Here is a 115343-nt window from a genome sequence, read left to right on the forward strand (position 1 = left end):
CCGGCTACTACAACAACGAGGGCCGCCCGCTCGGCCGCCGGGAACTGCTCAACGGGTCCCGCTACCCGGACGGCTCGGCCGAGTACTTCCTCTACATCGAGGAATGGCGGAACACCGGACGGTACGAGGGTCTCGAGTTCCGTTCCCCCGCCGACGAGGAGACGCACTGATGTCCGAGCTTCCCGCCACGTCTCTGGAACTGCGGAGCCTGGTCACCGCGGACGGGACGCTCGAGCTCTCCCTCGTCGAAGTGCCGCTGCCCGTCCCCGCCGACGACGAGGTGCTCGTCCGGATAGACGCGGCACCCATCAACCCGACCGACATGATCCACTTTCTGGCCGGCGCCGACCTCAGCAGGGCGGACTTCTCCGGTCCGGCCGATCGGCCCGTCGTCACCGCGCCGCTGGCCGACGGAGCGGTGCGGCGGCTCGCGGGACGCGTCGGCACGTCGCTGCCCGCGGGCAGCGAAGGCGCCGGCACGGTGGTGGCCACCGGCACCGGCGCCGAGGCACTGCTGGGCCGGACCGTCGCCCTCGGCGGCACCGCCACGTATGCGCACTACCGGGTCGCCAACGCGGCATTCTGCCTGCCACTGCCCGACGGGGCGACGGCGAAGGACGGGGCATCGTCCTTCGTCAACCCGCTCACCGCACTGGGCATGGTGACCACCCTCCGCCGGGAGGGTCACACCGGGCTCGTGAACACCGCGGCCGCCTCCAACCTCGGCCAGATGCTGGTCAAGCTGTGCCTGAGGGACGACGTGCCGTTGGTATCGATCGTCCGCCGGCCCGAGCAGGCGGAGTTGCTCCGGTCGCTGGGCGCCAAGTTCGTCTGTGACACCTCGGCGCGCACGTTCATGGATGACCTCATCGCCGCCGTCACGGCGACCTCCGCGACGCTGGCGTTCGACGCCACCGGCGGCGGCGCGCTGGCCAGTCAGATCCTCACCGCCATGGAGGTGGCGGCCAGCACGACCGGCCCCTTTTCCGGGTACGGATCGACCGTACACAAGCAGGTGTACGTCTACGGCGGCCTCGACCCCAGCCCGATGGTGCTGACCAGGAGCTACGGCTTCGCCTGGGGCCTCAGCGGCTGGCTGCTCACGCCGTTCCTCGCCGGCCTCGGCGGCGACATGCGAACGCTGCTCGGCCGGGTGGCGGCGGAACTGACGACCACGTTCGCCAGCCACTACACCGGCGAGTTGTCGCTCGCACAGGCGCTCAACCCGCAAGCCATCAGCGCCTACACCAAGCGGGCGACCGGCGAGAAATACCTCATCACACCCCACGCCGCCTGACGCCGGCGTCCTGATCAAACGCCCGGGCCTGCCCGCCGATCAGGGCCGGCCCGGCGCGCGCCCACCACATCCAAGCTCGATGCTCTGAGGAGTGCCTGATGCCTAGCGCCCACGTCAACGGGGTCGACATCGAATACGTGACCGACGGTGACCCCGCCGACCCGCCGCTGCTGCTCATCCCCGGCCTCGGCCTGCAGCTCACCATCTGGGCGCCGGGTTTCGTAAACCTCCTGCGCGAACACGGCTTCTACGTCATCCGCCTCGACAACCGCGACAGCGGCCTGTCCGGCAAGCTCGACGGCCGGCCGGACATCATCTCCGTGCTCGGCGGCGACCTCTCCTCGGTCACGTACTCGATCGAGGACATGGCCGAGGACGTCGCCGGCCTAGTGACCCATCTCGGGATCGAGCGGGCTCACGTGGCCGGCATGTCGCTCGGCGGGATGATCACGCAGACGCTGGCGATCCGGCACCCGGAACTGGTCGCGTCCGCCTGCTCCATCATGTCGACCACCGGCGACCCGACGGTCGGGGCGCCGACCGACGCGGCGGCCGGCGCACTGTTGCAGCCGGCCGGATCGAGCCGGGAGGACGCCATCGCTCGCTCCGTCGAGATCGGCCGCACCATCGGATCCCCGAAATACCCGGCGGGCGATGACGTGCTGCGGGAGCGGGCCGCCGCCGCTTACGACCGCTCCTACGCTCCCGATGGACTTGCCCGCCAGCTGGCGGCAATCCTCTCCGCGACGGACCGCACGCACGCCCTGGGAAATGTGCGAATTCCGTTCCTCGTCATCCACGGCGAGGATGATCCGCTGATCACCCTCAGCGGAGGCCAAGCCACGGCCAACGCCGTAGCAGGGTCGCGCCTGCTCACCTTCCCCGGCATGGGCCATGATCTGCCGCCCCAGTTGTGGGACGAGATCACCGAGGCGATGGCAGCCAACGCGATTGCGGCTTCGCGCGAATAGCGCGGTCGCGATGCTCGGCGCCGGCGACCGTCCACCGCTCCAATGACCTCGGAGACACGTCATGCGAACAGTCACGTCATTGCTCGAAGCAACCGCCGCCGCCTACCCGGACCGGATCGCGATCGTCAGCGGGGAGCACCGCCTGACCTACGCCCAGGTCGACGCCGCCGCCGACCGAGTCGCGGGCCTGCTGGTGGCGCGCGGGATACGGCCCGGCGACCGGGTCGCCCTGTCCTGCCCCAACCTGCCGTACTTCCCCATCGTCTACTACGGCATCCTCAAGGCCGGCGGCACCGTCGTCCCGCTCAACATCCTGCTCAAAGCGGGCGAGATCGCCTACCACCTGGCCGACTCGGGCGCGAAGGCGTACTGCTGTTTCGAAGGCACCGCTGAACTGCCCATCGGTGCCGACGGCCACGCCGGCTTCGTGCAAACGGAGGGTTGCGAACACTTCTTTCTCCTGACCGCCGATCCGGCCGCGCCACCGGCCGTCGACGGCGTCGAAACCCTCGACCAGGCCCTGGCCGGCGTCGACGGCGCCCGGGCCGCCGTTCCGGTCGGCGAGGACGACATCGCGGTGATCCTCTACACCTCCGGCACCACCGGCCGGCCCAAGGGCGCCGAACTGCGGCACCGCAACATCCGCGACAACGCCCTCGTCAGCGGACAGCTGTTCGCCGCCGACCCGGAGCGCCCCGACCGGTTCCTCTGCGTCCTGCCGCTGTTCCACTCGTTCGGGCAGACCGTCATCCAGAACAACGCGTTCGCCACCGGCGGCACCGTCGTCATGCTCCCCCGCTTCGAACCGAAGACCGCCCTCACCCTGATGCTGAAGGAGCAGGTGACCGTCTTCGCCGGCGTACCGACCATGTATTGGAGCCTGCTCGGCGCCCTCGACGGCACCGTGGACGTCGCCGCCCTGGCCGCCGGTCTCCGCGTCGCCATCTCCGGCGGATCCGGACTCCCCACCGAGATACACCGGAACTTCGAGAAACAGTTCGGCATCACGATCCTGGAAGGCTACGGACTCTCCGAAACCTCACCCATCGCCAGCTTCCACCCCTGGGGAGAGCCCGCCCGGCCCGGCTCCATCGGCACCCCGATCCCCGGCGTCGAGATGAAGCTCCTCAAGCCCGACACCTGGGACGAGCTCGATCCGGCACCGGACGCCATCGGCGAGATCGCGATCAAGGGACACAACGTCATGAAGGGCTACCACAACCGGCCCGACGCCACCGCCGAGGTCCTGCGGGACGGCTGGTTCCGCACCGGCGACCTCGCCCGCCGCGACGACGACGGCTGGTACCACATCGTCGACCGCTCCAAAGACATGATCATCCGGGGCGGCTTCAACGTCTACCCGAGTGAGGTCGAGCAGGTGCTCATGACCCACCCCGAGGTATCGTTGGCCGCGGTCGTCGGAGTCCCCGACGAGCGCCACGGCGAGGAGATCAAGGTGTACGTCATCCCGGCCGACGGCGCCACCGTCACCGCGGACCAGCTCATCGCCTGGGCGAAGGAACACATGGCCGCCTATAAATATCCCCGGTCGGTGACCTTCGTAGAGACCCTCCCGATGACCGCCACCGGCAAGATCCTCAAACGGGAACTGTCATGAACATCGGCGTCATCGGATGCGGTACGCACGGCGCCGCGACGCCCTGTTGACGAGGGTGAGCGCGAGGACCAGAGCCAACGCGACCAGCACGCACTGGCTGACGAACGCGGTGGTGAACTCGATCTCGTCCGCGGTGCCCGCGGCCCCGATCGCGATGCCGCTCAACGCCGCGACCCCCATCGCGGCCCCGATCTGCTGCGCCACACTCACCAGACCGCTGAGCAGACCGGATTCTCCGTGCGCGCCATCGCGCACCGCAATCGCGATCGCGTTGACCTGACCGATGCCGATACCGGCTCCGATCAGCACGAAGGCACCGATCAGATGCGCGGAGGCCCCCTCGGCCGACGGGTTCAACGCCAGCCAGGCGATCCCGGCCAACAGCATGAACAGGCCGAACGAGCACGCGCGCGACGAACCCAGCCGCCCGGCGAGAAGGGGTGACAGCGCACTACCCACGATCATCGACAAACCAACCGGCGCCTGCGTCAGACCGGCTGTACCGGCATCGAGACCTCGAACCTGCTGCAGAAAGAGCGGCAGGAAGAAGAACATGCTGCCGAAGGTGGCGCCCACCAACAGCACGATGATACTGGCCATCATCACCGGGCCGCGGCGGAACAGCTCCAGCGGGACCAACGGGTGCACCGTACGGCGTTCGATCGCCACGAACGCCACCAGCAGTGCGACACCGACGCCGACGACCACCAGCGCGGTCAGCCGGTTCCGTCCGCTCTCCGCCGCGTAGATCACGCCGAACGCGATGGCGGAGATGCCGCCGGTGATCGTCATGGCGCCCGGGAGGTCGAACCGGTCCGGCCGGCCGCGCACCGCCGGCACTGCGCGGACGACGATCACCGCGGCCAGGGCAGCGATCGGCACCGGCGCCCAGAACACCCACTCCCAGCCCAGCGCCTCGGTGACGACGCCGCCGAGGGCGACGCCGAGCACGCCACCGATGCCGGCGGCCGCACCCCAGAGCCCGATCACCCGCGTACGCTGCTCCGGCGTCGCGGACATCGCCAGCGCGAGGGCGAGCGCGGCCGGTACCAGGAGCGACGCGCCGATTCCCTGCCCGATCCGTCCCGCGATCAGCATCGGCCCGCTGACGGCCAGCGCGCAGAACACGGTCGCCGCCAGATAGACGGCCATGCCGATCAGGTACATCCGCCGGCCGCCGAGCACGTCCGAGAGCCGGCCGCCGAGCAGCAGCAGGCCGGCGAACGACACCAGGTAGCCGCTCGCCACCAGGGTGAGTTCCGCGGCCGAGAGGTTCAGGCCGGCACGGATCGCCAGCCCGGCGAGGTTCGTCATCGCCACGTCGAGGACGACCAGAAGGTATGAGGCCGCCAGTCCCGCCAGGGCGAGACCGCGGGGAGCCAGCGGGCGGAGGGGCGAGGTGATGGTCATGCTCGTCCTGTTCGTCGGCGGGAGTGGTGCGGGTCACCGCCACCGTTTGTACCGACGAGACCGCAGGGGCATCCATGGATCGTCGATCCACCCTTGAGGGCTGGCGCCGGCGCGCGATCCGTGCATCGTCGAGGGACGGGTGCCCCACCCGGCACCTCACCCGGCGCTCCGTCGGCGCCGAAACGCATCGGGGCGAGCCGATCGAAGGCCTCATCGCAACTGCAGCCGCCCTTCCGTCGCCCGGCGGGTGTTCATCGGCACGGAAACGGGGCACGTGCGGGCCCATGAAGACTGCGCTGCGCAATGTCCGCGTGTTCGACGGCAGGCAACTCCTCCCGCTCGGCACGGTGGTGCTCGACGGCGACCGCATCGGATCCGACGCCTCGGGCGCCAAGATTGTCGTTGACGGCGCGGGGGCGGTACTCCTGCCCGGGCTGACCGACGCCCACCTACACCTCGGCGGGCGGTCCGCGCTCGAACGGCTGGTGCGCTTCGGGGTGACCACCGCCCTGGACATGGCCAACGCCCCGCCGGAGTTCATCGACTCGATGCGCGGGATCCGCGGGCTCACCGACATCCGCAGCGCTGGCACGGCCGCGCTCGCCCCGGGCAGCATCCACTCGCATATCCCGGAGATCGGCGAGCGCGGCCTGATCCGTACCGCCGGCGAAGCGGAGCAGTTCGTGGCCCGACGGTTCGCCGAGGGCTCCGACTTCCTGAAGATCCTGATCGACCTGCCCGGGCCCAGCCCCGACCCGGCCACCGTCGACGCGCTCGTCGCCTCCGCGCACGGACTCGGGCGGCTCGTCGTGGCGCACGCCCTGTCGTACGAGGCCGCGGAGGTAGCGCTGGCGGCCGGGGCCGACGCGCTCACCCACACGCCGCTGGACCGGCCGCTGGATCGCACTATGGCGGACCGGATGGCGGCCGCGGACCGGATGCTGATCCCCACGCTGGTCATGATGGAGGCGTTGACGGGGCCGTCGACGCCGCCGCAGATGCTGACGGAGTGGGCGATGCCCGGCGCAAGCTACGGCAGCGCGCGGGCGAGCGTCGCCGCCGCGTACCGCGCCGGCGTGCCGGTCCTGGCCGGCACCGACGCCAACACGGATGCCGAGGCGCCGGGGGACTTCACGTTCGGCGACAGCCTGCACCATGAGCTGGAACTGCTCGTCGACGCCGGCCTCAGCACTGTCGACGCGTTGCGCGCCGCGACGGTGCTGCCCGCCGAACACTTCGGCCTCACCGACCGCGGCGTCGTCGCGCCGGGCCGGCGGGCCGACCTGGTGCTCGTCGACGGCGACCCGCTGCACGACATCCGGGCCGTGCGGTCAATCACCCGCGTTTGGTGCGGCGGCATCGAGCAGACCCCGGCCCGCCTGGCCAAGCAGTCGTAGTATCGCGGGTCACGTGACCTCTCCACGCCCGGCTCGCCCTCGGAGGGTAAGAGCGGCGGAACGCGCGCAGCGAGCAGCCATCATCCACAGCGGACGGATCGAGCGCGTAAAAGCCGAGAGTAGTGCACTCCGTCAGTCGCCCGGTTCAGGTATGTTGACTCCGCCTATTGCCGGCGCGGCCGGCCACGGGCGTGATCAGCGGCTGGCCTGGATCTTCATCCCGCCGCGCATCACGTTCCCGATGTGGTCGCCGACGAGCAGCGCGTGTGGCTGGCCGGGATCGATCGCGCTGGCCTCGCCGAGGCGGGCCAGCTGCGCGACGGTGAGGTCCACCGTCAGGGCGGCCAGGTTGTCCTCCAGTTGTGCGGGGGTACGGGCGCCGATGATCGGGGCGGTCACGTCCGGGTTGCGCAGCAGCCAGGCCAACCCGGCCTGGGCGGGGGTGCAGCCCAGCTCGGCGGCGACCTCCTTCAGGACGTCCACGACGTCGAGGTTGCGTTCGGTGACGGTGCCGAGCGCGGCGAAGTTGAACCCCTTGCGGGTGCCGTCGCCGGAGGCCACTCCGGCCACGTCGGCGCGGCTGTACTTGCCGGCCAGCAGCCCGCCCGCCAGCGGGGAGTAGGGGATCACGGCCAGTCCCATCTCCCGGGCCATGGGGATCAGGTCACGTTCGCCCGTACGCTCGAGAAGGTTGTACTCGAGCTGCAGCGCGACCAGCGGTGACCAGCCCCGCAGGTCAGCGATCGTCTGCATACGCGAGATCTGCCAGGCGGGGGTGTTGGAGATCGCAACGTACAGGACCTTGCCCTGCCGGACCAGATCGTCCAGGCCGCGCAGGATCTCCTCGACCGGCGTGGTGAAGTCCCACACGTGCAGGTAGAGCAGGTCGAGATAGTCCGTGCCCAGCCGCTGCAGGCTCGTGTGCACCGAGGCGAGCAGGTTCTTGCGTGAGCCGCCCGTGGAGTTCGGGTCGCCGGGCCGGCGCAGCGTCGAGTACTTCGTCGCCAGCACCAGGCTCTCCCGGCGGTCGCGGGTGAACTCGCCCAGCAGGCTTTCCGCGCTGCCGTAGCCCACCGCGGTGTCGAGAAAGTTGCCACCGAGTTCGACGTAGCGGTCGAACAGCCGACGCGCATCATCCTTCTCGGCGCCCCAGCCCGTCTCGGTGCCGAAGGTCGCCGTGCCCAGCGCCAGCGGGGAAACCCGCAGACCGGAACGGCCCAGCAGGCGGTAGTTGTCGAGGGTGACCGACATCGTTGTGCTCCTGAAACTCGTGCGGTTGTCGGCAGAAGTCTGCGACCGCCACGAGCCGGGGATAAGGGAGAGCACTTCCTGGGAAAGCCGGTCCTACTCGCGCGCTAGCATCGACCTCGATGAGCGACACTCTTGATCCGGCCCGCGAGCTGGGCGCGTTCCTGCGGGCCCGGCGCGAACGCCTCGACCCGCACGACTTCGGGCTCCCGCAGCGCCGGCAGTCCCGCCGGACCCCGGGCCTGCGCCGCGAAGAAGTCGCCGAACTGGCCGGGATCAGCATCGACTACGTCGTACGGCTGGAGCAGGGCCGCGGGCTGCACCCCTCCGCGAACGTGGTGGAGGCCCTGGCCCGGGCACTCCGGCTGGCCCCCGATGAGCGCGCCTACTTCTTCGACCTGGCCCGCCACCGCTCCCGACCAGCCGGCGACTCCGCCGCCACCGCCGCCGCGGCGCCGCTGGCCCGGCTGGTGGCCGACCTGTCGCCGCTACCCGCCATGCTGATCAACCACCGCTTCGACATCCTCGCCTGGAATCCCGAGATGGCGCGCCTCCAACTGGACTTCGACACCCAGCTCCCGCCCGCCCGGCACAACTCGGCGTGGCTGTGCCTGATGCGCCCGGAGATGCGCGACTACTACCTCGACCGCGACCACGTCCTCCGCGACGGCGTCGCCCACGTGCGCGCCGCCTGGGCCGCGCACCCGCAGGACCGGGCGCTGGCCGACCTGATCGCCGAGTTCAGCACCGACGAGGACTTCGCACGGGTGTGGGCCGAGGGCGACGTCAAATCGAACGGCCGCGGCAGCAAGACCGTGCGGCACCCCGAGGTCGGCACGTTCTCGGTGCACTTTGAGACGCTCGCACCGCTCGGCGACCAAGACCAGCACCTGGTCATCTGCCGCCCCGCGGACGACGCGAGCCGGGCGGCGCTGGACCGGCTGTCCGCGACCACAGCCGCTTAGGTTCTGTCTTGGGATCTTGTCCATCGCGGACGGCGCACGGACCGGGGTCGCCAAAACCTTGTTTGAGTCCGGCTCATCAGAGTATGAGGGCGGCAATGGACTTGCCGGTGCGCACTGATCTGCCGCTGTTCGAGCGCGCCGCCTGCCGGAGTTTCGTCACCTACGCACTTTCCGCAGGAGCGGTGATTCGAGACTGGCGCCCACCGTCACGCGGTCTGGACCGGGTATCCAATCATGCCCACATCGTTGCGCAACTCCGCGACCGTCGCGCTGGAATTCAGCGCCTGCACGACGGTCTCGGTGAGCCCGCGATGCGCGACGATGTGCTCGACCGCCGCACGGTCGATCTCGATCTCGTAGTAGTCGGCGGCGAACTCGACAAATCGGTCGACGATGTCGTCCAGCAGGATTGCAAGCATGCCGGACCCATCGGTGTCCGTGTCGTACGGTCCACGTGACAGCGGGAAGACAATGCTTTCTCCGGCGTGCCAGCGATCGTCGCCGGCGCCCCGCCAGAGCACCGCGGTGGCGAAGAACTGTCCCTCCTCGTCGCCGAACGCCGGCTCCTCGACCTGGGGACGGAACATCGGGGGGATGCCGTCGAGCAAACCGGGCCACAGTTCATGGTCCGGGTCGCGGTACGGCGTCATTGGGGACTCGTGGTCAAACACTCGGATGAAGGCGCCCTGCGCGGTGAACACGACGGCCCATTCGTCGCCGCCGCCGTTGCTCATCAGCGCCGCCTCGGCGTCACCCCACTGCGTGGTGTAGGCATAGTACGGCTCGCCACGGTCGATGATGCGTTCCAGCACCGCGAGAGCTTTGCAGCGCTCACGCAGCACGTTGATCGGTGGCAACTTCACAGCGACGTCGTACACGGTCACCGGGCGACTCTACGCTGACCCTGCGCACCCACGGGATCGCCGCCAACACAACAGGCAGCTGAGACTCAAGGCATCCGCATCTGCCTCTGTCATCGAGCGGCGCTCGCGGCCATTTTTACTGACCGATCGCGCAAGGTTGTTGACCGCACTCTCCGGCCAGTGCTTTGGCGTTGGGTACGTCCCGCGGGGTCGGCGGACGGTCGTGCGCCCTCTCGTCCTGGCAGGATCGGCATGGGAGGTGGAGTGGTTGGAGTACACGTGGGTATCGTCGGCCGGCGGACCGCTGCTTGTCGCACCACAGGCGTCCCTGTCGCTGTGGACCGGGGCCGACAGCACGGATGGACCCCTGGAGGACTGGGGCGACTACGGCCGGGCGTGCGCGATCGACGGGTACATCGGCGTGGTTGCCATCGGTGCACGACAGGCGCTCGTGCTGGGCGACGAGCCGACGACGACGTACCTACCGTCGGAGCGGCTGGTCCTGCGGTGGGCGGCGGCGTACGCGGAAGACGAACTGGTGAGCGCTGCGCGCCGAGCGGTTCGCGATGGCGTGGAGTGGGACGCCGATGAAGATGTGTGCTGGCTCGTGGACGGGCCGGTCGTGCTGTTCGATCCCGCATGGCCCGGATCAGAACTGGAGGTCGACAACCACCTCGTGATCGATCTGCATCCGGGCACATATCGGGTCCGTGCGACATACCGCGCCGACGGTGACAACTGGATGATCCTGGTTCAGCTTCAACCGATGTCATGAACACGCGCTGGCCTTGGTCGAACACCGGCGTGATCAGACATCCGGATCTGCCGCAACCCGAGTGCTACATACCGTCCTCGTCCTCGTCGTCGGTGGAAAACAGCAGCATGTCCGCGACGAAGCAGGTCACGGCACCCTTGGTGTCGTAGCCGATCCAGGTGGGATAGGCGCCGTCGCCCCAGCCGCTGGACCAGGCGACCATGTCTCCCGAGCCGATCGTGCGGTAGCGCGGCTCGACCAGGCCGCCGAGAGTACGCCAGACGTCCTTCATCCGGTCGATGGAGTCCGCGTCGACGAAGCAGGCCATGCCGGCGTCCACGCCGAAGCCGAAGAACTCCCGGTAGCCCAGGTCGAGTGGTTCCTGGCCGTCGCGCAGCGCAAGCGCCCATCGCACAGCCGGTCGGTCGGCGACCTCGAGGCGGGCGGCGGTGACCCGGCTGTGACGGGGGTCGTCGACGAAAGTCGCGAGGCTGACCGAGACCGGATACGACCCGGGCGGCACGGTGACGCTGAACGGCTTGGTGCCGAGGTCCAACGAGGAGGGATCAGCGGCGATCAGACCGCCGGAAGGCAGGCGCAGTTGCCCGGCGGTGTGGACCGACTGACGAAGCTTCCGGTCGTAGCACTCGACCTGTGCACCGGGGGTGAACATGACCTCGATGCCGTCCGGCTGCAATGGCCGGGGCGGCCGCCATGGCGGGCAAGTTGCGGTACGTACCGGCAGCGGATGCCGGACCGCGTCGACAATCTCAACGGGCGCGTCCTCGGCGAGACCCAGTACGTCCTGCCATCGGCGGAAGTCTGGAATCGGCAGCCGAGGCGGTGGCTGTACCGAGCGGGACTCCTCCCCGGCGACCGTCACGCTGCGTGCACCGCTCGGACGGGCTTAGCCCCAAGCGTTGACCCATGCTCGTGCCGATGTGCGGTTGCTCGTCATTGCTGACGGCGGCGGGGCCGGCCATCGCGCACGGGGACGGCGCCGCCGTGCGCGACGACACCGACAGCTGCTATTGGGGTGGACCGAGTCTTGCCTCGATCGCATCGAGGGCGCCTGCGGGTTCTGAGGTGTGGACTCTGTCGTCGGCCTCGATGATGAACGGCGGTTGTCCGTGTGGGCCTGTGTCGATCTGGACGACATGACGGAGGTCGGTGGTGCCGATGAAATAGACGTTGTTGTCGTCACTCGGCTGGATCGTTTGGAGTCGTTCCACCCAGAGGTCGCGGCGCCGGTAACGCAGTTCGTCGAGGATGCCGTCCAGCGGTCCGCCGGTGCGGTCGACGGATGACCAATCGTTGGTGGGGAACGTGAAACGCGGTCGAAGGCGCATGGCGCCAGCATGACATCGTCCGAAAACTCCGCCCTAACCCGAAGGTCTGCTAAGTCGATGCCGGCGCACTCATCTGCCTGATATGCGGGTCATCTGATGCGCGCCCACGGCCCGCCCACCTGTGCACCAACCACGCCTGACCGACTCGGCGCCGCCACCGCCGTTCACCGTGATCCTTAGTTCGCATGCCGGTTGGGCTCCGCCGGGTTCGAGCCGTTCCGGCATCGCCGATGCGGGACGGCTCGAACCGCTTGCCACTATTCGGGTGGCGGCACCGGCCGGCAACCGTCGATGATCACGACATCGGTATCACCGCTACTCACGGTCGTTTCCCACGCTCTGGGAGACCCGCCCCGGACCGAGACCTGCGCACTGCATCTCCGGCGACACCTCTGACCTGCTAATTTGCCTCTGCCACAACGTGCGCTCGGGGGCGCGTTTCGGCTACCGAAGATGGATCGCACCTGCGCCAAGCACAGTGCCCTCCGTCGGCGTGCCAGCTCGTTGTCCTCGAAGCGACGACGATCACCGCACCCCCCTCAGCCCAAGCCTCGTACAGCACCCAGAACCACCACCGGCACGAGGTATGGCGCCAGAACTTCCCGGAACCCCGGCCAGCGTCGGGACAACCGAGGCAGAACGGCAAACACCGAACTGGCGTGCCGCCCGCAGATCTCGTGCGCCCGGCTGCCGCCGCGAAGCCGACGCACCCCTTGATCAAGTGCGCGGCTTTGCCGATGACCGCGCGTGCAGCGTCGTTGTGAAAACGTTCGCAAGAATGGCGCCGGCGGCTCGTTCGGATAATGGCTGGAGCGTTTCGCGCCTGACCTTTCGCAGCGACGGCGTTGACGCGTCGGCGGGTGCGATGTGCCGCTGCCTACAGGTCCGCTCGTTGCCGCCGTGGCGGGCCAGCGCGGCGGGCCGGGTGTGCACCGGGGCCGGCGGACCGGACTGGGTCGATCGGCGCCAGGCGTCTGGTCCGGCACGGTGGTGTGGCGGTCCGGACTGGTGTCACGCGCGCGAGGTCCGGCCTGTTCAGTAGTTGTTTCCGGGGCCGGAACGGGCGCCGTCTCGGGCGCCGTGTCGTCCCGCCGATCCTCGACGGTGGTCGCCGGTGAAGTGGTGCCGTGGATACGGCGGAGCTTGTCGGCGTGACGTCTGGCCAGCCCCCAGGCCCGGTGCCGTTCGTGTTCCCGGCGGAATTGTTCTTTTGCCGGGCAATAGCGGCGCGACCTGGTCCGGTCGCGCATGGCAGCCAATTCGCTCCTGGTAAAAAGCTGTACCGACGCTGAACTGTCGGGGTGATCACGGTGGTTGGGGTTCCAAGGCGAGGCCCGTTTCGGCGATGAAGGCGTCGAGGAGGCCGGCCCGGTACTGCATGCGCTTGAGCCGGGTCCGCACGAGTGCGGCGAGTTGGCCGGTACTGCAGGCGGCGAGGTTGCCCAGCCCGCGTTTGAGATGCGACCACACGCCCTCGGCCGGGTTCAGTTCCGGCGTGTACGCGGGCAGCTGGACCACGGTCAGCCAGTCGTGGGCCTGCACGAACGCCCGCATCACCGCGCTGACATGGTGATTGATGTTGTCCCACACGACGATCAACGGTGCCCGCAACTGGGCGTGGACCGCGGTCAGCAGCCGCATGTAGTCGGCCTCGCCCAGGCCCTTCGGCTCACGCTTCCGGCCGCGATACACGTGAATGCGGAAGAACAGCCGCGTCCGCAGCCCCGGCCGGGTAGCGATCAGCCCGGCCATCGACACCCGGCCCGACCCCTTCCCCGACACCGGCACCGCCGGCGTGTCCCCGCGCCGCGACCAGGTACGGGCCTTCGGCGGCCGCAACGACTGCCCGGCCTCGTCCTCGAAACACACCCACGCCCCGAGCGCGCGGGCCGTCATCTGAGGCGCGGCCACGTCTCCTCCCGCCACGCCACGGCCGCCGCCTCGTCCCGCTCCACCGCCCGATGCACCGGCACCTGCGGCGACCAACCCATCCGGTGCAGCAGATACGACACGCCCCGCTCGGTGTAGCGCACATGGAACAGCCGGCCGATCAGCACCGCGATCCGCGGCAGCGTCCACCGCTGATCCTCGACCCAGCCGTGCGCAGCCGGACCCCGCTTCAACTCAGCCCGCAACCGGGCCAGCCGTACCGCATCCAGCCGGCACCGGCCACCGCTGGGACCCCGGGACCGCAACCCGTCCCGTCCGTCACGGCGCCAGGTCTGCTGCCACTGATAGGCCGACTTGGCCGACACCCGCAGCACCGCGGCGACCCGCCCGGCCGGTACCTGCTCCTCGAACAGGTCCGCGGCCTGCATCCGCACCAGCTCACGGCGGGCCCGGCCCTTCGCGTTCAGCCCGCCACCATCGGCGTACCTCACACTCCTGGTATAGATCCCCGCCAGGCCCGGGTCACGCCGACACGCCGGACCGACATCGACTCACCTCGACACTTCGGCCTCAGTAGCTGCGCCATTCATTGATTCTCCCAGAACCCCGCCGCAACCACCGCCCCGACCATCGACGAAGAATGTCAAATGGCGCACGCTCATGCCGCATTCGCTGCGCGTCGGGCGTTGTATTTCCATCGCATGAGCGGCCCGGATACAGGTACGGTCCAGGCGTGGACGGCACCACGCTGCGCGTCGACCGAGCCGACGTCCGGCAGACCGACGACGAGCACACGCTGATCCTGTCCGCCGCGGGCGTTTACGTCATGTTGATCCGGCTGCGCTACGCCGGACGGGTCGACGAGGTGATCAACAGCGCTGGCACGGCCGCCACCTGGCCGGTCAATGCCTGGACCCTCGTCGACCACGACCACGACCACGACCTCGCCCTCGAACTTGACCAACGCGCCGCCGCCACCTTCGGCTGCGCCTCGACGTCGATGACGAAGCGATCCAGCGGACCCGCGCCGCACTGCAGCTGGAGACCTCGGCGTCCGCGGCTGCCATCGACGGTCGATTTGCGGCCGGCCCGTTGGCCGGCCGCACCGGCAACATCAAGTGGTACCTCAAACGGGAAGCTCGACGATATTCGATCTTGAAACGGCCGTGTCGGGTCGAGGTAGCCCACGGCGCTCGCCGCGGTTACCTCCGGCGCGTCAGTACGTGAAGGCCCAGTCCCCGTTGTAGGGGGAGGAGTAGTCGCAGGTGAATTGGACCGCATTGGCATTGTCGGCGGAGCTGGCATAGAAGATGGTCAGGCACTTGCCGCTATTCCCGTTGACGATGTGCCAAGGCCCATCCAGCGTGCCCGCCGTCAATCCTCTGCGCGTGGCGAACTCGGCCCGCTTCGCAAGCTGCGTAGCCGAGAGCGCCCCCTTCGTGGCGCCCACATGACTCTTGGCTGCGGCAGGAGCTAGCCAGCCGTTGGACCGCACCCGAGGCGAGTCGATAGAATGCCGTCCGCAGATGTGGTCGGCTCGCCACCGTCTCTCTCGCTGCGTACCTGCACGAGAAGGTCGCCGTTGACCCTTGCCCCTGGCATGCACGTTCTACTGAAGGGCGTCGGAAGCGCCCTGCGATCTGAGTGCGTGGGCCGCCGGTATCATCACGAAGGTGGCAGTCAGAATGCGTGTCGCGCTCGCGACGTTCGGCGCTGACGAGTTTGCCGTACTGCACACAACGTGTGTGGAAGCGGGGCACGTCCCCGTCGCGTATGTGTGTTGCCGTTCGATGAAGCCGAACAGCAGCACGGACGCGCATGCCGCTGTGGCGATCGGTCGGATCGCTGAGGCGCTGCCGCGCGGTATGGATCTCCTGCTGCCGGGCTCCGGCGAGGGCCTGGCGGCGGCGCTGGCCGGCTACCGCCTGGACCTGCTGGTGGTGTACGGCTTCAACTGGAAGCTTCCGGCCTCCGTGCTCGACACGCCCAGGTTCGGTGTGGTGAATGTCCACATGTCCCTGCTGCCCAAGTATCGGGGTCCGGCGCCGGTGCTTTGGGCGATCCGCAACGGCGACACGGAGATCGGGCTGACGATTCACCGCATGGACGAGCGGTTCGACACGGGTCCGGTCCTGGCCCAGCGCGGCGGGATACCGCTCGACGAGGATGTCGCCCCGCAGCTGCTGTGGCCGCGGATCCGCCCCGTCCTCGCCGAGTTGCTCACCACAGCGCTGGACATGGTGGTGCGGCAGGTTCTCGGTACCCCACAGGACGATGTTGAGGCGCCTTCGGCGGGGTTCATCGAGCCGGAGTTCTCCGTGGTGGATTGGTCGCGGCCAGCACGAGAGGTGCACAACCAGGTGCGGATGTTCGCGTTTATGGGCCGCGACCACGCACCAGTCGCCCAGGTCGGCAAGCAGAGGTTGAAGGTGTTCCGCACCCGGTTGGCACCGACGGAGGGCATCCGGGTCGATTGTGCGGATGCGCCGATCTGGATCGTGGAGTCGGCTTCCGCTACTGGCGGCCCAGAACCGCAGTGAGGTGCTGGCGCAAAGCGGCTGCCCGGGGATCGGCGAAGTCGGCAAGCAGATTGAGGGCCTCCTGCGATGGACTCGTGTTGTCGGCTGTGCGGCCAAGATGGTGTAGCGCCTCCGCCAGGTGCCACCGGTCGCCCAGGTCACGGTGTATGCCGGCGGCCATGCGATAGAAATCCGCTGCATCCTCGGCCCGGCCCATTGCTTCGTACGCCTGGCCCGCACCGTCGAGCGCGAACGCTTCCCGGCTGTGATCGCCGAGTTGCCGCTGGATGGAGGCGGCTCGTTGATAGGAGACCAGTGCATCGGCGGGTTGCCCGGCGGCGCGTTGCACCGCGCCGAGTTCGACGAGCCAGTGCGCCTCCCACACCCGGTTCTCCTCGTCCTCGGCGATGCGCAGCGCCTGGTCGATGGAGGCACGGGCGCCGGCAATAGCACCGAGTTCCCGCTGTGCCCAGCTGAGGTGGAACAGCGCGTTGCCTTCGCTGGCGCGGTCCCCGAGTTCCCGGAACACGACCAACGCCTCGGTCAGGATGTCGGAAGCCGCGCGCGGTTGCTGCACCTCGCACAGCGTTTCGGCGAGGTTGCTTCGTATGAGGGCTTCCCAGCGTCGTTCGCCGAGGTCATGGAAGATGGCGCTGGCTTGTTCGAAGAGTGACTTGGCATCGTCGAGTCGGCGGCGGCGCAGGCCGATCAGGCCCAGCACGTTGAGGGTGACGGCTTCTGCGAATCGGTCGCCGAGGCTTTGCCGGATGGCCCGCGCCTCACGGAGATTGGTCTCCGCCTCGTCGAGCCGCCGAGATTGGAAGTACGCCCTGCCCAGACTCTCCAAGGCTTCCGCCTGACCGGCCCGGTCACCGTCTCGTTCGGCAGAGTCCACTCCGATCGTTCCGGTGGTGAGCCAGTCGCCGAAGGCGTTGTGGTGCATATAGATGCCGCGCAGGACGGCGGCGAGCCGCCATGCGGTCGCGTGCAGGCCGGTCTCGGCTGCGGCGCGGGTCGCGCCGACGAGGTTGGCGCTTTCGATTTGGTACCACCGATATGCGGTCTCGTAGCTGTCGAACGCGAGCGCAACCACGTCGACGGGGACCGGCTCGGTCAGCTCGTACCGATCGAACGGGGCGATGCGGGCCGAAGCCGCGTCGGCGGTGTGCAGGTACCACCCGAGCATCCGGCGCAGGACTTCGATCTGGACTTCGCGGGTTTCGATGTGACGGACCTGGTCGACGGCCTAGGCACGGAGCAGGTCGTGGAACTCGTACCGGCCGGGTGCACGTTGTTCCAGCAAATGCGCGCCGGCCAGAACATCCAGTTGCTGGCGGGCGTGCGAGATGCTGATCCCGGCGAGGGCCGCGGCGGCGGGGAGGCCGAACTCGTTGCCGGGGTGCAGGCCGAGGAGCCGGAACAGCCGGGCCGCCGGTTCCGGCAGGGCCCGGTAGGACCAGGCGAACACGGTGCGGACAGCGTCGGCGTCATCGTCGCTTTCGGCGGTCAGGGCGTCCCACAGGGCCGATTCGTCGCGCAGGTCGGCGATCAGCTCCTCAAGCCGCATCATCGGCCGGCTTGCGGCACGCTCGGCGGCGATGCGCAGCGCCAATGGTAGGCAGGCACAGAGCCTGGCCAGCTCGACCAGTTCGTGGCGTTGGTCGTGCCTTCGGTACCGGGCGGACACAGCATCCAGCAACGCAACGGCATCGTCCTCCAGCAGGATGTCCAGGCCGAGCCGAAACGCGCCGTCGCGTGCGACCAGTCCGGACAACCGGCTCCGGCTGGTCACCACAACGAGGCAGCCGGCGGTACCCGGCAGCAGCGGCCGGACCTGACCGGCGGTCGCGGCGTTGTCCAGGACGACCAACATCCGGCGGGTGGCCAGCAGTGACCGGTACAGCGACGCCCGGTCGCCCAGGTCGACCGGGATCGCCGTGGCGGGAACGCCGAGGTCACGGAGGAACCGGTCGAGAACCTGCTCCGGAACGGCGGGCTGACCGGGGTCGTAGCCGCGCAGGTTCACGTACAACTGGCCGTCGGGGAAGCTATCGCGGACGCTATGTGCCCAGTGCAGCGCCAACGAGGTCTTCCCCACCCCGGCAGTACCGGTGACGACGACAACAGCCGCAGCGAGCGGGACGTCGCGGAGTTCGGCGGCCACGCTGGTGAGGGTCTCCAACTCGGTGTCGCGGTTGACGAACCCTCGCACGTCACCAGGAAGCTGCGACGGTGCTACCCCGAAGGCGGCTTCCGAACGGTGGAAGTGCACGCCACCGTGGACATCACGCGCCTGGACCACATCGCCGGAACCAGACGTCTCCAGGCGATTGACGTGACGGTTGTCGGGCTCGTCGATCGGCATCGCCCTGTCCCGGTCAGACTCGGCGGCCGTTACGGCTGACGAGGCGGCAGCAGCGTCGCGACGTGGCTGTCGAAGAACGGTTGCAGGGGTTGCCCGGCCTCGTACAGGTCCTGAATGAACCGCTGGCAGCGCACGATGCGGTCACGGTCGACGAACCGGCGCACGGACTCAAGCACCCCATCGTCGTCGTAGATCGCCTGGTACATCACGGTGGCGCCGAGGGTGTAGATCTCGGGAAGCGGGGCGTCGTGCTCAAACTCGGCGACCTGGTCCGGGCTGACGATCCGCACGCTGCCGCCGCATTGATCACGGATCCGCAGGGCGTGTAGCTCCCATTGCAGATACGGGGTGATCGGCTCGTCGACGACCCGCACCCGTCGTGCGACGAAGCCTTGCTCCTCGACTCGGCGGTGGTAGTCGGCCATGTCGGCGCGGCCGGCTTCAAGCAGGCGCAACGATTCGTTCCAGTCGCCTTTCGCAAATGCTTCCCAGCTGTCGTATCCGGGCTCTTTGAAGAACTGTTGGCGTTCCAGCTTCCAGAAGCCCAACTCGGTGATGGTCCAGAAGTGCTTCTCGAAATCGGTGTAGTAGACGTCCAGCTCCATCCGCTCGCCGCCGGCGCCGCCGAGCGGGTCACGCATCGGGGATGTCCGCCTTCGCCGCGAGGATGGTCTTCCGTGGGATGATCACCAGCCGCTCGCCCGGATCGACGCTCACGCCCTCCGGCAGCCTGCCCACATATGATGCGGTCAGATCTGATCCGATGACCGCGACGTCACCGTTGTCGAGTTCCCAGATGTCCGGGCAACTCGAATTGCCAGACTCTGCCCGAGTTCATGAGACGACTTCCCCATACGCCGGAGAAATGACGCAGAGGAATCTGCTTCCCATTTTCTCGTCACCAACCCGCCTCCTGGAGCCGAGATCAAAGTAACCCATAATGACGCTAGCATGACGAATAGACAACAAGCAAGCATTCTTTACATAGGCATGTATCTATGATAGCTAAGCGAGCCAGTACACAAACGCGCGTGCGGCGGGAGTCACGGTGATCGATCAGCAGGTGTTGACCGCGATCGCGGTCACCTTGGCGACCAAGGCCGCCGAAGGGCTCGCAGCGGGTGGCCGAGCCGCGTTCCAGGCCCTCGCACGGCTGGTCCGCAGCAGATTCGAAGGGCTTGCATCCGCGCAAGCCGCGCTCGGCGACGCCGAAGCCGACCCGGCCGGCGCCTCGCGAATCGAAGCCCTTCGCGAGGCGTTGGCACAGGCCATCGCGGACGACCCCACGTTCGAGGCGGAGTTGCGGAACCTCTGGCAAGACCTCTCACCGCACATCAACGCCAGCGACGGCGCCGTCATCAACAGCATCTCCGGCACAGTCGACGGCAACGTGGTGCAGGCCCGCGACGTCCAAGGCGGTATCTCCTTCGGCACTGCCAGCCGAAACGAGTCGTGAAGCCGGTCAATCTCCGACGCGGAGCCGACCGCCACCGCCACGCCGGCGCCGGACCTGATCAGGCGGGACTTCACCGCTGCGGCGCCGGGGCAACGGCTGGTCGGGGACATCACCTACCTGCCCACCGCCGAGGGCTGGCTGTACCTGGTACCGTGATCGACCTGTTCAACCGCGAAGTCGTCGGGCACGCGATGGCCGGGCACATGCGCGCCGACCTCGTCTGCGACGCGGTCGAACTGGACCACCGACGCGGCCTGGTCCAGCCCGGCGCGGTCTTCCACTCCGACCACAGATCCCAGCTCAGCTCGGGGCCTCAGCAAATCTCGAGCGACAGCCGCGCTGCTTGACCGCTTCCGTGAGGTGATCGGCCTGCCCTGCCTCGCGGCGGGATGACCATCATGAGGACACCGTGAGTTCGGAAGGTCCCGGCTGAAGGGCTAGGAGATCTTTCGGCGGTAGATGCTCATGGCGAAGGCGTACGCGATGATGAGGATGCCGACACACCAGGCGAGGGCGATCCAGATGTCGTTGCTGACCGGCTGCTGGGTGAACAGGGCGCGGATCGCGTTGACGATCGACGTGACCGGCTGGTAGTCGGCGAAGGCGCGCACCGGGCCGGGCATGGTGGCGGTAGGCACGAATGCCGAGCTGATGAACGGCAGGAAGATGAGCGGGTAGGAGAACGCGCTCGCGCCGTCAACGGACTTCGCGGACAGGCCGGGGACGACGGCGATCCAGGTCAGCGCCAGCGTGAACAGCATGAGGATGCCGGCGACGGCCAGCCAGGCCGGCACGCCGGCCCCCGAGCGGAAGCCCATGAGGAGGGCGACGAGCACGACGACCACGACCGAGATGAGGTTGGCCACCAGCGAGGTCAGCACATGGGCCCACAGCACGGACGACCGCGTGATCGGCATGGACTGGAATCGCTCGAAGATACCGCTCTTCATGTCCAGGAAGAGCCGGAACGCGGTGTAGGAGATGCCGGAGGCGACCGTGATGAGCAGGATGCCGGGTAGCAGGTAGTTCACGTACGAGTCCGACCCGGAGTTGATCGCGCCGCCGAAGACGTACACGAACAGCAGCATGAACGCGATCGGCATGATCGTGGTGGTGATGATGGTGTCCAGGCTGCGAGTGATGTGGCGCAGGGAGCGTCGCGTCAGGACGGCGGTGTCGCCGAGGAAATGCTTGGTCATCGTTGTTCCTTACTTGTCCGTGCCGACGTTGCGGGCGTCGCGGTTCGCGCCGGCGCCGACGAGGGTGAGGAAGACGTCTTCGAGGGTGGGCTGCTGCTCGACGTATTCGACCTTGGCGGGCGGGAGGAGCCGCTTGAGGTCGCTGAGGGTGCCGTTGACGATGATCCGTCCTTCGTGGAGGATCGCGATCCGGTCGGCGAGCTGTTCGGCCTCGTCGAGGTACTGGGTGGTGAGCAGCACCGTGGTACCCCGACCGGCAAGCTCCTTGACCGACTGCCACACCTCGATGCGGCCCTGGGGGTCGAGCCCGGTCGTCGGTTCGTCGAGGAAGATGACCGGCGGATTCCCGACCAGGCTCATCGCGATGTCGAGGCGGCGGCGCATGCCACCCGAGTAGGTCGACACCTTCCGCGCGGCCGCGTCGGTCAGCGAGAAGCGCGCAAGCAGGTCGTCCACGATCTTGCCCGCACCCTTGAGGTGCCGCAGCTGGGCGACGAGCATGAGGTTCTCCCGCCCGGTCAGGATTTCGTCGACGGCGGCGAACTGTCCGGTGAGGCTGATGGACTCCCGCACGTTCGCCGCCTGCTTGGCGACGTCGAACCCGTGCACGCGGGCGGTCCCCGCGTCGGCCTTGAGCAGTGTGGACAGGATCTTCACGACCGTGCTCTTCCCCGCCCCGTTCGAGCCGAGCAGGGCGAAGATGCTGCCCCGCGCCACGTCGAAGTCCACGCCGCGCAGTACATGCAGCTTGTCGTACGACTTCTGCAGGTCCCGCACCTGGATCGCGGGCCCTTGGACCTGATCGGGGATCATTTCGAGGCTTCCCTTCGAGGAGTACCGATGCGGCGGATGATGACGTTGCCGTAGTTCGCGTGCAGGTGAAGTTCGACCGAGCGGTCGCTGCCGGCGGCTGCCGGGTCGGGGGTGAGTTCGTTGCGGACCCGGCCGTGGGCCGAGCTGGCGTCGATCCAGGCCGCGATGCCGGTCGGGACGCCGACGTCGACGTCGGCGTGGCCGTTGTCGAGCCGGATCGTCCCGCCGCTGACTTCCCGGACGCGGATGGGTCCGTGGGCGCTGCGCGCGGTCACGTCGCCGAGGGCCCGGTCGATGGTGAGCGCCCCGGACGTGGCGACCTCCACGTCGCCGGCGGCGGTACCCAGCTCCATGCTCCCGTGGGAAGCGCGCAGCCGAGCATCGCCGTGCACCTCGGCGATGCGCACCACACCATGGCCGGCGGTGACGTCGAGCCGGCCGGTCACCTCGGCGATATCGGTGCTGCCGTACGGCGCCTCGAGGACGAGATCGGCGACGGTGTCGGCGGTGACGCCGCCGTACTTGGCCACGATGCGCGCGTCCCCGAGCACCCCGCGGGCCCGCACCGACCCATAGGCGTTCTCGATCGTGACCCGAGACCCGGTCGGGACTGCACAGCGGACGTCGACGGAGTCGCCCTTGCTGAACAGGTTGAGCCGACGCGGGACCTTGACCCGCACCCGGCCGCCGTCGAACGAGACCGTGGACTCGCGGGCGAGCGACTCGTCGCCGCTGCGGCCGGGCTTGCTCGGCACGACCTCGACGACGGCATCGGGCCGATCCGAAGCGACGATGTCGACGAACGCGACACCGACCGAGACGTCCAGGTCGATCGGACCGGAAACGTCGTAACTGGGCATGACTGACCTCCACATGGGCGTGCCGGATCAGTCCCGCCTCGCGACGGGACGACGCAATTGCTTGCTGGTTCGGCTCCGCAAGCGGCGCCGAGGCCGGACAGACAGGGACTAGCGGGCCCAGCCGGTAAAGCTGTCTCCTTGCTTGGTCTCGCGTCGCGGGGCGCGACGGACGTTGGGTTCCAGGGCGGCGGCGATCGCGCGGACGAACCACGAGTTCACCGAGACCCCTTCCTCGGCCGCCGCCTGCTCGACCCGGGCCTTGAGCCGGTCCGGCAGCCGCAGCGTGGTCCGAGAGGTCACCGTGTCGTCGAGCGGCTCGGCCGGCACCGCGACCTCGAGCGTGGACGGACCATCCGCATCCGTCGCCGCCGCCTCGGGGCGAGACACCACCAGGTGCGGATCACGCCCCCGCAGCACGACATCGACCGACCCCGGCGCGATCTCCCGCGTAATCTCGCTGGCCACGTCGCTCACGACCCCCAGCAGCGTCAGCCGCACCGCAGCGTCGAGGGCGGCACTGAGCTGCTCGGCGACGGCCCGCGCGGCCGCGTCACTGTGCTCGGCCGCCGCAGCCAGCTGCGCCTGGAGTTCGGAGACGTACCGGTCGAGGTCCATGACACCAAGCTAGCACCATCATGGTGTCATCGCAACGACTCGTGACACCACATGACACCACTGCGGGCCGGCGGCGGTCACCACAACGTCCACGGCCGTACCGTGTTCGCGCGGTCCACCAGCGCGTGCCGGGCCGCCTTCCGCGGTTCCAGCACCGCCAGGGCCCGGTAGGTGCGCTCCAGGCCGATGCGCAGCTCGCGCTCGGTGAGGCCGTGGCCGAGCACCCGGCCGGCGGACGGTACCAAAGCCCCGGCCTGGCCGAGCCAGCGCAGTGCTCCGCTGAACATCTCCACCGCGAGCAACGCCTGGCGCCGGGCGTCCAGCTGCAACCGCTCCAGCCGCGCCGACGCGTCGACGAACGCGGCCTCGCTCAGCGCGCCCGGCTCGGTGTCGAGCAGGGCGTGCACGGCGGCGATCTGCGCGGCGACGTGCCGGCTGGACGTCGCGGGGACCTCGTCGAGGGCCCGCACGGCGCCGGCCCGGTCGGCGGCGCCGAGCCGGACGCGGGCCAGCCCGAACGCGGCGCTGACGAAGGCGTGGTCGACCCGCCAGACCCGCTCGTAGCGGCGCCCGGCCGCCGGGGCGTCGCCGGCCAGCTCGCAGGCCGCGGCGAGCGCCAGCCGGGCGGCCGGCTCGCCGGGCAGCGCGTCGGACACCGCGTCGAAATGCGCCCGGGCCTCGGCCGGTCGCCCGCCGGCGAGGGCGATGAGCCCGGCGTGCCAGTCGTGCCGCCAGTCGTCGCCGTCCAGGGCCGTGCCCTGCAACTGCCGCAGCGCGGCGGCCGGGTCGCCGGCGGCGAGCAGCGCCCGGACGAGCTGCAGCCGCACCTCGACGCTCCGCACGGGCGCGGCGCCCAAGGCGGCGACGGCGGCCTGCGGGTCCGCGGTGGTCAGCGCGGCGAGGAACCCTGCGGCCGGATCGGCGGGGTCGCCGAGCGGCACCGGCAACGCGGCGGCCACGGCGGCGCCGTCGAGCGGGTCGGCGGTGGTGCCGAACGCGTCGCGCTCGCCGGTGAACCGGGCCGAACCGCCCGGGCGCGGCGTGCCGTCGGCGGCGGCGAGCACCTCGCGGAGCACCCCGAGCAGTTGCTCGGCCATGTCGGCCGCCGAGGCGAACCGGCGGTGCGGCTCCGGGTCGGTGGCCCGGCGCAGGAAGCGGTGGTACGACTCCTCGCGGGTCAGCAGCGGCACGGCGGCCGGGTCGGGCAGGCGGTCGGCGTAGCGGGTGGAGAAGCCGTCGAACTCGAAGCTCAGCACGGCCAGGGTCCGCCCGACCGTGTACAGGTCCGAGGCGACCGACGCGCCGACGGCGGCCAGTTCGGGGGCCTGGTAGCCGGGTGTGCCGTAGAGCGCGGAGACGTCGTCGCCGATCGCCCGCACCGCGCCGAGGTCGATGAGCTTGAGCTGCTCCTCGGCGTGGATGACGTTGTCGGGCTTGAAATCGCAGTACAGCAGGCCGCGCTCGTGCAGGTAACCGAGCGCGGGCAGGACCTCCAGGCCGTAGGCGAGCACCTGGGGCAGCGGCAGCGGGACCCGGCGGCCGTCCGGGCCGGCGCCGGCCAGGGCCAGCTGCTTGAGCGACTGGCCGCCGACGTACTCCATCACGATGTAGCCGGTCGTGTCGCCGGTGGCCGGGTCGGCGTGCTGCGCGAAGTCGTAGATCTTGACGATGTTCGGGTGGTCGACCGTGACCAGGAACCGCCGCTCGGCGACCGCGGCGGCCACCGCGTCCGGGTCCCCGGTGTCGATGAGGCCCTTGAGCACCACCCAGCGGTCGGCGCCGGCCTCGCTGACCTTGCGGTCCCGGGCCAGGTGGATCCAGCCCAGGCCGCCGTGCGCCAGGGCGCCGAGGATCTGGTACCGGCCGTCGACGACCTCGCCGGGGCGCAGCCGGGGCACGAACGAGTAGGGCACCCGGTCGTTGCTGCAGAACCCCTCGGCGCGGCCGGGCCGCCCGTCCCGGCCCCGGCCGACCGGTGCGCCGCAGCGCGCGCAGAACCGCTGCGCCTCGGGCACCTGCGGATCGGGCAGGATCGCGGTCGCCGGGTCGCGCAACGGCACCGGCGCGAGCTCGACGAGGTCGGCGCCGAGCCCGCCGCGGCCCCGCGTGCGGCCACTGGTCCGCCCGATGCTCGGGCCGCCGAGGCCGGCACCGGTGCCGGAATCCGTGATGGCTGCGGCCTTGTGACCGCACTCGTCGCAGTAGCCGTCCGCGGCGTACGTGCCGGTGCAGCCCGCCCGGCGGCAGGGACTCATCGCCGCTCCTCGATCAGGTTCGCCAGCGCCGCCTGGTAGGCGCCCATCATCGGTACTCCCCCAGCCGGCGGCGCAGCCCGAGCACCAGCAGCGTGAGGACGACGGCGGCGGCCGCCGCGGGCAGGTACGCCGAGCCGGACAGGCTGCGCTCGGCGGCGGCGATGTGGTCGTCGAACGCCCGCTGGTTGATGCCGGTGAGTGCGACGAGCGCCTGGTCGTACTGGTCGAAGGCGTAGTTCGAGTCGCCCGGGCGGTAGCTGGTGCACAACGCGATGGCGCCCCGGCGGTCGCCGTCGTGGATGAGCTGGCGGATGCGCCGGTCGTCGAGCTGGTAGGTCTGGTAGCGGGTCAGGGCCGTCTCGGCGGCTTCCCGCTCGCCGGCGAAGGTGATGTTGCGGAACTCGGTGCCGAAGTACCCCTGCCAGCCGACCGCGGCGTGGTCGCGCCGGTAGGCGGCAAGCGCCGCGTCGAGGCGGCCGTCGAAGGTGTCCAGGGTCGCACCGTCCAGGGCGACCAGCTGCCGGGTCTTGTCCAGGAACGCGGTCTCGTACTGCCCGGCGCGCTCGGGGTCGACCAGATAACGGCTCTCGTCGGCATTGGCGTCGTAGCTGACCGCCCGGGCGCGCTCCAGCACCAGGATCGAGTCGAAGGCGTCCCGCTTGGCGCCACGCAGGTGCTCGGCGGAGCCGGCGGTGAGCGCCGCGCCGCCGGCAGCGAGCGCGATGGCCACGGCCGTCGCGGCCAGCAGCGGCGCGCTGAGGGCCCGGCGAAACCGGCGGGCCAGGTACACCTGCAAACTCACCAGCGCGGCCAGCAGGAGCACGCCGAGCCCGATCAGCCACACGCGCACGGCCAGCTCCCGGTCGTGCTCGGCCTCGTAGGTGCGCTCCAGGGCCGCGGCGTGCCGGTCGGTGAGGTCGCGGGCGGCGGGCAGCAGCTCGCCGGCGAGCTGTGCGGTCGCCAGCCGGTACTGCGCCAGGGCGGCGGCCGGCGGGGCGCCCGCCGGGTGCGGGGACTGCTCGTCGAGCAGGAGCGTGCGCGCGACGAGGGTCTCGTAGCGGCCGAGGGCGTCGAGCAGGTCGCGGACGCGCTGCGCCGTGGCCGGGTCGGTGGCGGCCGCGGCGGCCTGCTGCAGGTCACGGCTGACCTGGCCGCGGCGCTGCTGGTAGAGGTCGAGGGCCTGGGCCCGGGTGAACCCCAGCGTCATGTCGTCGCCGACCAGCAGCACGTTGGCGAGCTGGGCGTCCATGTCGTTCAGCGCGAAGTACAGGTCGGCGGTGGCGACCACCTCGGGCGCGGCCTCGTGGCCGATCGCCCGCAGCCCCGCCCGCTCCTGTCCCGCCTCGACGGTCAGCATGACTGCCAGCGCGACGGCGAGCGCCGCGGCGACACCCGCCAGCACCCGGATCCGGGTCGCGGTGCCGGTCTCGCGCAGGCGCCCGCCCACCGGCGACGCCCGCCGCACCTGAGCGGTCTGCAGTGCCACGACATCCTCTCCCCGGATCGACGTCCCGATGATGGGCACGCCGGTGCCGCCGCCGGTAGCGGTCTTGACGAAAAAACCACGCGGCCGCGGATGCCCGGCTCACCGCTTCCGCGGGTTGCCGAGCACGACCGCCTGGATGTCACCGTCCCAGGTCACGCGCGAGCAGGTCGTCGAGGGACTCGCGGCGGACCAGGACCCGGGCCCGGCCGCCGGCGGCGGCCAGCAGGGCGGGGCGGCCGACGAGGTGGAAGTTCGTGGCCCGGGCGTGGTGGTAGGCGCCGGTGCCGGCGACGGCGAGCAGGTCGCCGGGGCGCACGTCGGCGGGCAGTTCCGCGTCGGGGACGATCACGTCGTCGGGGTCGTTGTGCCGGCCGACGACGACCGCCGGGCCCGCGACCGCGCGGCCGGTGCGGCCGATGAGCACAGCGCTGTGCCGGCTGCCGCACAGCGCGGTGGCCGGGCAGTCGGACATGCCGCCGTCGACGGCGACGAGCCGGTCGCCGCGCTGGGTCCGGGTCACCGCGAGGACCCGGTACACGGTGACGCCGGCCCGGGCCACCACCGCCCGGCCGGGCGAGACGGTCAGCCGGGGCGCGGGCATGCCGTGCCGGTCGGCCTCCAGGTGCAGCACGGCGCGCATCCGGGTGGCGAACGCGTCCAGGGCCAGGTCGAGCTCGGCCGGGCGGTACGCGACGGCGTGCCCGCCACCGAGGTTGAGCCGCTCCGGCCCGGCGCCGTGCGCGCGGCGCATCGCGGCGGCGAACTCGCACAGCCGGCCGATCTCCCGCTCGTACAGGCTGAAGCGGTTGATCTGATGGCCGAGCGAGCAGTCGAACCCGGCGAGGCGCAGCCCGGGCTGGCCCGCGATCCGGGCGACCGCGGCGGCCGCCTCCCCGCCGGCGACGCGCAGCCCGAACCGGCGGTCGTGGCCGCCGGCGGGCTCCGGCCCGGCCAGAACTCGCAGCAGCACGCGCTGGCCGGCGGGCGCGGTGGCGGCGAGCCGGGTGATCTCGCCCAGCGACTCCACGACGATGGTGCCGACGCCGGCGGCGTAGGCGGCGTCGAGGTCCTCGGGGGTCTTCGCGCTGCCGTAGAGCACCACCCGGCTCATGTCGAAGCCGGCCAGGGCGGCGACGCGGATCTCGCCGGCCGAGCCGGCGTAGAGCCCGAGGCCCTCGGCGGCGACCCAGCGGGCCACGTCGATGCTCAGCAGCGCCTTGCCGGTGTACGCGGCGCCGCCCGGGCCGAACGCGGCGGCGTAGGCGCGGCAGCGGTCACGGACATCGGCCTCGTCGACGACGTAGGTGGGCGTGCCGTGCTCGGCGGCAAGCGCGGCCAGGCCGGCACCGCCGACACGCAGGTCGCCGCCGTCGCCCCAGCCGGCCGTCAGCGGCCACACCCCGGGATCGAGGTGCGCGGGCAACGAGGACCGCAGCGTGGGCAGGATTTCGGTGAGCGTCATGCGTCCCACGCTGGCACCGCCGCGGCGGCCCGCCAAGGTGTCCTGACGCAATCTCTACGCAAGAAAGGGAGCTGAGCATCTTGGCACCGCCTGCCTCTTCGCCCAGCGGGAAGCGGATCCGTCGCGGCCGGGGTCGCCTCGGCGACGCTCACGGCTGGAAGCGGTAACCCATGGCCGGTTCGGTCAGCAGGTGCCGCGGGCGCGACGGGTCGGCTTCGAGCTTACGCCGCAGCTGGCCCATGTACTGGCGCAGGTAGTGGCTCTCCTCGCCATACGTCGGGCCCCACACGTGCTGCAGCAGCTCCCGGTGGCCGACCAGCCGGCCGGGGTTGCGGACCAGGAGTTCGAGCAGCTTCCATTCGGTGCGGGTGAGGTGCTGCCGCTGGGTGGGGTCGTCGATGCGGCGCACGTCGCGGTCGGTGAGGTCGACCTCGTAGTCGCCGATGCGCACCGTGGAGGCCGACTCGGGCTCGGCGCGGCGGCGGGTGACGGCGCGGAGCCGGGCGAGCAGCTCGTCGACGCTGAACGGCTTGGTGACGTAGTCGTCGGCGCCGGCGTCCAGCGCGGCCACCTTCTCGATGCTGCCGAGCCGGCCGGAGAGCACCAGGACGGGTACGGGTGTCCAGGCGCGCAGGGCGCGCAGGACGTCGATGCCGTCGATGTCGGGCAGGCCGAGGTCGAGCACGACCACGTCGGGGTGCTGGTCGGCGGCGGCGCGCAGGGCGCTGGTGCCGTCGCCGGCCGTGACGACGTCGTACTGGCGGGCCTGCAGGTTGATCCGCAGCGCACGCAGCAGCTGCGGCTCGTCGTCGACGATGAGGATGCGCGTGCGGGTCATACCGGCTCCGCCTTTCCGGTGCGCCGCAGGTCCAGGTGTGCCAGCAGCGCGGGATCGACCGGGGCCGCCCCGGCGCCTTCGGCGCTGGGCAGGGTCAGGGTCATGGTGAGGCCGCCGCCCGGGGTGTGCTCGGGCTGCAGGGTGCCGCCCATCGCCTCGGCCAGACCACGGGACAGGGCCAGGCCGAGGCCGACGCCGGTGGCGTTGTCGCGGTCGCCGAGGCGCTGGAAGGGCTGGAAGACCCGCTCCCGGTCGGCGGCCGGGATGCCGGGGCCGTGATCGATGATGCGGATGTCGACGAGGCCGGCGTGTTCGCTGATGCCGATCAGCGGCGGGCGGTCCGGCGGGCTGTACCGCACGGCGTTGGCCAGCACGTTGACCAGGACGCGTTCGAGCAGGGCCGGGTCGGCGTACACCTCGGGCAGGTCGTCGGGGAGGTTGATGCGCACGCCGGCGGCGGCCGGGCCGAGGTCGTCGACGGCCCGCGGCACCGCCTCGGCCACGCTGACCGGCTGCAGCGTGAGGGCCAGGGCGCCGGCCTGCAGCCGGGACATGTCGAGCAGGTTTTCCACCAGCCGGGTGAGCTTGTCCAGCGACTCCTCGGCGGTGGCCAGCAGTTCCCCGGTGTCCTCGGGCGAGAAGGCGACGTCGGGGCTGCGCAGGCTGCCGACGGCGGCCTTGGCGGCGGCGAGGGGGGTGCGCAGGTCGTGGCTGACCGCGGAGAGCAGGGCGGTGCGCAGCCGGTCGACCTCTTCGAGGGTCTGCGCGGCGGCGGCCTGCCGGCCGAGGCGCTGCTGGCGCAGGGCGATGGCGGCGTGCGCGGCGAACGCCTCGACCAGCCGCCGGTCGGCGGCCAGCAGCGGGTGGCCGCTCAGCACCAGCGCGGCGTTGTCGTCGATGGGGACCTCGGACTCGCCCTCGCCGGGCGAGGTGCACGGCGGGCCGCCGACGGAGGCGGCGATCTGCCAGGGGTCGTGCTCGGAGCGCCGTTCCAGCAGGGTGACGCAGGCGAGGCCGAACGATTCGCGGACGCGTTCGAGGAGGGCGTCGAGGGGGTTGTCGCCGTGCAGGACGCTGCCGGCGAGGGTGGCCAGGGTCTGCGCCTCAGCCGAGGCGCGGGCGGCGTCGCGGGCGCGGCGGGCGGCGCCGTCGACCACGGTCGCGACGGCGACGGCGACGAACACGAACGCGACGAGGGCGAACACGTTCTCCCGCTCGGCGACGGTGAATTGGTACAGCGGCGGGGTGAAGTACCAGTTGAGCAGGAGAAACCCGCCGATCGCGCACAGCAGTGCCGGTAGCAGCCCGCCCACGAGCGCGGCGGCGACGGCGAGGACCAGGTAGGCGAGGATGTCGCTGGGCAGCGCCATCTCCGGGCGCAGCGCGTCCAACGCGAGGGTCAGCAGCGGCAGCCCGGCCACGGCCAGCGCCAGCCCGGCCAGGCGGCGGCGCAGGCCCAGACCGCCGGGCTGGCGGGCGCGCCACGAGAACCGGCGGGCCTGTTCGTGCGTGACGAGGTGCACGTCGATGGAGCCGGACGCGGCCGTGGTGGTGACCCCGACGCCGGGCGAGAGGATCTGGGCGAGACGGTTGCGGCGGCTGGCGCCGAGCACGAGCTGGGTGGCGTTGACGCCGCGGGCGAAGTCGAGCAGGGCGTGCGGTACGTCGCTGCCGAGGACCTGGTGGTAGGTGCCGCCGAGGGACTCGACCAGGAGCCGCTGGCGGGTGAGGTTGGCCGGGTCGGCGCCGGCCAGGCCGTCGCCGCGCACGACGTGGACGGCGAGGAGGTCGGCGCCCTTGGTGCGGGCGGCGACCCGGGCGGCGCGGCGGATGAGCGTGTCGCCCTCCGGGCCGCCGGTCAGCGCCACGACGACCCGTTCGCGGGCCTCCCAGGTCTTGTCGATGCCGTGGTCGGCGCGGTAGCGGTCGAGCTGCTCGTCGACCTTGTCGGCGAGCCAGAGCAGGGCCAGCTCGCGCAGGGCGGTGAGGTTGCCGACCCGGAAGTAGTTTCCGAGGGCGGCGTCGATCTTCTCGGGTTTGTAGATGTTGCCGTGCGCCATGCGGCGGCGCAGGGCCTCCGGGGTCATGTCGACCAGCTCGATCTGCTCGGCGCGACGCACCACAGCATCCGGGACGGTCTCACGCTGCGGTACCCCCGTGATGCGCTCGACCACGTCGTTGAGCGACTCCAGGTGCTGCACGTTGACCGTGGTGAGCACGTCGATGCCGGCGTCGAGCAACGCGTCGACGTCCTGCCAGCGCTTGACGTGGCCACCGCCGGGCACATTGGTGTGCGCCAGTTCGTCGACGAGGGCCACCTCGGGGCGGCGGGCGAGGATCGCGTCGAGGTCCAGCTCGGTGAAGTCGCTGCCCCGATATTGGACCGCCTTGCGGGGCACGACCTCGAGGCCGTCGAGCATCGCCTCGGTGAACGGCCGGTCGTGGGTCTCGACGAACCCGACGACGACGTCGGTGCCGCGCTCCAGCCGCCGCCGGCCCTCCTCCAGCATCTTGTAGGTCTTGCCGACGCCGGGCGCCGCGCCCAGGTACACCCGCAACTGTCCTCGAGTCATCCGTGCTCCATCGTGGGTGCCCAAATTGTTGCGACCCGGCCCGCCGCCGGGAGGAGGGCGGCGGGCCGGGCGGTCGGTCAGCCGCGGACCGGGTGGCCGGCGTCCAGCGCCAGGTTCAGCTGCAGGACGTTGACGCCCGGTTCGCCGATGAACCCGAGGGTACGGCCGGTGGTGTATTTGTCGATGAGCTTGCCGACGTCGGGCACGGACATGCCGCGCGCCGCCGCGACCCGCGCCGCCTGCAGGTGGGCGTAGGCGACGCTGATCTGCGGGTCGAGGCCGCTGCCGCTGGCCGTCACCGCATCCGCGGGCACCACCGGCTTATCCGGGGCGTTGCCCCGCACCGGGGTGACGACCCCGCCGCTGTAGTCCTCACCGAACTTCGCGCACTCGACGGTGACGCCCTGCCAGGTGGTGACGAACGGCGTGGCCGGGCACGCCTCGTTGAGGCTGACCGCCCGGGTGACCGGGCCGGTCGCGCCGTCCCTGTGGTAGACGGCCAGGACCGCGCCGACCCCACCGGGCGTGCAGTATGGCCGGGACCCGTCCACGCCTTCCAGCTCCCCGACGGCCTTGCTGCGGGCGCAGACCTGCGTCAGCAGGCCCTGCTTGCCCTCGTCGTCCTTGACGGAAGGATCGGGCAGCGTGTCGACCACGTTCTCCGGGCCGAGGTTACTGGCCGAGGTGGACGTCGGGTCGTAGCCGTCGCCGGCCGCGGAGGGCCGGGACTGGAAGTACTGCTTGAGCGGGTTGCCGTCGGCGTCGGTGAACGACTGGCCGATGAGGGCGCTGCCGACCGTCTTGCCGCCCTTGTCGACGAGCGAGCCGTCGGCGTGGCCGGCCAGTCCCGGGATCCGGGCGACGGCGACCATGAGCAGCGGATAGGCCAGCCCGAACACGACCGTGAGGACGAGCAGGGCGCGGAGAGCGGCGAGGTGCTGGGCGAGCCAGGCTGGGAGGCGCATCACGAGATCCCTGGGATGGACATGATGATGAGGTCGATGAGTTTGATGCCGGCGAACGGCACGATGATCCCGCCGACGCCGTAGACGAGCAGGTTGCGGCGCAGCATGGACGCTGAGCTGCTGGGCCGGTACCGGACGCCGCGCAGGGCGAGCGGGATGAGCGCCACGATGACGAGGGCGTTGAAGATGACCGCGGACAGGATCGCCGACTCCGGCGAGTGCAGGCGCATGATGTTCAGCCGGTCCAGGCCGGGGTAGATCGCGGCGAACATGGCCGGGATGATGGCGAAGTACTTGGCGATGTCGTTGGCGATGGAGAACGTGGTCAGCGCGCCGCGGGTGATCAGCAACTGCTTGCCGATCTCCACGATCTCGATCAGCTTGGTCGGGTCGGAGTCGAGGTCGACCATGTTCCCGGCCTCTTTCGCCGCCGAGGTGCCGGTGTTCATGGCCACGCCGACGTCGGCCTGCGCCAATGCCGGGGCGTCATTGGTACCGTCGCCGGTCATCGCCACCAGCTTGCCGCCCTGCTGCTCCTTCTTGATCAGGGCCATCTTGTCCTCGGGCGTGGCCTCGGCGAGGAAGTCGTCGACGCCGGCCTCTTCGGCGATGGCCTTGGCGGTGAGCGGGTTGTCGCCGGTGATCATGACGGTGCGGATGCCCATCCGGCGCATCTCGTCGAAGCGTTCCCGCATGCCCTGCTTGACCACGTCCTTGAGGTGAATCACCCCCAGCGTGCGGGCCGGCTGACCCTCGACGTGCTCGGCCACGACCAGCGGCGTGCCGCCCGCGGTGGAGACCGCGTCCACAATGGACCCGACCTCCGCGGTGGGGTGGCCGCCGTGCTCCCGCACCCACTTCATGACCGCGGTCGCGGCGCCCTTGCGGACCCGGCGGTCGCCGTCGAGGTCCACGCCGGACATCCGGGTCTGCGCGGTGAACGGCACCCACGTGGCGTGGGCCAGTTCGCCGGTGCTGCGCTCCCGCAGCCCGTGGTGCTCCTTGGCGTACACCACGATGGAGCGGCCCTCGGGGGTCTCGTCGGCCAGGCTGGACAGCTGGGCGGCACTGGCCAGGTCCTGGACCGCCACCCCCTCGACGGGCAGCAGGTCGCCGGCCTGCCGGTTGCCCAGGGTGATGGTGCCGGTCTTGTCCAGCAGCAGCGTGTTGACGTCGCCGGCGGCCTCCACGGCCCGGCCGGACATGGCCAGGACGTTGCGCTGCACGAGGCGGTCCATGCCGGCGATGCCGATCGCCGACAGCAGCGCCCCGATGGTCGTCGGGATCAGGCACACCAGCAGCGACACCAGCACGATCCCGGTGACGCCGTTGCCGGTCAGCGCCTGGCTGTCCGGGGCGAAGGCCTGCACGCCCTTGGAGTAGATGGCCAGGGGCTGCAGCGTGGCAACGGCGAGCAGGAAGATGATCGTCAGGCTGGCGAGGAGGATGTTCAGCGCGATCTCGTTCGGGGTCTTCTGCCGGTTGGCCCCCTCCACGAGGGCGATCATCCGGTCGATGAACGACTCCCCCGGCTTCTGCGTGATCTTCACGACGATCCGGTCGGACAGCACCTTGGTGCCGCCGGTGACGGCGCTGCGGTCGCCGCCGGACTCGCGGATGACCGGGGCCGACTCGCCGGTGATCGCCGACTCGTCGACCGAGGCGATGCCCTCGATCACGTCCCCGTCGCCGGGGATGATCTGCCCCGCCTCGACCACGACGATGTCGCCCTGCTGCAGCTGGGTGGCCGGGACCTGCTCCTCGACGCCGTTGACCAGCCGCCGGGCGACCGTGTCCTGCTTGGCCTTGCGCAGGGTGTCGGCCTGGGCCTTGCCGCGGCCCTCGGCGACCGCCTCGGCGAGGTTGGCGAAGAGCACGGTCAGCCACAGCCAGACCGTGATCGCCCAGGCGAAGATGCTGGGGTGGATGACCGCGAGGACGGTGGTGAACACCGAGCCGACCTCGACGATGAACATGACCGGGTTGCGCCACAGGGTGGCCGGGTTGAGCTTGCGCAGCGCGTCCGGGGTGGACTTCCACAGCTGCGCCGGGTCGAGCAGGCCGCCGCCGATGCGCCGCGGTGTCGAGGAGGCCGGCGGCGCTCCTTGAACAGGCGGTTCTTGAACAGTGGTTGGGGTGGTCACTGGATGCCTTCCGCGAGCGGGCCGAGCGCGACGGCCGGCAGGTAGGTGAGCAGCACGACGATGACCGTGACGCCAACGACCATGCCGACGAAGAGGGGTTGGTACGTCCGCAGCGTGCCCGTCGACTCCGGCACCGGCTGCTGCCGCGCCAGGGAACCGGCCAGGCCGAGCACGAAGATGATCGGCAGGAACCGGCCCAGCAGCATGCACAGCCCCAGCGCCGTGTTGTAGAAGTCCGTGTTCACGGAGATGCCGGCGAACGCGGAGCCGTTGTTGTTCGACGCCGACGTGAACGCGTAGAGCACCTCGGACAGGCCGTGCGCGCCCGGATTCGCCATCGAGGCACGCGCGGTCTCGGAGCCCATCGCGATCGCCGTGCCGATGAGCACCAGCGCTGGCGTGGTGAGCAGGTACAGCGACGCGAACTTGATCTCCCGCGCGCCGATCTTCTTGCCCAGGTACTCCGGCGTCCGCCCGACCATCAGCCCGGCCACGAACACGGTGATCACGGCCAGGATGAGGATGCCGTACAGGCCGGAGCCGACCCCGCCGGGCGCGACCTCGCCGAGCATCATGTTCAGCATCGTGATCATGCCACCGAGCGCCGTGTACGAGTCGTGGAACGAGTCCACCGCACCCGTCGAGGTCAGGGTCGTCGCCGCGGCGAACGTCGCCGACTGCGGCACGCCGAACCTCGTCTCGGTACCCTCCGTCGCCGCCCCGACCGCGGTCGGGACCGTGCCGGCGTGGTGCAGTTGCAGGGCGGTGATGGTGATGATGCTGCCCAGGGCGAGGATCGCCATGATGCCGGCGATGGCCAGGCCCTGGCGCTTGTCGCCGACCATCCGGCCGAACACCCGCGGCAGGCAGAACGGAATCAGCAGGATCAGCAGCACCTGCAGCCAGTTCGTCCAGGTGGTCGGGTTCTCGAACGGGTGCGCGCTGTTGGCGTTGTAGAACCCGCCGCCGTTGGTGCCCAGCTCCTTGATGATCTCCTGGCTCGCCACCGGCCCGCCGGTGATGTGCTGTGCGCCGCCCGCGAGGGTGGTCACGTCGGTGCCGCCGGAGAGGTTCTGCACCATGCCCGCGGCGATGAACACGATCGTGCCGAGCACGGCGATCGGCAGCAGGATCCGCGCGCAGATCCGCACCAGATCGACCCAGAAGTTGCCCAACTGGTCGGTCTTGGATCGGGAGAAGCCGCGCACCAGCGCCATGGCGACGGCCACACCGACGGCGGCGGAGGCGAAGTTCTGCACCGCCAGGCCCGCCATCTGCACCAGGTGGCCCATCGTCGACTCGCCCGAGTACGACTGCCAGTTCGTGTTCGTCACGAAGCTGACCGCCGTGTTCCAGGCCTGGTCCGGCTTCACCGGGTCGAAGCCGAGGCTCAGCCACAGATGGTTCTGCACACGCTGGAACAGGTACAGCAGCAGGATCGACACCGCCGAGAACGCGAGGACGCTGCGGGCATAGACCCCCCAGGACTGCTCGCCGTCGGGGTTCACGCCGACGGCCCGGTAGAGCACCCGCTCCGCGCGGAAATGGCGCACCGAGGTGATCGCCCGGTACATGTAGTCGCCGAACGGCCGGTACAGCAGCACCAGCACCACGACCAGCGACACGATGAACAGCACACCGGCTGCCGTGGTACTCATCAGAACCGCTCCGGAAAGAGGAGAGCCGCGATCAGGAACGCGGTCAGCGCGACCGCGAGGACGAGGCCGACGAGGTTCTCGGCGTTCACAGCCGCTCCACCGCCCGCACCGCCAGGCCGAGGACCGCGAACGCCACGATCGTCAGCAGCACGAACACCACATCAGCCACTGGGGCTTGCCTCCTTGAACTCAGGGACCGACGACGCGAAACCGTCGCCGTAGAGCCAGACGCGCATCCGGACCACATCCCGGCGGTGCCGGATCACCCGGCCCGACAACACGGCCAGCCAGCCGGCCGCGGCCGCGCCGAGCAGCACGCCGAGCCGGACCACGTCCGCCGCACCGTGCCAGGTCAGCACGCCCAGCCGGTTCACCAGGAACCCGTTGAGCACCGTCCAGGCGATCGAGGCCGTGGCGAGCGCCGAGACCAGGTTCCCGCTCACCGCCCCGGCGGCGGCGACGCACACCGCCATCGCCACCAGCCGCGCCATCAGCGCCGACGGTGCGATCACCGCGGCGGAGAGCACCGCCGTGGCCACGACCGCCGCCGAGCCGGCGGCGAGGGTGATGCCGGTCGGCGCGGGCCGCGCCCGCACCAGCCACCATGTCCCGCTCATCGAGCACCCGCTTCGACACTCGCGCCAGGGGCCTTCCATCCGGCCCCGTGCCAGTGAAGACCCGGCCGTTTTCCCTGCCCAGATGTCTTGACGAAATCCCTACGCCCGACTGCGGTTTCTTGACGCTCCTTTGACGCCGCGCGGCGCCGCGCGCGGCTACCGTCGAGTCGTGGTCGAGCGTGGACGCCGCGTCGTCGTCGGTGTGTCCCAATCCCTGGCCGGCCTCGCCGCCCTCCGCTGCACTCGCCCGCTCCGCAGGCCCGCTGGCCCGCTACCGGCTGCTCCGCGCGGCTGGCCGGCTGACCGCCGGAGACGCCCGGGAGCAACGCCTGCCCCACCGATGACCACTACGTCCTGCTGGTCGGGCAACGAGACGCCACCCCAGCGGGCCGCGTCATGGCAAACAACCACCGACCGGATCGACGACGTGTCGCTGGGGCGATCGCAAGCCGTTCGCGAGTAGCGTTAGTTGCGCACAACCCGTAGCAGCGTGGGTGCGTCCCGGCGCTCGGCCGCCGCCGACCGGGACGGCTCGTCGAGGTGGTCACGATGGTGCTGACCGGCGTTCTCGTCCTCGCGGCCCTGGTGCTCGCCTGCGCGGTGGCGTCGCTGTGCATCGCATCCCGGATTGCCCGGCAGCACGAACGGCACATGCGGCACGCGGATCGACACGACCACAAATCGACCGCGGCGTACCGAGGCTCGCACGAGGATCATCGCTCGTCCTCCGACCGCGAAGCCGGCTGACGGATTGACCAGAACGTGGAACACGATGGGTCGCCCATCGGTGGTGGATCGCCGGGTCCGTGGACGTCAGCGCAGATCATCGAGGCTCAGCCGGTACCAGGTGGTGTCGATGAACAGGTGCAGGTCGGGGCCGCGGCTCGCGAAACGGGTCCCCGGGGGCAGGGGCTGGCCGTCTGGCAGGCTCAGCAGCCGTTCACCGGCCGGTTGAAACTGGCCGTCCGCGAGGCGGCCGACCGCGGTCCGGCCCGGTGCGGTCTGGTAGCCGCCGACGAGGGCACACACGTCGCGGTCGACGATCAGCGTGGTGGCGCCGTGGACGTGGCGGTTGTGCCAGCCGGTCACGGCGTCACCGGCGAGGCGCACGATGGAGAAGCTGTTGTAGTAGCACGACCAGGCCGCCTCCCCGTCGATGGTGAGGGCGTAGCAGTCGTCGACCGGGCCGAACCCGCTGTCGAAGGGGTACGTCCAAGCAGGTCGAAGATCGTCGCTGAAGCGCACGATGCCGTGGTGGGCGACCGGGTCGTTGCCGTAGACGCCCTCGTCGAAGTAGCCGACCCAGACCTGTCCGGCCGGGGTGGTTCGCACGTGCTCGATTCCGTCACCGAGATTGCCCTGGTGGACCGGCTGGCCGGCGGCGTCGAAGACCACGGCCGTGCCACCGCGTGCGGCGACCATCAGCACGCGCCCGCCGGGGAGCGGCTGGGCGTGAAAGAACGCCATGTCCAGCGCGGCGATCGCGACGACGGCATCGGTGCCTGCGCCGTGGGTGCTCACCCGGACAGCGGCCGGACGCGCCGGACTCGGTCGCACCGCGCCGTCGTGGGCCAGCAGCGCCTGCCGGTCGGCGGGAGCGGCCCACACCGCGATCGCCTCGTCGGCCGGTCCCACCGACACCGACACAAGCACGTCGCCGGCGACCGCCGGCGTCACCTGCCCGTGTCTGCGCACCCGCGCCATCGCCTTCGGGCCGCGCTGCGGCGAGATCGTCACAATGGGCAAGTATCAGCGATGCACACCCCGAAAGGCATCCGAGTATCCCGCGCCGCGCAGGGCGGGACTGTCTCTCGTGTCCTGAGTCGTCGCGACACCTTGCTGTTGGACGGGCCGTCGGTGCACGGCGCGCCTGGGCATCGACGCCTGCAGGTCCTTGTCGGCAGGGTGGGCAAAGGGATTGCATGCCTGCGTGTGACCAGCTTTGATCGGTGCTCGTGACAATCTTCGATGAGCTTGCCCGCCCGGATCGGTATCCGCGCTCGTCCCGGTACGACCCGGCCTGGCTGCTCGATCTGGACATGGGGCCGAACCCGTTGTGGCTGCTGGAGGACCTGGCCCGGGATCTTGACCTGCGCCCGGGAATGCAGGTCCTGGACCTGGGCTCCGGCAAGGGGGCGACGTCCGTGTTCCTGGCGCGTGAGTACGGCGTCCAGGTCGTGGCGGCCGATTGGTGGATCGCGCCGGATGAGGCAGCGGCCGTGTTCGCTGACGCCGGCGTTTCCGGCCAGGTGACCGCCGTGCGGGCCGAGGCGCACAACCTGCCGTTCGGGAAGGACAGCTTCGACGCCATCGTGAGCATCGACGCGTTCGAGTATTTCGGCACCTCCGACTGGTACCTGCCATACCTCATGGGGTTCCTGCGGCCTGGCGGCCAGCTCGGCGTGGCGACGCCGGGAATGACCCGGGAGGTCCGGGAACTCGGGGCGATCCCGGAGCGCATCAAGGAACTGTTCGGCTGGGAGCCGATCGCCTGGCACACCGCCGAGTGGTGGCGCTTTCAGTGGGAAGTCACCGAACTCGTGACCGTCACATCGGCACGACTGCAGGAAGACGGCTGGCGGGACTGGCTGCTATGGACACAGGCGGTGGCCGAGCACACAGGCGACCGGGCCGGCCCGCAACACAATCGCCAGGCGGTGATCGACCTGCTCGCCGCCGACGCCGGCGAGTTCCTCACCTTCGCGATGGTGACAGCGAGGAAGAACTGACGAGCAAGCTCCGCACAGTCCGCAGTAGACAATGATCTTGAATCGACCACGCAGCGACCCCAGACCCCGGCAGTTCACGGTCTCCTAGCCGGCCGCGGCAGTGCCCAGGCGGCCGCTCGGCCAGCCGTCTGGCCCGCTACCGGTGAACAGAAGCGTGCTGGCCCGCGGTGAGGATGCGTTCGGCGATGGCGGTGCCCAGCGCGACCGTCGTGGCCGTGCCACCCAGATCGGGGGTGAGGACGTCGGGCCGGTCGGCGAGCACACTCTCGAAGGCTGCGATGATCGCGGCTGAGGCTTCGTGCTCGCCCAGGTGGTCCAGCATCAGCGCGCCGCTCCAGATCTGGCCGATCGGGTTGGCGATTCCCTGGCCGGCGATGTCGGGAGCCGATCCGTGAACGGGCTCGAAGAGGCTCGGGAAGGCACGTGTGGGGTTGATGTTGGCGCTCGGGGCCACGCCGATGGCCCCGGTACAGGCAGGGCCGAGGTCGGAGAGGATGTCGCCGAAGAGGTTGCTGGCGACCACCACGTCGTAGCGGTCCGGCTGCAGGACGAACTTGGCGGCCAGGATGTCAATGTGGTCCTTGTCGGCGGCGACCTGGGGATACTGTGCGGCCATCGCCTCGGCCCGCTCGTCCCAGTAGGGCATCGTGACTGAGATGCCGTTGCTCTTGGTCGCCCAGGTCACGTGCTTGGCCGGCCGGGAGGCCGCGAGGTCGAACGCGAATCGGAGGACCCGGTCCACGCCGATGCGTGTCATCACGGTTTCCTGCATGACGGTCTCGCGGTCGGTGCCCTCGAAGATCCTGCCCCCGATACTGGAGTACTCACCCTCGGTGTTCTCCCGCACGACGAGGAAGTCGATGTCGCCGGCCTCGTAGTCTCGCAGCGGGCTGCGCACCCCCGGCAGTAGCTTGACCGGGCGGAGATTGACGTACTGGTCGAACCCGCGACGCATTTGCAGCAGGCTCCCCCACAGGGAGACATGGTCAGGAACCACCTCGGGCCATCCGACCGCACCGAAGAAGATCGCATCGAAGTGACCGAGCGTCTCCTGCCAGTCGTCGGGCATCATCTTGCCGTGCCGGGTCCAGTAGTCCGCGCAGGCGAAGCCGAACTCCTCGATGTCGAGCTCGAAGCCGAACACCTTGCCGGCCGCCTGCAGGCTGCGCAGCCCCTCGGGCACGACCTCGGTTCCGATGCCGTCGCCAGGGATGACAGCGATGCGATGACGGCGTGACATGGGCTTCCTCCCAGCAGCGGCGTACGTCGGCGTACGCGGTCGGTGCTCTATCCTGCCCGTGCGCCTCCACCTATCAGTGCAACGCCACGGTAAGGTAGCCTTGCTCCTCGCGAAAGGCTGTGGAATGGGCGTCGACGATCTTGCCTTCTTCCGCGTGGTCGCTGGCAGTGAGTCGCTCACCGCGGCCGCGCGCGAGCTGGCCAGCTCCCTGCCCGTGGTCAGCCGGCGACTCTCAGCGCTGGAGCAGCGTCTGGAGGTCCGCTTGGTCCAACGCGGCGCCCGACGTCTCACGCTGACCTCTGAGGGTCAGCTCTACGCGACGCGGGGCGCCGCCATCCTCGACCAGATCGCCGAGCTCGACGACCAGATCGCCGATCGCTCGGGGCCTCTGCGGGGGTCGATGACGGTGATGTCCACGCCGGGGATCGGCCGTGCGCACATCGCACCACTCCTGGGTGCCTTCCTCGCCAAGCATCCGGCCCTGCATGCCCAGCTGCAGATCTCCTCCCTTCCGTTGCAGCCGCAGCGACGGGCGTTCGATGTCGCTATCCGGGTGGGCAGCGCCCCGGACTCGTCGCTGAAGATGCGCCGGCTCGCCCAGAACCGCCGCGTGCCCTGCGCGTCGCCGGCGTACCTCGCCCGGCGCGGCACTCCCAGCACCGTCGGCGAGCTGGCCGAGCACGACTGCATCGCACTGCAGGAGAACGAGGCGAGCACCGCCGTGTGGACCTTCGGTGACCGCGGCATCCGTGGCGTGCAGATCAAGGGTCATCTCTCCAGCAATGACGGCGACGTGGTGACCACCTGGGCCCTCGACGGCCGAGGCATCATCATGCGATCGGAATGGCAGGTACGGCAGCACCTCATGAGCGGCGCGCTTGTCCGTGTCCTTCCTGAGGTTGCCACGCCGGAGGCTGACGTCTACGCGCTCTACGATGCCGAACGACACGTGCCGCGACGCGTCGTCGAGCTCATCGACTTTCTGGCCGAACGGTTGCCTCGCCGGTTGGCGTGATACGTACAGCCCGTCACGCCCGCAGAGTCACCCGGAACCGGCGTACCGAGAGGTCGTTCACGCGGAAGGCTGGAGCACCGTCGAGCGCGCCGAGGAGCTCGACGGCCGCCGCGCGGCCCGCGGCGTCGCGTGCCTGCGCGGTCTGACCCGCCATGTGCGAGTAGACGGTGATCCCCTCGACGCCGCGGAGCGCGCTGTCGGCGGGCAGCGGCTCGACCTCGCAGACGTCGAGCGCGGCACCGGCGATGACACCGGTACGGACGGCATCGGCCAGAGCGCTCTCGTCGACGATCGCGCCACGCGCGGTGTTGACGAGCACGGCGGTCGGCTTCATCAGGCTCAGCGCTCGGGCATCGATCAGATGGTGGGTCGAGGGACTCAACGCGGTGTGGAGCGAGACGTAATCCGAACGGGACAGCAGAGTGCCGAGATCGACGAACTCCACCCCCGGCACCGGCGAACCCGGATCCGGGGCGATGGCGGTGCGGCAGAGCACCGTCATGCCGAAGGCCCGCGCGAGTGGCACCACGGCACGCGCCGCGGCACCGAACCCCACCAGGCCCAGCGTCGATCCCCGTAGCTCGTGTCCGTCCGTACGAGGCCATCCGCCGCCGGCCACGCCGACGGCCATCTCGACGAGGTGCCGGGAGGCCGCCAGGAGTGCGCCCATCGTGAACTCCGCGACGGCATTGGCATTGATGCCCGGGAGGTTGCTGACGAGGATGCCCAGCTCCGACGCCGCGGCGACGTCGACCGAGTCATAGCCGACGCCCGAGCGTACGACGGCTTTCAGGGTCGATGCCGAGGCGAGGACGTCCGCGGTCATCGGCTCGTTGGCGATGATCGCGCCGTCGATGCCGTCGAGCAGCTGGATCAGGTCATCGCGATCACGACGCCCGCGCAAGGGAGCGTGCACGGTGTCATGTCCCCGTTCCCGTAGATACCGGTCGACCGCGTCGCCCGGCCCGAGGTAGTCGGTGGTGATCAGAATGCGGGAGCTCACCGCGTCCCCTCCTGCACCACCGGGTTGGTGAGCGAGCCGATCCGCTCGATCTCGATCGTGCATTCGTCGCCCGGTTTCAACCAGATCTGCGGGTTGCGAAGCGCGCCGACGCCGTCGGGCGTACCGGTCACGATCACGTCGCCCGGCGTGAGCGTCATCACCTCCGACAGCGTGGAGACCAGGGTGGCGACGTCGAAGATCATGTCCTCGGTGTTGGCGTCCTGCAGGACCTCACCGTTCAAGATCGTCCGGATCCGCAAGCCTCGGCAGCCGTCGGGAAGCTCCTCGGGGGTGACCAGCTCGGGGCCGAAGGCTCCGGTCTCGTCGAACGCTTTGCCCATCGTCCATTGGGGGGACTTCATCTGGAAGTCCCGCACGGATCCGTCGTTGAAGACGGAGTAGCCGGCGACGTGGTTGAGGGCCTCCTCCTTGGCGAGGTGGCGGCCACCCGTGCCGATCACGACAGCGAGCTCGCACTCGTAGTCGAAGAGGTTGGAGGCGTTCGGCCTGACCAGCGGTGCGCCGTGCGCGACGGTGCCGTTGGCGAACCGCGCGAACACGGTCGGGTAGGTGGGCACCTCGAAGCTGCTCTCCGCCGCGTGTGCCCGGTAGTTGAGCCCGATGCACAAGATCTTGCCGGGGCGCACGACCGGCGGCAGCAGGGTCACCTCCGACATCGCGAGCTCCGGCGCCGCGTCGAGGATCTTCCCGAGATCGACGAGCCCGGTCTGGCGACCCAGGAAGGACTGCAGATCCCCGCCCAGATCAGCCGCGGGGAGCCCCCGGTAGCCGTCGCCGGACTTGATCCCGACGCCTTCCTCGTTGCCGATGGCGTAGCTGATGAATCGCATGTTCTGCTCCGGGTGGTCGAAGGGCGGGCTGTCGCGGACGTTGGGGCTCAGGCGACGTAGATCGCACCGGTGACGGCAGCGGCGGCGATCGCCGTCAGGGTGATTCCGATCAGCCAGGGAAGGGCGAAACGCTGCAACGACCCGAAGTCGGTGCGCAGCATCGCCGCCACGAGGTAGATCGGCGCGCTCAACGGGCTCAGTGTGTGGAGGTAGATGCCGGGGAGCACCGAGTGGGCGATCACCTCGTGCGGGATGCCGTAGGCCTTGCCGGTCTCCGCCAGCACCGGGACGACGCCGAAGTAGAAGCTGTCGTTGGACAGGATGAAGAGCAGCGGACCCGAGGCGAGAGCCGTCACGAAGGCGAAGCCGCTCCCCCACTCGTGGGGCAGATGGGCGACGAGGGCGTTGGCCATGGCTTTGACCATTCCGCTGTCGTTGAGGATGCCGGCGAAGGCGCCGGCGGCCAGGATGAGCGAGATGACCGTGACGACGGTGCCGGTGTGCGGCTTCAGCTTCTCGTTCTGCACCCGCAGGACCGGCCAGTTGACCGTGACGGCGATGGCGAACGCGATCATGGCCAGCGCGGGCAGGGGCAGGAGCTCGACCGCCATGCTGAGAATGAAGACGATGGTCAGCACCAGGTTGAACCAGACGTTCTTCGTCGGGGTGGGCGTGCGCGGCTCGTCGACGCTTGAGCCTTCGCCCTCGTCCTTCAGGGCGGCCTCGGCCTTGCGGGCGTTGATCCGGCGCCGTTCCCTCCGCCCGAGGAAGTACGCGAAGACGTGTGCACCGAGGACGGTCAGCACGAGAGCCGGCAGCATCGGGAGGACGATGTCGGAAAGGTCGATTTGGAGCGAGGTCGCCATCCGTGCGGCCGGGCCGCCCCACGGCAGCCAGTTCATGGTCGGGCCGATCATCGCGAGCATCAACGCGATGATGATGGGGTTCATCCCGAGCTGCCGGTAGATCGGGTACATGGATGTGATCACGATGAAGGCGGCCGTGGAGCCGTCACCGTCCAGTTGGAGAAACGTGGAAAGGATGGCCGTGCCCATGACGATCCGCACGGGGTCCTCCCCGACCACCGCGAGGATTTTGCGGACGAGCGGCTCGAACAGACCGCACTCGGTCATCACGAGAAAGTAGAGCAGGGCGAAGGTCAGCAGGACCGCTGTAGGGGCGGTCGCGACGATCCCGGACACCATCATGTCGCCCAGATGGGTGCCGAACCCGCCAATCAGTGCGAACACCGTGGGGACGAGGACCAGACCGGCGACCGCCGACAGCTTCCTCCACATCACGAGCACGGTGAAGACGACGATCGTCCCAAAGCCCAATAAAGCCAGCATGAGGCTTCCTCTCTGCACCGTTCGTGCAGCTATGGCCCAGGTGATGACGCAGCGGGCCCTCGGCGGACTTTGAGACTATGGACTTGTCATGTGGCGAGCGTCACACAAACCGGGGAGGCCCGTCCCCGGTTCGGGGGACGCAGCGCGACACGGCGTGCTAGGAGAGTCCGCGCTTGAGGATCTTGCCCGTGGCGGTCATGGGAAGCCCGGGGACGATGTCGACGATGTGGGGGTACTCGTGGGCAGCCGTCGTGCTTCGGGACCACGCCACGATCTCCATAACATGACTTGGTTTCGGCTACTGTATGAATTGCCAGTGGTGAGCGTCACGCCATTCGCGGAGACTTCGCCCCCCGATCAGGGGACGGCCGCTGCGTCGTACGGCGGCGAGACACAGTGAGGGAGCCCGAGGTTGGCAGCATGATCACGTCCGGGACGCGCTGGTCCACGCGACGCGACGAGGCGCCCGGCGTGATGCGGTCACTGTCGCGGCAGGCCCGCCTCGTCGCGCTGATGTGTCTCCTGGTCGACGTCGCGATTTTCGTCAACGCCACACCGGATCTGCCCGCCTCGGTCCGGATCGTCGCTCTGATCGCGATCGTGGGCGTCGACACCGCACTGGCCCTGCCGCCGAAGTACTCGGGTCCCGTGGCCGTGGCCCACGCGGTTGCGGCCGTCGGCCTGGCGCTCGTGCTCCGCTCGACACCCGACCCGAACTGGAGCCTGGCGGGCGGGATGATCGCCGCCTATCGTGTCGGCGCCTGGTTGCGGGACAGGTCGAGCATCGGCGCGCTCCTCGCTCTGGCGCTGGCGGCGGCGCTCGCGGAATCGGTGGCCAGTTTCTCCACCGTCCTCACCATCGCCATCGCCGCGGCGCAGAACGCGTTCATTCCGTGGCTGGTCGGCCGGTACACCTCGGCCCGACGCGGCTACATCTCGGAACTACGCCACAACCGCGAGCTCGAGCTGCGGGATGCCACCGCAGAGATGGAACGGGCCGCGGACAGGTTGAGGACGTCGATCGCACGCGACCTGCATGACGTCATCTCCCACCACGTGAGCGCGATCGGCGTGCACACCGGTGCGGCGCGGCTGAAGCTCGCCGCTCGGCCCGGATTCGCCGATCCTGAGATCGTCGACTCGCTCACGGCCGTCGAGACGTCCAGCCGCTCGGCGATGCTCGACCTCCGCCGGGTCCTCGACGTCCTGCACCGAACCTCCGACTCGACCAACCAGATCGGCATCGGCAACCTCGACGAGCTGTTCGAAGGCGTACGTCGCTCAGGATTGGCAGTGCGATTCGAGGTCTCCGGCACCCCGCGCGAGTTGCCCGGCTCACTCGATATCGCGCTGTACCGGATCGCGCAGGAGATGCTGACCAACGCTCTGCGCTACGGAGACGGGACGACCGTGGAAGTCGAGCTCGGCTTCGCCGAAGAGTCGGTGGTGCTGAGCGCGCGCAACGGCATCGGATCGCATACGGAGTACGACGACTGGTCCGCCTCCGGTCGTGGACTCGCCGGGATCCGAAGCCGTGCGGCCTTGTTCGGCGGCGGCGTCTCTCACGGCCCCGTGGCCGGGGGAAGCACCTGGGAGACGAAGGTCAACCTTTGTTCTGACACCCCATTGTCTGGAGAGACCTTGTGACATATCGCGTACTCATCGCCGATGATCACGCAGCCTTCCGTTCCGGCCTCCGTGCCATCCTCAGCACACAGCCAGACCTGGAATGCGTCGCCGAAGCGGCAGACGGGCAGGCCGCTCTCGCCGAGACTCTCCGGCTCCGTCCGGACCTGGCGATTCTTGACGTGCGGATGCCAAAGCTCGATGGCTTGGCCGCGGCGGCGGCGATCAGAGCCTCAGGACTCGCCGGCATCCGGATCATCATGCTGACGACGTACGACAGCGACGACTATCTCCACCGCGCGCTGACGTCGGGCGTGCAGGGCTTCGTGCTGAAAAGCCTCCCTCCCGAGGAGCTCATCGCCGCCGTGAGGGCCGCCGCACGAGGCGACTCCTACGTCGACCCGGCCGTGGTGCGGCGGCTCACGCCGCGCATCGCCGACGCCATCGCGCCGGTCGAGCAGCCGACCGCGGCGCTGCCGTCGCAACTGGCGCGGTTGACGGCGCGCGAGCATGAGGTGTTCCTGCTGATCGCCGAGGGCTTCACCAATCAGGAGATCGGCGCCACCCTCCACATCGGCGACGAGACGGTCAAGACCCACGTCTCCCGGATCCTCACGAAGCTCGAGTTGCGCCATCGGACACACGCCGTGCGCTACGCCTATCAGCACGGCATCGTTCGCGCCACCGACGGGCATGGGGCATAGTCACAATGCTGCCTTCCAGGATGCCGGAGACCGGACACTACCGGCCTGGCTTGGTCACCACCCCGGTGATTCGTCGATGCCGGATCCCCGGAACTCTCCGGTCATCGCCCCGGGTGGAAGCGTTGCGAGGTAGACCGGCGTCATCGCACCATCAGCCAGGCTGCGCTCACCGCGACGGTCCGTCGCAGCGTTGATATCGGTCGGTACCCGGCCAGGGGTGACGGAGTTGACCTGGATGCCGTCCTCCCGCAATGCCTCCGAATACAGCAGCGTGAGCACGTTCAGGGCTGCCTTGGACGAGCTGTAGGTCAGCGCTCCGATCTTGCGTTGCCGACTGTCCGGGGCGCTCAAGGCGGTCAGCGAGCCGAGGCGGCTGGCCATATTCACGATCCGACCGTTGGACGACTTTCGCAACAGCGGGATACAGGCCGAGGTCACCGTCACCACGCCGAAGACATTGACCTCGTACGTGGCGCGCATCTGGTCCGCCGTGATGTCCGGCACCGCGGTACCGATCTCACTTGAGATGCCGGCGTTGTTGACGAGCACGTCAAGACGGCCGGACTCAGCTTCGATGGTGGCGACCGCGGCTGCGACGGACCCAGGATCGGTGACATCGAGTTGGACGAATCGCACGTCCCCGCTGAATGCCAGCTGGCCGGCTGCCGCGCGGCCGCGAGCCTCGTCCCGGGCACCGAGGTAGACCCTCATCCCGCGTTCGGCGAGTTGCCGCACGATCTCGCGGCCGAGCCCCTTGTTGGCCCCCGTCACCAAGGCGATATCGGTCGTGGTCATGTCCACCGTCCCAGGGAGCGTTGAACATTGGTCCGTACTGCTGCGAAATCCGGGTATCCGTTGACGGCCATCAGCAGATCCGCCTCGGCGAGGAACATCCGCAACAGGTGGATCAACCCGGGCACGCCGTCGAGCGCGAGCCCGTAGACATAGGGGCGTCCGATGCCCACCATCGTGGCACCGAGGGCGATTGCCTTGACCACGTCGGAGCCGCTGCGGACACCGGAGTCGAAAAGGACCGGCACCCTGCCGTCGCAAGCCTCAGCGACCGCCGGCAGGAGCTCAAGGGCGGTCAGGCCACCGTTGGCCTGACGACCGCCGTGGTTGGAGCAGTAGATGCCGTCCACGCCGGCATCGATCGCACGACGAGCGTCCGTGGCGTGCGCGATCCCCTTGAGGATGATGGGGAGATCGGTCAGGGACCGCAGCCACTCCAGGTCGGCCCAGGTCAGCGGGTTGCCGAAGATCTGCGCCCACGTGCTCACGACGGTCTGAGGATCCTCCTTCCCGCCGAGGATGCGCCGGAAGACCGGGTCACTGGTGTAGTTCTTCAGCGCATGCCCGCGCAGCTGAGGGAAGCTGCCGCTGGCCAGATCGCGGGGTCGCCAGCCCGGGATCCAGGTGTCCAGCGTCACCGCGATGCCGCGATAACCAGCGTGCGTCGCGCGCTCGACGAGGCTGGCCGCCAGATCGCGGTCCTTGGGCGTGTAGAGCTGGAAGAAGCTGGGCGTCTCGCCGGCGTGCGCGATGACGTCCTCCAGCGGGTCCTGCATCAGTGTGGAGAACATGGCGGGCACACCGGTCGCCGCGGCGGCCTGGGCGACCGCGATGTCGCCGTGCTGGTCCTTGGTGACCAGCCCGGCGACACCGACCGGAGCCATGAAGATCGGGCTGGGGAGCGTCATTCCCCACACGGTGACCGACATGTCCCGCTCGCTCGCGCCAACCAGCATGCGGGGCACGAGACCCCACTCGGCGAAGACGTCGACGTTGCGACGCTGGGTCGCCTCGTCTCCCGCGCCTCCGGCGATGTACGACAGCAGCGAGGGGGGCAGTGTGTGAGCCGCACGCCGCTCGAGTGTCGCATAGTCCATCGGGAAGTCCGAGATGCGGCCATGCAAGGCACTGAAGTAGATCTCCAGCTGGTAGTCGCCGAACGACTGGCTCACGACTGCTCCCCTCAGGTGAGTTCGGTGTCGATGAGATAGGCGTACTGCTGCCCGGAGTGCAAGTCGCGCTCCTCGACGCCGCCCTGTGGCGACCGCCTCGGGTAGGAGATCTTCAGCACCTGCAGTTTCGGGACCGGATAGCGCGAGACCGTCTCGGCCTCGACACCATAGATCGCCGCGATCGCCTCCGCGCTCAGGGCCGGACTGTCGACGTACCGGTCGAAGCTCTCCTGGCTGTCGAACATCAGGTCGATCGTGACCCAGAAGGGGCCGGCCACCTTGGACCTGACGTGCCGGCAGACTTCCTTGACCTTAGGCATGGGCTGCCACCTTCGCTTCCACGTCCTGCACGTGCATTCGGACCAGTTCCAGGGGGTCGTCGATGCTCACCACGTGGTTGAGCACGAACTCGTAGACCGCCCCCCGATCGATGTCGCCGGGCGTGAACGGCCATCCGTAGCTCGGCAGCTCCATCCCCAGGCGCAGCGGCATGTGGAAGAAGTAGGGGTTGCAAGCCTTGGCGATCTGGCTCGCCAGCTCCTGCGTCTTCGCGGTGATGACGCACATCATCCCGATCTCGAGGGGAGTCGAGCCCGGCGGTGGCGTCGTGCCGCTCACCCCGTTCCAGCCGTACATGCGCAGCGAGATGTGGAACTCCTCCCGGCCCAGCCCCGTGGCCGACATCGCACGCTCGGTCAGGGCCGCCAACATCATGTTGTGGAAGAGCTCAGGTTCCGCGAGCACGTCCGGGTCGACGATCCCGACGATCATGATCGTCTGAAACAGATCCCCGGAGGCACCTTCCAACTTCATCGTGTAGGGCCTCGGAATCCACTTCGACCCCGTCACACGTACCTTCGACTCGGTCACCTGGATGTACTCCGATTCGGTGACGTCGAGTTCGCCGCCGGGCTCGGCGAGCCGCCACGGGTTCTTGTTCTCGTACAGGAGGTGAGCCGAGATGCCGTTGACCGTCGCCTTGGACTGCGGGTCCGCCGGCTCGACCTCGAACCCGTCAGCGTCGATCTGGAGCAGCATCCCGCGCTGCCCGTTGTTGGCGCTGGTCGCCTGGCCACCGCACTCGGCGATCTTGCCCGCGTGCCAGCTCGGGCCGGCCGGCGCGCCCTTCCACAGCGCAAAGGCCGCGATCACGGCCGGGTCGGAGGTGCGCCCGCCGATGATGATGTCGGCGCCTGCCTCCAAGGCCGCGAAGTACGGCTCGGGTCCCATCAGCGCGACGATGTGCAGACAGCGGTCGATCGTCGCCTCGTCCAGGTCGCCCAGCGGTGGGAGGCTGGAGATCTTTCCGTCCGCGAGCTTCCGCTTGATGAGCTGAGGGTCCTGCTCGGAGTACAGCAGCGCGATTTTCGGGGTGTACCCCTGTTCCTGGGCGATCTCCAGGACGATGTCGCGCGTCCAGTTGACGTTCAGGTCGCCGCCGGCCTGGCCGGAGGTACCGATCAGGATCGGAATGCCGGCCCGGTGCTGGGCACTCATCAGCAGCTCGAGATCCTTCTTCACCGAGCCCCGATCATTCTTCGACTTTCCGGTGGCCAGGTAGGCCGCGCCGCTGTCGGTCGAGCCGGCGTCCAGTGCCATCGCGTGGGGGTGACGTGCCAGTGCGTACTCGATCTCGTCGGGGAAGATCCCGACCCCCAAGGAGCCCTCAGGCACGTAGATCCTGACCGGCTCCCAAGGGCTTGTCGCGTTCAATGTCATTCCTTTCTTGCCGCCGCAGCGGATCAGTGCTGATTGGGTGGGACGGCGCTACCGGTCTTGCCGACCAGGAAGTCGAGGTCGCAGCCGTCGTGGGCCTGGTTGACGGTGTCGATGTAGAGCTTCGAATAGCCGCGGGTCGCCTTGGGCTCGGGAGCCTGACGCGCCGCGAGGCGCCGCTCCAGTTCGTCATCGGGGACCAGGAGGTCGAGCTTGCGAGCCGCGACATCGAGCTCGATGAGGTCGCCGTCGCGCACGACGGCCAGCACGCCTCCGGCCGCCGCCTCCGGTGAGACGTGGAGGGCGACCGCCCCGAAGGACGTTCCGCTCATCCGGGCATCGGAGATGCGGACCATGTCCGTGACGCCCCGTGCCAAGAGCTTGGCCGGGATCGGGATCATGCCCAGCTCGGGCATGCCGGGGAAGCCGCGCGGCCCGCAGTTCTTGAGCACGAGGACCGAGTCGGCGTCGACCTCGAGGCCGGGGTCGTCGATGCGTGCGTTGAGGTCGTCCTGGTTCTCGAAGACCACGGCCTTGCCGCGGTGCCTGAGGAGGTGCGGCTCCGCTGCGGACGGCTTGATGACCGCACCGTCGGGGCAGAGGTTCCCGCGCAGGATCGCGATTCCCGAGTTCGACTTGAACGGCTCGTCGAGCCCGAAGATGACGTCGCGGTTGTGGCACACGGCATCGGCGTTGATCTCCGCGAGGGTCTTGCCGGTCGCGGTCAGCGCATCGCCGTGCAGCAGTCCGGCCTCGCAGAGCTCGCGGATGACCACCGGCAGTCCGCCGGCCTCGTGGAAGTCCTGCATCAGGTAGGTGCCGGACGGCTGGATGTTGACCAGGGTAGGCACGTCCTGACCCAGCTGATGCCAGTCCTCGATGTCGAGCGGTACCTCCATCCGGCGCGCCACTGCGGTCAGATGGATCACCGCGTTGGTAGAGCCCCCGATCGCGGCGTTGACCTTGATCGCGTTCTCGAACGCCTCGCGGGTCAGGAGCTTGTCGAGGGTGAGGTCTTCGCGGACCATGTCGACGATGCGGCGCCCGACCATCCGGGCGAGCACGCGACGACGCGCATCGACCGCGGGGATCGCGGCGTTGTCCGGAAGGCCGACTCCCATCGCCTCGACCATGGCCGCCATCGTCGATCCGGTGCCCATCACGTTGCACACGCCGACGGTGCGGTTGAGGCAGGACTCGGCCTCCTCCACGTCGGCGACGCTCGCCCGGCCCGCGCGGACGTCCGCCGCGAGGTTCCAGACGTCCTTGATCCCGAAGGGCCGGCCACGGAAGCTGCCGTTGAGCATCGGCCCCGCCGAGAGGCCGATCGTCGGCAGGTTCACACTGGCGGCGCCCATCAGCAGCCCGGGCGTCGTCTTGTCGCATCCCATCATCAGGACGACGCCGTCGAGCGGGTTGGCGCGCAGGGTCTCCTCGACGTCCATGCTGCACAGGTTGCGCAGCAGCATGGCGGTGGGGCGGGTCAGCGTCTCCCCGGTCGAGATCACCGGGAACTCCATCGGGACGCCACCGGCTTCGAGGATTCCCTCCCGGACGTGCTGTGCCAGCTCGCGGAAGTGGGAGTTGCAGGAGGTCAGCTCGGACCAGGTGTTGCAGATGCCGATCACCGGGCGGCCGTCGAAATGGTCCTTCGGTACGCCGCGGCTGCGTACCCACGCCCGGTGTGCGAAACCCTTCGGGCCGCCGCCGCCGAACCAGTCCTGTGAGCGCAGGTCAGACATGGCTTGCCCGGCGGTGCTGGCCGTCGCGGTACGCCTCGAGCTCGGGCGCGTAGCCGAGGGTGTTCTCTTCCAGGGTTGTCCCGAAGCTGCGCGCGAGACACGACTGCAGGACGTAGAGCCCGTAGGTCAGGATGAGGTCGGTAATCCCCTCGGGACCGAACTGGTCGAACTGGCTCCAGTTCTCGTCCGAGATCCGGTTGTGGTGATACATGTCGTCGACGGTGCTGACGATGACCCGATCGAAGTCGTTGAGCGCCGTGCTCCGCGGGCCTTCGGCCACGCCGCGCAGGTCCTCGTCGGTGACGCCCAGCTGGAGGCAGGCCTTGCGGTGCTGGGACCACAGATACTCGCTGTCGCAGAGCCAGACTGTGCGCATGGCGGCGAGCTGCCAGACCCGTGGTGGCAGGCAGCTGTCGTCGATCGCGCGCTTGCCGAAGGGCGACATCGACCTGAGGAAGTCGGGATAGTTGATCATCGCCTTCTGCAGCTTCGAGGTGGTCGGCTTGCCCCGCCGTCCCATCCGGTTGGCCTGCTCGATCTGCTGCGGGCTGAGCAGGGAGTAGTCGGCCTCGAAGACGCGCTTGGGGATCTCGCGCAGGGGCGTGCGGCCGGAATTCGCCGAGACGCTCGCCGGCCGGGGCACGCCCCACCCTGGGACAGTGTCCTCGAACTCGACGCCCATGCTGTTCACCGCGGCCGAGAGCGTCACGAAGAAGCCGTAGGTCGTCATCAGGTCCATCACCGCGTTCGGCCCGAGCAGGCCGACCCGGTACCACTTCTCCTCGCTCAGGTAGTGGGTGTCGTGCATCTCGTCGATCGCCTCGACCAGATGCCGCTCGATGCTGGTGAGGGCGTCGTACTCGCCCGCGGCGATCGCGCCGACCTGGGCCTCGGTGATCCTGCCGCCAAGTGCCTCCTGGCGGATCTGGGCCCAGAGGTACTCGCAGTCGCACAGCCAGGTCGTGCGCAGCGAGGCCAGCGCGGCCAGCGGCTTCGGGAGATCCGAGGTGAGCGTCACCCGAGTGCCGATCCGACCGATGGAGCGCACGAACTCGGGGTAGTTGAGGAAGGTCCTCATCATGGCCGAGGTGCCCTCCTCGCCGTACGGCCCCATCTTCACCCGGATTGCCTCCTGTCGCTGGGAGAGGCTTCCGAAGTCCACGGGCTTCACCCGCGTCGGATATCGCATGGTCTGTTGATCTCCTCAGATCCGTCGGTGGTGGTTCAGGTCTCGGCTCAGGGCAGGGCTCAGAGCGGGGATGGCACGAGCGCATCGATCAGGTGCGGTCCGGGTTCGGCCACGGCGCGTTCGAATTGCTCGGCCAGCTCCTCGGCGGTCGTGGCGCGGGTCGCGGGCACGCCCATGCCCTCGGCGATCTTGACGAAGTCAATGTCGGGCCTCGAGAGATCGAGCAGTTCGTTGGCCATCGGGCCGTGCCCCTCGGCGCCGACGCGCTGGAGTTCCATCCGCAAGATCGCGTAGGCACGGTTGTTGAGCACCACGGTGGTGACGTTGAGGTTCTCCCGGGCCTGGGTCCACAGCGCCGAGATCGTGTACATCGCGCTGCCGTCGGACTGCAGGTTGATCACCGGACGGTCCGGCGCTGCCACGGCCGCCCCGGTGGCGACCGGCATCCCGAATCCGATCGAGCCGCCGGTCAGGGTCAGCACGTCGTGGCGCGGCGCGCCGGCGGTGGCTGCGGGAAGGAGCAGGCCGGAGGTGTTCGCCTCGTCCGCGATGATCGCGCGCTCGGGCAGGAGCGCCCCGATCACCTCGACCCAGCTCTGCAGGGTCAGCGGACCCGACGGCAGGTCGGGGCGCGCTGCCGCTTGGAGCACCGGCTCGGTCTTCGCGGCGACCAGTTCGGCCAGGTCCTCCAGGGCCTGGACGACGTCGTCCGCGTCGTCTGCGAGCACGTGGACCTGCGCCCTCCCGGGCACGAGCACGCTGGCCTTGCCAGGATAGGCGAAGAACGAGACCGGCGACTTCGCCCCGGCAAGGATCACGTGGGCCGCTCCGTCGAGCTGCCGCGTTGCCAGCTCGGCGAGGTAGCCGAGCCGCTCCACCGCGGGCAGGCCCGCGCCGCGCTCGAGACGTGCGGGAAATGTCTCGACCAGCGCCCGGGCGCCGGTGGCCTGGGCGATCCGGCTGGTGGCGCGCAGGCCTGCCTCGCGGCAGGCGGCGCCCCCGATCAGCAGCGCGACGGTCTCGCCGCCGGCCACGATGTCCGCGATCTCCTGCACCGTGGCCGCTGCGACCGGCCGGGGTCCGTTCGGCTCGACGGGCTCGGCGGTCTCTCCGCCCTCACCCCACGAGACGTCCGCCGGCAGGATCAGCGTGGCGATCCGGCCCGGCGCATCCTGCGCGGCCGCGACTGCCCGGGCCGCGTCGGCGCCGACATCCGCAGTCCGCTCGCAGCGGTGCAGCCAGCCGTTGAGGCTGCCGGCCACGGCGCTGATGTCCGACTCGAGCGGCGCGTCGTACTGCTTGTGGTAGGTCGCGTGGTCGCCGATCACGTTCACGATCGGCGAGTGCGCCCGGCGCGCGTTGTGCAGGTTCGCCAGCCCGTTGCCGAGCCCCGGGCCCAGGTGCAGCAGCGTCGCGGCGGGCTTGCCGGCGATGCGCGCGTAGCCGTCGGCGGCACCCGTGACGACGCCTTCGAACAGGCCCAGCACACCGCGCATCGCGGGCACGGCGTCGAGCGCGGCCACGAAGTGCATCTCCGAGGTGCCGGGGTTGGCGAAGCACACCTCCACCCCGGAATCGACGAGGGTGCGGATCAGTGACTGCGCACCATTCAGCTCGGTCATCCCGGTCGTGCTCAGCCCTCGTCGGCGGGCAGGATGCCCGGGTTGAGGATCCCGGCCGGATCGAAGCTCGCTTTGATCCGGCGGAGCAGCGCGATCTTCGCCGGGTCCTCGAGCTCGAGGTAGTACTCCGACCGGGTCTTGCCGATGCCGTGTTCGCCGGAGATCGCTCCCCCCAACTCCATGCCGACCGCGAAGATCTCGGTCAGGAGCTGCTTCCGTTTCCCGGCGTCGGGGCAGAAGAGGCCGAGGTGGACGTTGCCGTCCCCGGCATGCCCACATCCGACCACGGTCGCGCCGACGGCGAGCGCGAGGTCCTGGGTCCTGCGGAGGAACCTCGGCATCTCGTTCCGCGGGACCACGACGTCGATGATGTCGTCGACCCCGACCGCCTTGGCGGTCCAGAAGGACTTCTCGCGCGCCTCGACCAGCATGCGGGCGGCAGCCCCGTCGAGCACGTAGCCGTCCATCGCACCGCCGTCGAGGATCAGCCCGGCGAGCTCCTCGACGTCGGCCTCCAGACGCTCCTTGTCACGGCTCTCGAGCGCCACCATCAGGTAGGCGGCCGCGGTGTCGCGGACGGTCTCGGGGATGCCGAGGTCAAGTTTGATGAAGTCGCTGATCGCGGCGAGCGTCCGGTCATCGATGTATTCCACGATGTGGGGGCCGAGGCCACTGGCGATGATCTTCGGTACGACCCGCAGCCCCTCCTCGACGGTCCCGAACGGCGCGAGCACCGTGGCTCCGTACGGCAGCCGTGGGTGGAGCTTGACGATGACCTCGGTGGCGATGGCGAGGCTTCCCTCGGAGCCGATGATCAGCTGGGTCAGATCGTAGCCGGAGGAGATCTTGGAAATCCTGCCTCCGGTCCGGATGAGCTCACCGGACGGCAGCGCAGCCTGCAGCCCCAGGACGTTGTGCCGCGTCACGCCATACTTCACGGCCCGCATGCCGCCCGCGTTGGTGCCTACGTTGCCGCCCACCGTCGCGCTCAGCTCACCGGGGTAGACGGTGTAGCTGAGGCCGGCGGCCGCGGTCTGCTCGTCCAGGTCGGAGAGGGTGACGCCGGGCTGGACGACGGCGACGTGGTTATCGGTGTCGATCTCAAGGACGGCGTTCATGCGCTCGAAGGAGATCACCAGCCCGTCCGGGCATGGCCGAGCCGCACCCGAGAGGCCGGTGGCCGAGCCGCGCGCCGTGACCGGCACGCTGTGCTCGCTCGCGCACAACAACAGCGCCGCCACTTCCTCAGCGGTGCCGGGCCGGGCCAGATAGGCAGGCGGCTGCGGAACGGCCGTCAATGCCTCGTCGTGTGCGTAGTCCTCGGGGATCATCTCGCCCACAAGGAGATTGGTCCGCCCGACAATGTCCGCGAATCGCTCGGCAACGTTGTCCATCGAGCGTCCTTCCTCTTCCCGGTGTCGACGTCTTGACGTCTGACGAAGTCCAGGTGACGGACCTCACAAGAGGAACCTAGGAACTCGAGTGCCACGAATCGTCCCACCGGCCGGGGACACTCTCTCCCCCGAACAGGGGACTCAATCCTGGGGTGATCGACCCCGAACCCCTTTCGCCAAAGGGGATGGCGGACTCACCGCGACGCGCGCCGAGGGTCTCCGAAGCTGAGCTCAGGCAACCGCCACCGATTTCGCCACGAGTGCGATGCTCGCGGCCCCGGCCAGCCGCAGTGGGCTGGGAACCACAGGATCCGCTCCGACGAACTCGATGCGCCCGCCGCTGTCCGCCCGTCGCAGGCCGACGCCGGCCAAGACCTCGTCGAGCGCTGATTCGATGTCGTACGCCGCGGAGGATGCCGGAGCGGCGATGGCATTGCGGATTCGTGCTTCGAGCGCGCTTGGCAGCATGCCGAAGACTCAGGCGAAGTAGCGGGCGAGTGACGTGACGACCGCGGCCGGGCGGTCCGACCCGTCGATCTCGATCGTGCTCTCCAGCCTCAGCTGGACGGCGCTCTCGACTCGCCTGGCCTCCGCGAGCCGCGCCGTGGCACGGATCCGGGAACCCTCGAGGACCGGGCTGATGAACCGCACCCGATCCAGACCGTAGTTCACCGCGAAGGATACGTTCTCGACGCGGTACAGCCGGGTCGTGAGCTCGGCGAGCAGCGACAGGGTCAGGTAGCCGTGTGCGATCGTCCGCCCGAAGGGGCTCGAGGCGGCGCGGACCGGGTCGACGTGGATCCATTGATGGTCTCCGGTCACGTCAGCGAATCCGTCGATGCGCTGCTGGTCCACCAGGATCCAGTCACTGGCTCCGAGATCCTCTCCTGCGGAGTCGACCAGATCGGTCAGGCCATCGAACACCCGCATGTGCCGCTTCCTTCCTCGTCATCATCTGGTCGAGCCGGGAGCGCTGGGCCCGACCCGGTCGGGCCCAGCGTGTCCATTGCGTGACCCGGTCACTGAGGCTGCTGAGCCAGTTCCTTCGGTTTGCCGTTGACGAACTGGAACGCCACCAGCGACTTGCTGAAGCCGTCGCGCCCGTCGCCGAAGTTGATCAGCGCTCCCTCCTTGCCGGCGGCGCCGGCGAAGGGCGTGATGGCGTCGATCGCCTTGGCGAGCTTGTCTCCGTCGGTGTCGCCGCCGGTCGCGTCGAGTCCCTTCTTCAGCACGGTGAAGGCGTCCCAGGTGGCGCCGTCCTGCTCGGCCAGCCCGAGTGCGAGATCGTCCGCGCTACCGCCGTACTCGGTGGCGTATGCCTTGATGAACTGCTGGTACTCAGGCTTGGACGGCTGCTGGTTGGCGAGCGTGTAGATCGCCGGCAGCCTGGTGTAGGCGTCGCCGCCGATCTTCAGGGCGTCCGGCGCGATCAGCGAGCCGAACCCGACGACCGGCACCGTCACTCCGGCCTCCGTCATCGTCTTGAGCATGAGACCCGCGTCAGCCGCCGCCGACCCGATGTGGACGACAGCGTCGGGGTGCTCGCTCTTCAGCTGCGTCACGGTTGAGGTCAGGTCGGTCGCGCCGAGCGTGTAGTGGACGGTCTCACCCGGGTCCATGCCCGCGCGCTTCGCCGAATCAACGATGGGCTGCCACAGCGTCGACCCGGTCGGTCCGTCGTCGGCGGTCACCACGGGGTGCTTGTAGCCGAGCGACTTCAGCAGGTCGATCATCTGGACCGGATAGTCGCTCTGGTCGACCGTGGTGCGGAACGTGTACTTCGCGCCGTCCATCAGCGCGGGCGAGATCGTTGACGAGTTGATGAAGACGACCTTCCGCGGCTCGAGGAGCTTGCGGATGGCGAGTCCTTCGATGCTGGTGTAGCCGCCCATCATGACCTCGGCCTTGTCCACCGTGATTGCCCGCTGGGCGACCTTGGCCGACTCGTCGGCGGTGAGCTTGTCGTCGTACACCTTGAGCGAGAGCTGCCGACCGCCTGCGCCGCCGGCGGCGTTGATCGTCTTCACGGCCAGCTTGGCGGTGTTGACCATCTGCTCGGCCACGCCGGCGTTGCCGCTGGTGAGCGGGGCGGCAAAGCCGATGACCAGAGGCTTGCCGCCGCCGCTCGATGCGTTGCCGTCGTCATTGGAGCCGCAAGCGGCAAGCGACATTGCGGCGGTCAGCGCCAAGGCGCCGACGCTGATGAGATACCTGAACTGCACGAGATGCTCCTTGGCGGAAGAGAGTCAGATGCCAGATTACTTAACATGCCTAAGTATTAGGGTTGCCGGAGGCACTGCTGAACGGAGTGAAGCGATGGACCGCCGGGAACGTCCGGTGGTCGCCGACGGTCGCGGGCTCAGCCGGAAGTGGGCTGAGGCCGCCACTGGGGAAGGCCGATCCCGTCGGCGATCCGCAGCTGGTAGGCCTGCACGCGCTGGCCGATGTGAACCTCGTCCACGGGGCAGTCGGTGACGTTTCCCATCATCCTGGGCCCTTCGTCGAGGTCGACGAGCGCGATGACGTACGGCGCCTCCTCGTCGAACCCGGGCATGCCGGCCTGCCGGACGACGGTGAAGGTGTAGATGGTGCCTCGCCCGCTGGCCGCCTCCCATTCGGGCGTCGCCGCACACGTGCGGCAGACGAGACGGGGGTAATGCTGCGTGGTGCCGCAGGACGGGCAGCGCTGGATCAGCAGCGTTCCGTCGTAGGCCGCCCGGAAGTAGGTGGTGCTGACCGGGTCGAGATCGGGGACCGGCTTCACCCACGTGTCGGTGACGTCGACGATCTCGAGGGTTCGCTGCTGGCCGCGGATGTTTTCCGAGGTCATCTGTCTCACCTGTGCTTTCCGAGGATCGTGACCCCGATCGTCGAGAACCAGCCACCGGATCCGGCGGCAAGCGCCACCTCGCAGTCCGGGACCTGCACCGCGCCGGCCTGCCCGCGCAGTTGCCGGACGGCCTCGATGAGCAGGAAGATGCCGCGAAGTCCCGGATGGCAGGCCGACAGACCGCCGCCATCCGTGTTGATCGGCAACCTGCCACCCAGACGCAGGTTGCCCTCTTCGGCGAACGGTCCCCCCTCGCCCGGCTTGCAGAAGCCGAGGCTCTCCAGCAGCAGGATGACCGTGATGGTGAAACTGTCGTAGAGCATGGCCATGTCCACGTCGTCCGGGCTCAACCCCGCCCGCGCGAACGCATCCGGCCCCGATCGCGCCCCAGCCGTCGTGGTCACGGTCGGCGCCTGCGAGATGTTCCAGTGATTCTGACGGGCCGCCGTCCCCAGGATCGAGACGAACGGCTGCTTGAGGTCGCGAGCGCGCTCCTCGGTGGTCACGATGACCGCCCCGCCGCCATCGGTGATCGCGCAACAGTCGAACAGGTGCAGGGGATCGGCGATCATACGCGAGCTCAGGACGTCACCGACCGTCAGCGGTTTGCGATAGATGGCCTGAGGATTGTGGGCGGCGTGCTCGCGGACCGCGACAGCGACGCTCGCAAGCTGCTCCGGAGTGGTGCCGTACTCGTACATGTGGCGCTGAGCGGCCATCGCATAGGCCGCGACGGTCGTCTTGCCGTATGGCTCCTCGTAGGCCGCACCGCCGACCGGCTTGCGCCCGTACGCCGTACCGAGGCTTCGCCCCATCCGCGTGAGCAGGTCGCTGCCGTAGGTCAGGAGGATCGTGTTCGCCATGCCGGATCTGATCGCGGCCTCGGCATGCTGCACCTGGAACTCGTACGCCGATCCGCCGGTGTACGTGCCCTCGATCCATCGCGGATCGAGGCCGAGGTACTCCGCGGTCTCCGGCAGGTCGACGCCTGGGACACCGGGAATCCAGGCCTCGGCGCACCCGAACCCGTCGATGTCATCCTTGCTGAGCCCGGAGTCGGCCAACGCTCGTTGCATGGCCTGGCCCTGATGCCCGAGCGCGTCGAGGTGCGGCGCCTTGGGGCCATCGGACAATCCGATGCCGGCGATGACCGGGGTTCGGTCAGGACGTGTCACAGGTCAGCTCCTCTTGTGGTTACGCAGAACGATGTGTTACGGCGGACGGCGGTCGTCGCGAATCAGCGCAGGCTGCGCAGCTCGTGCTTCTGCACCTTGCCCGAGGCGGTCCGGGGCAGTTCCGGGAGCACGCGCCACGAGGTGGGGATCTTCTGCTTGGCGAGTTTGGCCTGATCCAGGTACGCCGCCATCTCGGCGTCGCCGGGCCACTCCTGGCCGGCAGCCAGGGTGACGAATGCTCCGACGACCTCGCCGAGCCGCTCATCGGGCAGCCCGACGACGGCCGCCATCTCGACGGCGGGGTGCCGCTGGACGAGTTCCTCGATGTCGCGCGCGGAGAACTTCTCGCCCGCGCGGTTGATGATGTCCTTGGTACGACCCGTGACGCGCACGAGGCCGCGCTCGTCGACCCTCCCGAGGTCGCCGGTGTAGAACCAGCCCTCGTCATCCATCTGCTCCCGGGTGATCACCGGATCGGTGTAGCCGATGAGAGCCTGCGGGCCACGGATCCGCAGTTCGCCCTCCTCACCCGGGGGAAGCAACCGGCGCTCCGGATCGACCGCCTGGATCTCGCTGCCGGGAACGATGGCACCGTCGTACTCGGCCCTGATGTCGAGCGGCTCGGTCGGCGCGACCCACGAGACTCCCCCACCGGTCTCGGTCATGCCGTAGCCGCGCAGCGCCGTGATCCCGACCTCCGCCGCCTCCCGGATCAGGTCGGGCGCGGTCGGGGCACCCCCGGACATGAAAACGGTGATGGGGTGCCCGGTCCCGATGCCGTCGCGATGAGCCGCGACCAGGTCGTGGAGGAAGACCGAGGCGGCGGTGGTGAAGGTGCAACGCTCGCGCTCGATGATGCGCGCCGCCTCGGCACCGTTCCAGGTCGGCATCACGACGATCTTGGCGCCCATGGACGCGGGCCAGACGACGCCGGCATTGAAGCCGGCAAGGTGCGAGAGCGGCGAGGCGCAGAAGAACACATCGTTCGCGCTCAGCGACATCGTGTGGCGGATGCTGCGCGCGTTCGACACGAACCCCTGACCCGTGAGCGCAACGCCCTTCGGCGCCGAAGTCGTCCCTGACGTGTACAGCATCAGGCAGCACTTGTCGGGCTCGAGCGGGTCCGGGAGGGAGACCGGCGGCCGCGGGTCATCCCGCCGCGGGAAGGGGCGCCAGCCGGGGCGCGGTCCGCTCATACCGACGCAGAAGCGTGCGACCGGTCCCCACGATGCGCCGTCAAGGATGCCGTCGAGTTCGTCGGCAGGACGCCGGCCGCGATTCTCGGCGATCGAGATCACCGCTCGTGGCTTGCAGTCGTTCACGATGTGTGCCATCTCGTGCTCGCGGTAGATCGGCACAACCGGGACGTTGACCGCGCCGATGCGGAAGGCCGCCACCTGGCCCAGCAGCGCTTCGGCCAGGTTCGGCAGCTGGATGAGGACGCGGTCGCCACGGACCACCCCGGCTTCGACCAGGTGCGCGGCGAGCACATCGGCCCAGGCGGCGAACTCGCCGTAGGTCAGCCGGAGGTCGCCGATCACGAGGAACTCGCGATCCGGAGTGCGCTCGGCAACGTCGAACACCCACCACCCGAGGCGCTCGGACGTCCAGTATCCATGGTCGCGGTAGTAGGCCTCGCGGTCGGCCTTTGTCGCCGGCCCGGGAGCAGACATACTCATTCCATTCCTCTCGTCGCGAACGGTGCGGGACGGCAGGAGATCTCTGTTACGAGGACGTGACGCGCCTCACTCATTAGTTAGCCATGTATAACATCGGTGATGAGCTGGCGCAACGACCCGGTAATCTCTTTACATGGCTAAGCAGATGTGTTTCAGTGCCGATGATCACACGCGGAACACCCCCCAGGCCGAGCCGCACCAGCACGGAGAAAAGGGACAGTCATGGACGAACTGCAGGGAAAGGTCGCCGTCGTCACCGGCGCCGGCCAGGGCATCGGACGCGCCGAAGCGAGATCGCTCGCCCGGGCGGGCGCCCATGTGATCGTGAACGACGTGGGCCGGAGGCCGGACGGCCGATCCGCCGCCGATGACGCCGTCGAGGAGATTCGCGCGGCCGGGGGCAGCGCCGAGCCCAACACGGACGACATCTCCACCTGGGACGGCGCCGAGCGGCTGATCGGCCAGGCGGTCAGCGTCAACGGCAAGCTCGACGCCCTGGTCTGCAATGCCGGGATCATCCGAGACCGCACCATCGTCAACATCTCCGAGGCCGAGTGGGACGCGGTGATGGCCGTCCACCTCAAGGGGCACGCCGGTCCGCTGCACTTCGCGGCGGCGCATTGGAAGGCGCTGTACCAGGAGTCCGGGGAGCAGGTCGACGCAACGGTGGTGACGACCTCCTCGGAGGCCGGGCTCTACGGCAACTTCGGACAGGTCAACTACTCGGCCGCCAAGGCCGGCATCGTCGCTCTCACCCAGGTCGCGGCGCGCGAGCTCGCACGGTACGGCGTGCGCGCCAACTCGATCTGCCCACGCGCACGGACGGCCATGACAGAAGGCGTCGTCGAGGGCATGGAGCCGGCCGAGGGATCGGTCGACGAGTGGGACCCCGAGAGCGTGGCCGCTCTGACGACCTTCCTCGGCTCGGAGTACTCCCGGGGGATCACGGGCCAGGTCTTCGTCGTCCACGGCCCGACCGTGTCCCGCATGCGGGAGTGGACGCCGGCGGACGAGATCACCGGCGACAAGGCACTGCGGCTGGCGGACATCATCGCCCAGCGCGAACTGCTCGGCTCGGCCGAGGACACCATGCTCGTGGGTTTCGCCGAGGCTTCCGCGAGGTCGGGTCGGATGGCCCAGGCCTGAGCGAGCTCGGTCCGTTCGGCAAAACGGTGGTCGGACCCGTCGGGACCGGCCACCGTTTTCTGTCGCATCCGTCAGCCTTCGACGATGATGGCCGCGGCCGGGCACCCGGCCGCGGCCGCCACAGCGGCCTCGCGGTCGCCGCCGCTGACCCGATCCCGCAGGACGATCACCGCACCCTCGCCGTCCAGGTCGAAGAGTGAGGGCGCCACGATCGTGCAGTTCCCGGAACCGACGCAGACATCCGGGTCCGCAACGACGATCGCCTGGTCGTTCTCGGTCATATTTCTCCTCCAACCATCTGCTCACCACTCCTCATTTTCCTTAGCCATGTTAAGTTACGCGTCAACGGTCACACTCAGGCTGTCCGCACCGCCGACGCAACGACCGCGCGGGTGGCTTCCGCCGCGAGTCGCGCCGCGTCCAGGGTCGGCCGTCGCCAGAGCTCGTCGGAGTACACCTCGATCGAAAGCGGTGCATCGACGCCTGGCCTGTCGAGGGCCGTCACGAACGAGCGCAGGTCCAAGTCGCCGTGGCCCGGCAGGACCCGGTGGTGAACGGCGTCGACCATTCGGTCGGGGTCGACGGGTGGGATCGGTCCGTCGTTGAACTGAACCATGAAGACTCGCCCCGCCGGCACCGTCCGCAACAGCTCGAGGTCCGGCCGGCCACGGAAGAAGTGCCAACTGTCGATGCACAGTCCGCCGTTGTCGCGGTTCGCGCCGGTCACGACAGCTAGCCCGGTCGCGAGGTCCGGGATGCTGCTGTAGGGAACGAACTCCAGCGCCACCCGCAGCCCGTGGCCGGCCGCCCGGTCGCACAGGCTCCCGAAGGCTTCGGCCACCTCCGCTCCGATCGGCCGGTCGTCGAAGGTGCCGACCGTCTGCACGAACGGCACCCCGAATGTGTCGGCCAGGTGGAACGCGATCCGCTCGATCTCCGGGTCGGCGTAGACCAGGCCCGGACGGCTTGGGACGCCGGCCGGTCCGGGCACGCCGTGGAAACCGAACAGGACCTCGACTTCGTTGATCCGCACATCCCATTCGGCGAGGACCGCGGCAAGGTCACGATCCTTCCATCCGTCCGCCAGCAGGGCCTGGTAGTAGGGAATGGCGAGGCCGATCCCGTCGTACCCGGCCTGCCGGGCCGCGGCGACGCGGTCGGGGAACGCAGCGTTGCGAACGGTGCCCCAGGCCAGGACCAGCCGCGGGGCGCGAGCGAAGGTCGACGACGATGTCACCGGCTACTCCTCGCGCCGACCGGCACGCGCGAGAATCGCGCGGGCGATCCCGGCCGCGCGCCGAGCTCGGCGGCGGGGTCGGGAGCCCCGAGGGAGCGCGCTGAGGCGATCATCGGGCGGAGCCCGACAGATCGGGCAGCACCCGTCGCTCCACGAGCGTCCTCAGCGCGTCGCGGAAGGTCACCTCGGTGTCGTAGACCCGGGTGTAGCCCGCCTGTTTGACCTTGACCGTGCTTACCAGCGCCGGTGGTGGCGTGGACGTCAGGCCGTAGCCGAAGGTGTAGTCGGCGTACTGGTGGGACTGGCCGAGGACGTCAAGCAGCGAGAGCGCCCGAAGCCGGTGCTTGGTGACGATGTCCTCCCAGGCACCGGCCAGGCGGGGAAGCTCATCGGCCAGGCTCATCGGCCGGGGCTCGGCGCACGGCACTCCCATCGCGTCGGCCAGGGCCGGCCAGAGCTCCTGCCAGGAGAACACCTCTCCGTTGGTCAGGTTGAAATGCTCACCCCAGGCTGCCGGCGAGGTCGCCGCCCATACCAGCGCACCTGCCACCAGCCGCGCGTCCACGACCTGGCGGACCGGATGGATCGTGCCGCCCGGGAAGCCGAAGGGGATACCGGTCGCAACACTGAGCGCGGCGAACGCACCGATCACCGGAGGCGTGCAGTAGGCGACGCCGTACGCCGGTCCGACCACCTGGACGGGCCGGAAGATGGTCCAGTCGAACGCGTGGCGATCGGCCAGCTCCCGAAGCAGGTCCTCCTGGTGCCAGTAGAAGTTCTCATGTCGGTCACGTGGCGCCCGCTCGCGCGCCGGGATGGGGATCGGATGCAGGTGAGCGCCGTACGCCTTCGTGCCCTGCATCACGGTGGCGTGCCGCAGCCCGCCCTCGGCGGCCAGCGGAGCGAGGACGTTCCCGAGCATTGCCCGGTTGGTCGTCATCTGCTCGGGGTCGGACCAGCCGGCGACGAGTTCCGGCTTCTCGTAGGCCGCCGCGTAGACGAGATGGGTTGGCCGTGGCCTCAGCGCGGCAACGGCGTCCCGGGTCGCGGCCGCATCCGTCAGGTCCACCGGCACGTGCTCGAATCGCGCCGAGCGGTCCACCTCGGGAGCGCGCCGCGAGAACGCGACCACGTGCCAGCCTTCGGCGGCGAAAGCGGCGACCGCCGCGGTTCCTATGAGCCCGCTGGCACCGGCGACCAGCACTCGTCCGGCATTCATCATGTCTCCTTTACGCCGGTCGGAGAAGAAGATCGGGCTGATCGGGTTGAGCGCCGCTTGCCGACACCCCTGCGCCGGAGTCTCCCCGGCGCAGCGGTGCACCCGATGCCATCGGGCCGCCGGCTCAGAAGGGAGGAAGCAGTTCGACGTCCTGCGGAGCGCTCACGAAGTAGCGCTCGACCAGGCGTCGAGCAAGCTTCCAGACGCCCGAGCGACGCTCGTAGATGTCGTGGTACGTGCAGGCGACCCAGCTGATCCTGCCGTCCGGATGCACGCACACGGCGATGGCGTCGCTGCGACCGGTCGCACGATCTGCGTTCTCGAAGCGGGCGGTGTGGTTGGTGGTCCAGTGGTAGGTCTCCTTCCACACCTTGCCGATGACCTCCTGCGAACGACGGATCTCCGCCGTGCCGCGGAAATCGCCGCGCCCGCCCGGGATGAGGTACTCGGCGTCGTCGTGCCAGATGCTCATGAAGCGGTCGATGTCGCGACGGTCGGTGCCCTCGCAGTAGCCGGCAATGATGTCGGCGATCGCGGTCCGGCTCTCGATCTCGTCGATCCGCTCCTCGAGGGATCGGCTCTTGATGCTGGATGTCATGGCGCTCAGCCCTCGACCCGCGGCTTGGTCCGGAACTTGTCGGGGTAGCTGTCGGGCAGGTCCTCTTCGGCCAGCGGGACGATGTGGTGGTCGAGGACGTAGCGGTCCTCGCCGGTGGCCTTGTCATCCTCGTTGAACTTCCAGAAGACGATGGTCCGGGCCGAGAGCACGTAGAAGGGGCTCGCGGGCGAGCTGTCGTCAACGAAGCCCATCTTCCGCGCGACCCCGGCAGTCAGGATCTGCCGGAAGGTGCCCTCGGTGACGATGTCGTAGTCGCTGACCACCACGCGGGTCTTCTTCGACTCGATGACATACGAGCCGTTGTTCACCATCTCGGTGTAGTTGGCCCGAACCTCGTCCATGCCCTTCGGACCGGTGTCTCCCTTGACGTTACCGAAAACGCCGTACTCGTGATACTGCGGGTCGTCCGACAGCGTCGGCAGAACCATGTCCAGATCCGCCAGCACCTCGCCCTTGGAGTGGTGGACGACCGTCTCGAGATGCTTGAGCTGCAGCGGCGTCTTGGCCTTGTGCATGTGCTCCTCGAAGCTGGTGTAGGTCAGCTCCGGCCTGAAGTCCTCCACTATCTCTCCCCTCGGGGATACGTGACCGTCGTGTGACGGTCGCAACAATTTATCTAACCATGTGAAACAAAACTAATCGCCGAGCCAGGCATCTGCAAGGGCGTTCGGCGAACGAGTCCAGATGTCCGCGAACCCGGCCGACCGGGGCATCTCCCTCGGCGCGGCCGTGACACACTGGGCCGTGTGCGCGCATGGCGTCCCGAAGCTTGGCAGGCGCATACTTAGCGGAGCGAAGTTCATGGGGGCGAAGGCCCAGATTCGGGGTAGGGATGACGACGACCACCGGCGGCTCAATCGACGGCGTCAGGCACAAGCACGCCATCCGCCGCGAGGACCTGACCCGCCTGCGGATGACGCTTGGCCGCCTCGGACGTGTCCTGCGGCAGCAGAATGACGAAGGTCTGAGCTACGCCCTCATCTCGCTACTGTTCAACATCGGGCGCAACCAGCCGGTTTCCGCCGGCGAGCTCGCCGCATCGGAGGGGGTCTCCCCGCCCTCGGTGACCCGATCACTCAACCGCCTTATCGAGCTCGGCTACGTCTCACGCACCGCGGACCCCGCCGACCGCCGAGCCGCCCTGATCGAGCTGACGCCGAGCGGTGTCCAAGAGCGTCAGAAGTTGTTGAAGAGCCGCGAGGTGTGGCTCGAGGAACATCTCGCCCGACTCGACGGCACGGAGCTCTACAGCCTGCTCGCCGCGTTGCCCGCCCTTGAGCGGCTTTGCGATCCCGAGCTCCCGCGCCAGCCCTGACCGGCAGCGGTGATCAGCGGATCTCGATGTCCTTGCGGGAGCGCACCAAGGCCCGCTCGGCGCCCTCATCACGCACCTGACGCAGGAAATTGAACTCGTCCGGCTGGAAGTGGATGTTGCTCAGGGAAGCGCCGACGACGGTGGTCGCCGCGAACGAGAGCCCGATACCGAGCTTCTCCAATGAGGCGAAGACCGCGTACTTCTCCGTGACAATGCCGTCACGCATGATCGACGCACACATGGCGGCGAGTTCCGACGCTCCGTGCGGGGCGGCCTTGTCGACGCGATCGACGAGGCCGTAGTCGAGGGCCGTCGGCGCCGACCATACGACGTTGCAATACATGAGTTCCTTGGCGCGCTTGAGCCCGACCGTGGCGAACAGCAGCGACATGTCGCCGTCCACCCCGATGTTGTGCCATCGCGGGGAGCCGAAGGTCGCGTCCTCGCCGGCGACCACCAGATCCGCGCACAACACCAAGTAGAGCCCGGTGTCCCAGCAGCGACCACGAGCCTCGACGATGGTCACCTTCCGGCAGTGCAGCAGCCTCTGGTACAGCCCCGTGCTGCCCCACCACGCGTCGTCCAGGGCGATCAGCCGCGCCCGTTGGCTCGGGTGCTTGCGGACCGCTCCGCCAGGCGCTTCGAGATACTGGCTCCAGGCGTCGGCGGGATCCCAACCGGCACACAGGTCGTCGCCCTCACCGCGAATCAGCACCACCTTCACGTCGTCGTCCTGGTCGACGTCCGCGAGATGGGCCGCGAACTGCGAGGCCATGGCACGGGTCATCAGGTTGCCCGCCGCGGACCGCCGAATGGTGACGGTGGCGATGTAGTTCTCGTGGTCCTTGCTGAGCTCGACCCTGCCCTCGCTCATGCGCCCTCCTCCGTGAGACCGGACCCGACCGCTGTGCGGTGGATCGCGTAGTGGTCGGCCAGGTCGAACTCCCGCCCCACTCCGTGCGCGTCATAGACGGCCTGTTGCAGCATCTTCGACATCGTCACGCCGTCCAACGGCATGCCGAGGACAGCGGCGGTCATCCGCTCCACCTCCGCCTGGAGCCGGCGCGCCGGGACGACCCGGTTGACAAGCCCGATCCGCCCAGCGGTGGCAGCGTCGTAGGTGGTCCCCCGGAGCAACCAGGACTTGGCTCGATTGAGCCTGATCGTCAGTGCCGCGAGGACGAAGTTCGACTCGGGCACATCCAGGAAAGGTGAGCCGAACTCGGCGTCCTCGCTTGCCACCGCGAGGTCGGCGCAGAGCACGAGCGCGCTGCCCGCTCCGTGGCACGCACCGCGCACCTCTGCGACCACGACCTTCTTTGCAAAGCAGGTCGCCTGGTACACCGCGGTCGACGCGGCGAAGGCCCGGTGCCACGTGGTCGGCGCCTCGGCAGCCGACGGGAACCCGGTCGAGACCGCCGGCGCGAAGTCCGGTCCCGTGGCACGCAGCACGATCGCCTTGACGTGGTCGTGGTCCGACGCCTCGATGACGGCGCCGGCGAGTTCGTCCGCGAACGCGGGGTCGTGTGACGTCAGCGGGGCGAAGCTGTCCACCTCGACGTATGCCCGGCCACCGGCTACGCGAAGGTCGACCGGACTCATGCCGTCACCCCCGCGCGGGGATCCGCCGCGCCCTTTCGCTGCTTGTCGGCGTCGAGCGCACCACCGACGCCGACCTCCTTCGCGGTCTTCCAGAAGTCCATCTCGTCCCGACCCGATTGCAGGAAGTGCGACACCAGGAGCCCGGTGATCGAGGGAACACCGGTGTCCATCACGCCCTCCGCGGCGCGAAGTCTCGACTTCAGGTACAGCAGGTGGCCGGGCGGACGGGCAGCGATATCGGCCGCGATCGCCTGGGTGGTCCCGGCAAGCGCGGTTGCCGGCGCGACAGTGTCGACAAGACCAAGACGGTGCGCCTCGGTTCCGCTCATCGGCATCGCGGTGAACCCGGTGCGCCGGGCCGCCTTCATGCCCAGGATCCGGTTGATGTGCACGCTGGCGACCGCACCTGCCGGGCCCAGGAACCGCGCCTCGAGCGCGCCGATCCGCGTGTCCTCGGCGGCCGTCACGACGTCGGCCTTGCACGCGATCATGAAGTAGGCGGCCGCCGCACAGTAGCCGTGCAGCTGCGCGACCGTGACCTTCGGCGAGCGAGAGATTGCCTGACTGAATCCCAGCCGGCCCCACGCCATGTCCGCGCCGTATCGGTATCCGACCGTCAGCGTGCGGCGTCGCTCGTGCGGTCGCTTCTGCCCCCACTCCTCGTTGATCTCGTTGCCGCTGCAGAACGACTTGCCGTTGCCGCGGATCACGATGACGCGCACCCGCGGGTCATCTCCGGCCTGCGCCATGAGGTCGATGATGCGGTCCCGCATCGGGACACTCATGGCGTTGTGTTTCTCGGGGCGATTGAGCGTCAGGTAGGCGATGCCGGAGGCTGCGTCGACCTCGTACAGCACCTGTCCGGCCGCGGCCGCGATGCTCTGCGGAGTTCCGTACTTCACGCGTTGCCCACCTCTTCCGCTCCGTGCGGCCCGCGTGCGAGCCGGGCCTGCTCGACCACGCCGTGGGCCACCAGTTCCTCGATGCGATCCGGGGGAACACCGAGGTCCTTGAGCACGTCGGTGGTATCCGCGCCGAGCTGCGGGGTCCAGCCGCCGACCCGTGCGGGGGTGCCGCTGAGCAGGAACGGGCTGCCGACCGTGCGGACGGTCCCCCAGGTCGCGTCCGGTTGCTCGACGACGAAGCCGTTCGCCAGGACGTCAGGGTCCCGGGCGGCCTCGACGAATGTGTTGACGGGAGCCACGGGTACGCCGTTGTCCCGCATCCGTTCCACCCAGGTGTCCCGGTCGGCGGTCCGGAAGGTCTCCTCGAGGATGGGTTCAAGGACGTCGCGGTGCTGTTCACGGATCCGGCTCTTGGCGAATCGCGGGTCGTCGCGCAGGTCGAGCCGGTCGAGGGCGGTGGTCAGTCCGTGCCACACCTTCTGATCTGTGGCGCCGATGACGACCCAGCGGTCGTCCCCGCAGCGGAAGGCGCCTGAGGTCGACGTCACCCGGCCCGGGGTCCGCTGCACTTCGTCGCCGTGCAGCGCGATGGTGACCTCGGCGGTGTGCATGGCCAGGCAGGATCCGACGAGCGAGCCGTCTACTCGCTGGCCGCGTCCGGTTCGCTCCTTGGCAAGGAGTGCGGTCAGGATGCCCATGGCCAGGAAGACGGCGCCCGCCGAGTCGGCCATTCCGCGACTGGCCAGCCGAGGTGGCCCGTCCGGGGTACGCACGAAATCCGAGACGCCCGAGACCGCCTGAGCGACCATGTCGAACATGGGCTCGGTGCTGCGCGGACCCAGTGGGCCGTATCCCGACGCGGCGGCATAGATGAGCTGCGGGTTTTCCTCACGCAGTGTGTCGTAGCCCAAGCCCAGCTTCTCCATGACGCCGAGGCGGAAGTTCTCCACGACGACATCGCACTCGCGGGCGAGGGCTTTCACGATGTCTCGGCCCTCCGGGGCCGTGATGTCGACGGCGATCGACTTCTTCCCGCGATTGAGGCCCGTGAAGAAGCCCGCGTACCCGTCAGGTGCCTGGCGGAGCCGCCGGTCCCACTCGCCTCCCGGCCGCTCAACCTTGATGACCTCTGCGCCGAGGTCGGCGAGAATGCGGGTCGCGTAGGGACCCTGGAGGAAGCGCGTCAGGTCGACAACCCTGACTCCGGCGAGCGCGCCGGGCCGAATTTCGGGATCATTCATGCGTCCTCCCCAACGGTGGTCGTAACAAGCACGTCCAGCGCCTCCACGCGGCTCCCGCTGATGCGGAGCGGGTTGACTTCCAGGGTGTCCAGATCCGGCCCGACAGACAGGGCGGCCCGGCTGATCGCCACGATGACCCCGCTCAGCGCGTCGAGGTCGGCCGGCCGGCTGCCGCGGGCGCCACGCAGCAGTTCGGCACCCTTGAGCTCCTCGATCATCTGCCGCACCTCGTGCACGCTGACGGGCAGCACGCGCAGTGTGGTGTCCTTGAGAACCTCCACCCAGACGCCGCCGAGGCCGACGGCCAGCACGGGCCCGAAGGTCCGGTCGACGGTGATCCCGACCAGCAGTTCCGGACCGGGCTCCCGCATCGGCGAGACGAGCACGCCGCGGAGGTCGGCGCCGGGAACGTTGCGCGCCACCGTTGCCATGATCGAGTCGTACGTCGTCACCGCGGCCTCGGCGCCTTCCACGCCCAGGACGACCCCGCCGACGTCGGACTTGTGCGCGATCGCCCGCGAGCAGATCTTCATCGCCACGGGGCCGCCGAGCTGCAGCGCCGCGTCGGCGGCCTCGGCCGCGGATCTCACCAGGCGGGCCGGGACGATCGGAACGCCGGCGGCCTCGAGCAGGGCACGCCCCTCGTCCTCGGCCCAGGTCCGGGCCGCCGGGCCGGCGGCGACGACAGCACCCGACGGCTCCTCGGTCGGGCTCACCAGGAGCGAGCTGCGTTGCTCGGCCCACCGCACCACATGGCCGAGCGAAGTGACCGCGAGGTCGACGCCGGGCAGCAGGAAGAGGCTGTTCGCGGAGAGCAGTGACTGGGCGTACGGCGAGACGTCGAGGCAGGTGTTCGAGGAGAGGAAGACCGGCACCGGTGCCGCGGCCACGATCCCGCCGATGATGTTCATCCGGCTCTCGATGAACGTCGGGTCCTCCGGGCGCTCGTCCGGCAGCGGCGTCATCATCGAGAACATGAAGTCGATCCCGGCGTCGTCGACGGCGATCTCCATCAGGTCGTCCTCGGCCTTGGTCGGACGCGGCCTGGCTCGCGCGTGGCCGAAACCGGTGGTGTCGAGCGGGTTGAGGACCGAGGCGAACGCGGGGAGGTGCGCGGCGAGCTTGGACCGGGTGTCCTCCTGCCAGGCCGGCAGCGCGAGGCCGTTGAGCGAGGCGAGGTCGGCGATGATGTTGCAACCGCCGCCCGACGAGGTCACGACGCCCATGCGGCGGCCTTCCGGCAGGCGCGGGCTGTAGCCGAACACCCCGGCGGTCGCGACCAACTCCTCGACGCTCTCGACGCGGACCATGCCTGCCTGCCGGAACGCCGCGTCGACGACGGCGTCGTCGGTGGCCATCGCACCGGTGTGGGCCATCGCCGAGCGCATGCCTGCTTCGCTGCGTCCGGCCTTGTAGACCACGATCGGCTTGCCGGCCCGCAGCGCCTTCGCGCCGAGCTCGAAGAGGCGGTCCGGCTCACGCACGGTCTCGAGGAACAGTGCGATCGCGCGTGTGCTGTCGTCCTCGATCAGATAGTCCAGAACGTCGAGACTGGTCAGCACGGCCGAATTGCCCACCGACGCCCACAGGGTCGATCCCACGCCGTGTGCCTGCGCGAACTGGTACGTCGCCCTCGCCATCGAGCCGCTCTCGAACACGGCGCCGACCGGACCCGGCATGGGTGCGGACTGCGTGGCAACGGCCCAAGGCGCCACGCCGTCCACGGCGTTGATGAACCCGATGGTGTTCGGGCCCATGACGGTCAGGTCGAGCTCGACCGCGCGCTCCGCCAGCCGGCGCTGCCGATCACGTCCCTCGGCTCCGGTCTCCCCGTAGCCGGAGGCGAGGACGACAGCGTTCTTGATGCCGGCAGCGGCGACGTCCTCGAGGATCGGATCGACGCGGTTCGGGCCCACCATGATGTAGGCCATGTCGACGGGCTCGGCGAGGTCGCGCAGGGTCGCGACGGTCGGCCGGCCGAAGATCTCCGCGTACTTGGGGTGGACGAAGCGAACGTCCTTCACGCCGCCACCGAGCTCGATCGCGTTGAGGAGATTCCGCGCCCAGCTGGAGCTTGGCGACGCGCCCACGATCGCGATGCTGCGAATGCCGAAGAAGCGGCGCAGCCGAGCCGGCTCGACAACCGGGCGTCGGGCTGCGTAGTCAACGGTGAGCATGGGGCGTAACTCCTCGAGTGTCGTACGCTTTGCTTAGCATGGTGAAGTATTCTATATCTGTTGAGACTGAGCAAGTGCCGCAGCAGCGGGCCGGCTATCCGAAGTAGGCGGCGTGGAGCTCGGCTCCCCGCAGCGAGGACGGTGTTCCCGTGGCGGCGATCCGTCCGTCGCGAAGGACGATCATCCGCTCGCAAGCGCTGGCCACCCGGTCACTGTTCTGCTCGACAACCAGCATGGAGATGCCCGCGGCCTGCAGTGACCGCAGCGACGAGTAGATCTTCTCGACCACGACCGGTGCGAGACCAAGCGACGGCTCGTCGAGCAGCAGGAGCTTGGGCCGCTGGATGATGGCGCGGGCCAAGGAGAGCATCTGCTGCTCTCCTCCGGACAGCAGACCGGCAAGCTGCGTACGGCGTTCGGCAAGGATCGGAAAGAGCCCGTAGACCAGGTCCTGCACTTCGGCGATCCGGCGTCGCACGGCGCGCCGGCTCAGCCGCATCGTGGAGATCTGCAGGTTCTCCTCGACCGTGAGCGGGCGAAGCACACGATGCCCCTCCGGCAGGATCACGATCCCCTTGCGCACGCTGGCGGCGGTCGACGACCCATTCATCCGGGTACCTCGGAACAAGACCTCCCCCGACCTCGGCTTGAGCCCGCCACTGAGGGCCCGCATCAAGGTCGTCTTCCCGGCGCCGTTCATCCCAACCAGGCCGAGCAGCTCGCCCTCGTCGAGAGTGAAGGAAACGTCATGCAGGACGGGCCGGTGGTCGCCGTAGCCGACGGTCAGGTTGCGTACGTCCAGCAGCGGCGCGCTCATCCCGGGACCCCCAGATAGGCGGAGATGACCTCTTGCTGCGCGAAGACCACGCTGGGCGGCCCTTCGGCGATGACCTGGCCGTGGTCCAGGACATAGATGCGATCACAGGCGCTGGTGATGAGCGGCAGGTTGTGGTCGACCAGGACCACGCCGAGATCCCGGGCACCGAGCGCGCGAACGGTCGCGGCGACCTCCTCGCGTTCGAACTCCGTCAGGCCGGCACCAGGCTCATCGAGCAGCAGGAATGCGGGGTCGAGCATCAGGTTGCGCGCGATCTCGACCAGACGCAGCACGCCGTACGGCTGGCCCCCGGCAAGGCTGTGGGCGCGGTCGGCGAGGGCGAGGCCGGTGAGCAGCGTCATCGCCCGGTCGCGGCCGGCGAGCGCCTGCTTTCGGGCGGCCGGACTCAGCAGCGACTGACGGAACCACCCGACCTTGCCGATGCCGTCTCCGGCGAGCATGACGTTCTCCAGCAGTGTCAGCTCAGGGATGATCTTCGGACTCTGGAACGTCCTGCCGATTCCCGACCGGACGAGGTTCTGCGGAGGCGCGCCGAGAATCTCCTCGTCGCCGAGGCGGATCGAGCCGGTCGCCCGGACATCGCCGGTGATCGCGTTGAGCAGGGTGGTCTTGCCGGCACCGTTCGGGCCGATGAGCCCGACGACCTCGCCGGTCGCGAAGGAGATCGAGACGTCGTTGACCGCCGTGTTGCCGCCGAAGGCGACCGAGATGCCATGCACCGCAACCCGCAGGTCCCGATGCACGGCCTTGACCGAGTCGGCGAGGTTGCGCGTCACGGTCTCCGCGCGAGCGTCGCCACCTCCACCCGGATCATCCAGCTCCAGCTCATCGGTGGACTCGGCCGAATCCGGTCGCCGTCGACGGCCGATCCACTGCATGAGATGGTCCAGCCAGCCGGCGATGCCTCCTCTGGCGAGGACGACGAGCACGAGAATGCCCACGCCGTAGACCAGATCCTGGGCTTGGCTGGTGGCAAGCGAGAGCTCGTCCATCACCAGGATGGCGATGACGCCGAAGACCGGACCGAGGAAGTAGCCGGCGCCGCCGAGGATCGCGGCGAGCAACAGCGCGACCAGGCGGGTGAAACTGAAGGTTTCGAGGTCGATCACCAGCTGGAAGTGGGCGAAAAGGACGCCGGCCAGCCCGGCGAGCGCGCCTGAGAGCGCGAAAGCAACGAGCCGGGTCGAGGCGGGCGAGACACCCACGGCGGCGAGAACGCGGGGGCCCTCGCGCAGCGCGGTCAGCTTGCGCCGCATCGCTGAGCGGTGGATGCGCAGCACGAGCTCGTACGTGAGCCACGCGAAGAACGCGGCGAGCCAGTAGTACGACAGGAAGCCGCCGGTGAGCTCGACACCGAACAACGTCGGCAGCGGAATCGCATAGATGCCGATCGTGCCGCCGCTGAACTGCTTCCAGTTCACCATGATCTCGGCGAGCGCAAGCGCGAACGCGAGCGTCTGGATGGCGAGGAACAGCTCGTTGAGACCCCTCGTCGGAACCGCCACCAGGACAGACAGTGCGGTGGTGACCGCAATCGAGATCACCAGCGCCGGCCAGAAGGGCATCCCGAGCTGGACCTCAAGATAGACGCTGGTGAACGCGCCAAGGCCGTAGGTGATGACAATCGAGAGGTTGAAGATGCCCGCGTACCCGTACACGATGTTGAACGCCGCCGTAAGGATGTAGGCGATAACCGCGGCGGTCGCCAGGTGGACGAAATAGTCGTTGCCACTGGCGATGAGCCCGATGATCACCAGGACCAGTGGCCCGGCGACGTGTTTGGCCCACACCGAGGTCAGCGCCTGGCTCAGTCCGCCGGCCTTGCGGGGGGCACCGCCCACCTTGCGCCCAGTGGCCTTGTCCAGTCCGATGGTGCTCATACGCGCTCTGCCGTTCCGCGGAAGGTGAACAGCCCCGTCGGCCGCACGAGCAACACCAGGGACAGGATCACGAGGAGTGAGGTCAGGTGGTAGCTGGCGGCGATGTGCTGGTCGGTGAACGTCATCACGAAGCCGGCCACGACGGCACCGCCCACCGCACCGAAGAGGCTGCCGAGCCCGCCGATCACGGCACCGACGAGGCTGAGGACGAGCAGGGTCGGTGCCACGTCCACCGAGACGCTGCCGAGGGACGCCTGGAAGATTCCTCCGATGACCAGGCAGGCGCCCGAAACGACCCAGGCAAGCAGCTCGAACCGCATCGTGCGGACGCCGTAGACCTGCGCCAGTTCGTGGTCGAAGGAGACGGCCGCGAGGTTGTGCCCGATCAGCGTCCGGTCGAACAGGAACCACATCACCAGCAGGAGGAGGATCGACAAGCCGATGACCAGCAGCCGCTGCTTCGAGGTCTCGTAGGTGCCGATCGAGATGGACCCATGGATCCAGGGCTGCACGATCGAGGGCTGCCCGCCGAACCAGGTCCGGGTCACGAAGTTGAGGAGCAGGCCGAAGCCGAGCGTTGCGAGGGTGAGGCCGATGACCGGCACGCCCTTGCGCTGCGCGGGCATGATGGCGATCGCGTAGCAGAGAGCGCCCAGGATGCCGCCGGCCGCGATCGTGAGGACGACGCCGGCAGCGCCGTTGCTCGCCCCCCAGGACGCACACGCAGCGCCGGCGAAGACGCAGAAGTTCCCCGCGCCGAAGTTGACAACTCCGCTCACACGGAACACCAGACCGACCGCCAGAACCAGCGGAATCAGCACCGCCGCCTGCGACAAGCCGGCCACGACCAGCGAGATCATGCGCTCTCCTCGTTGCCTCAGCAGTGACCGTACAGAATCCTTCACATCGCTAACTTGCATGAGACTGAGGTCACACGACGTCTTCTGTCAAGGCCCGCGCGGAACCTTCCGCGTTGGTCGGCGTTGCCCCTGCCACCTTTACTTAGCATGGTGTAATGTTCGTCACCGAGCCACAGAGAGGGGCCCTGCCATGACCACCGAGCCGCTGCTCCGGCTCTACCACACCGGCATCATCGTGGACAGCCTCGACAACGCGATGGCAGCCATGGGCGACGCCCTGCGCCTCGACTGGGCGCCGCCGCTGAGCTCCACCGTGCCGCTCGAATGCCCCGACGGCATCCTCGGGCGTGAGGTCCGGTTCACCTACTCGCTGCAGGGCCCGCACTTCATCGAGTTGCTCGAACAGATCAACCCGGCTCCCTACCTCAACGTGACGGGTGGGCGGAGGGTCCACCACCTCGGCTACTACACCGATGACCTGCGCGCCGCCGCGGCGATGCTCGAGGCCAAGGGCTACCGGCGCGAGCTGAACGGCGTCGCCGAGGACGGCGGCATCGGCCGTGCCACCTTCCACTACAACCCGGAGTCACCCGGAATGTGGATCGAGCTCGTCTCGCACGAGGTGGCCGATCAGATCGACGGCTGGATCGCCGCGGCCGCGGCCGCGAAGGGTATCGCCTACGCCTCGCCGTTCGCATGAGCGGACCGCTGGCCGGCCTTCACGTCCTCGACCTGTCGACGTATGTCGCCGGGCCTTCGGCGACGCTGGCGCTGGCCCAACTCGGGGCAGACGTCGTGCGCGTGGATCCCGTCGGTGGTGCGAGCGACACGCGGCGCCTCCCGCGCGGCGTCGACGGGACGAGCCTGTACTGGGCCGGCCTGAACAAGGGCAAACGTTCTGTCGAGGTCGATCTGAGGTCGGAGCCGGGACGCGACCTGGTGCGCTCGCTGCTGGCCGCCCCCGGGAGCGGCCACGGTCTGCTGGTCACCAACGCCGTCGGGCAGGAGTGGCTCGGTTACGAGCGGCTCAAGCAGGTCCGGCCCGACGTCATCGTCGCCCACATCGCCGGCCGCGGCGACGGGCGCCCGGCCGTCGACTACACGATCAACTCGGAGGTGGGCCTGCCATGGCTGACCGGGCCGGTGGACTCCTCGCTCCCGGTCAACCACGTGCTGCCCGCGTGGGACCTGCTCACCGGCTTACACGTCGCGTTGGCGCTCCTGGCAGCGCACGCCGAGCGCGTCACCACAGGTCGCGGCCGGCTCGTCGAAGTCAACCTCGCGGACGTCGCCGCCGCGACCATGGCCCACCTCGGCTTCGTCGCCGACGCGGTGGTGAACGGATCGGCACGGCTCCGCGACGGCAACTATCTCTACGGCAGCTACGGGCGCGACTTCGCGACCGGTGACGGCCGGCGAGTCATGGTCGTCGCGCTCACCGCCCGCCACTGGGACAAGCTGGTCGAGCTGACCGGGACACGCACCGTTCTCGAGAGCCTGCAGACGACGCTCCGGGTGGACTTCGGCGAGGAGGCAGCCCGATACGAGCACCGCGATCTCATCTCGGCGACCCTCGCGCCATGGTTCTCCGCCCACACCCACGCCGAAGCCGTCGCGGCACTCGACGCCGGCCACGTTCTGTGGGGCGACTATCGCACGATCGCCGAGTTCGTGAGCGACCCGCTCGTGACCGCCAACGATCTCTTCCATCAGGTCGATCAGCCAGGCGTCGGATCCTTCCCGGTTCCGGGTCCGGTCACTCGATCGCCCGGATGGGGGCGGGACAAGCCCGCTCCGGCGCCCCGGCTCGGCGCCGACAACGACGCGGTCGTCCGCGAGTGGCTGCAGGCATGAGCACGGAGCGGCTCTTCCTCACCTTCACGCATCTGCGCGACATGACCCGGCACGCCGAGTACAACGCCTGGCACCAGCTCGACCATCTGCCGGAGAACGAACTCCTTCCCGGCGTCGCCTGGGGGGACCGATGGGTCCGCACCCCCGGCTGTGCGGCGGCCGGCCATGTCGGCGACACCGCCTTCGCACCGGTCCAGTACGCCGTCGCCTACGGCTTCCGGGCCCCGCTGGAGCCGGCGCTGCAGGCCTGGACCGACCTGAACCAGCGAGCGCTGTGGTGGGGACGACGCCCGGAACTGGCCTGGACCGAGCGGCGCCCCGTGGGCTTCTTCCATCCCGTCAAGGAGTATGCGGCCGCTCGCGTCCTCGTCGCGCCGGCGGCCATACCTCACCGGCCGCATCGGGGCGTCCACCTCACGCTGTCGCGGACTGCCGCTCCCTCAGTGCCCGCCGGCGCCGCCTACTTCGCGGCACTCGACCGCGACCTGATCCCGGCGATGCTGGCCATTCCCGGCGTTGCGGGTGCGGCGACGTACCGGTTCGCGGCAGGAGCGGGTGGGTTCGGGTCGCCGGCTACGGGCGCCGAGAGCGACCTGGTCGTTCGCATCCTCTATCTCGACGGCGACGTGCTGGAGACCAGCGCCCGCATCGAGGACGAGCGGCCCGGCTGGATCGGGCGGGCCAGCGCGCCCGGCGACGTCGAACACGTCCTGCTCAGCACCCCGATGCTGTCAATCCGTCCCTGGGAGTGGGACTGGTTCGACGGCGGCTAGCCGCTGCTCGCTGCGGACCCGACGGCTGGGTACGCAGCAGCTGAGAACGACCGAGGCCGCGCAGGTGGCGGCACAGGCCGCGGCAGCCCAGGTCAGCCCGGTCATGGTTGCCTCGCCGGACCCCTCTGGGCCTGCGGCGGCACCGATCAGCGCAGCGGTGACCGCACTGCCTACCGCCCCGCCGACCGCTCGCAGGAGGATATTGACGCTCGTGGCGCTGCCCGTCTCGCCCGGCTCGACCGAATCGACGACGAGTCCCGGCAGAATCCCGAACGTCGCCCCGGCCCCGCAGGACGTCAGCACAACCGATGCCACCAACAGCCAGAGGCGCCCGTCGACCTTGATCAGCATCAGCGGTCCCAAGGCGCCGACGACGCCCCCCGACGCAAGCGCGACCCGCCGGCCCCATACCCGCGCCACCGCCGTCGCGGTGCGGCTGCTCAGGTAGTTGCCGACGGCGATCGGGATCATCACCACGCCGATCGCGCTCAGGGTGAGCCCCACCCCGAAGTGGGTACTTGTGGGCGCGAGACCGATGCGGGTGATGAGAACCGGTGTGTTGTACAGACTCACCCCCATGAGCAGGCCCGTGAGATGCGCCGCGAGCACGTTGCGCCGGGCGAACAGACGCAGCTCCACCAGCGGGTGCGCCGCACGGAGCTCAAGGCGGATCCACAGGAGCAGCAGGACGAGGGCGAGCGCTCCGAGAACCAGCACCCTGGTGCTGGACCAGCCCCAGGAGTTGCCCTGGCTGATGGCGAGCAGCACGGACGCCGTGGCAGCGATCAGGACGACCGCCCCGCGCACATCCAGCTGAGAGCTGCGGTCCACCGGCACCGTCCCCGGCAACCCGGCAGCAACCGCCAGCGTGACGAGCAGCGCGAGCACCGCGGCGCCACCGTAGGCCGCGCGCAGGCCGAAGTGGTCCGCCGTGAACGTCGTGACCGGGTAGGCCGCCCCGGCACCGAGCGCTGTGGTGATGGACAGGAGCGCGACCAGCCGCACGGTCGCCGTACCGGTCGCCAGGTCCCGGGCGCATGCGATGGTCATCGCGACCAGTGCCACCGCGATGCCCTGCAGCGCCCGGCCGGCGAGGAAGATCCCGAACTGTGTCCCGAAGGCGGAGATCGCACATCCGAGCGAGACCAGCGCGCAGACCACCAGCATCGCCGGCCGGCGGCGGCGCCCGTCCGCCAGCCGGCCGAGCAACGGCGTCAGCGTGGCACCGACGAGCAAGGTGATCGTGTAGGACCACTGAGATGCCTCGGCGCCAACGCCGAAGGTCTGTTGCACCTGCGGAACCAGCGGAGCGCCAAGGGTGACAACCGCCGCCGACACGAGGGCGGTGCACACCAGGAGCGCCGACAACGTCCGCCCGCGCGCCCCTGGTACCAGCGCCCGATCGCTCAGAGCGTCACCTTCAGGCTGTGGACCGACCGCATCTTCAAACCCGACCACTCGGGCTCGAACCCGTCGACCAGCCGCATGTCGGGGAACCGGTCCAGGAGCACGTTCGACGCCATCTCGAGCTCGGACTTGGCCAGCATCGCGCCGAGGCAGAAGTGCCGCCCGGAGCCGAAGGCGAACGTGTCACCGGCCGCCGAGAAGGTCTTCTCGTGGGCGAGATCGGTCCGGTGGTAGTTGAACGTGTCCGGGTCGGCAAACCGATCCTCGTCACGATTCGCCGAGGCCATGAGCAGCATCACCAAGGTACCGGCGGGAAGGCGCACCCCATGGATCTCGACATCCTGAGTGATCTTGCGACCGTTCATCTGCGACGGCGGACTGATTCGGAGCGTCTCGCTGATGGCCGGGATGACCTGGGAGCGGTCGTCCCGCACCTCCTCGAACAGCGCACGCTCGCGCAGGAGGTAGGCGAACATGCTTGCCAGCGCCTTGCCGGTGGTCTCCGAGCCGGCGTTGAGCAGTTGCGTGATGTGGGTGAGAATCTCGGCGTCCGCCAGGCGCTCGCCGTCGATCTCGGCGGTGATCAGGCCGGAGATGAGGTCGTCGCCGAGGTTCGAGCGCCGGTCTTCGACCACCGGGCCGAGATACGCCCACAGCTCACCGGTCGCCTGGCGACCACTTTCATCGATCTCCGGGTCGCGGGCGAGGTTGCCGAGGAACGCGACGTGACGGTTGTACCAGTTGAAGAACCTGTCATAGTCACTGTGCGGCAGTCCGAGCATGTCGGTGATCACGTAGACCGGCAGGTAGTAGCCGAAATCAGCCAGGAGATCGACCGTGCTGCCCGGTAGGAAGCCGCGCGTGATGTGTTCGGATGCGGACGCGACGGAGCGGTCCAGGATCGTCGCTACATTGCGCGCGATGACCGGCGCCCACTTCTCCAGGCCCTTGCCACGGAAGTACGGCGTCACCAGAGCCTTCTTGCGACTGTGTTCCGAGCCGTCCATCTGCAGCATCGACCGCCCGAACACGGGTTGCAGGCTGACTTCGTAGTTCTGGGTGGAGAACAACGGGTTTCGGTAGGCGAACCCGACGTCCGCGTGCTTGCTGATCAGGTAGCCCTGATAGCCGTCGTCCCAGTGGACAGGGTCCTCGGCCCGAAGCCGGCGATAATACGCATCGGGGTCGGCCGCGACCTCGGGCGAGAGGAACCCGGGCAGCGTCTCGGCGGCGGTGTTGCTCATCGTGACGTCGCCTCCTGCGCGATCTCGTCGAGTCGATATCCAGGTGTACCCCCGGTGAGCGGCATGACGGCCAGCGAGAGTCCGCCGTCCACGGGCAGGTCGACGCCGGTGATGTGCCCGGCCTGCGGGCCGGCGAGGAAGAGCACGGCCCGGGCGATGTCCTCGACCCGCCCGATCTTCCGCATCGGCGAGACGGCCTCCCGGTAGCGCCGGTTCGCCCTGGCGGCGGCATCCTCAGGGTCGCCGAACGACTTGCGGGTGAGGCCCGTGTCCGTCGGGCCCGGCGAGACGCAGTTGGCACGGATGCCGTAGCGGCCCCATTCGACGGCCATCTGCTGGATCATCACTTTCAGCGCCGCCTTGCTGGCGCTGTACATGCCGAGCGGCGGTGTCGGATGGGTCGCGGAGATCGATGCCGTCGCGACGATCGAGCCGCGCGAGTCACGCAACGCCGGAAAGGCCGCCTGGGCCAGCACGAAGGTCGCGCGGGTGTTGACGTCGAAGGTCCGCTGATAGGTCTCGAGGCTGAGATCCTCGAGCGCGCAGACCGAGCTGACCCCGGCGTTGCTCACGAGGGTGTCGAGACCGCCGAAGACCGAGACCGCCTCTTCCACCGCCTTGCCGGCGGCCGCCGGATCGCTCAGGTCGACGACCTGCGGCAGGCACTCGGCCCCGATCTCCCGTAGCTCCGCGGCGACCGACGTGATGGACTCCGCGTCGCGGTCCAGCAGTGCCAGCCGCACCGGGCCGGTGCCGGCTCCGTCGCTCCCGGCCGCTTGCGCCGCCAGGGTCGCCACCGCACGCCCGATCCCACTGCCCGCACCCGTGATGACATATCGCACCGGAACCTCCCGGATCATTCATTTAGCATGGCGAAATAAACCATAGGAGTGATGCCCGCCACCGTCAAGGCAGATCCTCAGCCGAGGAGCCGGATAGGCAGAGCAAGGGGCGTTCGAAGCGAACGGCCACCCCAGCGGAGGTCGGCTTCGACCAGTCTCGCATTGGGAAACCTGCGCACAACGGTGCCAAAGAGCGCCGTTGCCTCCATCCGCGCCAGACCGGCCCCCAAGCAGAAGTGCGGTCCGAGACCGAGGGATACATGCGCGCGGCTGTCCGAGCGCTCGATGTCCAGCTCGTCCGCGCGCTCGAAGACCGCGGGATCCCGATTCGCCGCGGCGAGAACGCCGATGACGGTGTCGCCGGCCTCGACCGGCACGCCGTCGATTTCCCGGCTGTCCTTCGCGACGTAGGGAAGGAAATGCGCCGGGGTGACAAACCGGAGCAGCTCCTCCACCGCCGCCGGGACCCGCTCCGGCTCCGCCACGAGCAGGTCCCACTGATCCAGGTGACGCAGCAGCTCAAGGAGGCCGATGGTGAGCAGGTTGCTGGTCGTCTCGTGGCCGGCGAAGATCATCAGCGCCATCATCGCCATCGCCTCCTCGTGGGAGACCACGCCGTTCTTCTCCGAATCCAGCAGCGCGGCGACCAGGCCGGTCTCGGCGCCGCTCGCCTGCTGCCGCGCGACGAGTACATCGATGTAGGCCATCAGCTGCCGATAGGCGTCATCCGCCTCGATCGCCGCCTGCTCGGAGTCGGCGTTGAATTTGTTCTCGGCGATCTTCTGGGCCCAGCTATGGACCATGTCGAGATCGTCGATCGGAATGCCCAAGAGGTCCCCGAGGACCTGGAGCGGCAGGGAATAGGCGAACTTCTTGAAGTCGGCCGCCCCGCCGCCCTCGGCCAGCGAGGTCAGGTTGCGGTCGACCCGCTCATGCACTTTGTCCTGCATTTCGCGAGCCAGGTTGCGCGCCGAGAACGGCGACTGGACCGCCCGTCGAACTCGTGGATGGTCCGGCGGATCCAGCCGTACCAACTGATGAAACTCCTGGTCGAGAACACGGCCGAAGGCAGCACTGCCGTGCGGGCTGAACTCCCGCTTCGCGCGCTCGTAGCGGGCGGACGTCTTCGTGCCCTGCCGGCTGTAGAGGATGTTGTTGTCGCCGAGCAGTTCTTGCACCTGCTCATGCCGGCTCAGAATGACCACGTCACCCTGTTTCCAGACCGGGATCTCCTCGCGGAGCCGGTTCCAGGTCGGATACGGATCGGCGAGCTTCCGGCCGTCTCCGGCCAGCAGCGCGAGTACGTCGTCCTGTAATGCGCTCATGCCTGCACCTCTACTACGAGCTTGCCGACGACGCGGCCGGTGAGCAGTTCGGCGAATGCCGGACCCGCGGCCGGCCAGCCGGACACCAGGTGAATCTCCTGGTCGAGCGTTCCCGACACGATCATGTCCGTGAGCGCGCGGCGCGCGGCGGTGTTCTCCGCGGCGAAGTCGGCGGCCCGGAAACCCTGGACGGTCAGCGAGCGGGTCACCAGTCTGAACCAGTTGTCCAGGGGCAACGGCGCGATCACGGCTCCACCGATGCCGGACATCTGCCCGCACAGGGCAACGCGGCCGAGCGGTCGCAACCGCTCGACGAGTCGCGCGGAAGCCTCTCCCCACACGTTGTCGAAGACCGCGTGCAGCCCGTCAGGCGCCCAGTGGTCGATCTCGGCCAGCCAGTCGGCGCAACGGTGGTCGACAGCGGTGATGCCGCGCCGCTTGAGACCATCCGTCTTCTCCGGACCGCCCGCGATGCCGAGGACGTCGGCGCCGCTCGCGGCGATGAGCTGTGCGGCGACCTGGCCCACGCCACCGAAGGCGCCGGTCACGACGATCTTCTCGCCCGCACCCGGGCGGAGCACCCGCGTCACGCCGAAGTAGGCCGTCAGGCCGGTCAGCCCGAGCAGACCGACCGCGTGATGGAGCGCGACGCCCGGTGGCGCGTCGTACCGCTCGGCCACCGCGGCCGGAATACAGACCTTCGTGGCCCAGGCGCCCGGCGCGATCACGGTGTCCCCCACGGCGAATTCGTCACTCCGGGACTCCGCGACGGTGCCGACAATGCCCGCGGGCGGGACGAAGCCGGCACCCTCCGACCGGAGACGGATCCGTTGCGAAGGATCCACAGAGGCATACCGGACGTCGACAACTATCTCACCGCCCGCCGGTCCCGGCAGCTCCCGCCCGATCACCGCGAATGAACCGGCGGTGATCGGAGCCGCGCCATCGTGGGTGAGCCGGGCTTCGTATGTCGTGACCGACGCCGCCACGGGACCTCCTTCACATCTCACGAGAAGTTCAGCGGTGACAGAGCGCCCTACCGGAGAGGATCGACGGCTCGGTGATCGCCGACGGTCGCCGCCAAGCGGGCGAGGTGGTGACGCCGATCGCCGAGCAGGTGCTCGATGGTGGTGAGCCGCATCGCGTAGTGGCCGACCTGGTACTCCATGGTCATGCCGATCCCGCCGTGCAGCTGGATCGCCTCCTGGCCGACATGACGGCCGGATTCGGCGACCCGGAGCTTGGCTCGCGACGCGGCCTCAATGCCTTCGGCCTCATCGCCGTCCGCGAGCACCATGGACGCCCACAACACCGTGCTGCGCGCGAGCTCGAGTGCGACGTACATGTCGGAGGCGCGGAAGGTGAGGTTCTGGAACGCTTTCAGCGGCTTCCCGAACTGGTGACGGCTGCGCAGGTAGTCGCAGGTGATCTCCAGTGCGCGCTCCATGGCGCCGAGCGCCTCATGGCCGTAGGCCACCTGTGCGCGCGCTCGCGCGTAGTCGATCACGTTGGTGGCGTCCGCCGCCGGATCGCCGAGCGGCTCCGCGGCCACTCCGTCGAAGGACACCCGGGCGGCCCGCCCGCCGTCGTAGGTGCGCAACGACGTCCGTTCGCCTTGCGTCGTGGTGAAGAGTGCCGGCGTTCCGCCGACGTCGGCGACCACGACGAGCAGGTCCGCGCGCGCGGCGTTGAGCACTGGCGAGACGCTGCCGTCCAGCACCCAGGCGTCACCGGTGCGGCGAGCGGCAACCCCTGGACCGCCGGCGTACGCCGGTAGAACAGTGCCGTCCGCGATCCCGGAGACGTCGGCGCCGGCTCGCGCGAGGAGCCCGCCGCACAGTACAACCGCCTCGACGAAGGGCTCGGGAGCCAGGACGCGCCCGATCTCCTCCGCCACCAGCCCGACCTCGACGGGTCCGGCACCCATGCCGCCGGCCTCTTCCGGGAAGGGCAGACCGAGAACTCCCATCTCGGCGAGCCGGGCCCACATGACCTCGTCGAAGCCCGGGTCGGTGGCCGTGGCCTTGCGGCGGCCGTCGATCGTGGCGTAGGTCTTGCTCAGCAGGCTGCGTACCGCCTCGCGGATGGCGCGCTGCTCGTCGGTGTAGTCGAAGTCCATGCCCTAGAGCCCCAGGATCGTGCCGGCGATAATCTGTCGTTGCACCTCGCTGGAGCCGCCATAGATGCTGGCGGCCCGCAGATGGAGGTAGGCCGGAGCAGCTGAGCGCGTCCACGCGGGCGCTCCTGCGGCCGGGTCGGAGGAGATCCCCTGCTCGCCCGCGAGGTCGAGCACGAGCTCGGTGACCGCCTGCTGCAGCTCGGATCCTGCGAGCTTGAGGACGGACGAGGCAGGCTGGGCCTTGCCGCCGGCCGAGTCGGCGGCAACCCGGATCGACGTCAGCTCGATCGCCAGGAGGTCGTTCTCCAGCCGCGCGAACTCCGCTGCGAGGAGCGGATCCTCGCGCAACCGGTCTCCCGCCCAGTCCTTGGCCTTCGCCAGCAGCCATTTGGTGCCGCCCACGCCGGCGATACCCACGCGTTCGTTGCCGAGGAGGAACTTGGCGTAGTCCCACCCGTGGTTCTCCCGGCCCACGAGGTTGCCGGCAGGGACCCGGACGTCCTCGAAGAAGACCTCGTTGACGAGGCTCCCGCCGTCGATGAGCTGGATCGGCCGGACGGTGACGCCCGGCGTCGTCATGTCGATGAGGAGGAAGGAGATACCGGCCTGTTTGCGGGGTGCCGCGGGGTCGGTGCGCACCAGGGTGAAGATCCAGTCGCCGTACTGGGCATAGGAGGTCCAGATCTTCTGGCCGTTGACGACATAGTGGTCGCCGTCGCGCACGGCCGAGGTGCGCAGGCTTGCGAGGTCCGATCCCGCGTCGGGCTCGGAGAAGCCCTGCGACCACCAGATGTCCGCGCTCCGGGTGGGCGGGAGGAAGCGTTCCTTGATCGCCTGCGATCCGAATGCGGCGATGACCGGGCCGACCATGGAGGCGTTGAAGGTGATCGGCGGTGGGACGCAGGCCAGCTGCATCTCCTCGTGCCAGATGTGCCGCTGGAGCGCAGTCCAGTCCTTGCCGCCCCATTCGACGGGCCAGTTGGGGACGGCGATGCCGGCGGCGTCGAGCGTTCGCATCGACTCGACCATCTGCTCCTTGGTGAGCTCCTCGCGGGCCGCCACCGTTTCCCGGATGTGTTGCGGCACCTGGGTGGTGAAGAACTCGCGCAGCTCGGCCCGGAAGGCCGCATCCTCAGGTGACAACCTCAGCTTCATGCCGCTCCTTCGAGGCGTTCATCGAGGACGCACCCCACGCAATCACTTAGCCTCACTAAATAATGTCCTCACCGTGACACGGCCGACGAGTCGTGTCAAGGACGTCTCCCGGCGGAGAGGAGCCGGTCCAGCGACGCGCCCAACGTCAGGCCGCCTGAGATCGCTGAATCGCTGGACGGACGGCGGGCGGCCGCGGTAACGTGCCGTCGACCGTGGTCCGGCCTGAGGGGGTGAGCACCGTGAACGTTGTAGCGATGTGGGTGCTCCCCATTCCCGTCACGGTCGGGCGACTGCGGTAGGTGCCGCCCGGGAGCGTCCCTCTGGGATCTCCCGAAAGGTGACACCGATGAACACACTCGTCATCACACGCGTGGCCGAACGGCAGTGGCATGCCCTCGACGACGACCTCGTGGTCGGCCGCGGCGGCGCCTCGCCCCGCCCGGACGGCCGCCTCTTCCTGAGCATCGACGCCTGGCACGACGACGTCTTCGCCCGCCTCGCCGAGGCCATGCTGGCGGCCCTGCCGCGACCGCTGTACACCGTCGTGGACGAGGCCGACCTCGACCTGCGAACCCGGTGGGTGCAAGCCGGCCTGACCACCCGCCGCCGCGAGTGGGAGTACGTCATGTCGACCGGCGGCGATCGTGCGGTACCACCGCCGGGTCTGACGCTCTTGCCCATCGGCACCGCCGAGCTCGACCCGCTGCGCTGCCTGGACCGCACGATCCGCGCCGAGATCGAGGCCACGATCGGCTGGGATCACATGCCGGCGGCGGTACTGTCCCGACCGCTCGACCCCACCTGTTACGCGGTCGCCGCAGAGCTCGACGCCTACGCGGGCCTGGCCCGATTGGCGCCGCTGCCGAGGCACACCCGGATCGGTCTCATCGCGGTCCGGGCCGACCGCCGCCGCCGCGGCGTCGCCCGCGCCCTGCTCGCGGAGATCCTGGCGGCCACCCACGCCCGCGGCGTCGCGACGGTCTCCGCGGACGTGCACGAGGCCAACACCGCGGCCATCGCCCTCTTCGAGGCCGCCGGCGCGCGCCGCACCGGCAGCAACCTCGAGCTGGTGATCCGCTGATGCCCAAGGCAACCGACGGCATCCAGCTCGAGGGCACCGTGCTGGAGTGCCTGCGCGACGCCAAGTTCCGCGTCGAGCTCGCCAACGGCCACATCGTCCTGGCCCACATCAGCGGCAAGATCCGCAAGAACTACATCAAGATCCTGCCGTTCGACCGCGTCCTGGTCGAGCTCAGCCAGTACGACCTGACGAGAGGCCGGATCCTCTTCCGGTACCGCAACTAGCCCCCGGAAACGAAGGACGGCGCCGGTCTCCCGGCGCCGTCCTCGTGCGTTGTCACGACGAGTCATCAAGGCGGGTATCTTGGCACCATGCCTCGGTGGGAACACGGCAGTGCAGAGCGGCTGAAACAGGCCGCCATGGAGCTGTTCGAAGAGCAAGGGTTCGAGGTCACCAGCGCCGTCCAGATCGCGAAGCGCGCCCGCGTCACCACCCGAACCTTCTTCCGGTACTTCCGGGACAAGGAAGAAGTGCTTTTCTCCGACGCGGACGCGCTCAACGAGGCGCTCGTCCAGGAACTCCGCCAGACGACCGACGTCACGGAGCCGCTCCAGGCAGTGACCCGGACCTTGGCCGGTTTCGACTGGGAAAAACTCGGACCACGAGAATCCCAGCGCCGGCGGCACGCGATGATCGCGGCAAACCCTCAACTGCTGGAGCGAGAACTGATCAAACAGCAGCAGCTGGCCGACGGGCTCCGCGGCGCACTCCGTCAGCGCGGAATCGACCCCGACATCGCAGAACTCGCGGCTAACGCCGGGAGCCAGGTGTTCCGCACGGCCTACCGGCAGTGGCTGGAAGGCAACGACGACACCGACCTGACAACAATGACCGAGACCGTGATGTCGCTCCTCGCCACGATCGTGCCCGTGGCCCGGAGGAGGAGCAGTGGGACGGGCCCGGTCATATCCGAGAGGGCCTGAGGCTCGGCGCGGGCAATCCCCGTCAGCTACGTCTCTTCCTGTCGAGCAACGGTCGAGCCGTTCGTCACCGCGGGGAGAACGGCTCACAGACGCGCGCGGTGGGCGACCTCCGCGGCGTCCGGAGGCGTGGTCGGGTAGACATCGGCATCGAAGAACCGGGCGAACGGAAGAGTCTCCAGCGTCTCCGCCACGTTCTGCTCATCCGTGGCGATGACCTCGATGAACGTTGCCCGCCGGGCGGGGGAAACGTAATGAGCGCCGATCCTGCCCGCCGAGCGCAGCACCTCCAGCTGCTGCTGCTCGTCGCCCCTCAATGCGTTGAACTCCGTGAGGTCCGTGTCGGCGCGGAGTATCCCGACCACCATGAACGTCCGGGCTTCGGTAGGACTCGAGGTTGTCGACATGGCCTGTCCTTTCGATGGCGTTGATTGTCGCTACGCGGGGCCGATCCGACGGAACGTCAGGCGGGAGGACCCCGACGACGAGAGCGCGCGGCACCGCCCTTTCGCGACGATGTCTCGGCGTGACATCATACTATTGATGTCCCGCCGTGACGTCAAGTCGTGCGCCCGGTATCGGGCTACTCCACGGCCGCCGGTGGGCTGATCTCGCGCTTGAGGATCTTCCCGGTCGGGCCCTTCGGCAGCGCGTCGAGAAACCAGATCCGGCGGGGGTACTTGTACGCCGCGACCTGGCTCTTGACGTGCGCCTGCAGGCTCTCGACGGTCTCGGTGACGCCCGGTCGCAGCACCACCGCGGCGCCGACCTCCTCGCCGAGCGCGGCGTCAGGGATGCCGACGACCGCCGCCTCCAGCACGGCGGGGTGCTCGTAGAGCACCTCCTCGATCTCGCGGGGGTAGACGTTGTAGCCGCTGCGGATGATGAGTTCCTTCTTGCGGTCGACGATGAAGAGGTAACCCTCGTCGTCGGCCCGGGCCAGGTCGCCGCTTCGGAACCAGCCGTCCGGGATCGCCTCCTCGGTCGCGTCCGGCCGGCGCCAGTAACCCTTCATCACGTTGTGGCCACGGATGGCGATCTCGCCGACGTCGCCGGGCGGCACGTCCGCGCCGGTGTCGTCGACCACGCGGATCTCCACGCCGCGGATCGGGGTACCGATGGAGCCGGGCTTACGCGGGCGGTCGGGATGGTTGAACGAGGCGACCGGGGAGGTCTCGGACAGGCCGTACCCTTCCAGGATGATGCAGTCGAACGTCTTCTCGAACCCGTGCAGCACCTCGACCGGCAGCGCGGCCCCGCCGGAGACGCAGATGCGCAGCGCGTCGTAGCGCGGCAGGCCGGCGACGCCGCCGGCGGCACCGAGCAGCGCCACGTACATGCTCGGCACGCCCTCGAAGACCGTCACCCGATCCCGGGCGAGCACGTCGAGCACGACGTCGGGGACGAACCGGGGCACCAGCGTCAGGCAGGCGCCGGCGGAGATCGCGGCGTTGAGGCCGCAGGTCTGGCCGAAGGAGTGGAACAGCGGCAGCCCGCCGAAGATCACGTCGTCCGGCCCGAGCCGGAACAGGTCCCGCGCGGCGACCTCGACGTTGGTGGCCAGGTTGGCGTGCGTCAGTTCGGCGCCCTTGGGCTGGCCGGTCGTGCCCGAGGTGTAGAGGATGACCGCGGTGTCGGACGGCTCCCGGTCCACCACGCCCCGATCGGCGGGCACCGGCAGGGCGGCGCCGAAGCCGGCCTCCACGACCGTGCAGTCGATGCCGGCCCGCGCCGCGCCGGCGTTGGCCGCCTCCGCGCACCCGTCGCCGGCGAAAATCATCCGGGCCTGCGAGTCGCCGAGATAATAGGTGACCTCACGCTCCTTCAACAGCGGATTCATCGGTACCACGACGGCGCCCGCCCGCAGGATCGCGTAGTACACGACCGCGAACTCGGCGACGTTGGGCAGCATCACGGCGATCCGGTCACCCGGCCGCACCTCGCGGGCGACGAGCAGTCCGGTGACGCCGGCGACGCGCCGGTCGAGCTCCCGGTAGGTGAGGACTGTCTCGTGCAGCCGGACCGCGGGGCGGTCGGGGAATGCGCGCGCGCTGCGCACAAGGTTTCCGGCAAGATTCATGGCGGACCTCCGGGTGGCGGTTGAAGTGCCACGATTCTGGTCGGCAGCGGGCCTGCGAGCCATGTCCCCCGGAACACGGCCTCCGGCCGGTACGTTGTGCCCGCGCACAACGCCATACCCTCCCTGGCCTCCGCTCGAGCCCGTACGCTGCGTGGATGGCGCAGTTACCCGCCTCCCCCGGACCGACCGTCGCTGCGATCGGCGAGCGGCTGTCCGGCCGGATCGACGAGCTTGCGGACGAGCTGACAGCGGTGATCCGTGCGGCGGAGCCGTTCTACGACGCGGGGAATGTCGTGCCGATCGCCGACCTGCACAGCTCCGTCCACGACAACCTGGTGTACCTCCTGAGCCGGCTGGCCGGCCGGGCCACGCCCGACCTCGGGCCGCCGCAGGCGACCGGCCACCGCCGCGCCGAGCAGGGGGCGCCGCTGCCGGCGATCCTGCACTCGTACCGCGTCGCCGGCACGCGCATCTGGTCGGTGATCGTCGAGGAGGGGCTGCGCCTGAACGGCAACGCGGAGGCGCTCCTGCCCGCCGCGTCCGCGCTGTGGTCGATCATGGATGAGCTGTCCAGCTCGGTCACCGACGCCTACCGCGAGACGGTGGTCGAGCTGACCCGCAGCCACGCGCAGACCCGCAACGCCATGCTCGACGTGCTGCTGCACGGCGACACCGGCGACGGGTCCCTGCTGTGGGAGAGCGCGGCCGGGCTACGCCTGCCACGCCAGGGGGTGTTCGTCGTTGCCGCCGCGCACGCCGAGCAACTCGGCGCGGAGTCGATCCCCCACGCCGAGGAGGCGCTGCGGGCCCGCGACATCGAGTCGGCCTGGCGGGTGGAGATCGACGCGCACGTGGGCGTGGTGGTGCTGACCCCGCGCAACACCATCGACCGGCTGTGTGCCCACCTCGCCGAACTGGCCGGCGGGCCGGTGGGGATCAGCGAGCAGTACCACAGCCTGGAGCAGACCCCGACCGCACTGCGGCAGGCCCGTCTCGCCTTTGCCGCCGGCGCGCAGACCGGGCGCGGTGTGATTCGCTACGAGCAGGTGCCGGTCGCGGTACTCCTGGCGAGCGCGCCGGCCGCGGCGAGCGGCGTCGCCCAGGCGGTCCTCGGGCCGGTCCTCGCCCTGCCGGCGCACGAGTGCCAGCTGCTGCTGGCGACGCTGCGGGCCTGGTTCGCCGAGGACGGGGCCACGTCGGCGGCGGCCGCGAAGCTGTACCTGCACCGCAACACCGTGCGGTACCGATTACGGCGGGTCGAGGAGCTCACCGGGCGCAGCCTGACCCGGCCGACCGGCATCGCGGAGCTGCACCTGGCGCTGGAAGCGGCCCGGATCCTGCGGATGCCCATGTGAGGCCTCAGGCCTGACCGAAGCGTAATGGCGTCGCCGCGCTCGGGTTGGCATCTGCCGCGCGGGGTAGCACGCTGTTCTGACCATCCAGCAGGAGTCCGGTGTGCGAAATCGTCACGAATCCGGCGGCCTTAGCGGCCGGTTGGCCGAAGTGCTCGAGTTCTCACGACTCGCGCTGGAGCATGTCACCGTAGCCCTTTGCGACGAGAGTCCAACCGCACCAGGCGCTTTGCCGGGCGCGGGAACGGCAATGCACGCACTGCGACTGGCAGTAAGTGACCAGGCGATGGCGATCAGGGCGACCCGCGTCCGGCAATCGGCGACCAGCCTGCCGAGTGTCGTCGCCGCCGCGCAGGTCAACGCCGACGCGGCGGGCCTCGCCGCCATGGTGCGGCGGTTGGCCGAGATCGCCGCGTCGAGACCGTCAAGGCCGATGATGCCGGCGGACGTGCGGGCCATCGTGTGCCGCACGGGTCGGGCCTGCGTGGAGATGATGACCATGGCGGCCGCTGTCGCACGGCCGCCGCAGCGCATTGCCGAGGCGGCGATATGCGCACGAGGCGCCGAGATGGATCAGCTTCGACGCCGGCTCCACCAGCTCCTGCTGCGCGAACCGGATTCCGTTGATGTAGACGCCGCGCTGGACGCTTCCCTCGCCTGTGGCTACTACCGGCGGTGCGGCGACCTCGCCGCGTCCATGGCCGAGCACGCCGTGCTGGCGGCCGCCGGCGAGCCGGTCCGGCGCGGGGAACGAGCGCTCTGCTGAGCGAGGATTCGCGTGGCGAACGGGCATTGGCAGTTCTGGATCGACCGCGGAGGCACCTTCACCGACGTCGTCGCCCGAACTCCGGACAACGGCCGGCTGGTGACACACAAGCTCTTGTCGGACAACCCGGCATGCTACGAGGATGCGGCAGTCGCCGGAATCCGCGCGCTGCTCGGCATACCCGACACGGTTCCGGTTCCGGCAGACCAGATCGAGACGGTCCGGATGGGCACCACGGTCGCCACGAACGCGCTGCTGGAGCGCACCGGCGAACGCACCGTGCTGGTCGTCACCAAAGGCTTCGGGGACGCGCTGCGCATCGGCTACCAGAACCGTCCGCGCCTCTTCGAACGGCACATCGCGTTGCCGGAGATGCTCTACGAGCGTGTCATCGAGGTGGACGAACGGATCCTGGCTGACGGCACGGTACAACGCGCGCCCGATCTCGACCGGCTGACCGCCGACCTGCGGCGCGCCTACGACCACGGCATCCACGCCGCCGCGGTGGTCTGCCTGCACGGCCACCTGTACCCGGCACACGAGCGGGAGATCGGCGAACTGGCGGAGCAGATCGGCTTCCGCCAGGTCTCCCGCTCCAGCGAGGTCAGCCCCTTGATGAAGCTGGTGCCGCGGGGCGACACCACGGTCGTCGACGCATACCTTTCCCCGGTGCTGCGCCGCTACGTCGGGGCGGTGGCGGCGCAACTGCCCGACGTGCGGCTGATGTTCATGCAGTCCAACGGTGGCCTGGCGGAGGCCGGGCATTTCCGCGGCAAGGACGCGCTGCTGTCAGGCCCGGCCGGCGGCATCGTGGGCATGGCACGCATGTCGCAGCTGGCCGGCTTCGACAAGGTGATCGGCTTCGACATGGGCGGCACCTCCACCGACGTGTCGCACTATGCCGGCGAGTACGAACGCGTGCTCCACGCCCAGATCGCCGGTGTCCGGCTGCGCGCTCCGATGATCGACATCCACACCGTCGCCGCCGGCGGGGGCTCCATCCTGTACTTCGACGGCGCCCGGTACCGCGTCGGCCCGCACTCGGCCGGCGCCGACCCGGGCCCCGCCTGTTACCGCAACGGCGGGCCGCTCACCGTCACCGACGCCAACGTGATGCTCGGCCGGATCCAGGCGGCGACGTTCCCCCGGGTCTTCGGGCCGACCGGCGTCGAGCCGCTGGACGCTGCAGTGGTACGGCAGCGGTTCGCCGAACTGACAGCGGCTATCACCGGGGAGACCGGCGACGAGCGCACGCCGGAAGAGGTCGCCGAGGGATTCCTGCAGATCGCGGTCGCCAACATGGCGAACGCGGTGAAACGGATCTCGGTGCAGAAGGGGCGCGACGTCACCGAGTACGTGCTCACCACGTTCGGCGGCGCCGGCGGGCAACACGCCTGCGCCGTGGCCGACTCGCTGGGCATGCGCGCCGTGCTCGTGCCGCCCATGGCCGGTGTGCTGTCCGCGCTCGGTATCGGCCTGGCCGACACCACCGTCATGCGCGAACAGTCGGTCGAGGTCCGTTTGGGGCCCACCGCGATGCGGCGGGTCACCGGCGTCGCGGACGCCCTGGAGGCGGCGGCGCGCTCAGAGCTGCTGGACGAGGGCGTTCCGGGCCGGCGGATCCGGGTGCATCGGCGGGTACATCTGCGCTTCGACGGCACCGACACCGCTGTGCCGGTGGACCTGGCCGACCTGGACACGATGGTCGCGTCGTTCCGCGAGGCGTACCGGCGCACGTATTCCTTCCTCATGGACCGGCCGCTCGTCGTCGAGGCGGTCTCGCTCGAGGCGGTTGGGCTGACCGAGGAGCCGGACCTCTCCGCTCTGGGCGGGGGCACCGGCGCGCCCGGACGCGACACCGATACGGCGCCGGTGGCCACGGCATCGCTGTACACGGGCGGGGCTTGGCACGAAGTGCCGCTCTACGACCGACAGTGCCTGAGGGCCGGGGCCGCGATCGGCGGCCCGGCGGTCGTGGCCGAGGCGAACGCCACGACGGTCGTCGACGATGGCTGGCAGGCCACGGTGATGAGCCTCGGGCATCTGCTCATGGAACGGGCACGGCCGAACGCGGCGGCATCCGGCGCGACGACCCGAGTCGATCCCGTGCGGCTGGAGATATTCAACAACCTCTTCATGTCGATCGCCGAGCAGATGGGCGCCCGGCTGGAGTCGACCGCGCAGTCGGTGAACATTCGCGAACGGCTGGACTTCTCGTGCGCGCTGTTCGACCCGGACGGCAACCTGATCGCCAACGCGCCGCACATTCCGGTTCACCTCGGCTCGATGGGCGTCAGCGTCAAGGAGGTGATCCGCCGCAACGGCACCGGCATGCAGCCGGGCGACGTGTATGCGATCAACGACCCGTACCACGGCGGCACTCACCTGCCCGACATCACCGTCGTCACCCCCGTCTTCGGCACCGGGCGGCGGAAGATCTCGTTCTACGTGGCCTCTCGCGGCCATCATGCGGAGATCGGCGGGCTCACGCCCGGCTCCATGCCCGCGAACAGCCGCAGCGTCGATGAGGAGGGCGTGCTGTTCGACAACTGGCTGCTGGTGGAGGGCGGCCGGTTCCGCGAGCAGGAGACGCTGCGGCTGCTCACCGAGGCGCCGTACCCGTCCCGGAATCCCGCCACCAATCTGGCCGACCTGCGCGCGCAGATCGCGGCGAACGCCAAGGGCGTCGAAGAGGTGGGCAAGATGATCGACCACTTCGGCCTGGACGTGGTGCAGGCATACATGCGGCACGTACAGGACAACGCCGAAGAGGCGGTGCGCCGGGTCATCGACGCTCTCGCCGACGGCGAATACCGCTACGAGACCGACTCCGGCGCGATCATCTCGGTACGGATCACCGTGGACCGGGCCCACCGCAGCGCGACGATCGACTTCACCGATACGTCACCGCAGCTGACAACGAACTTCAACGCCCCCTCCTCGGTCGTCACGGCGGCGGTGCTGTATGTCTTCCGGACCCTCGTCGCCGACGACATCCCGCTCAACGACGGCTGCCTGCGCCCGCTGCGCATCATCGTCCCGGACGGTTCGATGCTCGCACCGGTCTACCCCGCAGCCGTCGTGGCCGGCAACGTCGAGACTTCACAGGCGATCGTCGGCGCGCTCTATGCCGCACTGGGTGTGCAGGCCGAGGGCTCCGGGACGATGAACAACGTGAGCTTCGGCAACGAACGGCACCAGTACTACGAGACGGTCGCCTCCGGCTCCGGTGCGGGTGAGGGATTCGACGGGGCGGCCGCCGTACAGACGCACATGACGAACTCCCGGCTGACCGACCCCGAGGTCCTCGAATGGCGGTTCCCGGTGTTGCTCGAGGAGTTCTCCATCCGGCGCGGTACGGGCGGCGCCGGCCGCTGGCGAGGCGGGGACGGCGCGGTACGCCGGATCAGGTTCCGGGAGCCGATGACCGTCAGCACGCTCGCCGGCCACCGGCGGGTGCCACCGTACGGCCTGGCCGGCGGCTCACCCGGTGCACTCGGCGCGGCCCGGGTCGAGCGCGCCGACGGCAGTACGGTCTCCCTCGCCGGCTGCGACTCGGTCGACGTCCAAGCCGGCGACACACTGATCATCGAGACACCGGGCGGCGGCGGATACGGCAGCCCTTGACCACCGCGGTCGAGGTGCCCACCGGGCAGGTTTCGTCCCGCAGCCGCAGGGAACCAGCGCGCATGACCAGTGCCGAGCGGCTGCCGATCATCTACGTCCGCGGCTACGCCGGGCCGCCGCGCGGGATCGACAAACAGGTGGATGACCCGTTCTACGGGTTCAATGCCGGCGCCACGCATGTGCGGATGAACAGCGACCGGGACCCACGCTTCTACCAGTTCGAAAGTCCGATTCTGCGGCTCATGACCGACGAGGGGTACACCCTCCTCGTGCACGGCGACCAGCACGTCTACCTGGAGTCCCGCCCGGACCGGACCGTGCCGCCCGCGTCGATCTGGGTGCACCGCTTCTACGACTACGCCGCCAGCACCTTCGGCACCTCGATCGGGGACACACGTGAGCCGTTCGACCTCGAACAGGCCGCTGAGCGACTGTACGACCTCGTGCAACTCGTACGCCGCAAGACCGGCGCCCCCAAGGTCTACCTCGTCGCGCACTCGATGGGCGGCCTCATCGCCCGCTGCATGATCGAGAAGGTGGCGCGTGGCGTCGACCCGCGCACCGGGCAGGCCCGCGATCCGGCCTCCGAACTGGTGGACAAGCTGTTCACCTACGGCACCCCGCACGGCGGCATCGTCTTCGACATCGGCGGCGGACTGGTCGACTGGGCGATGGAGACATTCGGACCCTACGGTTCGGACATCTTCGCTCCGCACCTGATGTACGGCTACCTCACCCCCGGCGTCGCCCGGGGTACACATGCGCCGGAAGGCTGGCAGCCGAACGAGATCGCGCAGGACGCATTCGACGTGCGCCGCGTGTTCTGCCTGGTCGGAACGGACGCGACCGACTACGGCCTCGTCGAGAAGGCCATCGGGCCACCGAGCGATGGGCTTGTCCGGGTCGGGAACGCCTCTGTACTCGGCGCTCACAGCGCATTCGTGCACCGGGCACACAGTGGACGGTACGGCCTGGTCAACTCCGAGGAGGGCTACCAGAACCTGCGCCGGTTCCTGTTCGGCTCCTACGAGGCACGGCTCGACCTCACCGGCCTCGCCCTACCCGACCCGCAGGCCCCGCATGCGGCGCGATCCTGGCAGGCCGAGGTCCGGGTGGCGGTACGCGGTCTGCCGATCGTCCTGCACGAACAGCTCTCCGCCCACTGCTGCCCGATCCAGCTCGGCCACGGGCCGGGCGGGCAACGCGGCGACGCCCCGGTGCCCGTGGTGGCGTTGGCCACGGTCTTCCTCCTCGACCCGGCACGGTTCCGCACCGACGACGCCGAGGCGCCGCCGCGCCGCCGGTACACCCTGACGCTGCGGGTGCTCCACCTGACCGAGACGCATCGCGGGTTCCTCTGGGAGCACCACCTCGAGCAGGTCGCCGACTGGGAGGACACTCTCATCGTCGACGTCGGGCGCCGCGACGACGATCCCGAGACGGCCATGCGTGTCTGGACCGCATGGAACTCGGCACTCCCCGGCGCCGCCGAGGACCACGACCCGGTCAGCGCCGAAAATCACCCCTTCGACGGTGACGGCTTCCACTGCGACATCGCTCCGCCGCCGGTCGCGTGCCCCGTTCTCGGCGAAGGCGCCCGGCTCCGGCTCACCGTGTCGCGACGAAGGTGAGACGAACGTCCGTCCACCGGTCACCTACCGGGCCCCTCGTCCACGGCCGGCTCGGTGGCCTGCCTCAACCAGGCCCCGATGTACGGCTTCGACGCCGCTGGGGCGGCGCGAGGAGGCCGGCGGCGTGCTCGCCGCCGCCGGCCTCGAGGTGCTCGACGACGCCTTCCGCCACCGCCTGGGTCGGTCCATCCGGCGCGACATCCTGGTCGCCCGCAAGCCGGGCCGCACGGCGTGAAGCAGGCGCTACCGGTTGAACTGGAACCAGTTGAGGTTGACGAAGTCGGCGCCCGCGGTGCCGGTGAAGGTGAGGAACACCGTGTGGACGCCGGTGGCCGCGCCGGTCAGGTTGGTGGTGCTGGTGGTCCAGGTCTGCCAGCCGCCGGTGGAGGCGACTGGGACGCTGGCGATGATCGGACCGGTGGTGGAGTCCAGGCGGTACTGGATGGTGCCGCTGGACGCGCCGGAGGCCAGCCGCGTGGTCACCGACGCCGCGGTCGGGGTGCCGAAGTCCACGTTGGTGTAGCCGAGCCAGTCGCCGGGCGCGATGTAACCGACGTTCTGGCCGCCGCCGGTGTCGGTGGTGGTCTCGGTCTGGGTGCCGGACTGGCTGCTGAAGCTCTCCGCCTGCCGCACGCTGTAGGCGTTGGGCAGCCCGCCGGCGTTGAACTGCAGCCAGTTGAGGTTGACGAAGTCGGTGCCCGCCGTGCCGGTGAAGGTGAGGTACACCCGGTGGACGCCGGTGGCCGCGCCGGTCAGGCTGGTGGTGCTGGTGGTCCAGGTCTGCCAGCCGCCGGTGGAGGCGACCGGGACGCTGGCGATGATCGGACCGGTGGTGGAGTCCAGGCGGTACTGGATGGTGCCGCTGGACGCGCCGGAGGCCAGCCGGGTGGTGACCGAGGCCGGCGACGCCGCGCCGAAGTCGAGGTCGTAGGCGAGCGTGTCGCCGGGCGCGATGTAGCCGACGTTCTGGCCGCCGCCGGTGTCGGTGGTGGTCTCGGTCTGCGTCCCGGTCTGTGCGCTGTAGCTCTCGGCCTGGATCTGGGTGTATGCGCTGCGCGTCGTCGGCTGCGTGCCCCACGGTACCTGCGGCGAGCTGTAGTAGCTGATCCCCTGCACCGTCCACCGTGGACCCTGCGCGCCGAGCCGCACCTTGAACGTGTCCCAGTTGCGTGCCGACTGCGGCGACCACGCCAGCTCGGCCAGCGCCGGCAGCCGCGGGAACGCCATGAACTCGATATCGGCCAGCTTGGTGATCGTCTCGGTCCACAGTGGAGCCTCGACGCCGAGGATCGCGCTGGCCGGCACGCCGGAGAGGTAGGCGCCCGGGTCCCAGTTGTAGGCGGTCTGCACCTCGATCAGGCCGGCCCACGTCTGACCGAGCGGGGTCGAGTTGGTGTACTTCATGTCGAGGTACGCCTTGTTCGCCGGCGACAGCAGGATCTTGTCGCCCTTGCTCACCGCCGCGCTCAGGTCGGCGTCCGACGTGGACGTTCCCCAGTATTGCGCGACGCGGTTGGCCGTGTGGTCGGCCTGCCCGATCTGGTGCCAGCCGATGACGGTCTTGCCGGCCGCGCCGACGAAGGGCTGCACGCGGTTCATGAATGTGGTGTAGTCCGCCGCCGGCGTGCTCGCCGCCTCGTCGCCGCCGACGTGCAGATACGGCCCGGGGGTGATGGCGGCGAGCTCGTTGAGCACCTGCTGCACGAACGTGTAGGTGACCTCCTTGCTCACGCACAGCGAGCTGAAGCCGACGTCCGTGCCGGTGTACAGGGGCGGGGCCGTGTTGTTGCAGTTGAGCTGCGCGTAGGAGGCGAGCGCGGCGTTGACGTGGCCGGGCATGTCGATCTCGGGCACGATGGTGATCTGCCGCGACGCCGCGTAGGTGACCAGGTCGGAGTATTGCGCCTTGGTGTAGTAGCCGCCCGCGCCGCCGCCCACCTGGGTGCTGCCGCCCACGGTCGCCAGCTGCGGCCACGCGTCGATCACGATGCGCCAGCCCTGGTCGTCGGAGAGGTGCAGGTGCAAGATATTGATTTTGTACTGTGCGATCTCGTCGATGTACCGCTTCACCACGTCGGGGGCGAAGAAGTGCCGCGACACGTCGAGCATCGCGCCGCGGTAGGCGTAGCGCGGGTAGTCGACGATCCGGCCGCCGGTGACCGTCCACGGTCCGCTCTGGACGGTCCGCGCCTCGACCGTCGCCGGCAGCAGCTGGCGCAGCGTCTGCACGCCGTGGAACAGTCCGGCCGCGGTCTGCGCGCGGAGCGTGACGGCGGCGGCGGTCACGTCGAGCTGGTAGCCCTCGGCGCCCACGCTCGGGTCGGCGCCGGACAGCAGCAGCGCGATGCCGCTCGTCGGCGTGCCGGTCGTGGTGGAGACCGGCAGCGCGTAGCCGGTCGACGGGCGGAGGATACCGGCGAGGTAGTTGCCGGCGTCGGCGGCGCCGGCCGCGGTCTGGATCGCGGCGTTCGACGGCAGCGTGTAGGTCACGCCGGCCGCGGGCTGCGCCGACACCGGCGCGGGCACGACGTCGGAAAGGCTCACCGCGGCGCTGGCCGGAGAGCCCACCAGCAGCCAGGCGGCGCCGGCGGCGGTCGCGACGGCCACGGCGGAGGCGAGCAGCAGGTTGCGCGGGGAACGGTACACGGCATCCTCCAGCGAAACTGTTAAGTTTCCTGCTAGTTTGACGGCACGCTATGTCCCGCGCGGGAAACTGTCAAGGGAGTCACCCCCTCCCGCAGTTCGGTGGCCGGCACTCCGGGCCAGGGTGCGGCGGCATGGTGACGTAAGAGCCGTCCTGGGTCAGCGGCCTTCGGCACCGAGCGCGCGCAGGAAGCTGCGGTTGTCGTACTGGGCCCATTCCTCGACCACACGGCCTTGGCCGTCGAGGCGGACAATGTTGATGACGTCCCATCTGACGTGGCGGCCGTTCGGAGGAAGCGGCCCCACCGGTGATGCGGTGAATTCGTGGGCGAAGGTGCCCCCGAAATGAGTTTGATATGCCATGTAGTCGCCGTCGGCCAGCATGATGCCGCGGGTGAGCGTCAGGTTGTCGAAGGCAGCGCGTAGCGTGGCGAAGTAGGCGACCAGCCCAGCGTGGTCGGATTCGTTGCCGTCCGGGCCGTGAAAACGGAAGTTTTCGATGTCGACGACATCCGCGAAGGCTTCCGCGTCCGCGCCCGAGACCGCCAGCTCGCCGATGCGTACTGCGCAGGCCACGCGCTCGTCTCGTGTCACGGTCATCGTTCATCCCTTTCGGCCAGCTCGTTGAGGTCCTCGACCACGATCGCCGGCAGGGTGAGGGCGGCAGCCGCGATGTTGTCGTACAGGTGGGTGACCGAGGACGTGCCGGGGATCAGCAGCACGTTCGGCGAGCGTTGCAGCAGCCAGGCCAGGGCGACGGCGTGCGGTGCGGTGTCCAGCGACGTCGCGATCGTGTCGAGTGTGGCCGACTGGAGCTTGGTGAAACCGCCGAGCGGGAAGTAGGGCACGAACGCGATGTTCTGCCGGGCGGTGTAGTCGATCAGCGCGTCGTCCTGGCGGTGGGCGATGTTGTAACGGTTCTGCACGCACACGATCGGTGCGACGGCCTGAGCCTCGATGACCTGGTCGTCGGTGACATTGCTCAGGCCCAGATGCCGGATCAGGCCCTGCTGCCGCATCTCGGCCAGCACCTCGAACGTCTCGGCGATCGGGCCCGGCGCCGGCGCGATCAGGCCACCCATGCGCAGGTTGACCACGTCGAGGGCGTCCACGCCAAGGCGCCGGAGGTTGTCGTGCACCTGCCGGCGCAAGGCGTCCGGTTCGCGGTCCTCGGGCCAGCCGCCCTGGCTGTCGCGTTTGTTGCCGACCTTGGTGACCAGCAGCAGGTCCTGCGGGTACGGGTGCAGGGCCTCACGGATCAGGTCGTTGACCACATGCGGTCCGTAGAAGTCGGCCGTGTCGATGTGCCGGATACCCAGCTCGACCGCGGTCCGCAATACCCGGATCGCTTCCTTGTGATCCTTCGGCGGCCCCAGTACACCGGGGCCCGCCAGTTGCATCGCACCGTATCCGATGCGGGGGAATTCGAGCCCGGCCGCGGTGTAGGTGCCGCCGGGCAGGTTGGTTGTCGTCATGCGTCGCCTTTGGTTCGGTGGACGGCGGGAATCGAAGTGTCAGGTCTGGACCAGCAGGACCGCGCCGCGCACGCCGCGCCGCTCGGCCAGCCGATGTGCCTCGGCGGCCTGATCCAGCGGTAGCCGGTGCGCGATGCGGGTGGTCAGCCCGGCGTGCAGCAGCCGGGACAGGGCCGGCGCGTCGGGCTGTGCCCACAGGGTGTGTATCTCGATGCCGCGCTCGCCGGCCGGCGCAAACGGTTCGACCAGGGCGTGGTAGCGGCCGTTGTCGTGAATCGCCGCGAGCACGGGAGCGCCGAGCATGGCCGCATCAAGGACGGCGTCGACGCCGCCGGGCAGGATGTCGCGGACCGCGGCGACGACGTCGGCGTCGCGCTGGATCACCGTGTGGTCGGCGAGGAACGCTTCATCGCCGTGGGAGGCCTGGGCGAGCACCGTGGCGCCGCGGCGGGCGGCCAGCTGAGCGGCGAGGCTGCCGACCGCACCACTGGCCCCCGTCACCAGCAGCGTGTCACCGGCGGTGATCTTGAGGTTGTCGAGGGCTTGCACGGCGGTCAGGCCGTTCATCGGCAGGGTCGACGCCTCCGGGGTGGGCAGAGCGTCCGGGATGGCGGCGAACCAGGCCGGGTCGGCGAGAACGATGTCGGCGTAGCTGCCTTGGCTTCCACCGATGGTGATCCACGGCAGGAAACCCGCCACGCGCGTGCCGGCCCGCAGCGTGCCGGAGTCGTCCAGCAGGACGCCCGCGAAGTCCCAGCCCGGGACCGTGGGCAGCGTCAGCCAGGGCATCATGGGAGCCATCTGGCCGCTGCGGGTGGCGACCTCCACGGGGTGGACCGGGCGGGCCCGCACCGACACCCGCACCAGGTCACCGGTCGGGACCGGGTCCGGGCGGGTGGCGGGGACCAGGACCTCCGGCCCGCCGTACGCCTGCATCTCGATGGCCCTCACGCGGACACCACCTTGAGCAGCTCGGCGGCGATCGCCGCGGACGAGGGCGGGTTCTGACCGGTGATCAGCGTGCCGTCGACGACCTCAACGGTGCGCCCGGCTTCGACCAACGCCTGATAGGGGACGGCGAACTCCTTCGCCCAGAAGCCGGTCGGGTGCCGCGTGCCGTCGTTGAGCGTCCAGTGGTCGGCGGCACTCATCACGAACAAGATCTTGGCCATCGTCTGCTCCTCCGAGGTTTACCTGCTTGCGGCGGCAACCGTAGGTCCGGTGGCGATCGGCTTGCCAATAGAATGTTCGGTATGGCCAATCGCTTTTCCGATGCCAGGCTGGACCAGCTCCGGACGTTCCTCGCCGTTTACCGAGCCGGTTCCATGACCGCGGGGGCGCGCGATGTCGGCTTGTCGCAGTCGACGGTCACCAGCCAGATCCAGGCGCTGGAGCAGCAGTCCGGACGCCAGCTGTTTCAACGGGTGCCGCGCGGTGTGCACCCGACCGCGGTCGCCGACGACCTGGCGGCCCGCGTCGCGGGTCCGCTCGATGCCCTCGCGCAGGCGCTCACCCCGTCGTCGGCCCCGCAGCTGCCACCCGAGCCGGTCCATCTGGCCGGGCCCGCCGAACTGCTCGCCCTTCGGGTCATGCCCGCCCTGGCCCCGCTGGTGAGCCGGGGCATCCGTCTGCGTGTCACCGCCGGCCTCGCCGACGACCTGCTCGAGGGCCTGCAGCTGGGCCGGTTCGACCTGCTGATCTCCCCCGTGCGCCCGCGCGGCCGCACCCTGCTCGCCACACCGCTGGCCGACGAAGAGTTCGTGCTGGTCGCAGCCGGCCCGCTGGACCCCGAGCAAGCGCCATTGATCGCGTACGCGGAGGACGTACCGATCGTCCGCCGGTACTGGCGCCACGTCTTCGGCCGCCGCCTTACCACCAGCCCGGCAGTCGTGATCCCCGACCTGCGCGGCGTATTGGCAGCCGTGACCGCAGGCGCGGGCTGGTCGGTGCTACCGCGCTACCTGTGCGCCGCGGAACTGGCCTCCGGCGCCCTCCGGCTGCTCAACGATCCCGAGGACCCACCCATCAACACCGGCTTCCTGGTCCGGCGATCGACGGCCGGCACCAACGCCCACGTACACCTGGTCCATGACACGCTGCTCGGCGAAGGGCGCACGTGGTGAAACGTCGGGCTGGCCACTGACCGCGGCCCGGGATCGACCGTATTGCACTCGGCTGTACGGCGGATAGTCGCAACTGGCAACAAACTCCTATTTTTCTCTTCATCGATGGCTGGAGCTTGAAGCGCTTCGCCATGGCAATGAGTTCGCCCACCACGGCGGGCTCGTCCCGAGAAACAGCTAGGAGCTGCTCGATGCAGTCTGGTCTGCCGGACAACAACCCCGAGCCGGGCGAACTCCGGCCATCCCCTCGCATCCCCCGTGCACGGCGTTCCGCCCGGGTCCGTGTGGCGCGGCTGGGCGCGGTCGCCCTCGCGGCGCTGCTCGCGCTGCCGGTCGCGATGCTTCCGCAGCCGGCGTCCGCGGCACCGGACAAGGGCAAGAACCCCTGGCAGCGGGTGCCGGGTACGCCTCCCGCGAGCTCCAACCACGGCCACAGGCCGGACCTGAATGCGAAGCGCCTCGCGGCGTTCACCCTCGATCGGGTGGGCCTGAAGTCCAATCTGGACGCCGCGCCCCGCGAACAGCGTCAGGCCCTTCGTCAGTCGGCACTCGTGGTGTCCCTGCCGGCGCCGGGCGGCGACTTCCAGCGGTTCGAGTTGGTCGACTCGCCGATCATGGAGCCCGGTCTCGCGGCCAAGCATCCGGAGATCAGGACGTACACCGGCCGCGGCCTCGACGACCCCACGGCGACCATCCGGGCCGACCTGACCCCGCTGGGCTTCCACGCCTCCGTGCGCTCGACCGGCGGCGCCTGGTACATCGACCCCTACTACCACGCTGACGACAGCCTGTACGCCAGCTACTTCGGGCGCGACCTGACCAACGAGCGTCCCGGCTTCGCCGAGCAGGAGGACGTCGAGGCGACGATCGACGCGGCGGTGACCGACGTCCCGGCCGGCCCGCAGGTGACGCTGCGCACGTATCGGCTCGCGCTGGTCACCGACCCGTCGTACGCCGCCTTCTTCGGCGCCGACAACGTCACGGCGGCCAAGGTGACCCTGATCAACCGGGTCACGCAGGTGTACGAGGACGAGACCGCGATCCGGCTGGTCCTGGTCAACGGCACCGACAAGATCAACCTGAACACGTCCGCCCTGGCGACCGAGCCCAACGGGCCGTGCGGCGCGGCCGCGTGCTTCACCACGGCGCAGCTCGCGTCGTGCGGCAGCGGCACGCTGAGCCGCAACCGGGTCGTGCTGGGCCAGCTCATCGGCGCGAGCAACTACGACATCGGGCACATCGGCCTCGGCGTCAACGGCGGCGGCGTCGCGAGCCTCGGCGTCGTCGGCGGCAACTCCAAGGCGCAGGGCTGCACGGGCCTGCCGCAGCCGGTCGGCGACTACTACGCCGTCGACTACGTGGCCCACGAGATGGGCCACCAGTTCGGTGGCAACCACACGTTCAACGGGACGCAGTACAACTGCTCGGGCGGCAACCGCAGCGCGGCCAACTCCTACGAGCCGGGCAGCGGGTCGTCCATCATGGCCTACGCCGGCATCTGCCAGCAGGACAACCTGCAGCCGCACAGCGACCCGTACTGGTCGCAGCGCAGCTACACGGAGATCACGACGTACACCTCGTCGATCCGGCCGGCGATCAACGCCGTGCAGACCGTGTCGTTCTACGACTTCGACACCGACGGCGACTCGTTCACGCTGCGGTACAACGACGGCGACTCGGCGCCGATCGTCCGCGGCACCAACTACACGACCGCGGGCATCAAGGCCGCGATCGAGGCAGCCCCCGGCTGGCCCGCCGGCGCGACGGTGACCGTGGCCGCGTTCGGCGGCAGCGGAGCGCTCAACGACCAGGGCTTCCAGGTCACCTTCGGCGGCACCCTGGCGGCGACCCGGGTTGGCCCGCTCGCGCTCACCGGCCCGTCCGGCGTCTCCGGATTCGTCGGTGAGACCGCCAAGGGCGGCCCGATCGACAACGGCGGCAACATCGCCGAGCCGACCGCCAACCACGCGCCGGTCGTGACGCTGCCGGCCGCGTCCTACACCATCCCTGTCCGCACCCCGTTCACCCTGACCGGCGGCGCGACGGACTCCGACGGCGACACCGTCACCTACATGTGGGAGCAGAACGACCGCGGCGCGGCCGCCGGCACGGCGCTGGTCAGCAACACCAAGACGGCCGGCCCGCTGTTCCGGCAGTTCGGGGTGGCGGCGTACGTCAGCCCGAGCGACACCCAGCAGTACAACTCGCCGGGCGAGAACGCCGTGACCACTGATCCGAGCCGGACGTTCCCGGACCCGGCGCAGATCGCGGCCGGCAACACCAACGCCGCAACCGGCACCTGCCCGGCGGCACCGCCGGCACCGACGACCGGCGGCGCGACGAACGTCCCGGCCGACCTCGTCGACTGCTACTCGGAGTTCCTGCCCACGTCGGACTGGGTCGGCTTCACCGGCGACCGGACCATGCACTTCCGGCTCACCGCCCGCGACGGGCACCCGGGCGGCGGCGGCATCGGCAGCGCGGACGTCGCGCTGGCGCTGGCTCCGGCGGCCGGACCGTTCCTGGTCACGTCGCAGGCCACCACCGGTACCGTCGAGGGCGGCTCGCAGCAGACCGTGACCTGGGACGTCGCCGGCACGGACGCCGCACCGGTCAACGCCACCGGCGTGCGGATCTCGCTGTCCGTCGACGGCGGGCAGCACTTCACCCAGGTGCTGGCCGACGACGTGCCCAACACCGGCAGTGCCACCGTGACGCTGCCCAACGTCGCCACCACGAAGGGCCGCATCAAGGTCGAGGCTGTCGGCAACGTGTTCTTCGACCTCAACGACGCCGACATCACGATCCACGCCGCGCCGGCGTTGACCACCGACGCCCCGTCGGGCCCGGTCAGCGTCGACTACACCGACGCGCTCTCCCCGACGGTGACCACGACGGCGACCGACGAGGACACCGCGGGCGACCAGCTCACCGCGGCGGCGACCGGCCTGCCGGCCGGCCTGTCCCTCGCGGTGGCGTCGACCTCGACCGGCGACACGCTGCCCGGCCGGCGGACGTGGACCGTCATCGGGGCCACGACCGCGGTGCCGGGTGACTATCCGGTCGCCGTCACCGTGACCGACGGTACCGGCATCAGCCGCACCACCTCGTTCACCGTCCAGGTGATCGCGGAGGGCGCCGACGGCGTCTACACCGGGGACACACTGGTGTTCAAGTCGCCGCGCGAGCGCGGGGCACCGACCTTGCTGCGCGCGACGGTGCGCGACGGCTCGGCGCTGCCCGGGTCGACCGACCGAACCGGCGGCGACATCCGCCAGGCCACGGTGACGTTCCAGGAGGGCGGCACGACCCTGTGCACCGCCACGGTGGGGCTGCTCGGCACGGCCACGACGGAGGCGTCGGCGAGTTGCACCGCGAACCTGCCGAACGGCGAACACGCCATCACGGCCGTCATCCGGGGCTCCTACACGGGCACGGCCACGACCAAGGTGACCGTCAGCGCCGACCACGACCGGTCCATCACCGGCAACGGCTCGCTGCGCCCGACCCGCACGGCCGGCCGCTACGCGACGACGCCGAAGTCCTCGGTGGACTTCTCGCTGGACGCGAAGCTCAACCACGCCGGCGCCCGGACCGGGAGCGCGACGGTGAAGTTCAACTCCGGCGGCCACCGGTACGAACTCCGCACGACCTCGCTCGACGCCGTCGGCGTGAGCGCCCGCGGCACGGCGGACGCCCGCTACACCGCGACGCTGGTCGACGTCACCAACGCGAGGCGGCCGGTCACCGTCGGCACCGGCCTGGTCCTGCAGGTCACGGCCACCGACCGCGGCGGCCCGCACGCGTCCGACTCCGTGGGGATCACCCTGTGGAGCGGCGGGACCCTGCTCCTCTCGTCGGACTGGACCGGCGCCAGCACCGGTGAGATCAGGCTCGCCGACGGCAACGTGACCGCACACACCTGATCGGCCCGAGGCTCCTCCCACCCGGGGAGGAGCCTCACCCGGCCGGATCGCGCAGCGGCAGGCCGGGCGAAGCGTCGAATCAGGGCGTCCGGCCGGTCCAGACGCTTGACGCGTGCCGATATGGGCATATGATGGCGGCCATGGCACGAGCAGCGACGACGTCGGACGTCTTCAACGCGATCGCCGAGCCGCAGCGCCGGGAGATCCTGACGCTGCTGCGGGCCGGTGAGCGGCCGGTGACCGACCTGGCCCAGGAGCTGGGGATGACCCAGCCGCGGGCGTCCAAACACCTGCGGGTGCTCCGGGAGGTCGGGCTGGTGCGGGACCGCAAGGCGGGCAAGCAGCGCCTCTACGGCCTTGACGCCCGCGGGCTGCGGCCGGTCCACGAGTGGACCGGCGGATTCGAGCGGTTCTGGAACGAGAGCTTCGACCGGCTGGACGCATACGTGCGGGACCTGAAGCAGGCAAGGCAGGAGGAGTAGCCGATGAGCGCGACGGGACGAGGAGCGCCGGCGCGGTCCGCGGCGGCCGACCGGGAGATCGTGCTCTCCCGGGTCATCGACGCCCCGCGGGAGCTGGTGTTCGAGGCGTTCACCGAGGTGCGGCATCTGTCGCGATGGTGGGGGCCGGAGGGGTTCACCACCACCACGCGGTCCTTCGAGTTCCACGTCGGCGGAGTCTGGGACTTCGTGATGCACGGACCGGACGGGACGGACTACCAGGAGTGGATCGCCTGGACCGAGATCGCCCCGCCGGAGCGGATCGCGCTGCTCCACGGTGAGTTCCGCGGCGACCCGAACGCCTTCGAGTCGGTCCTCACGTTCGCGCCGGACGGGGCGGCGACCCGGATCGAGATGCGCACGGTGTTCCCCACCAAGGAACTGCGCGACGAGGCGATCGAGAAGTACCACGCGATCGAGGGCGGCCAGCAGACCCTGAGCAACCTGGCTGCCTACGTGGCCGAGATCGTTCGGAAGGGAGTCGAGGGCTGATGGCCGGGAAGGTCTTCTTCAGCGTGTCGATGTCGCTGGACGGCTTCATCGCGCCCGAGGCCATCGAGGACTTGATGGGGCAGCAGTGGATGGAACTGCAGGCGTGGATGTTCCCGCTGCGGTTCGTGCGGGAGAGCCTGAAGTTCGGCGAGGGCGGCGAGGAAGGGCGCGACAACGACATCGCGCGGGAGACGTTCGAGCGCACCGGCGCGAGCGTGATGGGCAAGCGCATGTTCGACGCCGGCGAGCACGCGTGGCCGGAGGAGGCGCCGTTCCACACGCCGGTTTTCGTCGTGACGCACGAGAAGCGTGACCCCTGGGAGCGGCCGGGCGGGACCACCTTCCACTTCGTCAACGACGGCATCGAGGCCGCGCTCGACCAGGCCCGCGAGGCCGCCGGCGACCGCGACGTCCGCATCGCCGGCGGCGGCGAGACGATCCTGCAGTACGTGAACGCCGGCCTGATCGACGAGTTCACGATCGCGCTCTCGCCGGTGCTGTTCGGCTCCGGGATCCGCCTGTTCGATGGCGTGGACGCGGCCCGCGTGGCCCTGGATCTGGTCCGCGCGGAACCCTCCCCGAGAGTGACGCACCTGACCTACGCCGTCCGGGAGCGGTAACCGTCTCGACCCCAGCACTCCCCCGCCGAGGTCAACCTCCGATCCGCGCGGCCGGGCCGGCGACCAGAAGTCTCCGTGATCATGACGCTCGCGGTGGCCGCACCACGGGTTTGCCATGATCCCGGAACCTTTCGGTACACGGGGGTACGTCAGCACTCCGTGATCATGAAAAACCGTTGGTGTCGATGCCGGGTTGCGCATGATCACGGAGACTTCCGGTCCCTGCGCCGTGCAGCGCAACGTGACGCAGGCCCGGCTCGGCACACTCGTTGCCTCCCTGATCGGCAGACCTGGCTGAGCCCGGGGGGCCTACGCGGCGTTGCGTTTGGCTACCGATTCGGCGGTGATGCGCAGGATCTGGGGCAGGTCGTGCTTGTCCAGGATGACCTCGACGATGCGCAGGCGGCCCTCGTGTGCCGGGAGGGCGGCGAGGGCCCGGTCGAGTTCGCCGACCGTGCGGGCGCGGGACACGTGCGCGTCGGCGCCCAGAGCGGCCGGGAGGACGGTCCAGTCCCAGTTCACGATGTCGTTGTACGCGGCGTTCCAGCCGTTGATCGCGCGTTCCAGCGTGTAACCGTCGTTGTTCACGATGAAGACGATCGGGTCCAGGCCCTCGCGGGCGATCACGCCGAGCTCCTGCACCACCAGTTGGACCGCGCCGTCGCCGATGAGCAGGATGGAGCGGCGGCGGGGTGAGGAGGCGAGCTGGGCGCCGGCGAGGGCGGGCAGGGCGTGGCCGATGGACGCCCAGCCGTGCTGGCCGATCACCTCGACGTCGGCCGGCAGGCGCCAGCTGAGCAGGCCGTAGAAGGCGGTGCCCTGGTCGGCGGCGATGACGTCGCCTGGGCGCACGAACCGGCCGACCCGTTGCCAGAGCAGGTCCTGGCGCAGCGGCGTGTCCGGGTCGACCGGCTCGACCGGCGGCTGGACGGGCGCCGGGACCCGGGCCGGCGGCAGCGCGCCGACCAGGCCGCCGAGCTCGTCCAGTGCCCGGTGCATGGACAGCGGGCCGATGCGGGCCGCGCCCGCGGTGGCGTGGAACGGCTGGATGCCGATCAGCTTGGCGGGGTCGATCCGGGTGGTGAAGATGCCGCTGTTGAGGTCGGTCTCGAGCAGGCCGACCCCGATGATCACGTCGGCGTCCTCGACCAGGGTGCGGACCTCCGGCTCGGAGATGGCGCCCTGGTACAGCCCGGCGAACGTCTCCAGGGTCTCGTCCACCGCGCCCTTGCCGCTGGTGGTCACCGCGACCGGCAGGCGTCCCTTGCGCACGAGCGCGTCGAGCCGGTCGCCCGCCCAGTGCCGGCGGGTGAGGGAGTCGACCAGGACGGTGACCGTCGTCGCGCCGCGGAGCATGCGCGCGGCGTTCTCGGTGAACGCGTGGACCGCCGCGCCGTCGTCGGTGGCCGGGACGAGCCCGGGCGCGGACGCCGCGCAGGGCCACCCCACCAGGTCCGCGGGGAGTGCTAGGTAGCCGGGCTTCTTCGCGTTCAGCACGGCGCCGAGCACCCGGTCGATCTGGTCGGCCGCGCCGTCGGCGGTCAGGCTCACCGCCGCGCAGGTGATCTCGCGCGCGGCGCGCAGGAAGTGCTCGAAGTCGCCGTCGAGCAGGCTGTGATGCACCGGCAGGCCGCGGCGCTGCACCGCGGTGGCCGGCGCGCCGACGACGTGCAGCACGGGCACGTTCTCCACGTAGGCGCCGGCGATCCCGTTCATCGCCGACAGTTCGCCGACCCCGTACGTGGTGAGCAGCATCGCCAGCCCGTTGAGCCGTGCGTAGCCGTCGGCCATGTACGACGCGTTGAGCTCGTTGGCGTTGCCGACCCAGGTCAGGTCCGGGTGCGCCTCGATCTGGTCCAGGAACGCGAGGTTGTAGTCGCCGGGCACCCCGAAGACGTGCCGCACGCCGGTGGCGGCGACGCGGTCGAGCAGGTACCGGCCGATCGTGGACTCGTGCGACATGCGGCTCCCCTGGGGTGCGGACACTACGGTCGTTCGCCGGGATAATAGTCGTCGATCGATCTCATTCCAATCACGCCGAAGGTCGGCGCTGGTCAGGCCGCATTCCGGCGTGAATCAACAACCTTCACTTGACCGCCGGGCGAGTCGGCTGCGAGACTTCCGTTCGGTACCTAACGTTGTCCAACGGCGGGCCGATCGCCGTGTGAAATCTTTTCACACCGAGTTGCCCCACGCCTAAATTGGGACGGTAGACTGCATTGAGTGGCTCGAAGAGTGGTCTTCCGGACATTCTCGACAATGTCCGGCGAGTAACATCCATCCAGCCCGAAGAATTCATCGAGAATCACCTGCTCAGCCAGCAACCGGTCATTATCACCGATACGCAGGCCGGCGCCGAGATCTCCGCCGTCACCACGCAGGAAGCCGTGGTGAAAGCCTTCGGTGACGTCGTCATCCAGGTCCAGCGCAACTACACCTCGCCGCTGTCGAGGAATGCCGCTGAGGCGCGCCGGCAGGGCCTGAGCCAGAAGGTCCGCAATCGCATCGAGGAGATGCGCCTGGAGGAGTATCTGGCCCATGTCGACGCCGATCCGCAGACCGACCTGCTGTGCGTGGAGTACCGCACGCCGGAGCGGATTCACGACGCCCTGCGGGTGCCGGACGTGTGCGCGCTGCCCGGCGCGGCGGAGGACCTGGTCAGCTTCACCTTCGTCGCCAACCGGGGCAACTACGCGCACCTGCACTTCGACGGCGACTTCCGGGAGGTGCTGCTCTACCAGGTCTTCGGCCGCAAGCGGGTGGTCATGGTCCCGCTCGCCGCGCAGGAGAAGATCTCGCCGTCGATGAACTTCAGCAAGGTGCTGCTGCAGAACATGGCGGCGGAGGAGAAGCTCGACCTGCTGCGGTACCTCGGCGCCTACGACTGCGTCATCTCGCCCGGCGAAGCGGTGTATTTCCCGGCCTCGATCTGGC

The 115343-nt window shown here is 69.5% G+C and carries 105 protein-coding genes and 2 pseudogenes (2 of these 107 only partly in view); 34 read left to right on the plus strand and 73 right to left on the minus strand.

The features are described 5' to 3' along the window. The 4 genes from ACQPXD_RS35235 to ACQPXD_RS35250 all read left to right on the plus strand — a co-directional run. Positions 1-170 carry the end of a flavin-containing monooxygenase gene (locus ACQPXD_RS35235; RefSeq protein ID WP_432825662.1) on the plus strand. Its footprint begins 1651 nt before the window's first position, so 170 of the gene's 1821 nt are visible here — the last part of the coding sequence; its start codon lies beyond the left edge, outside the window; its stop codon occupies positions 168-170. Next, a complete protein-coding gene (locus ACQPXD_RS35240) occupies positions 170-1297 on the plus strand; it encodes a zinc-binding dehydrogenase (protein ID WP_432825664.1) in 1128 nt (375 codons plus the stop codon). The genes ACQPXD_RS35235 and ACQPXD_RS35240 overlap by 1 nt, the downstream gene beginning before the upstream one ends. 98 nt (positions 1298-1395) lie before the next feature. Next, positions 1396-2268, plus strand: a complete 873-nt coding sequence (locus ACQPXD_RS35245) for an alpha/beta fold hydrolase (RefSeq protein WP_432825666.1) — start codon at positions 1396-1398, stop codon at positions 2266-2268. Positions 2269-2329: 61 nt separating this feature from the next. Continuing rightward, positions 2330-3886, plus strand: a complete 1557-nt coding sequence (locus ACQPXD_RS35250) for a long-chain-fatty-acid--CoA ligase (RefSeq protein WP_432825668.1) — start codon at positions 2330-2332, stop codon at positions 3884-3886. Between the two features lie 9 nt (positions 3887-3895). On the opposite strand, the gene ACQPXD_RS35255 is transcribed toward ACQPXD_RS35250, so the two are convergent. Next, on the minus strand, positions 3896-5296 hold the full coding sequence (locus tag ACQPXD_RS35255; protein ID WP_432825670.1) for an MFS transporter: 1401 nt from the start codon (positions 5294-5296) through the stop codon (positions 3896-3898). Positions 5297-5580: 284 nt separating this feature from the next. Between ACQPXD_RS35255 and ACQPXD_RS35260 the strand changes: the two genes are divergently transcribed. Further along, on the plus strand, positions 5581-6693 hold the full coding sequence (locus ACQPXD_RS35260) for an amidohydrolase family protein (protein WP_432825672.1): 1113 nt from the start codon (positions 5581-5583) through the stop codon (positions 6691-6693). A 195-nt stretch (positions 6694-6888) separates the two neighbouring features. Here ACQPXD_RS35260 and ACQPXD_RS35265 read toward each other — a convergent pair whose 3' ends face one another. Next, entirely contained in the window at positions 6889-7944 is a 1056-nt protein-coding gene (locus ACQPXD_RS35265; protein WP_432825674.1) for an aldo/keto reductase, read from the minus strand. A 119-nt stretch (positions 7945-8063) separates the two neighbouring features. Between ACQPXD_RS35265 and ACQPXD_RS35270 the strand changes: the two genes are divergently transcribed. Next, positions 8064-8906: a helix-turn-helix transcriptional regulator gene (locus ACQPXD_RS35270; RefSeq protein WP_432825676.1), complete on the plus strand. Its 843-nt coding sequence runs from the start codon at positions 8064-8066 to the stop codon at positions 8904-8906. A 206-nt stretch (positions 8907-9112) separates the two neighbouring features. On the opposite strand, the gene ACQPXD_RS35275 is transcribed toward ACQPXD_RS35270, so the two are convergent. Then, positions 9113-9790: a hypothetical protein gene (locus ACQPXD_RS35275; RefSeq protein WP_432825678.1), complete on the minus strand. Its 678-nt coding sequence runs from the start codon at positions 9788-9790 to the stop codon at positions 9113-9115. 238 nt (positions 9791-10028) lie between these two features. Between ACQPXD_RS35275 and ACQPXD_RS35280 the strand changes: the two genes are divergently transcribed. Then, positions 10029-10544, plus strand: a complete 516-nt coding sequence (locus ACQPXD_RS35280) for an Imm21 family immunity protein (protein WP_432825680.1) — start codon at positions 10029-10031, stop codon at positions 10542-10544. A 64-nt stretch (positions 10545-10608) separates the two neighbouring features. On the opposite strand, the gene ACQPXD_RS35285 is transcribed toward ACQPXD_RS35280, so the two are convergent. The 4 genes from ACQPXD_RS35285 to ACQPXD_RS35300 all read right to left on the minus strand — a co-directional run bounded on the left by ACQPXD_RS35285 (position 10609) and on the right by ACQPXD_RS35300 (position 14253). After that, positions 10609-11406, minus strand: coding sequence for a DUF4241 domain-containing protein (locus ACQPXD_RS35285; protein ID WP_432825682.1), 798 nt, complete (start codon positions 11404-11406; stop codon positions 10609-10611). Positions 11407-11551: 145 nt separating this feature from the next. Next, on the minus strand, positions 11552-11872 hold the full coding sequence (locus ACQPXD_RS35290; RefSeq protein WP_432825684.1) for a hypothetical protein: 321 nt from the start codon (positions 11870-11872) through the stop codon (positions 11552-11554). Positions 11873-13177: 1305 nt separating this feature from the next. Beyond that, positions 13178-13783, minus strand: coding sequence for a transposase (locus tag ACQPXD_RS35295; RefSeq protein WP_432825686.1), 606 nt, complete (start codon positions 13781-13783; stop codon positions 13178-13180). After that, a complete protein-coding gene (locus ACQPXD_RS35300) occupies positions 13765-14253 on the minus strand; it encodes a winged helix-turn-helix domain-containing protein (RefSeq protein ID WP_432825688.1) in 489 nt (162 codons plus the stop codon). The genes ACQPXD_RS35295 and ACQPXD_RS35300 overlap by 19 nt, the downstream gene beginning before the upstream one ends. Positions 14254-14495: 242 nt before the next feature. Between ACQPXD_RS35300 and ACQPXD_RS35305 the strand changes: the two genes are divergently transcribed. After that, complete coding sequence (locus ACQPXD_RS35305; RefSeq protein ID WP_432825690.1) at positions 14496-14921, plus strand: hypothetical protein; 426 nt, start codon at positions 14496-14498, stop codon at positions 14919-14921. A 57-nt stretch (positions 14922-14978) separates the two neighbouring features. On the opposite strand, the gene ACQPXD_RS35310 is transcribed toward ACQPXD_RS35305, so the two are convergent. After that, the gene (locus ACQPXD_RS35310) at positions 14979-15212 is read right to left on the minus strand and encodes an RICIN domain-containing protein (protein ID WP_432825692.1); all 234 of its coding nucleotides are present in this window, start codon (positions 15210-15212) and stop codon (positions 14979-14981) included. 223 nt (positions 15213-15435) lie between these two features. Between ACQPXD_RS35310 and ACQPXD_RS35315 the strand changes: the two genes are divergently transcribed. Beyond that, positions 15436-16302, plus strand: coding sequence for a methionyl-tRNA formyltransferase (locus ACQPXD_RS35315; protein ID WP_432825694.1), 867 nt, complete (start codon positions 15436-15438; stop codon positions 16300-16302). Here the strand turns inward: ACQPXD_RS35315 and ACQPXD_RS35320 are convergent. Genes ACQPXD_RS35320 through ACQPXD_RS35330 form a run of 3 tightly spaced genes read right to left on the minus strand, consistent with a single transcriptional unit; the run spans position 16277 to position 19287 of the window. Then, positions 16277-17467 (minus strand): tetratricopeptide repeat protein, encoded by a 1191-nt coding sequence (locus ACQPXD_RS35320; RefSeq protein ID WP_432825696.1) that lies wholly within the window; start codon positions 17465-17467, stop codon positions 16277-16279. The genes ACQPXD_RS35315 and ACQPXD_RS35320 overlap by 26 nt on opposite strands. Before the next feature lie 60 nt (positions 17468-17527). Next, a complete protein-coding gene (locus ACQPXD_RS35325; protein ID WP_432825698.1) occupies positions 17528-18646 on the minus strand; it encodes an NB-ARC domain-containing protein in 1119 nt (372 codons plus the stop codon). Positions 18647-18675: 29 nt separating this feature from the next. Further along, positions 18676-19287, minus strand: a complete 612-nt coding sequence (locus tag ACQPXD_RS35330) for a DUF6879 family protein (RefSeq protein WP_432825700.1) — start codon at positions 19285-19287, stop codon at positions 18676-18678. Between the two features lie 407 nt (positions 19288-19694). Between ACQPXD_RS35330 and ACQPXD_RS35335 the strand changes: the two genes are divergently transcribed. Together ACQPXD_RS35335 and ACQPXD_RS35340 are read left to right on the plus strand one after the other, a co-directional pair. Further along, entirely contained in the window at positions 19695-20102 is a 408-nt protein-coding gene (locus ACQPXD_RS35335) for a hypothetical protein (protein WP_432825702.1), read from the plus strand. Positions 20103-20126: 24 nt separating this feature from the next. Continuing rightward, positions 20127-20410: pseudogene (locus ACQPXD_RS35340) on the plus strand (DDE-type integrase/transposase/recombinase); the annotation flags it as partial. Positions 20411-20539: 129 nt separating this feature from the next. On the opposite strand, the gene ACQPXD_RS35345 reads toward ACQPXD_RS35340, so the two are convergent. The 14 genes from ACQPXD_RS35345 to ACQPXD_RS35410 all read right to left on the minus strand — a co-directional run bounded on the left by ACQPXD_RS35345 (position 20540) and on the right by ACQPXD_RS35410 (position 37587). Continuing rightward, positions 20540-21301, minus strand: a complete 762-nt coding sequence (locus ACQPXD_RS35345) for an ABC transporter permease (protein ID WP_432825704.1) — start codon at positions 21299-21301, stop codon at positions 20540-20542. A 9-nt stretch (positions 21302-21310) separates the two neighbouring features. Next, positions 21311-22114: an ABC transporter ATP-binding protein gene (locus tag ACQPXD_RS35350; RefSeq protein WP_432825706.1), complete on the minus strand. Its 804-nt coding sequence runs from the start codon at positions 22112-22114 to the stop codon at positions 21311-21313. After that, the gene (locus ACQPXD_RS35355) at positions 22111-22974 is read right to left on the minus strand and encodes a DUF4097 family beta strand repeat-containing protein (RefSeq protein ID WP_432825708.1); all 864 of its coding nucleotides are present in this window, start codon (positions 22972-22974) and stop codon (positions 22111-22113) included. The genes ACQPXD_RS35350 and ACQPXD_RS35355 overlap by 4 nt, the downstream gene beginning before the upstream one ends. A gap of 108 nt (positions 22975-23082) precedes the next feature. Continuing rightward, on the minus strand, positions 23083-23589 hold the full coding sequence (locus ACQPXD_RS35360) for a toxin-antitoxin system HicB family antitoxin (RefSeq protein WP_432825710.1): 507 nt from the start codon (positions 23587-23589) through the stop codon (positions 23083-23085). Positions 23590-23666: 77 nt separating this feature from the next. Further along, complete coding sequence (locus tag ACQPXD_RS35365; protein WP_432825712.1) at positions 23667-25844, minus strand: tetratricopeptide repeat protein; 2178 nt, start codon at positions 25842-25844, stop codon at positions 23667-23669. Positions 25845-25890: 46 nt separating this feature from the next. Continuing rightward, complete coding sequence (locus tag ACQPXD_RS35370) at positions 25891-27330, minus strand: hypothetical protein (protein WP_432825714.1); 1440 nt, start codon at positions 27328-27330, stop codon at positions 25891-25893. Between the two features lie 139 nt (positions 27331-27469). Further along, positions 27470-28792, minus strand: coding sequence for a diaminopimelate decarboxylase family protein (locus ACQPXD_RS35375; RefSeq protein ID WP_432825716.1), 1323 nt, complete (start codon positions 28790-28792; stop codon positions 27470-27472). A gap of 148 nt (positions 28793-28940) precedes the next feature. Further along, positions 28941-29630: a response regulator gene (locus ACQPXD_RS35380; protein WP_432825718.1), complete on the minus strand. Its 690-nt coding sequence runs from the start codon at positions 29628-29630 to the stop codon at positions 28941-28943. Next, positions 29627-32203, minus strand: a complete 2577-nt coding sequence (locus ACQPXD_RS35385) for an ATP-binding protein (RefSeq protein ID WP_432825720.1) — start codon at positions 32201-32203, stop codon at positions 29627-29629. The genes ACQPXD_RS35380 and ACQPXD_RS35385 overlap by 4 nt, the downstream gene beginning before the upstream one ends. Before the next feature lie 77 nt (positions 32204-32280). After that, complete coding sequence (locus ACQPXD_RS35390; RefSeq protein ID WP_432825722.1) at positions 32281-33168, minus strand: potassium-transporting ATPase subunit C; 888 nt, start codon at positions 33166-33168, stop codon at positions 32281-32283. After that, entirely contained in the window at positions 33168-35312 is a 2145-nt protein-coding gene (kdpB, locus tag ACQPXD_RS35395; protein ID WP_432825724.1) for a potassium-transporting ATPase subunit KdpB, read from the minus strand. Before kdpB ends, ACQPXD_RS35390 begins: the two co-directional genes overlap by 1 nt. Then, the gene (kdpA, locus tag ACQPXD_RS35400; protein ID WP_432825726.1) at positions 35309-36970 is read right to left on the minus strand and encodes a potassium-transporting ATPase subunit KdpA; all 1662 of its coding nucleotides are present in this window, start codon (positions 36968-36970) and stop codon (positions 35309-35311) included. Before kdpA ends, kdpB begins: the two co-directional genes overlap by 4 nt. Beyond that, a complete protein-coding gene (kdpF, locus tag ACQPXD_RS35405) occupies positions 36970-37059 on the minus strand; it encodes a K(+)-transporting ATPase subunit F (RefSeq protein WP_344617409.1) in 90 nt (29 codons plus the stop codon). The genes kdpA and kdpF overlap by 1 nt, the downstream gene beginning before the upstream one ends. A gap of 72 nt (positions 37060-37131) precedes the next feature. After that, entirely contained in the window at positions 37132-37587 is a 456-nt protein-coding gene (locus tag ACQPXD_RS35410; RefSeq protein WP_432825729.1) for a hypothetical protein, read from the minus strand. A 549-nt stretch (positions 37588-38136) separates the two neighbouring features. Between ACQPXD_RS35410 and ACQPXD_RS35415 the strand changes: the two genes are divergently transcribed. Beyond that, on the plus strand, positions 38137-38334 hold the full coding sequence (locus ACQPXD_RS35415; protein ID WP_432825731.1) for a hypothetical protein: 198 nt from the start codon (positions 38137-38139) through the stop codon (positions 38332-38334). A 66-nt stretch (positions 38335-38400) separates the two neighbouring features. Here ACQPXD_RS35415 and ACQPXD_RS35420 read toward each other — a convergent pair whose 3' ends face one another. Beyond that, entirely contained in the window at positions 38401-39324 is a 924-nt protein-coding gene (locus ACQPXD_RS35420) for a hypothetical protein (protein WP_432825733.1), read from the minus strand. A 218-nt stretch (positions 39325-39542) separates the two neighbouring features. Here ACQPXD_RS35420 and ACQPXD_RS35425 point away from each other — a divergent pair, with 218 nt between their 5' ends. Continuing rightward, the gene (locus tag ACQPXD_RS35425) at positions 39543-40316 is read left to right on the plus strand and encodes an SAM-dependent methyltransferase (protein WP_432825735.1); all 774 of its coding nucleotides are present in this window, start codon (positions 39543-39545) and stop codon (positions 40314-40316) included. Positions 40317-40452: 136 nt separating this feature from the next. On the opposite strand, the gene ACQPXD_RS35430 is transcribed toward ACQPXD_RS35425, so the two are convergent. Continuing rightward, positions 40453-41499, minus strand: a complete 1047-nt coding sequence (locus tag ACQPXD_RS35430) for a tartrate dehydrogenase (RefSeq protein ID WP_432825737.1) — start codon at positions 41497-41499, stop codon at positions 40453-40455. Between the two features lie 181 nt (positions 41500-41680). Here ACQPXD_RS35430 and ACQPXD_RS35435 point away from each other — a divergent pair, with 181 nt between their 5' ends. After that, positions 41681-42571, plus strand: a complete 891-nt coding sequence (locus tag ACQPXD_RS35435; RefSeq protein WP_432825739.1) for a LysR family transcriptional regulator — start codon at positions 41681-41683, stop codon at positions 42569-42571. Positions 42572-42584: 13 nt separating this feature from the next. Here ACQPXD_RS35435 and ACQPXD_RS35440 read toward each other — a convergent pair whose 3' ends face one another. Genes ACQPXD_RS35440 through ACQPXD_RS35450 form a run of 3 tightly spaced genes read right to left on the minus strand, consistent with a single transcriptional unit; the run spans position 42585 to position 45792 of the window. Next, positions 42585-43574, minus strand: coding sequence for a phosphoglycerate dehydrogenase (locus tag ACQPXD_RS35440; RefSeq protein WP_432825741.1), 990 nt, complete (start codon positions 43572-43574; stop codon positions 42585-42587). Next, positions 43571-44425 (minus strand): fumarylacetoacetate hydrolase family protein, encoded by an 855-nt coding sequence (locus tag ACQPXD_RS35445; protein ID WP_432825743.1) that lies wholly within the window; start codon positions 44423-44425, stop codon positions 43571-43573. The genes ACQPXD_RS35440 and ACQPXD_RS35445 overlap by 4 nt, the downstream gene beginning before the upstream one ends. A gap of 47 nt (positions 44426-44472) precedes the next feature. Further along, positions 44473-45792: a CitMHS family transporter gene (locus ACQPXD_RS35450; protein WP_432825745.1), complete on the minus strand. Its 1320-nt coding sequence runs from the start codon at positions 45790-45792 to the stop codon at positions 44473-44475. A 402-nt stretch (positions 45793-46194) separates the two neighbouring features. On the opposite strand from ACQPXD_RS35450, the gene ACQPXD_RS35455 reads away from it, so the two are divergent. Together ACQPXD_RS35455 and ACQPXD_RS35460 are read left to right on the plus strand one after the other, a co-directional pair. Then, complete coding sequence (locus ACQPXD_RS35455; protein ID WP_432825747.1) at positions 46195-47421, plus strand: sensor histidine kinase; 1227 nt, start codon at positions 46195-46197, stop codon at positions 47419-47421. Continuing rightward, complete coding sequence (locus tag ACQPXD_RS35460; protein ID WP_432825749.1) at positions 47418-48104, plus strand: response regulator; 687 nt, start codon at positions 47418-47420, stop codon at positions 48102-48104. The genes ACQPXD_RS35455 and ACQPXD_RS35460 overlap by 4 nt, the downstream gene beginning before the upstream one ends. A gap of 54 nt (positions 48105-48158) precedes the next feature. Here the strand turns inward: ACQPXD_RS35460 and ACQPXD_RS35465 are convergent, their stop codons facing one another. The 14 genes from ACQPXD_RS35465 to ACQPXD_RS35530 form a co-directional block, all read right to left on the minus strand. Beyond that, a complete protein-coding gene (locus ACQPXD_RS35465) occupies positions 48159-48899 on the minus strand; it encodes an SDR family oxidoreductase (protein WP_432825751.1) in 741 nt (246 codons plus the stop codon). Continuing rightward, entirely contained in the window at positions 48896-50068 is a 1173-nt protein-coding gene (locus ACQPXD_RS35470; protein WP_432825753.1) for an alpha-hydroxy-acid oxidizing protein, read from the minus strand. Before ACQPXD_RS35470 ends, ACQPXD_RS35465 begins: the two co-directional genes overlap by 4 nt. A gap of 11 nt (positions 50069-50079) precedes the next feature. Beyond that, complete coding sequence (locus ACQPXD_RS35475; RefSeq protein WP_432825755.1) at positions 50080-50388, minus strand: DUF4387 domain-containing protein; 309 nt, start codon at positions 50386-50388, stop codon at positions 50080-50082. Further along, the gene (locus tag ACQPXD_RS35480; RefSeq protein ID WP_432825757.1) at positions 50381-51742 is read right to left on the minus strand and encodes an acyclic terpene utilization AtuA family protein; all 1362 of its coding nucleotides are present in this window, start codon (positions 51740-51742) and stop codon (positions 50381-50383) included. The genes ACQPXD_RS35475 and ACQPXD_RS35480 overlap by 8 nt, the downstream gene beginning before the upstream one ends. Before the next feature lie 68 nt (positions 51743-51810). Continuing rightward, positions 51811-53526 (minus strand): IlvD/Edd family dehydratase, encoded by a 1716-nt coding sequence (locus ACQPXD_RS35485; protein WP_432825759.1) that lies wholly within the window; start codon positions 53524-53526, stop codon positions 51811-51813. After that, positions 53519-54715, minus strand: coding sequence for a carboxymuconolactone decarboxylase family protein (locus tag ACQPXD_RS35490; protein ID WP_432825761.1), 1197 nt, complete (start codon positions 54713-54715; stop codon positions 53519-53521). Before ACQPXD_RS35490 ends, ACQPXD_RS35485 begins: the two co-directional genes overlap by 8 nt. Before the next feature lie 59 nt (positions 54716-54774). Beyond that, positions 54775-56337, minus strand: coding sequence for an acetolactate synthase large subunit (locus ACQPXD_RS35495; RefSeq protein WP_432825763.1), 1563 nt, complete (start codon positions 56335-56337; stop codon positions 54775-54777). Between the two features lie 11 nt (positions 56338-56348). Beyond that, complete coding sequence (locus ACQPXD_RS35500; protein ID WP_432825765.1) at positions 56349-57731, minus strand: FAD-binding oxidoreductase; 1383 nt, start codon at positions 57729-57731, stop codon at positions 56349-56351. A gap of 231 nt (positions 57732-57962) precedes the next feature. Next, a complete protein-coding gene (locus tag ACQPXD_RS35505) occupies positions 57963-58199 on the minus strand; it encodes a hypothetical protein (protein WP_432825767.1) in 237 nt (78 codons plus the stop codon). A gap of 9 nt (positions 58200-58208) precedes the next feature. Then, positions 58209-58661 carry a MaoC family dehydratase gene (locus ACQPXD_RS35510; protein WP_432825769.1) on the minus strand — a complete coding sequence of 151 codons (453 nt, stop codon included), beginning with the start codon at positions 58659-58661 and terminating at the stop codon, positions 58209-58211. Between the two features lie 89 nt (positions 58662-58750). Then, positions 58751-59920 carry an ABC transporter substrate-binding protein gene (locus ACQPXD_RS35515; RefSeq protein ID WP_432825771.1) on the minus strand — a complete coding sequence of 390 codons (1170 nt, stop codon included), beginning with the start codon at positions 59918-59920 and terminating at the stop codon, positions 58751-58753. 170 nt (positions 59921-60090) lie between these two features. After that, entirely contained in the window at positions 60091-60561 is a 471-nt protein-coding gene (locus tag ACQPXD_RS35520) for a Zn-ribbon domain-containing OB-fold protein (protein WP_432825773.1), read from the minus strand. A 5-nt stretch (positions 60562-60566) separates the two neighbouring features. Further along, a complete protein-coding gene (locus tag ACQPXD_RS35525) occupies positions 60567-61736 on the minus strand; it encodes a thiolase C-terminal domain-containing protein (RefSeq protein WP_432825775.1) in 1170 nt (389 codons plus the stop codon). A gap of 62 nt (positions 61737-61798) precedes the next feature. Then, positions 61799-63409, minus strand: coding sequence for a class I adenylate-forming enzyme family protein (locus tag ACQPXD_RS35530; protein ID WP_432825777.1), 1611 nt, complete (start codon positions 63407-63409; stop codon positions 61799-61801). Positions 63410-63637: 228 nt separating this feature from the next. Here ACQPXD_RS35530 and ACQPXD_RS35535 point away from each other — a divergent pair, with 228 nt between their 5' ends. Beyond that, the gene (locus tag ACQPXD_RS35535; protein WP_432825779.1) at positions 63638-64561 is read left to right on the plus strand and encodes an SDR family NAD(P)-dependent oxidoreductase; all 924 of its coding nucleotides are present in this window, start codon (positions 63638-63640) and stop codon (positions 64559-64561) included. A gap of 71 nt (positions 64562-64632) precedes the next feature. Here the strand turns inward: ACQPXD_RS35535 and ACQPXD_RS35540 are convergent, their stop codons facing one another. From ACQPXD_RS35540 to ACQPXD_RS35560, 5 genes are all read right to left on the minus strand, one after another. Then, entirely contained in the window at positions 64633-64842 is a 210-nt protein-coding gene (locus ACQPXD_RS35540; RefSeq protein WP_432825781.1) for a ferredoxin, read from the minus strand. Positions 64843-64916: 74 nt separating this feature from the next. Continuing rightward, positions 64917-65798: a sugar phosphate isomerase/epimerase family protein gene (locus ACQPXD_RS35545; protein WP_432825783.1), complete on the minus strand. Its 882-nt coding sequence runs from the start codon at positions 65796-65798 to the stop codon at positions 64917-64919. Positions 65799-65907: 109 nt separating this feature from the next. Then, entirely contained in the window at positions 65908-67119 is a 1212-nt protein-coding gene (locus tag ACQPXD_RS35550) for an NAD-dependent epimerase/dehydratase family protein (RefSeq protein WP_432825785.1), read from the minus strand. A 22-nt stretch (positions 67120-67141) separates the two neighbouring features. Next, on the minus strand, positions 67142-67615 hold the full coding sequence (locus ACQPXD_RS35555; RefSeq protein WP_432825787.1) for a nuclear transport factor 2 family protein: 474 nt from the start codon (positions 67613-67615) through the stop codon (positions 67142-67144). A 5-nt stretch (positions 67616-67620) separates the two neighbouring features. After that, positions 67621-68199 (minus strand): hypothetical protein, encoded by a 579-nt coding sequence (locus ACQPXD_RS35560; RefSeq protein ID WP_432825789.1) that lies wholly within the window; start codon positions 68197-68199, stop codon positions 67621-67623. Between the two features lie 269 nt (positions 68200-68468). Between ACQPXD_RS35560 and ACQPXD_RS35565 the strand changes: the two genes are divergently transcribed. Continuing rightward, on the plus strand, positions 68469-68951 hold the full coding sequence (locus ACQPXD_RS35565; protein ID WP_432825791.1) for a MarR family winged helix-turn-helix transcriptional regulator: 483 nt from the start codon (positions 68469-68471) through the stop codon (positions 68949-68951). Between the two features lie 13 nt (positions 68952-68964). Here ACQPXD_RS35565 and ACQPXD_RS35570 read toward each other — a convergent pair whose 3' ends face one another. The 8 genes from ACQPXD_RS35570 to ACQPXD_RS35605 all read right to left on the minus strand — a co-directional run bounded on the left by ACQPXD_RS35570 (position 68965) and on the right by ACQPXD_RS35605 (position 78454). Then, the gene (locus ACQPXD_RS35570; RefSeq protein WP_432825793.1) at positions 68965-69825 is read right to left on the minus strand and encodes an enoyl-CoA hydratase/isomerase family protein; all 861 of its coding nucleotides are present in this window, start codon (positions 69823-69825) and stop codon (positions 68965-68967) included. Further along, a complete protein-coding gene (locus tag ACQPXD_RS35575) occupies positions 69822-70505 on the minus strand; it encodes an enoyl-CoA hydratase/isomerase family protein (RefSeq protein WP_432825795.1) in 684 nt (227 codons plus the stop codon). Before ACQPXD_RS35575 ends, ACQPXD_RS35570 begins: the two co-directional genes overlap by 4 nt. 44 nt (positions 70506-70549) lie before the next feature. Further along, positions 70550-71455, minus strand: a complete 906-nt coding sequence (locus ACQPXD_RS35580) for an enoyl-CoA hydratase/isomerase family protein (protein WP_432825797.1) — start codon at positions 71453-71455, stop codon at positions 70550-70552. Then, positions 71452-72699 carry a CaiB/BaiF CoA transferase family protein gene (locus tag ACQPXD_RS35585; RefSeq protein WP_432825799.1) on the minus strand — a complete coding sequence of 416 codons (1248 nt, stop codon included), beginning with the start codon at positions 72697-72699 and terminating at the stop codon, positions 71452-71454. The genes ACQPXD_RS35580 and ACQPXD_RS35585 overlap by 4 nt, the downstream gene beginning before the upstream one ends. Continuing rightward, positions 72696-74876, minus strand: coding sequence for an acetate--CoA ligase family protein (locus tag ACQPXD_RS35590; RefSeq protein WP_432825801.1), 2181 nt, complete (start codon positions 74874-74876; stop codon positions 72696-72698). Before ACQPXD_RS35590 ends, ACQPXD_RS35585 begins: the two co-directional genes overlap by 4 nt. A gap of 94 nt (positions 74877-74970) precedes the next feature. After that, a complete protein-coding gene (locus ACQPXD_RS35595; RefSeq protein ID WP_432825803.1) occupies positions 74971-75693 on the minus strand; it encodes an ABC transporter ATP-binding protein in 723 nt (240 codons plus the stop codon). After that, entirely contained in the window at positions 75690-77594 is a 1905-nt protein-coding gene (locus ACQPXD_RS35600) for a branched-chain amino acid ABC transporter ATP-binding protein/permease (RefSeq protein ID WP_432825805.1), read from the minus strand. The genes ACQPXD_RS35595 and ACQPXD_RS35600 overlap by 4 nt, the downstream gene beginning before the upstream one ends. Next, entirely contained in the window at positions 77591-78454 is an 864-nt protein-coding gene (locus ACQPXD_RS35605) for a branched-chain amino acid ABC transporter permease (protein WP_432825807.1), read from the minus strand. The genes ACQPXD_RS35600 and ACQPXD_RS35605 overlap by 4 nt, the downstream gene beginning before the upstream one ends. A gap of 190 nt (positions 78455-78644) precedes the next feature. On the opposite strand from ACQPXD_RS35605, the gene ACQPXD_RS35610 reads away from it, so the two are divergent. From ACQPXD_RS35610 to ACQPXD_RS35620, 3 genes are read left to right on the plus strand one after another with little or no spacing between them, the layout of a single operon-like run. Further along, positions 78645-79154, plus strand: coding sequence for a VOC family protein (locus tag ACQPXD_RS35610; RefSeq protein WP_432825809.1), 510 nt, complete (start codon positions 78645-78647; stop codon positions 79152-79154). Next, positions 79151-80308 (plus strand): CoA transferase, encoded by a 1158-nt coding sequence (locus ACQPXD_RS35615; protein ID WP_432825811.1) that lies wholly within the window; start codon positions 79151-79153, stop codon positions 80306-80308. The genes ACQPXD_RS35610 and ACQPXD_RS35615 overlap by 4 nt, the downstream gene beginning before the upstream one ends. Continuing rightward, positions 80305-81081 (plus strand): hypothetical protein, encoded by a 777-nt coding sequence (locus ACQPXD_RS35620; RefSeq protein ID WP_432825813.1) that lies wholly within the window; start codon positions 80305-80307, stop codon positions 81079-81081. The genes ACQPXD_RS35615 and ACQPXD_RS35620 overlap by 4 nt, the downstream gene beginning before the upstream one ends. Here the strand turns inward: ACQPXD_RS35620 and ACQPXD_RS35625 are convergent. From ACQPXD_RS35625 to ACQPXD_RS35660, 8 genes and pseudogenes are all read right to left on the minus strand, one after another. Beyond that, the gene (locus ACQPXD_RS35625; protein WP_432825815.1) at positions 81040-82374 is read right to left on the minus strand and encodes an MFS transporter; all 1335 of its coding nucleotides are present in this window, start codon (positions 82372-82374) and stop codon (positions 81040-81042) included. The genes ACQPXD_RS35620 and ACQPXD_RS35625 overlap by 42 nt on opposite strands. A 113-nt stretch (positions 82375-82487) precedes the next feature. After that, positions 82488-83732: a cytochrome P450 gene (locus ACQPXD_RS35630; protein WP_432825817.1), complete on the minus strand. Its 1245-nt coding sequence runs from the start codon at positions 83730-83732 to the stop codon at positions 82488-82490. Further along, the gene (locus tag ACQPXD_RS35635; RefSeq protein WP_432825819.1) at positions 83729-84592 is read right to left on the minus strand and encodes an SDR family NAD(P)-dependent oxidoreductase; all 864 of its coding nucleotides are present in this window, start codon (positions 84590-84592) and stop codon (positions 83729-83731) included. The genes ACQPXD_RS35630 and ACQPXD_RS35635 overlap by 4 nt, the downstream gene beginning before the upstream one ends. Positions 84593-84651: 59 nt before the next feature. Further along, the gene (locus ACQPXD_RS35640) at positions 84652-85899 is read right to left on the minus strand and encodes a cytochrome P450 (protein WP_432825821.1); all 1248 of its coding nucleotides are present in this window, start codon (positions 85897-85899) and stop codon (positions 84652-84654) included. Continuing rightward, the gene (locus tag ACQPXD_RS35645) at positions 85896-86639 is read right to left on the minus strand and encodes a zinc-binding dehydrogenase (RefSeq protein WP_432844084.1); all 744 of its coding nucleotides are present in this window, start codon (positions 86637-86639) and stop codon (positions 85896-85898) included. Before ACQPXD_RS35645 ends, ACQPXD_RS35640 begins: the two co-directional genes overlap by 4 nt. Before the next feature lie 6 nt (positions 86640-86645). Beyond that, positions 86646-86909, minus strand: a pseudogene (locus ACQPXD_RS35650) (hypothetical protein); the annotation flags it as partial. 26 nt (positions 86910-86935) lie between these two features. After that, the gene (locus tag ACQPXD_RS35655; protein ID WP_432825823.1) at positions 86936-88018 is read right to left on the minus strand and encodes an acyl-CoA dehydrogenase family protein; all 1083 of its coding nucleotides are present in this window, start codon (positions 88016-88018) and stop codon (positions 86936-86938) included. 3 nt (positions 88019-88021) lie between these two features. Continuing rightward, positions 88022-89173 (minus strand): acyl-CoA dehydrogenase family protein, encoded by a 1152-nt coding sequence (locus tag ACQPXD_RS35660; protein ID WP_432825825.1) that lies wholly within the window; start codon positions 89171-89173, stop codon positions 88022-88024. A 346-nt stretch (positions 89174-89519) separates the two neighbouring features. On the opposite strand from ACQPXD_RS35660, the gene ACQPXD_RS35665 reads away from it, so the two are divergent. The 3 genes from ACQPXD_RS35665 (at position 89520) to ACQPXD_RS35675 (ending at position 91177) form a co-directional block, all read left to right on the plus strand. After that, positions 89520-90254 (plus strand): N-acetyltransferase family protein, encoded by a 735-nt coding sequence (locus ACQPXD_RS35665; RefSeq protein ID WP_432825827.1) that lies wholly within the window; start codon positions 89520-89522, stop codon positions 90252-90254. Continuing rightward, on the plus strand, positions 90254-90478 hold the full coding sequence (infA, locus tag ACQPXD_RS35670) for a translation initiation factor IF-1 (RefSeq protein ID WP_432825829.1): 225 nt from the start codon (positions 90254-90256) through the stop codon (positions 90476-90478). The genes ACQPXD_RS35665 and infA overlap by 1 nt, the downstream gene beginning before the upstream one ends. 135 nt (positions 90479-90613) lie before the next feature. Then, a complete protein-coding gene (locus ACQPXD_RS35675; RefSeq protein ID WP_432825831.1) occupies positions 90614-91177 on the plus strand; it encodes a TetR family transcriptional regulator in 564 nt (187 codons plus the stop codon). An 83-nt stretch (positions 91178-91260) separates the two neighbouring features. Here ACQPXD_RS35675 and ACQPXD_RS35680 read toward each other — a convergent pair whose 3' ends face one another. Both ACQPXD_RS35680 and ACQPXD_RS35685 read right to left on the minus strand, forming a co-directional pair. Beyond that, on the minus strand, positions 91261-91581 hold the full coding sequence (locus ACQPXD_RS35680; RefSeq protein ID WP_432825833.1) for a hypothetical protein: 321 nt from the start codon (positions 91579-91581) through the stop codon (positions 91261-91263). A 176-nt stretch (positions 91582-91757) separates the two neighbouring features. After that, complete coding sequence (locus tag ACQPXD_RS35685; protein ID WP_432825835.1) at positions 91758-93254, minus strand: long-chain-fatty-acid--CoA ligase; 1497 nt, start codon at positions 93252-93254, stop codon at positions 91758-91760. Positions 93255-93409: 155 nt separating this feature from the next. Here ACQPXD_RS35685 and ACQPXD_RS35690 point away from each other — a divergent pair, with 155 nt between their 5' ends. The 4 genes from ACQPXD_RS35690 (at position 93410) to ACQPXD_RS35705 (ending at position 100630) form a co-directional block, all read left to right on the plus strand. Continuing rightward, positions 93410-94609, plus strand: coding sequence for a PucR family transcriptional regulator (locus ACQPXD_RS35690; protein WP_432825837.1), 1200 nt, complete (start codon positions 93410-93412; stop codon positions 94607-94609). A gap of 100 nt (positions 94610-94709) precedes the next feature. After that, a complete protein-coding gene (locus ACQPXD_RS35695) occupies positions 94710-95372 on the plus strand; it encodes a hypothetical protein (protein WP_432825839.1) in 663 nt (220 codons plus the stop codon). 12 nt (positions 95373-95384) lie between these two features. Further along, on the plus strand, positions 95385-98999 hold the full coding sequence (locus tag ACQPXD_RS35700; RefSeq protein ID WP_432825841.1) for a hydantoinase B/oxoprolinase family protein: 3615 nt from the start codon (positions 95385-95387) through the stop codon (positions 98997-98999). Between the two features lie 62 nt (positions 99000-99061). After that, positions 99062-100630, plus strand: coding sequence for an esterase/lipase family protein (locus ACQPXD_RS35705; protein ID WP_432825843.1), 1569 nt, complete (start codon positions 99062-99064; stop codon positions 100628-100630). 243 nt (positions 100631-100873) lie between these two features. On the opposite strand, the gene ACQPXD_RS35710 is transcribed toward ACQPXD_RS35705, so the two are convergent. From ACQPXD_RS35710 to ACQPXD_RS35730, 5 genes are all read right to left on the minus strand, one after another. After that, entirely contained in the window at positions 100874-103276 is a 2403-nt protein-coding gene (locus ACQPXD_RS35710) for a family 20 glycosylhydrolase (protein WP_432825845.1), read from the minus strand. A gap of 156 nt (positions 103277-103432) precedes the next feature. Next, complete coding sequence (locus tag ACQPXD_RS35715; protein ID WP_432825847.1) at positions 103433-103873, minus strand: ester cyclase; 441 nt, start codon at positions 103871-103873, stop codon at positions 103433-103435. Further along, positions 103870-104748, minus strand: coding sequence for an oxidoreductase (locus tag ACQPXD_RS35720; RefSeq protein ID WP_432825849.1), 879 nt, complete (start codon positions 104746-104748; stop codon positions 103870-103872). Before ACQPXD_RS35720 ends, ACQPXD_RS35715 begins: the two co-directional genes overlap by 4 nt. A gap of 39 nt (positions 104749-104787) precedes the next feature. Then, positions 104788-105699: an NADP-dependent oxidoreductase gene (locus ACQPXD_RS35725; protein WP_432825851.1), complete on the minus strand. Its 912-nt coding sequence runs from the start codon at positions 105697-105699 to the stop codon at positions 104788-104790. Then, the gene (locus tag ACQPXD_RS35730; protein ID WP_432825853.1) at positions 105696-105920 is read right to left on the minus strand and encodes a hypothetical protein; all 225 of its coding nucleotides are present in this window, start codon (positions 105918-105920) and stop codon (positions 105696-105698) included. Before ACQPXD_RS35730 ends, ACQPXD_RS35725 begins: the two co-directional genes overlap by 4 nt. Before the next feature lie 81 nt (positions 105921-106001). Here ACQPXD_RS35730 and ACQPXD_RS35735 point away from each other — a divergent pair, with 81 nt between their 5' ends. The 5 genes from ACQPXD_RS35735 to ACQPXD_RS35755 all read left to right on the plus strand — a co-directional run bounded on the left by ACQPXD_RS35735 (position 106002) and on the right by ACQPXD_RS35755 (position 112409). Next, positions 106002-106871 carry a LysR family transcriptional regulator gene (locus ACQPXD_RS35735; protein ID WP_432825855.1) on the plus strand — a complete coding sequence of 290 codons (870 nt, stop codon included), beginning with the start codon at positions 106002-106004 and terminating at the stop codon, positions 106869-106871. Between the two features lie 191 nt (positions 106872-107062). Beyond that, positions 107063-110797: a M12 family metallo-peptidase gene (locus tag ACQPXD_RS35740; RefSeq protein WP_432825857.1), complete on the plus strand. Its 3735-nt coding sequence runs from the start codon at positions 107063-107065 to the stop codon at positions 110795-110797. 140 nt (positions 110798-110937) lie between these two features. Next, positions 110938-111279 carry an ArsR/SmtB family transcription factor gene (locus tag ACQPXD_RS35745; protein ID WP_432825859.1) on the plus strand — a complete coding sequence of 114 codons (342 nt, stop codon included), beginning with the start codon at positions 110938-110940 and terminating at the stop codon, positions 111277-111279. 3 nt (positions 111280-111282) lie between these two features. Beyond that, a complete protein-coding gene (locus tag ACQPXD_RS35750) occupies positions 111283-111789 on the plus strand; it encodes an SRPBCC family protein (protein WP_432825861.1) in 507 nt (168 codons plus the stop codon). Continuing rightward, a complete protein-coding gene (locus ACQPXD_RS35755; RefSeq protein ID WP_432825863.1) occupies positions 111789-112409 on the plus strand; it encodes a dihydrofolate reductase family protein in 621 nt (206 codons plus the stop codon). The genes ACQPXD_RS35750 and ACQPXD_RS35755 overlap by 1 nt, the downstream gene beginning before the upstream one ends. 309 nt (positions 112410-112718) lie before the next feature. Here ACQPXD_RS35755 and ACQPXD_RS35760 read toward each other — a convergent pair whose 3' ends face one another. Next, positions 112719-114371 carry an alpha-keto acid decarboxylase family protein gene (locus ACQPXD_RS35760; RefSeq protein ID WP_432825865.1) on the minus strand — a complete coding sequence of 551 codons (1653 nt, stop codon included), beginning with the start codon at positions 114369-114371 and terminating at the stop codon, positions 112719-112721. Between the two features lie 257 nt (positions 114372-114628). Here ACQPXD_RS35760 and ACQPXD_RS35765 point away from each other — a divergent pair, with 257 nt between their 5' ends. Further along, a protein-coding gene (locus ACQPXD_RS35765) for a cupin-like domain-containing protein (RefSeq protein ID WP_432825867.1) crosses the window boundary here: on the plus strand, positions 114629-115343 show its 5' portion. Its footprint extends 407 nt past the window's final position; 715 of the gene's 1122 nt are visible here — the first part of the coding sequence; its start codon is at positions 114629-114631; its stop codon lies beyond the right edge, outside the window.

The sequence above is a fragment of the Dactylosporangium sp. CA-092794 genome, assembly GCF_050948465.1.
In the GTDB taxonomy this organism is placed as follows: Bacteria; Actinomycetota; Actinomycetes; order Mycobacteriales; family Micromonosporaceae; genus Dactylosporangium.

Bases quoted from the DNA above. Each gene is read 5' to 3' on its own strand.
- ACQPXD_RS35655 (WP_432825823.1), bottom strand. From the start codon at position 88,018: ATGGACTTCGACTACACCGACGAGCAGCGCGCCATCCGCGAGGCGGTA.
- ACQPXD_RS35260 (WP_432825672.1), top strand. From the start codon at position 5,581: ATGAAGACTGCGCTGCGCAATGTCCGCGTGTTCGACGGCAGGCAACTC.
- ACQPXD_RS35510 (WP_432825769.1), bottom strand. From the start codon at position 58,661: ATGCGGGTGTTCGATGGCCTGACCGATCTGGTCGACTCCGCAGGAGAG.
- ACQPXD_RS35520 (WP_432825773.1), bottom strand. From the start codon at position 60,561: ATGACCTCGGAAAACATCCGCGGCCAGCAGCGAACCCTCGAGATCGTC.
- ACQPXD_RS35610 (WP_432825809.1), top strand. From the start codon at position 78,645: ATGACCACCGAGCCGCTGCTCCGGCTCTACCACACCGGCATCATCGTG.
- ACQPXD_RS35375 (WP_432825716.1), bottom strand. From the start codon at position 28,792: ATGACGCTCACCGAAATCCTGCCCACGCTGCGGTCCTCGTTGCCCGCG.
- ACQPXD_RS35745 (WP_432825859.1), top strand. From the start codon at position 110,938: ATGGCACGAGCAGCGACGACGTCGGACGTCTTCAACGCGATCGCCGAG.
- ACQPXD_RS35730 (WP_432825853.1), bottom strand. From the start codon at position 105,920: ATGGCCAAGATCTTGTTCGTGATGAGTGCCGCCGACCACTGGACGCTC.
- ACQPXD_RS35250 (WP_432825668.1), top strand. From the start codon at position 2,330: ATGCGAACAGTCACGTCATTGCTCGAAGCAACCGCCGCCGCCTACCCG.
- ACQPXD_RS35505 (WP_432825767.1), bottom strand. From the start codon at position 58,199: ATGCTGCCAAGCGCGCTCGAAGCACGAATCCGCAATGCCATCGCCGCT.
- ACQPXD_RS35750 (WP_432825861.1), top strand. From the start codon at position 111,283: ATGAGCGCGACGGGACGAGGAGCGCCGGCGCGGTCCGCGGCGGCCGAC.
- ACQPXD_RS35665 (WP_432825827.1), top strand. From the start codon at position 89,520: ATGAACACACTCGTCATCACACGCGTGGCCGAACGGCAGTGGCATGCC.
- ACQPXD_RS35740 (WP_432825857.1), top strand. From the start codon at position 107,063: ATGCAGTCTGGTCTGCCGGACAACAACCCCGAGCCGGGCGAACTCCGG.
- ACQPXD_RS35715 (WP_432825847.1), bottom strand. From the start codon at position 103,873: ATGACCGTGACACGAGACGAGCGCGTGGCCTGCGCAGTACGCATCGGC.
- ACQPXD_RS35410 (WP_432825729.1), bottom strand. From the start codon at position 37,587: ATGAGCGGGACATGGTGGCTGGTGCGGGCGCGGCCCGCGCCGACCGGC.
- ACQPXD_RS35490 (WP_432825761.1), bottom strand. From the start codon at position 54,715: ATGCGATATCCGACGCGGGTGAAGCCCGTGGACTTCGGAAGCCTCTCC.
- ACQPXD_RS35685 (WP_432825835.1), bottom strand. From the start codon at position 93,254: ATGAATCTTGCCGGAAACCTTGTGCGCAGCGCGCGCGCATTCCCCGAC.
- ACQPXD_RS35530 (WP_432825777.1), bottom strand. From the start codon at position 63,409: ATGTCTGCTCCCGGGCCGGCGACAAAGGCCGACCGCGAGGCCTACTAC.
- ACQPXD_RS35615 (WP_432825811.1), top strand. From the start codon at position 79,151: ATGAGCGGACCGCTGGCCGGCCTTCACGTCCTCGACCTGTCGACGTAT.
- ACQPXD_RS35475 (WP_432825755.1), bottom strand. From the start codon at position 50,388: ATGCCTAAGGTCAAGGAAGTCTGCCGGCACGTCAGGTCCAAGGTGGCC.
- ACQPXD_RS35635 (WP_432825819.1), bottom strand. From the start codon at position 84,592: ATGATCCGGGAGGTTCCGGTGCGATATGTCATCACGGGTGCGGGCAGT.
- ACQPXD_RS35435 (WP_432825739.1), top strand. From the start codon at position 41,681: ATGGGCGTCGACGATCTTGCCTTCTTCCGCGTGGTCGCTGGCAGTGAG.
- ACQPXD_RS35660 (WP_432825825.1), bottom strand. From the start codon at position 89,173: ATGAAGCTGAGGTTGTCACCTGAGGATGCGGCCTTCCGGGCCGAGCTG.
- ACQPXD_RS35240 (WP_432825664.1), top strand. From the start codon at position 170: ATGTCCGAGCTTCCCGCCACGTCTCTGGAACTGCGGAGCCTGGTCACC.
- ACQPXD_RS35605 (WP_432825807.1), bottom strand. From the start codon at position 78,454: ATGATCTCGCTGGTCGTGGCCGGCTTGTCGCAGGCGGCGGTGCTGATT.
- ACQPXD_RS35640 (WP_432825821.1), bottom strand. From the start codon at position 85,899: ATGAGCGCATTACAGGACGACGTACTCGCGCTGCTGGCCGGAGACGGC.
- ACQPXD_RS35555 (WP_432825787.1), bottom strand. From the start codon at position 67,615: ATGACATCCAGCATCAAGAGCCGATCCCTCGAGGAGCGGATCGACGAG.
- ACQPXD_RS35690 (WP_432825837.1), top strand. From the start codon at position 93,410: ATGGCGCAGTTACCCGCCTCCCCCGGACCGACCGTCGCTGCGATCGGC.
- ACQPXD_RS35585 (WP_432825799.1), bottom strand. From the start codon at position 72,699: ATGAATGATCCCGAAATTCGGCCCGGCGCGCTCGCCGGAGTCAGGGTT.
- ACQPXD_RS35675 (WP_432825831.1), top strand. From the start codon at position 90,614: ATGGAGCTGTTCGAAGAGCAAGGGTTCGAGGTCACCAGCGCCGTCCAG.
- ACQPXD_RS35345 (WP_432825704.1), bottom strand. From the start codon at position 21,301: ATGACCAAGCATTTCCTCGGCGACACCGCCGTCCTGACGCGACGCTCC.
- ACQPXD_RS35290 (WP_432825684.1), bottom strand. From the start codon at position 11,872: ATGCGCCTTCGACCGCGTTTCACGTTCCCCACCAACGATTGGTCATCC.
- ACQPXD_RS35570 (WP_432825793.1), bottom strand. From the start codon at position 69,825: ATGAGCGAGGGCAGGGTCGAGCTCAGCAAGGACCACGAGAACTACATC.
- ACQPXD_RS35365 (WP_432825712.1), bottom strand. From the start codon at position 25,844: ATGAGTCCCTGCCGCCGGGCGGGCTGCACCGGCACGTACGCCGCGGAC.
- kdpA (WP_432825726.1), bottom strand. From the start codon at position 36,970: ATGAGTACCACGGCAGCCGGTGTGCTGTTCATCGTGTCGCTGGTCGTG.
- ACQPXD_RS35495 (WP_432825763.1), bottom strand. From the start codon at position 56,337: ATGACCGAGCTGAATGGTGCGCAGTCACTGATCCGCACCCTCGTCGAT.
- ACQPXD_RS35485 (WP_432825759.1), bottom strand. From the start codon at position 53,526: ATGTCTGACCTGCGCTCACAGGACTGGTTCGGCGGCGGCGGCCCGAAG.
- ACQPXD_RS35705 (WP_432825843.1), top strand. From the start codon at position 99,062: ATGACCAGTGCCGAGCGGCTGCCGATCATCTACGTCCGCGGCTACGCC.
- ACQPXD_RS35385 (WP_432825720.1), bottom strand. From the start codon at position 32,203: ATGACTCGAGGACAGTTGCGGGTGTACCTGGGCGCGGCGCCCGGCGTC.
- ACQPXD_RS35330 (WP_432825700.1), bottom strand. From the start codon at position 19,287: ATGCGTGACCCGCTCGGCGGCGCCGGCGGCGAGCGGATGGAGCTGGAC.
- ACQPXD_RS35755 (WP_432825863.1), top strand. From the start codon at position 111,789: ATGGCCGGGAAGGTCTTCTTCAGCGTGTCGATGTCGCTGGACGGCTTC.
- ACQPXD_RS35265 (WP_432825674.1), bottom strand. From the start codon at position 7,944: ATGTCGGTCACCCTCGACAACTACCGCCTGCTGGGCCGTTCCGGTCTG.
- ACQPXD_RS35535 (WP_432825779.1), top strand. From the start codon at position 63,638: ATGGACGAACTGCAGGGAAAGGTCGCCGTCGTCACCGGCGCCGGCCAG.
- ACQPXD_RS35320 (WP_432825696.1), bottom strand. From the start codon at position 17,467: ATGCTCGGGTGGTACCTGCACACCGCCGACGCGGCTTCGGCCCGCATC.
- ACQPXD_RS35720 (WP_432825849.1), bottom strand. From the start codon at position 104,748: ATGACGACAACCAACCTGCCCGGCGGCACCTACACCGCGGCCGGGCTC.
- ACQPXD_RS35270 (WP_432825676.1), top strand. From the start codon at position 8,064: ATGAGCGACACTCTTGATCCGGCCCGCGAGCTGGGCGCGTTCCTGCGG.
- ACQPXD_RS35455 (WP_432825747.1), top strand. From the start codon at position 46,195: ATGATCACGTCCGGGACGCGCTGGTCCACGCGACGCGACGAGGCGCCC.
- ACQPXD_RS35630 (WP_432825817.1), bottom strand. From the start codon at position 83,732: ATGAGCAACACCGCCGCCGAGACGCTGCCCGGGTTCCTCTCGCCCGAG.
- ACQPXD_RS35540 (WP_432825781.1), bottom strand. From the start codon at position 64,842: ATGACCGAGAACGACCAGGCGATCGTCGTTGCGGACCCGGATGTCTGC.
- ACQPXD_RS35245 (WP_432825666.1), top strand. From the start codon at position 1,396: ATGCCTAGCGCCCACGTCAACGGGGTCGACATCGAATACGTGACCGAC.
- ACQPXD_RS35360 (WP_432825710.1), bottom strand. From the start codon at position 23,589: ATGGACCTCGACCGGTACGTCTCCGAACTCCAGGCGCAGCTGGCTGCG.
- ACQPXD_RS35620 (WP_432825813.1), top strand. From the start codon at position 80,305: ATGAGCACGGAGCGGCTCTTCCTCACCTTCACGCATCTGCGCGACATG.
- ACQPXD_RS35565 (WP_432825791.1), top strand. From the start codon at position 68,469: ATGACGACGACCACCGGCGGCTCAATCGACGGCGTCAGGCACAAGCAC.
- ACQPXD_RS35595 (WP_432825803.1), bottom strand. From the start codon at position 75,693: ATGAGCGCGCCGCTGCTGGACGTACGCAACCTGACCGTCGGCTACGGC.
- ACQPXD_RS35415 (WP_432825731.1), top strand. From the start codon at position 38,137: ATGGTGCTGACCGGCGTTCTCGTCCTCGCGGCCCTGGTGCTCGCCTGC.
- ACQPXD_RS35255 (WP_432825670.1), bottom strand. From the start codon at position 5,296: ATGACCATCACCTCGCCCCTCCGCCCGCTGGCTCCCCGCGGTCTCGCC.
- ACQPXD_RS35735 (WP_432825855.1), top strand. From the start codon at position 106,002: ATGGCCAATCGCTTTTCCGATGCCAGGCTGGACCAGCTCCGGACGTTC.
- ACQPXD_RS35350 (WP_432825706.1), bottom strand. From the start codon at position 22,114: ATGATCCCCGATCAGGTCCAAGGGCCCGCGATCCAGGTGCGGGACCTG.
- ACQPXD_RS35325 (WP_432825698.1), bottom strand. From the start codon at position 18,646: ATGCCGATCGACGAGCCCGACAACCGTCACGTCAATCGCCTGGAGACG.
- ACQPXD_RS35355 (WP_432825708.1), bottom strand. From the start codon at position 22,974: ATGCCCAGTTACGACGTTTCCGGTCCGATCGACCTGGACGTCTCGGTC.
- ACQPXD_RS35600 (WP_432825805.1), bottom strand. From the start codon at position 77,594: ATGAGCACCATCGGACTGGACAAGGCCACTGGGCGCAAGGTGGGCGGT.
- ACQPXD_RS35445 (WP_432825743.1), bottom strand. From the start codon at position 44,425: ATGCGATTCATCAGCTACGCCATCGGCAACGAGGAAGGCGTCGGGATC.
- ACQPXD_RS35390 (WP_432825722.1), bottom strand. From the start codon at position 33,168: ATGCGCCTCCCAGCCTGGCTCGCCCAGCACCTCGCCGCTCTCCGCGCC.
- ACQPXD_RS35465 (WP_432825751.1), bottom strand. From the start codon at position 48,899: ATGACCACGACCGATATCGCCTTGGTGACGGGGGCCAACAAGGGGCTC.
- ACQPXD_RS35380 (WP_432825718.1), bottom strand. From the start codon at position 29,630: ATGACCCGCACGCGCATCCTCATCGTCGACGACGAGCCGCAGCTGCTG.
- infA (WP_432825829.1), top strand. From the start codon at position 90,254: ATGCCCAAGGCAACCGACGGCATCCAGCTCGAGGGCACCGTGCTGGAG.
- ACQPXD_RS35680 (WP_432825833.1), bottom strand. From the start codon at position 91,581: ATGTCGACAACCTCGAGTCCTACCGAAGCCCGGACGTTCATGGTGGTC.
- ACQPXD_RS35760 (WP_432825865.1), bottom strand. From the start codon at position 114,371: ATGTCGCACGAGTCCACGATCGGCCGGTACCTGCTCGACCGCGTCGCC.
- ACQPXD_RS35590 (WP_432825801.1), bottom strand. From the start codon at position 74,876: ATGCTCACCGTTGACTACGCAGCCCGACGCCCGGTTGTCGAGCCGGCT.
- ACQPXD_RS35500 (WP_432825765.1), bottom strand. From the start codon at position 57,731: ATGGACAACGTTGCCGAGCGATTCGCGGACATTGTCGGGCGGACCAAT.